This window comes from Nitrospira moscoviensis (assembly GCF_001273775.1).
Classification (GTDB): domain Bacteria; phylum Nitrospirota; class Nitrospiria; order Nitrospirales; family Nitrospiraceae; genus Nitrospira_D; species Nitrospira_D moscoviensis.
Window position 1 is genome coordinate 3,535,822 of sequence record NZ_CP011801.1, and the last position, 113,147, is coordinate 3,648,968.

The following is a 113,147-nucleotide window of genomic DNA, read 5'->3' on the forward strand; positions in this document are numbered from 1 at the left end:
CAACAGCAGATTCCAGACGATGAGGGGCGTGCCCGCGACCGGCAGCAAGGGCTTGGGGATCGTATTGGTGAGCGGCCTGAGGCGGGTGCCCAGCCCCGCCGCGAGGATCATGGCTTTCATGGAAGAACGTGACGAGTGACGAGTGATGAGTGACGAGTACGGCGAGCATCCCGCCTCGGCGATTCAAGAACGATCACTTGTCACCTGTCACTTGTCACTCGTCACTGTAATTCCGGCACATACGGCGTGAGGTGCTTTCGCAGCCTGTCCAGCTCGGGATACTTCTGAAGATTGCGCTTGACGTAGCTCAGCACGCGCGGAATGTCGGCGAGAAATTTGGGGTTGCCTTTGACACGATCGATATAGACGAACCGGCCGGCCGCCTTGAGATTGCGTTGGATGCTCGTGAGATCGAACAGCCGGCGGAAGGCTTCCCGATTGGTCCAGACGCAGCGCCGTTCGGCCAATTGACCCAGGTAATAGCCGATCAGATCGTCCACGAGCGTCTCGTCCAGCTGAATATAGGCGTCCCGCAAGAGCGACGCCAGATCGTAGGTGGCCGGCCCCATCAAGGCGTCTTGAAAATCGATCACGCCGAGACGCAAGCCGTCGACCATGAGATTGCGGGAATGGTAGTCCCGATGGGTGAAGACCCGCGGCTGCCCGGCCAACAGCTCCGCGATGACTTCGAACTCATGCCGGATCGCGGTCCAATCGTCGGAACACATCGGCTTCCCGCGCCGCGCCACGATGCCGTACTCCAGAAAGTGATCGAACTCCCACATCAACAACGGCACGTCGAAGCTGCGATGGAATGCCAGGCAGCCGGGATCGGCCGGGGTCGTGGCTTTGACCTGTATCTGTACCAACACGTTGATCGCCTGCTTGTAACGGGCTTCGATAGTGGGCCCCTCCGCCTTGCTCACGGCTTCCGCGAGGGTCACGTCGCCGAAATCCTCCAGATACAGAAGGCCTGCCGTTTGATCGTAATAGTGGAGCGCCGGCACCGACACGCCGGCCTTGGAGAGGTGCGACAAGATATTGAGGAACGGCAACTCGGTTATCTGATGCAGCGCGCCGCTGACCGCTTCCTCCGACTGCTTGAACCCCTCCGGTTCTGCGAGCTGCATCAAAATCAGGGAATGGGGCGGGCCGCCCGCGACGTCCAGGCGATAATAGCGGCGATTCGACGCGTCGCCGGCCAGCGGCCTCAGGCCGCGCAGAATCAAGCCCGGCGACAGCTGCGCTTCGATGGTCTGCGCGACGAGCGTCTGATCGGGAGGAGCCAGGGAAGTTTTCGGAGGCGCGGGATGGGCGGTGGACATATGCCGCGGATTATAGCGGCTGCCCCCGGACTTGTCACGGCGCGACACGAATCGTCGTCAGTCGAGGACGGCGGACGCCGAGGGGTGCTCCAGCGCCTGATAGACCCGATGCATCATGAACGCGCCGAGCCCCGCACCCGCCGTATCGGCCGTCCAGTCCTGCCAACTGGATTCTCGAAACGGCACGAACAGCTGATGCACTTCGTCGCTGAGGCCGTAGAGCGAGGCGGCCAAGACGGCGAACAGCATCGCCTGCCGCACGGAAAAACCGGCCGCGCCCCAACGGAACGCGCGATACCAGAGCGCGCTCAGACCGGCATACTCGACCGCATGCAGCAGCTTGTCGCTGAGCTCGGCGAGGAACGACGGCAGCTGCTCTTCGGGGTGAGACTGCGCGGACAGATAGAAGATCAGTCCCATATAGGCCGCAACCGGCGCCCAATAACGAGTGACCCGCATCATGTCCATGAAGGCACCGTGCGGCTGCCGCGCCTCCGATTCGTCCCGTTCATTGCATGCCCTCCGACCCTATGACATACTTTGACGCACGATGAAGACCGTCCACGTCTGTTTCGTCTGGCACATGCACCAGCCCTATTACACCGACCCCGTCGGCGGATCGGCGAGCATGCCGTGGGTGCGCCTCCATGCGACCAAAGCCTACTATGACATGGCCTCTCTGCTCGAGACATTTCCCTCGGTCCGCGCGACGTTCAATTTCACGCCGTCGCTGCTGCGCCAATTGGAGGAAATCGGTTCGGGCGCCGTCCGCGATCTGTTTCTCGAACACGCGCGCCGGCCGGCGGCGGAGCTCACGGACGAAGAGAAAGCCTTCTTGATCCGCCATTTCTTCGCCGCGAACTGGGCCACGATGGTGCGTCCCTATCCCCGCTACCATGAGTTGCTGGTGAAACGGGGCCTCGACGTGAACGGCCGGGATCTGGAACGCCTCGCGCGCCGATTTTCCGCGCAGGAGCTGCTCGATCTGCAAGTGTGGCACAACTTGGCCTGGTTCGGATACGGGACCGTGCGTCGCTATCCCCGCCTGGCCGCTCTCCGGCACAAGAATCGCGGGTTCACGGAAGAGGAGAAGCAGGAGGTGTTGGCGCTCCAACAAGCGGCCGTCCGTGACATTGTGCCGCTGTACCGCCGGCTGCTGGAACGGGGGCAGGTCGAGCTCACGACCACGCCGTTCTTCCATCCCATCATGCCCCTGGTGATCGACACCGACATCAACCGGCGCGCCAGACCCGATCTGCCCCTCCCCGCTCGCTTCCGCGCGCCGGACGACGCCGCGGCCCAACTGGCGCGCGCGGTGGACGCGCATCGCCGCACGTTCGGTCGTGCGCCGGCCGGTCTGTGGCCGTCGGAAGGATCCGTCTGTCCGGAGGTCATTCCGTTGGCGCATCGAGCCGGCTTGCGCTGGCTCGCCACGGACGAAGGGGTGCTGGCCCGCTCGCTGGAACAATCCGGCCGCGCCTGGCACCGCCCGCAGGCGCTCTATCGGCCCTATCGGGTCGGCGAAGCAGGAGGAGAGCTCACCATCGTGTTCCGCGATCGGGAATTGTCGGACGCCTTCGGATTCGTCTACCACAAGACCGATCCGGATTCGGCGGCGGACGACGTCCTTCGGCGCCTGCGCACCATCATTCACGATGTCCCGCAAGAACGGCTCCTCATCGCGGTCATCCTGGACGGCGAGAACCCCTGGGAGCATTATCACGACGGCGGCGAACGGTTTCTCTCGCTGCTCTACGGCGCGTTCGCGAACCAGGCGCTGGATCGGGAGGGACGCATCCGGGTCCAGGCGTCGACGATGTCCGACGCGCTGGCCGCCGGGCCGCCGGCGGAACACCTGCCCATGCTGCACTCCGGCTCCTGGATCAATCAGGACTTCAAAATCTGGATCGGTCATCACGAGGACAACCGGGCGTGGGATCTACTGGGTCACACGCGCACGAGGCTCGTCGATCTCGCGCCGAGTCTGCCGGCCGACCGAGCCGAAGCCGCGTGGGACGAGCTCTATGCCGCCGAAGGCAGCGACTGGTTCTGGTGGTACGGCGACGATTTCGACACGGATTTCAAGCACGAGTTCGATCGGCTGTTCCGCACCCATCTTCGCAACGTCTGGCTCCATCTGGGCCTGACGCCGCCGGCCGACCTCCACCAACCGATCTCGGTGACCAGGCATCTCGAAGGAGATCGGATCATTCAGCCGCTCCGCCTCCTCGACCCGGCCCTCGACGGGGTGGTCACCGATTTTTTCGAGTGGCGCGGGGCCGGTTCGATCGACACCCAGCCCCCGCTGGGGGCCATGTGGAGAGCGGACCGGCTGTTCACCGCCATCCGCTTCGGGTGGAATCGCGAGCAGTTGTTCCTGCGGCTCGATCCCGGCGACGGCATGCAGGCGAGGACCGGCGGCGTGGTGGTGGCGATCACGCTGCAGACGGCGGAGCGGACCTTCCGGCTGACCTTTTCTCCCGCCCCCTCCGACCCCGCTCGGTTCATGTTGTCCGAGGCCATCGGAGCCGAAGTCTGGCGCGACATCGGTCCGTACCATTCGATGAGCCGCAAAAAGATTTTCGAGCTCGCCGTCCCCTGGAAAGATCTTGAGGCCGACCCCGGTCGGCAGATACGCCTGTCCATCGTCGTGTCGGAACACGGACTGGAGATCGCCCGCTATCCTCATCACCAGCCGGCCGTCCTCACCGTACCGGGCCCGGAATTCGAAGCAGGGCTGTGGAGAGTGTGAAATCATTCGGTGATCGAGTGAGTTGGTGATTTCGTGATGTCACGGCGCATCAACGCGTCACCCCATCGCAATTCACACAATCATGCGTGAGGGACCATGCCCGATTTAAGACGCGACCCCATCGTCGGCCGCTGGGTCATCATTTCGACGGAGCGGAACGGCCGCCCGCACGAGTTCGTGCACTTGCAGCCGGCCCGTCCCATTTCCACCGCCCTGTGTCCCTTCTGTCCCGGCCAGGAACGACTCACGCCGAAGGAGATCATGGCCTATCGCCCGCAGCCCGCCGAACCGAACGCCCCGAATTGGACCATCCGCGTCGTGCCGAACAAATTTCCGGCGCTGCACGTGGAGGGCGACATGGGCCGTGAAGGAGTCGGCCTCTACGACCGCATGAACGGCGTGGGGGCCCATGAAGTGATCATCGAGACGCCGGGCCATACGGAAGGCCTGGCCGACATGCCGGCGAAGAAGATCGAGGACGTGCTGTGGGCCTATCGGGATCGGATCATCGATCTCAAGAAGGACCTCCGCCTCCGCTACATTCTCATTTTCAAGAATCACGGCGCCGCGGCGGGGGCCACGCTGGAGCACAGCCATTCGCAGCTGATCGCGCTGCCGATCGTGCCCACCAGCGTGATCAACGAAATCGAAGGCTGCCGGGCGCACTATGAGCAGAAAGAGCGCTGCATGTATTGCGACATTCTGCGGCAGGACCTCTCCGACGGCGGCCGCATCGTGGCGGAGAATCCGGAGTTCGTCTGCGTCACGCCATTCGCCCCGCGGTTTCCCTTCGAGATGTGGATCCTGCCGAAGCGGCACGCCGGCTATTTCGAGGAAAGCCAGAAGACGCAATTCGAATTCCTCGCGCCGATTCTCTCGGACTGTCTCCGCCGGATGGACAAAGTCCTGGCCCGCCCCGCCTACAACTTCATCCTGCACAGCTCGCCGCTGCACGAGCGGACCGGCGATTTTTATCATTGGCATCTTGAGATCATCCCCAAGCTCACGCAGGTCGCCGGCTTCGAATGGGGCACGGGCTTCTATATCAATCCGGTGTCCCCCGAGGAGTCGGCCAAGTATTTGAGGGACGCGGAGCTGTAGGTCGGCTAAGAGGTAGTACGGGCACGAGACAGGAAGTCATCGCTGTCCTCCTGGTCTCGTTTTCAGCGATCTCGCTACGCGGCGTAATTGGGATCTTTACGCCAAACGTCACGTTCACCTACTCATATATCCGAAACACGGCAAGACGTACGCTACCTTCCTTCATCGTGGTGACTAGGCGCGCCTTAAACGCTCGGCTTTTGTTCTTGTTCACGAGCCTCCAACCCTTACCTGTGCTCATTCTTTCGCCTCTTTTGGCGTCCTTCGGAAGAGTGATCCTCATTCTTAGCCCTTTCCTAAAATTAGGACGACTGGTTTCCAGTACATCCCAAGATGCAAGATGATCTTTATGAATTTGTGCGACATCCCCAGACGCTACCCGAGCTGCCAACTCCTGGTATGCCGGTATATTGGCCGCCTAATGTTCCATCTGTACTAATCGTTGCATGGAAGTTTGAAAGCACGATGTTTCCCTGGATGATTTGTCCATCAAGGGTATCGTTGTTGGTCACTGTTCCTGTTAAACTGAGCTGCATTTGATCATCGTATGAAAATGCCAATCCTGTGAGTGATGAAGATCCGATTGCCATAACAAATGGACCCACATCACCCATTGAGGTTCTATCCCGCAATGCAGTATCGAAGCCTACCCCGCGGTAGATCGCTCCCTGAGTGCCGACCGGCAAGGAAAGCCTCATTTTCGTGCCTGTAAAAGCTCCTCCACCCGGTGGATTCTGCCAGTTTCCAGAAGTGCCGCCTGTAGATACCACGCCACTGAAGTTGGCTCCCGTTGAGGCAACTCCAAAGGACACTGTACTGGCCGCGTTTAACGTTAGAACTCCGTTAAGGAAAAAGTTTGCTTGATTGCTGTTGCTAAATCCCCTTCCGATGAGTTCACCGATACCGGGGGCCACGCCAACTCCAAAAGATCCTGTATCACTTCCAGAAAACGTACCGGAATAGAATCCACCTAATGCACAACGAAGACCAGTCGTAAAGGTTGCCTGCGCAGCGGCAGCGGATACAAGCGTTGTGGAGATTCCCGCTGCCTGGAGGCTCGCACCTACCGAACCCGGAATGCCAGGACCGCCGATGTTGAACAGCGACGGGTCTTGATCCCATGATAATGTTGTTCCGGGGGGCAACGTCTGTAAAGCCAAGGCTGCCTGAGTCAGATTGAGTGATGCAGGATCAGAGTTGCTTTTCACAGTCTGAAGAAACCGCAATCGATTTGTCACTCCATTGTCGGTAATTTGTGGGGTCGGATTGGATTGGGAGACTGCCAGGTTTAATGGAGAGACAAATGCATTCGCCCCGGATATGACAAAGGTTCCTAGAACAAGGTTTCCTAACCGAAAGGTAGTCGGCTGACCAACCGTATATTGGAAACCACCAGCGGCGTCCGTCGTGCTTTGGATACTCCCAGATGAAACCGTTAGGCCTTGAACAGGAGCATCAACGAATATACCTGTTGAAGTTGCCACCACTGTTCCGCTGTTACCTGCTCCCTCACCTCCTCCACTACAGGCCAATAAACAGGTAGAGATAAAGATGATGCCTATTACCACCCTCGGTTTAAAGCAAACATCGGTTTGCATGATCCGCCATCCCTCCCTAGAGTTTGCGGCAGCATGCCTAGAGGCTTGTATCGGTGACAATAGCTCTTAAGTATGGTACCGCTCTTGAATTGCGTGCATTTCAGACAATCTTTTGGACCGGGTTGTGTTTTATGTTGAGGAATACACGGAGTAAAGGTATTCGAGGAGAACTAGCGGTTCAGTAATGATGAAATGCCTTGAACTCTTTGCCATCTCCCAAAGCATAAGCCTGATTACATCAAATCGATGAATACGGGGCTGTAGTGCCCATTCGCTTTCGCATCGAAGATCCCACCCTGAGCGGGACGCTACGCATGATCGAGCAGATGGCGCGCCGCGCCGGCGGACGCACCTGGGTCGTCGGAGGGTCGGTGCGCGACTTGGCGCTCGGCCGCCAGCCGCACGATTTGGACCTTGAGATTTTCGGCATCCCGCCCGGCCGGCTGCATGCTTTGCTTACAGATCACTTCACCGTCGAATTCGTCGGAAAGGCCTTCGGCATCTTCAAGCTGCACAGCTTGCCCATCGACATCTCCATCCCCGTCCGATTCCCGGCGGATAGTCCCACCGTGCCGAGCCTTCTCCGCGAGGCCGCCCCGGAGATGACGATCGACGACGCCTTGGCTAGGCGGGACTTCACCATGAACGCGATGGCGTGGGATCCCGACACGCTCGAGCTGCGCGATCCGTTCGACGGGCGCGGCGATCTGGACGCACGCGTGCTCCGCCACGTCTCCGATCGATTCGCGGAAGATCCGGTGCGCGTGCTCCGCGGCATGCAGCTGGCCGCCCGGTTTGAATTGACCGCCGCGCCCGCCACCATCGCCTTTTGCCGGCCGCTCACCCAGGAAGGGCAGCCGGCTGAGCGCCTCTGGGAAGAATGGAAAAAGCTGCTGCTCCAGGGCGTGACGCCCTCGCTCGGCTTGCGCTTCTTGCGCGACTGCGGCTGGCTCCGGTTCTATCCCGAGCTGGCGGCGCTGGAGGGCTGCGAACAGGACCCGGCCTGGCATCCCGAAGGCGACGTGTGGATCCACACCCTGCACTGTCTCGATTGGTATGCCACCGAACGCACGGGGAACCGGGAAGACGATCTCATCGTCGGCCTCGGCGTCCTATGCCATGACTTCGGCAAACCGGCCACGACCAGACATGAATTCGGACGGATCACCTCGCGCGGCCACGAGCCGGCGGGCGAAGCGCCGACCAGACGTTTTCTTGAGCGGCTGACGAATCAGGAAGACCTGATCGCGCAGGTGATCCCGTTGGTGCTCTGCCATCTCCGCCCGCGGGCGCTCTACGACGCCCGGGCCTCGGACAGCGCCGTGCGCCGGCTGGCGCGGCAAGTCGGGCGTATCGACCGCCTCGTCCGCGTCGCCCGCGCCGACCATGCGGGACGCCCGCCGAAACCCTTCGACGGCTTCCCGGCCGGCACATGGTTGCTGGAACGGGCTCGCCGGTTGGACATCGACCGACGGGCCCCCGCTCCGCTCGTGATGGGACGCCATCTCCTCGAACTCGGCGTTCCGCCGGGCCCCGAGATGGGCCGGCTGCTCGACGACTGTTACGAAGCCCAGCTGGACGGATTATTCACGAGCCTGGACGAAGGGCTCGCGTATGCGCGGCACAAAATCCCTTCTTCGGCACCGTAATCTGCTTCTTCCGCTCTTTACTTGCGACTCTGTACTTTTTCCTTTTTACTTTTTCCAAACCGCGGGCATATCATCTCACCATGCAGATACAACTCAGTCATCCATCCAGAACCGTGGAAGTGAAGGGCCCCAAGAAGGCCAAAGATCTCCTGCGCGAATTGAACCTGGTCGTTGAAGCTCACCTTGTCATCCGTGGGGACGAATTGGTCACGGAAGACGAGGTGCTCTACGATAGGGACCGCATCGAAATCCGGCCGGTGATTTCCGGAGGATAGTCCTCCTGCGAGCGCCTTTCGCCATCGACAGGCCTCGTCCGGTCTCGGTCGGCGATGGGCCGCTCGAGAAGGATGCCCTAGGGCCGGTACCGCCCACCTTCTCTCCGTGGTAGCATGAATCCATTCCCGTAGCGTCAGCGCATGTTTAGACCAGTCCCCACACCCGGCCGGTTCCGCTGGATGCCACTCCCGCTGATGGCCTTCGTCGTTTTCGTCTTGGCTTTGGTCGTATCCGTCGTCCTGCTGTTCAATCTGGAGCAAGAGCGACTGCTCCTGCAGGATTTCTCAAAAGGCCGGCCGGTTCCCACCGAGCTGTTTGCCGCACTGTGGCAATCACGCCGCGACCTGATGCTCGTTATGCTGATCATCTTTTTGATGAGCGCCGTCGTCGTGGGCGCGGTCATCGCGTTCATGCATTACGACAGCGCTCGCCGCACGTTGGAGGAAGTCAAAGGCCTCGCGCGCCATATCTTGCGGAGCATTCCGACCGGCATCCTGACTCTGAACCCTGGCGGAATCATCACCGCCGTCAATCCCACGGCCGAGGCCGTGCTGAAGCGCTCTTCGACGGACCTGCTGGGCCACTCCTATGAATCGGTTTTCCCGCCGGGCGACATGATCCGAGACGTCTTGGACCAAGCGCTCAAAGCCCGCCGGCACGTCAGCCAACAGGATTTGGCGTATCGCGCCCATGACCACACTCTTCGCACCATTCGCGTCACGACCACCGAATTGACCGGCGATGACGGCCAACCGGCGGGCGTCATCTTACAGGGGCATGACGTCACCGAGTGGCTGGCACTGGAACACCGGGTCCGCATCGCGGAGAAACTGACGGCCTTGCACACGCTCTCCGCCGGCGTCGCCCATGAACTGCGCAATCCCTTGAGCGCGATCGATTTGAACCTGCACCTCCTGGAAGATGACCTGAACGGCGCCGCTCACTCACGAGAGCGGGCCGCGTATTATCTCCAAATCATGAATGCCGAATGCCGCCGCATGTCGGCCATCCTCGATAATTTTATGAAGTTCGCCGGTCCCGGATCCCTTGGCCTGCACGAGGTGGATGTGCCATCCGTGATCGGCTCCCTCGTCACGCTCATGCGGTTTGAGGCGGAAGACCGCCGCATCCGCCTGGAACATAGAGTGGAAGAGGGATTGCCGCCGGTGCTCGGAGACGAGACGCAAATCAGCCAGGTCTTGGTCAATGTGGTCGTCAATGCCTTTCAAGCCATGCCGGAGGGCGGCCTGTGCCGACTGACGGCGTGCAGCCGGCAAGCCGGTGACCGCCGCTGGGTGGACATTGCCATATCCGACACGGGAAGCGGCATCCAGAAGGACGCGCTCCCCCGGCTCTTCGAGCCGTTTTACACCACCAGGCCGGGAGGAACCGGCTTGGGCCTCGCCATTGCGTATCGGATCATGCAGGATCATGGCGGGACGATTCAGGTGTCCAGCGAACCGGGGCAGGGCACGACCGTCCTGCTGCAATTCCCCGCAGTCACCACCCGCCTTCATGCCGCGGTCCCCTCATGAGCGATCGTGCCCGCATCCTCGTCGTGGACGATGAGATCAACATCCGAGGGGCGCTGGTCACCCTGCTGGAGAAACAGGGATACGAGGCACGCGGCGTCGGCACCGGAGAGGAGGCGATCGAGGCGCTCGCGCAGGGCTCCGCAGACCTTGTGCTGACCGATCTCAAGATGCCCGGGATCGGCGGGCTCGCCTTCATCCATCGGTTGAAAGCCTCCTGGCCCGACACCGAAGTCATCGTCATGACCGCCTATGGCTCCATCGACACGGCCGTCGAAGCCATGCGTGCAGGCGCGTACGATTACTTGACCAAGCCGATCGATCGGGAACGTTTCCCCCTCGTCATCGGGAAGGCTCTGGAGCGCCGCGCGTTAGCCGGCGAAAACAAGCAGCTCCGTGACCGCCTGGAGACGCGAATCCGTTTCGACCACATGGTAGGCGACAGCGAACCGATGCAGCGGGTCTACAGCCTGGTCGAAATGGTCGCGGACAGCGGCGTCACGGTCTTGCTCACCGGAGAAAGCGGCACCGGGAAAGAGCTCGTCGCCCGCGCCACCCATCACAAAAGCGCCAGAGCCGATGGACCGTTTATCACGGTCAATTGCGGGGCTCTGCCGGAGAATCTCTTTGAAAGCGAGTTGTTTGGGTACGAGAAGGGCGCGTTCACGGGCGCGATGGCGACCAAGGTGGGGCGATTCGAGCTCGCCGACGGCGGTACGCTCTTGCTCGACGAAGTCGGAGAACTGTCGCTCAAATCGCAAGTGGATTTTTTGCGCGTGCTGGAGACGAAAGAGTTCCGCCGGCTGGGCGGAACGAAGCTCATCAAGGTGGATACCCGCATTATTGCCGCCACCAATCGCAATCTGGAGGACGCCGTCAAACAAGGCACCTTCCGCGAAGATCTCTACTATCGGCTCAACGTCGTGCCGATCCGTCTGCCGCCCCTGCGGGAACGGGGCGACGATATCCCGCTCCTGGCAGAGCGTTTTCTGCAAGAATTTACCGAGCAGCATCATCGCCCGCTCAAAGATATCTCCCCGGAGGCCATGCGGTTGTTGCGACTGTATGCCTGGCCCGGCAACATCCGCCAACTCCGCAATCTCATGGAGCGGCTGGTCATCACCGTGAAGGAGTCCTCCATCCAACCGGTCCATCTTCCTGAAGAGATCCAAGCGAGCCAGGAGGACAGGCGCACGATGGTCGTAACTCTTGGAACATCGCTCAAAGACATCGAGCGGGAAACGATTCGGCGTACGTTGGCCGAAGTCACCGGCCATCGTGAAAAGGCCGCCAAGCTCCTCGGCATCAGCCTGCGCGCCCTTCAGTATAAGATCAAAGAGTACGGCATCAGGGAATAGCGACGTCCGAGACGTTCGGACGGTCGCTGTTCCTTCTGTCTGCAATTATTGCGGGTCCGGTCCGGTGTAACCTCCGCACGTCCTCCTGCCTCTGGCAAGCCCTGCAGGATTTGCACGCTCGGCGGCGCTCGGGGTTTGTGAAACACGCAAGTCTTGCATGACAGATTGGGAAGCTCGGCCTCAGCCCCTGTCCCGAATCCAAGGCCGATGCTCAAAAGTCCTCGACTTCCCTCATGTGTTACCTAAAGAGTCCCTGTGTCTGTGCATGGCATCGTCCCTGCACATGGTCGACTCCCATCGAACAGATGAATCCCCGTCATCGTAGTACAAATCCAATCGGATGGCTTGAGACAGCCCTGTATGTGGCCGCACTGTTGCTGGGTGTGGGCAGCATCGTGGGGGCCTGGGCGTTCAGTATCCTCATCGGACTGATTCTCTTCGCCATAGTCTGGGGCATCATTCGCGATGTCCTCGCGCTGAGCCGATTACGCACTCATCACCACCGATCGGCCTGTGTATCGCCGACGGACCGGGCGGGGCTGAGCCCTCCGGACATCGACCCGACGAGCACCTGACGGCGAGCCGTCCCATGTCACAGAAGCGGATGGATGATCTGGCTGACTTGCAAAACCGCCTGGCGATCTGCCCCTCCGACATCCACACACGATGCGCCCTCGCGTCGCTGCTGGAAGAGCTGGGACAGCATGAGGACGCCTTGTTCCACTGGAAAACGGTGATAGCCGGCGACCCCAACAATCTGAAAGCGAGAGAAGGCGTGACGCGTTGCCGACAGCGCACCGCCCGACCGCGTCAGTCTTGACCATGACCACCATTTCGCCGACTGAAATACGCTGACTACCGATCATCCGACCGCATGCTGAACTTATTCTGGTTCCTTTTGGGCAGTTATGCGGTCGGAATGCTGCTCCCGCTGTGTCTTACTCGAAAACCCCATGCGCAAGGCCTTTCCGCCGGCCTCTGTTCCATCGCCGCGACCGGCGCCGGCATCGCTCTGGGCCTGCTCGGCCTCACCGTGACAGCGCCGCTGACCGCGTCCGTCACCTCCACGATTCCGCTGCTCACGTTTGCGATTCGCCTTGATCCGCTGGCGGCGTTCTTCCTGCTGACCATCTCGCTCGCGGGCCTCGCCGCGTCGATTTATGCCCTCGGCTATGTCCGGCACTTTCAGGGACGCGTGTCGGTCGCGGCGCTGGGATCGCTCCTCAATGCGTTCCTCTGCGCGATGACACTGGTGGTCCTAGCCGACAACGGACTGTTCTTTCTGATCGCCTGGGAACTGATGTCGCTGGCGTCGTACTTCCTGGTTGTGACCGAGCACGAACAGGCGGATGTGCGGTACGCGGGCTTATTCTATTTGATCATGACCCATGTCGGCACGGCCTTCATCGTGCTGGCGTGGCTCTTCTTTTTCCAACAGGCCGGGTCGTTTTCGTTCGACCTCTTCCGCCATCCCGAACAACCGATGCCGGAACACCTGCGCACCTGGGCCTTCCTGGCCGCGCTGGTCGGCTTCGGCACCAAGGCCGGCATCGTCCCCTTGCACGTCTGGCTGCCCTATGCCCATCCGGCCGCGCCGTCGCATGTCTCGGCGTTGATGTCCGGCGTGATGATCAAGACCGCGATCTACGGGCTACTGCGCGTGATGTTCGACTTTCTCGGGGGGCAGTTTCCCTCGTGGTGGGGATTCACGATCCTGGTCATCGGGTCCCTCTCCGCCTTGTTAGGCGTGATGTACGCGCTGATGGAACACGATCTCAAACGCCTGCTGGCCTATCACAGCGTCGAGAACATCGGCATCATTCTGCTCGGCATCGGCGCCGGGATGATCTTTCACACTTATGGATTGGAAGAGCTGGCCGCGTTGGGGCTGGTAGCGGGCCTTTATCACACGATCAACCATGCGATGTTCAAAGCGCTGCTCTTTTTGGGGGCCGGGTCGCTGCTGTACGCGACCCACACGCGCAACATGGAAGAATACGGCGGTCTGCTGCGTCGCATGCCGTGGACCGGCGCCTGTTTCCTGATCGGAGCCGTCTCCATCGCGGCGCTGCCCCCCACGAATGGCTTCGTGAGCGAATGGCTGGTGTTCCAAAGCCTCTTCTTGAGCTTCCAGATTCCTTCTTTATTGATGAAGCTCATGCTGCCGCTGGCCGCCGCCCTGTTGGCCCTTACCGGTGTCTTGGCCCTGGCCTGTTTCGCGAAGGCGTTCGGCATCTCCTTCCTGGCGCTGCCGCGCAGTGGCCATGCCCGCCGTGCCGAGGAAGTGCCCTGGGCTATGAGAATCGGCATGGGCTTCCTGGCCGCAGTCTGTATCTTCTTGGGCCTCGCGCCGATGGTCGTCGTCCCCTTGATCGATCCGGTCACGATGCCGATGACGGGCGTCACGATCGCGGGGAAGATGCTGGCGCTCGACGGCTGGACCCTGGCGCCGGTCAGCGTGGAGTTTTCGAGCTTGTCTTCACCGGTGCTCGCCCTGGTCCTCGCCGGAACCGCCGGCCTCGCGTTCGGTCTCGTCGGCCTCTTCGGTGGATTTGCCGCGACGCGCCGTTCCAAGACCTGGGGATGCGGCATCCGGCTCTCGCCCCGCATGCAATACACGGCCACGGGGTTCGTGCAGCCGATCAAACGAGTCTTCAGCACGATCTATCAACCGACCGTGAAGCTCGAAACGGAGTTCCTGCAAGAGTCCAGATATTTTGCCAAGCGTCGGCATTTTGCCTTTCACCTCGAGCCGGTGTTCGAGAAGTGTTTGTATCGGCCGGTGGTGGGATTGGTCTCCGGCCTGGCGGACCGGCTGCGCGTCATTCAGGCAGGAAGCCTCCATCTGTACCTGACCTACATGTTCGTGACGCTGGTCGTCCTCCTGCTTCTGGTGATCTAACGGTGGAGCGCGTGCAGATCCCTCACGCCATCATCCTCACGGTCGTCCAGGCCCTCGTGCTCCTGGCCGTTTCGCCTTTGATCGCGGGCCTCATCAGAAAAGTGAAAGCCCGTCTCCAGTGCCGGCGCGGGGCGAGCCTCCTGCAGCCTTACGCCGATCTCGCCAAGCTGTTCAAAAAGCAGCCGGTCGTCTCCACCACGACGTCGTGGATCTTCACGGCGACTCCCTACATGGTCTTTGGTTCGACGTTGACCGCCGGGTTGCTCGTACCGGTGTTCGCCTCGCAGGTTCCGCTCAACTTCGCCGGCAACATCATCGCGCTCGTCTATCTATTGGCGATCGGCACCTTCTTTCTGATTCTTGCCGGCCTCGACGCGGGCTCGGCCTTCGGGGGCATGGGCAGCAGCCGGGAAGCCATCATCGCCTCGTTGACCGAGCCGGCCGCGATCATGGCTATTTTTGCCATTGCGCTGACGGCCGGCTCGACGAACCTCAGCACGATCGTCCACAAGACGGCCTTGTTGGACGGTATTGTGACCGATCCCTCACCGCATCTGATGGCCTTCGCCGCGCTCTTTATCGTGACGCTCGCGGAGACGGGCCGCGTTCCGGTGGACAATCCGGCCACGCATCTCGAGCTCACGATGATCCATGAAGCGATGGTGCTGGAATATTCGGGCCGCCACCTGGCGCTCATCGAATGGGCGTCCGGCATCAAGCTGCTGGTGTTCCTCACGCTCTTGGCGAACATCTTTGCCCCCTGGGGCATCGCGACAAACCTCACGCCGATGGCGCTGGCGATCGGCTTCGGAGTCTATCTGATCAAGATCGCCGGACTCGCTGCGCTGATCGGCGCGATCGAATGCATGTTTGCCAAGCTGCGCCTCTTCCGGGTGACCGACCTGCTCGGAGTGGCGTTCATCTTGGCGCTGCTCGGCCTATTGTTCTTCTACATCCTGCGAGGGTGAGCATGTCCTGGCTGACGCCGCATATCGGCTCTCAAATGGTGGATGTTGGTTCAGCCATGCTGCTGCTCACCTGCTTTGCCGTCGTCGCGCAACGCCGTCTCTCCGCCTGTGTCGATCTCTTCGCTCTCCAGTCGCTGTTTTTGGCGATGACCGCGGCCTTCGTCGCCTTCCTGACCGGGACGCCGCACATTTATTTGGCGGCGGCGCTCACGGTGGTGGTCAAGGTCATCGTGATTCCCTTTGTCCTGCGGCGAGTGATCGAGCGGCTCAACGTAACTCGCGAACTGGTCATGAACGTCAACGTCCCGGCGAGCCTGCTGATCTGTGGCGCGCTGGTCATGGTCGCCTTTTTCATCACCCAGCCGATCATTCCTTTTGGACATCTCTTGACGCGCGATTCGCTCGCGATCGCGCTGGCGATCGTGCTGATCGGCTTCTTCACGATGATCGCCCGGCAAAAGGCCGTCACCCAGCTGATTGCCTTCCTGGTGATGGAGAACGGCCTGTTTTTAGGCGCCACTGCCGCCACCTACGGCATGCCCTTGATCGTCGAGCTGGGCGTGTTCTTTGACGTTTTGGTCGCAGCGCTGATCGCCGGCATCTATACGAATCGGCTGCAGGACGCCTTCGACAGCGTCGATACCAGCCGATTGAGTGAGTTGAAGGAATGAGCGACCATACCACTCTGTACGCGGTCAGCGTGCTCCTCCTGGCGCCACTCGTAGCCGGTGGGCTGAGCCTGCTGCTCACGTCGTCACGCTGGCTCCACTTCGTGAACCTCGCCAGCATGGGCGCGCTGGTCTCGGCGGAAGTCGTGATCGGCCGCACGGTCCTCACCACGGGCGCAATCACGGCGCTGGGCGAGCTAGTCTATATCGATGCGCTGTCCTCGGTGATTCTGTTCATCATCGGGACGGTCGGCCTCGCCTGCTCCCTGTACATGCGGTCCTATCTGGACGAGCAAGTGGCCCGCGGCGTGATCGCGCCGAGCCGGCTCAATCTCTTCTTTTTCCTGTTTCACATGTTTTTGTTGGCGATGGTCGTGGCCACCATCGCCAACAGCCTCGGCGTGCAGTGGGTGGCGATCGAGGCCGCGACCCTCGCGACGACCTTTCTGATCGCCTTCTGGCGCCGCCGAGAATCGCTGGAGGCCGGGTGGAAATATTTGATTCTCTGCTCGGTCGGGATCTCGCTGGCGCTCTTCGGCGTGGTGCTGATGTACTATTCTTCCTTGCGCGTCTTGGGCGACGTCAGCTCCGCGCTCAATGTCACGCAACTGCAGCAGGTGGCCGCGCAGCTGGACGCGCATATCCTCAAACTCGCCTTCGTGTTTCTGTTTGTCGGCTACGGGACGAAAGTGGGGCTGGTGCCCATGCACAGCTGGCTGCCGGATGCCTATACCGAAGCGCCCGCTCCGGTCGCCGCGATGCTCGCGGGCGTGCTGGAAACCGTCGCCGTCTATGCGATCGTGCGGAGCCGCGGCATCGTCGATCAGGCCGTGGCCCCCGAGTTCACCGGCAGCCTGTTGGTCCTGTTCGGACTCTTGTCCTTCGCCATCGCCGCCTTCTTTCTCCTGCTGCAACACAACTACAAGCGGCTCTTGGCCTATTCCAGCATCGAACATATGGGGCTCACCATGGTCGGCTTCGGCGTCGGAGGGGCGGTCGGGACCTTCGGCGGGCTCTTCCATCTGATCAACCATGCCTTCGCCAAATCGTTGGCCTTCTTCGCCGCCGGCAATATTCATCGGCGCTATCGCTCCGTCGAGATCCATCAGGTGCAGGGTCTCGTGACCGTCCTGCCTGGCTCTGCGTTGGCGCTGATCGTCGCAGGATTGGCCTTGGCCGCCTTGCCGCCATTCGCGCTCTTTGCCAGCGAGATGCAGATCATGACCGCGCTCGGCACGGCCGGGCTCCCCGGAGAATGGGGCCAATCGGGGTCGCGGGGACCGGTCATTCTCTTGCTGCTCTGCAGCCTCGTGGCCTTCGCCGGCTTTTTGTATCGGATCACCGGGATGGTCTGGGGCGCGGCGCCGCATCAGATCGTACGAGGGGAGCGCTGGTCCGCCGGCCACCTTGCGCTGATCCTGTTAAGCGTCGTGCTCATGGGCTTCTGCTGGGTGCTGCCCCTGCCTTTGAGCCATCTGCTGGAAGCGGCCTCCGTCATGTTGACTTCGGTCGCGCCATGAGGACGTGATGCCGGACCGTCAATCCTTGCTGGAAGAATTGCTGGCGGCGTTTCCGGCGTTGAAGCCGGAGCCGTTCGACCGGGCCGGCTTTATGCAGCTTCGCGCCGATCATGCGCTGCTTCCGCCGGTCGCGCGCTACCTTCATGACAAGCTGCATGGCCGGCTCGCGCTCCTGTGGGCCGTGGATCTGCGTCCGGCGGCGGAACGGTACGAGGTCCATTATCTGTTTGCGCTGGAAGCCGGCCGGCCCTGGGTGCTGCTGACGCTGGAAATCGCGGGCCCCGACCGGCTGTTTCCCTCCGTTACTCCCTCGGTCCACTCGGCGCAATGGTATGAGCGTGAAATCCGGGACATGTTCGGGTTGATCCCGCAGGGCCATCCGGACCTCCGCCGCCTGGTTCGCCACGAGCACTGGCCCAAGGGCACGCATCCGCTCAAAAAAGATTTTGCCTGGAATCAGGTCTTGGGACGGCAGCAGGGGGAGTACCGCTTCCGCCACATTGAAGGGGAAGGCGTCTTCGAGGTGCCGGTCGGACCGATCCATGCCGGCATCATCGAACCGGGCCATTTCCGCTTCTCGGTTGCGGGCGAACCCATCATGCAACTGGAACTGCGGCACTTCTGGAAACATCGCGGCGTCGAAAAGCTCTTCGAGCAGCGTCGGTTGATAGACGGCCTGCCGCTGGCCGAACGGGTCTCCGGCGATACCACTGTCGGGCACGGCCTCGCCTATTGCCAGGCGGTGGAGGCGCTCCTGCACATCGAAGCGCCGCGGCGCGCCCGCTATCTCCGTTCGCTGTTGCTCGAACTGGAACGGCTCCACAATCACCTGGGCGACGTGGGCGCGATTTGCAACGACACGGCCTACGCCCTGGCCCATGCGCACTGCAGCCGCATGAAGGAACGGCTCCTGCAGCTGAACGAACGGTTGACCGGCTCGCGGTTTTTGCGCGGCGTCCTCTGCGTCGGCGGCATCACCCGTGACGTCACGCTCGCGTCGCTGGCAGAGACGGTGGAAGAGCTGAATCGGATCGAAGCAGACTTTTCTGAATTGGAAGCGATCATTTTCGCCAATGCTTCCCTCACAGATCGCTTGGAAACCACCGGCGTCCTGACAGAACGCATAGGTTGGGACCATGGCGTAATCGGCGTCATGGGGCGGGCCTCCGGCCTCGATCAAGATGTGCGGCGCGACCGCCCCTTTGCCGCCTATGACGAAGTTCCCGTCAAGGTACCGCTGTACCGCTACGGCGACGTCCGTGCCCGCCTGCGCGTGCGCATGGACGAGATCCACGAATCCTTCCGGCTGATCAGAGAGCTCCACCGCAAGATGCCGGTCGGCCCGCTCAGCACTTCTGTCAGCGGATCGCCTCCTCAAGGGGAATGGGCGATCTCGGCGGTCGAAGGCTGGCGCGGAGAAATCCTGTATTTCCTCATGGCGGGAGAGAATGGCGTGATTCACCGGTGCAAGGTCCGTGATCCCTCGTTCGTGAATTGGCCCGCCATCCAATGGGCTGTGATCGGGAACATCGTCCCGGATTTTCCGCTCATCAATAAGAGCTTCAATTTGTCCTATGCGGGGAACGATCTGTGAAAAACGCTGTCAGCAGAAATTCCTGAGCTGATGGCCGATAGCCGATAGTTAAGTTGGAGGACCCATGTTCCGCATTCTCAAGAAGAGCCTCAAGACCGGGGTCGTGACGGGGCAGCATCCGGCCGGCGAGCCGCAGGCCGAGGACATCAAGCCCGAGACGCGCGACAAAGCGAAGCTCTTCAAGAAGTCGCTCACGATCCGCGAAGTGGATACAGGGTCGTGCAACGCCTGCGAGATGGAGATGAACGCCTTGACGAATCCGATCTACGACGTGGAGCGGTTCGGCATTCACATCGCGGCGTCGCCGAGACACGCCGATGCCTTGGTCGTGACCGGCCCCGTCACGGTCAACATGGAGCGCGCCTTGAAGGATGTCTACAAACAGACGCCAGATCCCAAACTCGTGATCGCACTCGGCGACTGCGCCATCAACTGCGGCGTCTTCAAAGGCAGCTACGCCGTGACCGGTCCGGTCGACCGCCACATTCAGGTGGACCTGCACATTGCCGGCTGCCCACCCCGCCCGTCTGACATCCTGCACGTATTAAAAGCCCTTCAGGAGCGCGAGCAGTAGCCCCCTGTCGGCGGAGACCTGTTTGCAATCAACGCGGGTCCAGCCGTATCATCGACAAGGGATCCATCAGCCATCCTGCAAGTCGCCCTTTTCATGAACTGTACGAAGTGCAAAACCAAAGCGGTGATGAAGCTGCCTCGGCATAATGCCGCCTTCTGCAAGGCTTGCTTCAATGGATTCGTCCATGACCAGGTGGGAAAGGCCATCAAGTCGCAGAAGATGTTCAGCAAGGACGAGCGCATCCTCGTCGCGGTGTCGGGCGGCAAGGACAGTCTGGCGCTGTGGGATATTCTCCTGAAGCTGGGCTACAAGGCCGACGCCTTGTACGTCGACTTGGGGATCGGCAGCTACTCGGAACAATCGCACGCCAAGGTCATCCGGTTTGCCGAGACGGTCGCGGCTGCGCATGGCGCGACGCTGCATGTGCACACAGTCGAGCAGGAGGAGGGCGCGGGGATCAGGGAACTCGCCATGCTGGTGCATCGCCCCACCTGTTCGACATGCGGAACCATCAAACGGTATCAATTCAATCGCGCCGCGATCGAGCACCACTATGATGTCATGGCGACCGGGCACAATCTGGATGACGAAGCCGCGCGCCTGCTGGGCAACGTATTGCACTGGCAAGAGGAATATTTGGACAAACAAGCGCCAAGCCTGCCGGCGTCGGTGGACGGATTCGCGAAGAAGGTGAAGCCGCTTTATCGCCTCACCGAGCGCGAGCTGGCCGCCTATGCCGTGCTGAACAAGATCGACTATATCGTCGAGGAATGTCCGATGGCGAAGGGCGCCAGGACGTTGCTCTACAAGGAAGTGCTGAACCGGCTGGAAACGGAATCGCCCGGCACCAAGCAGACGTTTTATTGGGGGTTCCTGGAAAAGCAGCAGCGACGTGAATCGCCCTCGCCCACGATGGCCGAACGGGATCAATCCGCGTTGCGGCCCTGCGCGACCTGCGGCCAGCCCACGACCGCCGAGGTCTGTTCCTACTGCAAACTGATGGCCCGCGCGAAAACATCCTCGCTCTCGTGACCCGCCCGCTCGTTTTGCAGATCAGTCTCCCTACCCTTGCAAAGATTTCGGACTCTCCGTAAGCTGGGTCGAGGATTGTTGATCTTTCAGGAAGCGGCTTTATCTACTGCATCATGGCAACCACGTCTCGTGATTATTACCAAGTGCTCGGCGTGCCGCGGAGCGCATCGGCGGAGGACATCAAGAAGGCCTATCGTCGTTTGGCCCGCCAGTACCATCCCGACCTGCACACCGGCGGCAAGAAGGTCGAGATGGAGAAAAAGTTCAAGGAGCTGAACGAAGCCCACGAAGTCCTCTCCGATCCCGACAAACGAAAGAAATACGACCAGTACGGCGCCGACTGGGAGCAGGCGGAGGCCTACGAGCGGGCACGCCAACAGGCCGGGGCCGGGGCGGGCGGCTTCGGCGGAGCGGATATGCGGGGAGGATTTGCCGGTGGCGGAGACTTCTCGGACATTTTTGAGAACCTCTTCGGTGGGCGGACGCGAGCCGGCGCCACGCGCGGCTTCGCGGTCCAGGGAGAAGATCTGGAAACCGAGGCCGACTTGACCTTGCGCGAAGTCCTGACCGGCGTGACCAAGCGGGTAACGCTTCGTGAACCGGAGTCCTGTCCCACTTGCCAGGGCGGCGGACGTCTGAAAGGACGGCCGTGCCCCACCTGCCTGGGATCCGGCTCGGTCATGGAATCGAAAACCATCGAAGTACGCATCCCGGCCGGCGTCCAGGACGGCACGCGCGTGCGGGTGGCCGGCAAAGGCCAGCCCGGCATGAATGGCGGCCGGCGGGGGGATCTGTACCTGCATGTCCACATTCTTCCGGATCCCGTCTTCCGCCAACAGGGCAGCGACCTGCATGTCACCTTGCCGGTCTGGCCCTGGGAAGCCGCACTCGGAGCAGAAGTGATGGCGCCCACGTTGGGCGAACCGGTGCGGGTGAAGATTCCCCCCGGCAGCAAAGCCGATGGCAAGCTGCGGCTGAAAGGTAAAGGTCTGCCGACCGCCGCCGGGGGCCACGGCGACCTCTTCTTGCATCTGCATATCGTCATGCCCTCCTCTCTCTCCGATGAAGAACGCAAGCACTATGAGCAGTTGAAGCGTCTTCGTCATGATGACCCCCGCGTCGATCTCCTGGCAGCGGCCCAGCGGGGATAAGCGCATGACCCTGACCGAGTATGCGCTGTTCGCCTTCAGCTCCCTCTTCGTCATCGTCGACCCCATCGCCACCGTCCCGGCTTTCGTCGCCATGACGGCGCGCTACTCCATCGGCCAGCGTTTGCGCATGGCGCGGGTCGCCTGTCTGGTGATGGTCGGCGTCCTGACGGGTTTCGCGCTGATTGGCCAGACGCTGTTCAATCTGCTCGGCATCACCCTGCCGGCCATTCAAGTCGCGGGCGCGCTGGTGCTCCTGTTGGTCGCGCTGGACATGCTGCGGGCGCAACGGTCCGCCGTGCAGGAGACGGCGGAGGAAACCGCGGCCGGGACGCACAAGGATGACATCGCCATCACGCCGCTCGCGATTCCGATGCTGGCCGGCCCGGCGGCCATTTCCACCGTGATCTTACTGGACGCCCAGGCGAAAAGTTGGACGGAACGCGGCGTGCTGCTGGCTTGCCTTGCCGCGGTCGGTCTGGCAAGCTACGTCACGCTGGCGCTGGGCGCCACCGGCGCCAAATGGCTGAACCCGATCGCGGAGAAGATCATCACCCGCCTGATGGGACTCCTGCTGGCCGCGCTGGCGATCCAGTTCCTGTTCAACGGCCTGAAAGGCGAAGGCGGGTTGTTTGTGCGATAATCATCGGCGATTCGATCTTAACCACTGAAGGAGGAATTCATGCTTCACCGGACTACCAGCATCCTGACAGTCGGCTTGGCCTCGACTCTGACGCTCGCGCTCGGGCTGGCCGGCGCACAGGCCAATGAATATGGCTACGGCTCCAGCGGGCATGGGAGCGGCGGCCATAGCGCCATGGGCGGCCACGGCATGGGGATGATGCACAGCAGCACCGGACACTTGATCCGGCACCTGCTGAAGCACGAAAAAGACATCGGACTGAGCGCCGAGCAAGTCGCGAAATTGAAGGAGATGCAGCTCAATTTGGATAAGACGCGGATCAAGACGGAAGCCGACATCCAGGTGGCTGAGCGCGAGCTGAAAGCCCTCACCGACGACGAAAAGTCTGACCTTGGCGCCATCGAAGCCAAACTGAAGCAAAGTGAAGATCTGCAAGTCAGCTTGCGCATGGCCTCGATCAAGGCCCGCCGCGAAGTCCTCGGCCTGTTGACGCCGGAACAGCGCGCCAAGGAGAAGGCCGAACACGAGAAGATGATGCAGCAACATAAGGACATGGGGAAAGGCAAAGGCCATGGCACGAGCTCGCACGGCGCGAATCCCCATGGGACCAACCCGCATAAGGGCTCGGGCAGCGCGGCGCCTTCCTCTCCGGGAGGCATGTCCGTTCAGTAACGGGATCTTACAACCAGGAGGGGCCTCATGAAATCGGTCATTGTTATCCTCACGCTCGCAGTCGGAACAGTGTTGGCTCTGGGCACGCCGGCCTGGAGTGACAAGAAGAAAGACAAGGAAGGCGACATTGCGCAGATGGCGAAAGACGCCACCGTGACGATCGAGCAGGCGATCAAAACCGCCGTCGAGAAAGTGCCCGGGACGGTGGTGGAAGCCGAATTGGAAAAGAAGCATGACAAGACGGTCTGGGAAGTGGAAGTGCTGGGAACGGACGGTGCGGTGACGGAAGTGCATATCGATGCCGCGACGGGCGCCGTGATCGATACTGAGGCAAAGGCCAAGAAGGGCGAGCACAAGAAGGACGGCAAGAAAGGAAAGTAGGGGCATGTCGAAGGAGTTGAAGCTGAAGAGTCACGACTTGTTGGTGGGACCGGGACGGGCGCCGGCCCGCGCCATGCTGAAGGCGGTCGGGTTCACGGATGAAGACTTGGCGAAACCCATCGTCGGTGTCGCCAACACGTGGATCGAAGTCATGCCGTGCAACTTCCATCTGCGCCGGTTGTCCGAGCGGGTGAAGGCCGGCATCAGGGCGGCCGGGGGCACGCCGATCGAGTACAACACCATCGCCGTGTCCGACGGCATCTCGATGGGCACAGAGGGCATGAAAGCCTCGCTCATCAGCCGGGAAGTCATCGCCGATTCGATCGAGCTGGTCGCGCGGGGCCATTTGTTCGATGCCGTGGTGGCTCTGTCCGGCTGCGACAAGACGATTCCCGGGACTGTCATGGCGTTGGCGCGGCTCAATCTGCCGTCGCTCATGCTCTACGGCGGATCGATCATGCCGGGGACGTTTCAAGGCCATGACGTGACAATTCAGGATGTCTTCGAAGCGGTCGGCAAACATGCCTCGGGCAAGATGACGAATGAGGAGCTGAAGGACCTCGAAGACCACGCCTGTCCCGGTCCGGGAGCCTGCGGCGGACAATTCACCGCGAACACGATGGCGATCGCCTTCGAGTTTCTCGGGATGTCACCGATGGGACGCAACGGCGTACCGGCGATGGACGTCCACAAAGACGACGTGGCCTTTGAGTGCGGCAAGATGGTCATGGAGCTGCTCAAGAACGATCTGCGGCCCAAGCAGATCATCACCCGCAAATCCATCGAGAATGCCATCGCGGCGGTTGCCACAACCGGCGGCTCCACCAATGCCGTGCTCCATCTACTCGCCATCGCTCGCGAAGCCGGCGTGAAATTGACCATCGACGACTTCGACAAGATCAATCGCAAAGTGCCGCTGCTCGCCGATCTCAAACCGGGCGGCCGGTTCACCGCGGCGGATTTATTCCAAGCCGGCGGGACCACGCTGGTGGCGAAACGCCTTCTCGACGCCGGCCTGTTGCATGCCAATCTACCGACCGTCACCGGCCGCACGATCGGAGAAGAAGCACGGGACGCCAAGGAGAGGGACGGGCAACAAGTCCTGCGGCCCCTGTCCAATCCCATCAAGCCGACCGGCGGGTTGGTGATCCTCAAAGGAAACTTGGCGCCCGACGGCTGCGTCGTCAAAGTCGCCGGCCATTCGATGATGAAGTTCGAAGGGCCGGCCAAGGTGTACGACCGGGAAGAAGATGCGTTTGTCGCGGTGAAGGCCGGACAGATCAAAGCCGGCGATGTCGTGGTGATCCGGTATGAGGGTCCGTCAGGGGGGCCCGGCATGCGAGAGATGCTCGGAGTCACGGCGGCCATCGTGGGGGCAGGACTCGGCGATTCGGTCGCCCTGCTGACCGATGGCCGGTTTTCCGGCGCCACGCATGGTTTGATGGCGGGGCACGTGGCCCCGGAAGCCGTGAGAGGCGGACCCATCGCGGCCGTGAAGAACGGCGACCGCATTACATTCGATATCGCCAAACGCCGGCTGGATGTGGCCTTGTCGCAGAAGGAGATCGCAGCGAGGCTGAAAAAAGTGAAACAGCCCGTACCTCGCTATCGATCCGGCGTGATGGCGAAATATGCGCGCCATGTTTCGTCGGCCTCGGAGGGCGCCGTGACGAGCTGACCGATCCCCGGTTTCAACCAAGACAAAGGGGCAAGGCCGAATCCGGCCTTGCCCCTTTGTCTTGGTGCTCTATTGCCTCGAGACCTTATCGCCCTTTCATTTTCCCTCTCATCTCGGTAATCATGTTTTCCAGATCGGCTTCCGCCTTGCTCCGCTCGCTCAGGAGTTGGTCGAGATTGTATGGCCGGGCCGGCATGGGAGGTTCAGTTGGAGCCGGCTTGACGGAGGGCCCCATCGTGGTTCCCGGCTTTGGTGAAGTCGTGGCTTGAGGCGCTGAAGTCGATGGTGCCGTAGACACTGGCGGTGGTGTTTCAGCCGCCGCTTTCGTCGAGGAGGACGCGGCTTGCGCCGCGGAAGCGGTGCCGGTCACGCCCTGCTCGCTAAGCCACTGTCTGGCGACCGTCGATTTGAGCGAGAAACTGATGCTGGTGATGGGCAAACCGTCCGGGGCCACGCGGGCAATCGCCGTGTTCACCCCGACCATACGGCCTTCGCTATCGACGAGGGGTCCCCCGGAGTTCCCCCGGTTCAGGCCCGTTTCCGTCTGGAAAACATGCTTGCCTTTCACGCCGTTGAAATTATCGACTTCCGCGCTGATCACTCCGGTGGTCAAGGTCCACAAGCCGCCCTGCTCCGGATGGCCGATCGCAATGACTCGATCGCCGATTCTGGTCCGTTCCGAGTCGCTCAAGTCGATCACGGGAAACGGCCCTCTGACCCCTTCCAATTTTAGTAACGCCAGATCCAGCGGCGATGAATAGGCGAGGACCCGCGCCTTCGCCATACGGGACAGATCCACCTTCGTATCCCCTGTCACTCTGCCGGGTTTCAAGAACACGGATAATCGCGGATAGGGTTTTCCGGTCTTTTCCTCGATGACCACATGCGCGTTGGTGAGCACCAACCCGTCCGCCTGTATGATGGAGCCGGTGCCGCCGCTGCCGCTCTTCCCGCTCTCCGGATGCCCCATGACCATGACGACCGCGGGCGAGGTCTGCTCGTAAATCTCCCGTGGGCTGAGCTCTTTTGCCTGCGCCAGGCCGGCCAACAGCCCCAGGATGAGTCCCGCAGAGATCAGTCTCATGGCATTCTCCTGTTGAGACGAATGAACCGCCTTACCGGTCTTCAACGACCGGATCGGCCGATGGGTGACGGGCGCGCTATGAACGCCGATAGAACTGAGCGATCGTCTCGACGACATAGCCAAGCTGATCGTCCGACAATTCGGCATAAATCGGGAGAGAGAGGACCTGCTCAGCCGCCTGCTCCGAGACCGGAAACGAGCCTTTCTGGTAGCCCAAGCTCTTGTAGCAATTTTGGAGGTGCATCGGGAGTGGATAGTAAATCTCGGTACCGACCCCTTTTTCTTTGAGATAGGCACGCAGATCATCGCGCCGGGAGACGCGGATCGTATATTGATTGTAGACGTGGAAATTGCTGGGATGGACCGCGGGGAGCGTTACATGGTCCAAGAGCCCTGCTTGTTTGAACAACTGCTCATACCGAACCGCATTGCGGCGCCGGCCCTCGGCCCACTGATCCAGATACTTGAGCTTGATGTGCAGGACAACGGCCTGGAGCGCGTCCAAACGGCTGTTGATGCCGATCGCCTCATGCAGATAACGTACGCGACTGCCATGCACTCGTAACATGGAGAGGGAATCCGCCAGCGCCTGATCGTTCGTCGTGATCATTCCTCCGTCCCCGAAGCCGCCAAGATTCTTCGATGGGAAAAAGCTGAAGCAACCGGTGGCTCCGAGCACGCCTGCCCGGACGTCGTTCTGTGCCGCGCCGATGGCTTGGCAAGCATCCTCGATTACCGGAATCTTCTTGCCTTTGGCAATCCCATTAATGGCCGCCATGTCCGCGCACTGACCGAAGAGATGGACGGGAATGATGGCTTTCGTTCTCGGTGTAATCGCCTGTTCCAGCCTGGCAGAATCGAGGTTGAACGTGTCCGGCTGAATGTCCACAAACACCGGCTTGGCGCCGAGCCGGGAGATGGCTCCAGCTGTCGCAAAGAACGTGAACGGGACAGTGATGACCTCGTCGCCGTGCCCCACCCCCAGCGCCATCAACGAGAGCAAAAGGGCATCGCTCCCCGACGCGCATCCGATCGCATAGCGCGCTCCGGTATACCGGGCCATCGCCTCCTCAAACGCCACCACGCGAGGGCCCAACACAAACCCCTGTTCGTCGCAGATCGATTCGATGGCCGAAAGAATCTCCGCACGGAGTGGCTTGAATTGGGCTTTGAGATCGAGAAGGGGAATGTTCATTTCAGCCTTGTTCGTCGGACCATAGTGGCCAGAGCAAGATGAATACCTTGGACGGAATATCTTTGCAAGCACAGAATGCAAACTTTGGCGATACGGCTAACGAAAGTCCCGGCGCTGGAAGATGATGCTGGCCGACAGAAGAAGGAAGGTGACATAGGTGAGCCCGTACAGGACAATCAGCAACAGGTCAGATGTGGACACCTCCAGATGGTGGACGACGTGTCCTTTCAGGTTAAAGCGTTCCAGATTGGGCAGAACATAGTAGAGGCCGTTCATGACAGCCTGCATCCCCTCGCCCATCTTTTCGGCAAACGTCTTGAGATCCGCGGTGAGGTGGCCGATGACATAGGTGGCTAAGGTAAAGATCGCACTCAATGTCGCACTGGTGAAGGTCGAGCAGAGTAATGCCACCGCGGTGACTACCATGCATTCGAGCAGGATCAAGCCGATCGCCTTGAACAGTACCGCCTCAATCGGCACGTTTTGGGCCAACAAGACCGCTAGCAGTCCTGCCGTCATGATGGTCAAATTCACAAAGAGCGTGATAGTGAGCCCGATGTACTTGCCTAACAGGAACTCGTACCGTGCCACCGGTTTCGACACAATAGTGTAAATCGTCTTCTTCTCGATTTCCTTATTGACCAGACCAATGCCGACGAAAATAGCGATGAGAACGCTAAATATATTCGTGCTTGCTAAGCCGACATCCAGCAGCAACCGGTGAAACTCGCCCAATGTGAGCCGCATCAACAGAAGCGAACTCCCGATCATTAGCAGAGCGAACACCAGCAAATTGTAGAGCAGTTTATCTCGGAGGTTTTCACGGAACGTATTGAGCGCGATCGACAGGACCTTCATACGTGTACCTCGCCCACTTGCTGAACTCTATGGGCTTCTTTGACAAAGAGGTCTTCGAGCGAGGCCTTGTGGGGCACCAGCGATACTAGCTTGGCCCTGTTCGCTCGCAATACATCCAAAGCCTCATCGACATCCCGCTGAGCGTTCAAGACAGCCAGGACCCGCTCCCCGTGAAGCACGACTTTCGTCGCGAGCGACCGCAGTTGTTCGATCCCTCCTGAGGAGAGACGGTCCACCACCATCTCCACTTCCTGGGTGGCGCCCCGCTCGATCAAATCGGCCACTTCGCCGCACGCCACCAACTTGCCCTTCATAATCATAGCGACACGGTCGCACAACATCTCCGCATCGTGCAGAATATGAGAACTGAACATCACAGTCTTGCCGGCTTCTTTGAGACGCAAAATTAGATCCCGCACTTCCTTGCGCCCGATCGGATCCAGGCCTGACATCGGTTCATCCAGAATGACCAATTCGGGGTCGTTGATTAAGGCCTGGGCGATGCCGACCCGCTGCAACATACCCTTGGAAAATTTCCGCAGTTGCAAGTCACAGGCATGGGTCATTCCTACCAACTCCAGTAATTCGTCGACGCGCTTGTTAAGTGTGGCTCCCCACAGACCGAACAGATGCCCATAGAATGCCAGAAATTCCCGGCTTGTGAGATAGTCATAAAAGTAGGGGGACTCCGGGAGAAAGCCGAGTTTGGCCTTGGCATTGGGATCTCCGACTGGGTGGCCGAACAGTTGCGCGTCTCCGCTGGTCGGATAAATCAACCCCATAAGCATTTTCAATGTTGTCGTCTTGCCAGCGCCGTTCGGCCCAAGAAATCCGAAGACCTCTCCCTTTCGAACCTCTAAGGACAATCCCTCCACCGCGACGACACGACGCCCCCAGAAGCCCACACGAAACACCTTTCGCAGGGCTTCCGTCTGCACAACATGTTTAGTTTCGTTCTGCATCTTGATCGCTTATCCCACTTGCCCTTTATCCAGACGGTATACCTTGAGACGCTTGGGATGGGTACTACTTGAAATGTTTCCGGTGAACGGATCGAAGGTGTAGTTTCCTCCGAACGGCTCTTCAGGCAGCTGCGCGATTTCTCCGCTCATGATCAGATCGCTGAGTGCACTAGGAAAGTGTCCTCGTTTTCTGAGAAAGGCGTCGCGAGCCGCTTCCAGATTCCGTATATCGCGCTCAATTATGATTTCCTTCGCCCGCTTTTCCAACACTTCCCGCATATCCGGATCGGAAGTCTGTAACCACAGTGCTCTCAGTAATTGAAGTGCCACATCGGGGTTGTTGGCCTCGGCATACATTCGGCTGGCAAGGCCGGGTAGATAGGCGGGACCTCCCGGCAGCTTCGCAGCGGCCGACATGTATTCCGCACCTTTGGCTGCATCCTCGAGGATAAAATAATGGTTGTACCCCAATAGAAACGGCAGGCTCCATTCGTCAGGATTTGCTCGGTATCCCTTCTCGAGCAATTGATTGCTCAGATCCGTCCGATTGGCTAAGCTCGTAAGCACCACGCCGCCGACATAAAAGGCATAGTCGTACTGCGGATCGAGCGTCGTGATGACGTCCAATGCATGGTACATCCATTCATACTCGTCGGTAGTGTTCTTCTTTTTCCCGAGCACTTGGAGTAACTGTAGCCAGAGCAGATCGGCACCGAGGTGCTGATAGCCGAGGAGCACCGGCTTCAAGTGGTCCCCATGGGGCAACTGCGCCAGGTGCTCAATGCGGCTTGTGTCGCGATCCAGACGTTGATCGAGTGCCTGCTGCAAAGTCAGGAGACCAATCAGTGCCGTGAGAGCAAGTACGAAACAAATAATGGCCGAGAAAGGGAAGCGTTGAGAGCTCGTCATGCAGCGCCTGCAAATACCGTGTTGAGGGTGCCCACGGTTTCATGCTCTTAAAACAGCCTGGCCCGCCGGATTTTACACCGGCGGGCCAGGCGAGTGCACTTCACACCGGCTTAGTAGACGCCGGTCGTGCAATCATTAGCACCATGGTCAACCGTGGAATCCCATCTGGAAACGGCGGCATCTCCATCCAAATTGGACCAGGCCGCGGCAAGAAAATTGTTATTACCAGCTGCTCCGGCACCGGCTGTGCCAACAGCAGGAGCCGCAGCAGCAACCGCAGCACAGGAAGTGGCTACCGTATAGATACCAGGAGCAGCAACAGTCGTTGCATTGACTTGATACTCGTATCTCACGCTTCCGGTGGCTCTAAATCCAATATCGGAGTGAAAGCCTGTGAACACGGCAGTGCACCATGCGGCACCGGGGGCAGTTGGTCCAAGTCCAACACCCCATACAACTGGAGTTACTTTTGTACCAGCCGCCGGTGCTGCCACACCTTCAGCTTGAGTGCCGATGTAACAGCCCTGTTCCCCGGAGAAGCTGACTTCCGAAGTCTTGATCGCCTGCAAGTTGGTCTTTGCCTCAGATTGCTGAGACTTCATCTGGTACTGCAGGAAGTTCGGGATGGCGATGGCCGCCAGGATGCCGATGATCGCGACGACGATCATCAGCTCGATGAGGGTAAAACCCTCTTGTTTCCGGAATACCTTACACATCGTACTGCCTCCTTGTTGATGGTTCACTGACGGCCCAAGGCCCACACTTTGTTGGTGCCCAATAACCCGCGGCGCTTGCATTGCCGCCTGCCTGCTGTCTTAGCAGGTTTGGTGCCCGCCAGTGATGACCCTCCCTTTGCCATCGCGCCCTTGAAAGACAACTAGTTACAAACCTGATCGGTAAGGAAATCGCCGTACAAAGAGGCTTCGGTTTTCCGGATTCTGCTCTGGAATGCCGAGAATTGGCACTTTTATACGCTCCTAGACCTTTTGGTGCAAGGATTCAGAGCGTTTAAAGCCGCGATCCGGAGGCTTATCAGAAGCTATTCGCGAAGATGGACCGTATTACGGTGTGGCTTGCTGCAGTTGTATCTTCTCTGATACGCGACGTTTGGCTTGTTGGATACGGTCTTCCTGTGCAGGATCACCCATGCCGTATTCGCGGAACCGCTGGAGGAGCTTTTCGTTTGACGGGTCGAGTTCGAGCGAATGGAGCCAGGCTTCCCTCGCGTCGGCTAGGCGTTCTTGCTTCATGTAGATTTCGCCGAGGTGTTCGTAGATCACCGGATCGTCGCCCACTAAGGAGACGGCTCGCTTGATCTCATTGAGGGCTTCCGCAAGCATTCCGGATTTATAAAACGCCCATCCCAAGCTATCGACGTAGTAGCCGTTGTCCGGCTTCAGGGCCACCGCTTGTCTTGTCAGCGAGAGGGCCTGGTCGATCTTGATGCCGCGCTCCGCGTAGCTGTAGCCGAGATAATTCAACGCATCGGCATGATGCGGATCAAGAGCGAGCGCCGCTTCCATTTCCCGTACGACGTCGTCAAACCGGTCCAGTTTGTCGTAGGCCGTCCCGAGGTTGAAATGCAAATCGGCGTTTTTGGGATTGTGCTTGATCCCCTCCTCGAACGCCTGCGACGCTTGGCCGAACTGCTCGGATTGCAGATAGGCCAGCCCGAGGACGATATGCGGCTCCGGTTGTTTGGGATTGAGGCGGACCGCTTCGGTCAGATGGGCAATCGCCTCAGAAAACTGTTTCAGACGGTAGTGCAGGACCCCCAGGTGAATATGACTCTCGACGAACGTCGGATCCAACTGGATGTTGAATCGATAGGTTTCTACGGCCTTCGGAAAGTCCCTCGTCTCCTCGTACATATAGCCGAGATAGTCGCGGATCTTCAGTTCGGCCGGTCTGACCTTCAAGACGGCCGTGAGTTGCTCAATCGCCTTGGCGTATTCCTTCTTCTCCCCATAGATCAACGCCATCCGCAACTGGGCATCGAGATCTCCCGGGTCCTCGTCCAACATTTTTTGCAGTTCGGCGAGCCCTCCGGTGTAATCCCTGGTGGCGATATACAACTGGATCAGGTGTTGGCGGATGTCCTTGTTCCGCGGGTTCACGCGCTGCAGATACTTCTGCAGAACGGCAATCGCTTTGTCTTTTTCCTGTCGTGACTCGAAGAAGGAGGCCTGGGCGAGGTAGGCCGGCTCGAATGTGGGATTCACCGAGATCGCGCGCTCGAAGCTGTTCAGGGCTTGCTCGGTGTTGCCCGCCTCCATCGAAATGCGCCCCAGATAGTAGTAGCCCAACGCGGATTCCGGGGCATGCTGCAAACCGAGCTTCACGGCCTGCTCCGCTTCGGCCACACGCTTTTGGTTCAGGAGAATGATGCCCTTGGGGAAATAGGATTCTCCCCTGGTGGGCTCGCGTTCGATCGCCAGATCCAACATGTACAGCGCGCGATCCGGCTTTCCCGAGCTGGCCAGGATGCCGGCCATTTGTGTCAGGACCTGTGCATCTTGCCCCGTCCCTTCGCCGACTTCTTCGGCGTACTTGACGGCGTTGGCCTGGTCTCCCAACCCATAGTAGAGGCCTGCCAAGCGGGCTTTGACTTCACGGGACGACGGATCGGCCTTGAGCGCCGCCATATATTCGCGCAGCGCGCCTTCTGTGTCCTGCGCGAGCTCCGCCTGATACCCCATCATGAAATGATATGTGGCCGACGCGTCGGGTGCGGGGGCGACCGGCGATTTTGCCGGCGCCGACACCGGCACGATCGTCTCCTGGGGATGCGGGGACGCAGCGCAGGCCATCATGATCGCGGGAATCAAGGCGGCCAACAATCCGTTTCCAACACGGGAAACGCGGCGCCGGTTCGCCGGGAAAAGACCGAAAAGCGGTAATTGATACACGGTGCCTTTGGATAGAAGGTGGAACGTCGAGGAGGATTATACCGAGCGAAAGAACGATGCGCAAACCACTTCAGGATTCACGAAGATCCAGGCTTTCGAACTTGGCAAACCGGTCTTGGAAAAACAGCTCTTTCTTTCCGATCGGCCCGTTGCGGTGTTTGCTGACGATGATGTCCGCGATGCCTTTACGTTCGGAGTTTTGATCGTACACGTCCTCCCGGTAGATGAACATCACGACGTCGGCGTCCTGCTCGATCGCGCCGCTCTCGCGCAGATCGGCCAGCATGGGGATCGGCGGTTTGCGCGCTTCGACCGCCCGGCTCAACTGCGATAAGGCGACGACCGGTACGTTGAGTTCCTTGGCTAATGCCTTGAGCGAGCGCGAAATGTCCGAAATTTCCTGTTGCCGAGATTCCGAATCGCTGCGCCCCTGCATGAGCTGCAGGTAGTCGACGATCAGCAGATCCAGCCCTTTTTCCGCTTTGAGGCGTCGAGCCTTGCCGCGCATCTGCTGCACCGTAATCCCGCCCGTATCGTCGATATAAATGGGGGCCTGCTCCAGCCGTCCGGCGGCTTCCGCCAGCCGCCACCAATCTTCCTTCTGCAGTTTGCCGGTCCGCAGGGCGTGGGAATCCACCCGCGCTTCGGAGCTCAACATGCGCAGCACAATTTGCGGCTTCGACATTTCAAGACTGAAGATGCCGACGACCGAGCCGGCATGAATCGCCGCATGCGTCGCAAAGCCCAATGCCAGGCTCGTCTTCCCCATGCTGGGCCGGCCCGCGACGACGACCAGATCGGAGGGTTGCAGCCCCGCCGTCAAATCGTCCAAATCATAGTAGCCGGTGGGCACGCCCGTGACGTGCTCCTTGCGCTTCGAGAGCTTATCGACCAGATCCAGGCTTTCTTTGATGATCTGATTGATCGGGCTGAACGACCGCTCCAGCTTCCCCTGCGCGATGCTGAAGACCGACCGCTCCGCAAAATCGAGCAGGTCGTCGATTGAAGCGGTGCCCTCATACCCTCGCGCCAGCACCTCTGTGGAGGTGTTGATCAGCTGGCGAGCCACGGCCTTGTCCCGCACGATCTTGCAGTGGTACCGGATATTGGCCGAGCTCGGGACGATCTGCACCAACTCGGCCAAATAGGCCGCCCCGCCGACCGACTCCAACTCGCCCTGCGCCTTCAACCGTTCGGTCAGCGTGATCTGATCGATGACCTCGCCGATGTCGGACAAGTCCAGCATCGCGCGATACACTTTTCGGTGCGCCGTGCGGTAGAAATCTTCTTCCACCAGGAGTTCCATCGCCTTCGGCATCGCACCGTTGTCCAGCAAAATGGCGCCCAACACCGACTGTTCCGCTTCGAGGTTCTGCGGCGGCAGCTTCGGCTGTGACAAATCGACCGCGGCTGACGGCTTCATCGCTTCCTCACGTGCCCCTTTTGGTCCTGTCCCCGCGCCCCTGTCCATTCCGCGCGGCGACATCATTGGTTCTCGACGCCAGGTCGAGCCCGCGGAACAACCGGTCGACGTTCAAGGCGAACCCTGTAGACGGAATATCCCGGCCGAATCGTCCGATCAGATGGTCGTAGCGGCCGCCGCCGCCCAATTCGACGCCGATCCCTTCGGCGAAGACGTCGAACACCACGCCGTCGTAGTAGTCGAATCCCCTGAACTCTCCCAGATCGAGGAACAAGACATCCTCGTGCCCCGCATCGCAGAGACACCGGTACACCTTGGTCAAGCGGTCCAGCGCCTGCAGGAGCGGTTTCTCCCCCGCTGCCAGCCGTCGTCCTCTGGCCAACACTTCCGCCTGGCCACAGAGTTCCGGCGCTTCGAGAATGGCGCGCACGAAGGACTTCGACACCCGTTCCTCCGTCAGGATTTCCTGAAGACGGGGCAGGTCCTTGCGCGCCGCCGCCTGCTCCGCGCGCTTCTGCCCATCACCGGTGAGCCCGGCGCGCACCAGCAGTCCCTTGAAGAATCCCACGTGCCCCAACGAAATCTTGAAGGAGCGGAGTCCCACGTGCCGCAGACAGTCGATGAGAAGGGAAATGATTTCGGTGTCGGCCGCCGCATCGTCCGCTCCGATCAGCTCGGCGCCGACCTGAAAGATTTCCCGGTCGCGCCCCGCATGTTCCGGCTCATGGCGGAACACGGACGCCCGGTACGACAACTTCAGAGGCAACCGGGAGCCGACCATCCCCATCGCCACCGTGCGGGCGATCTGCGCGGTGGCATCGGGCCGCAACAGCATGATGCGGCCGGTCGTCCGATCGGCGAACGTGAAACACTTTTCGATCAGATCCGGCTCCAAACCGGGGGCTAGCACGTCGAGATATTCGAACGTCGGCAGGATGATCTCGTCGTATCCCCAACGGCCGATCTCCGCGAGCAGCTGAGCTTCCAGACGACGGACGTGCCGGGCCGCCTCGGGGAGGATGGTCGCCATCCCCACCGGCACAAGTGACCGTTCCTGTAGCGTGTGGCTCCGCCCCGGCTGAGGCCGGGGCGCCGAAGAAGTAGAGGCCATACCCACCCGACGGACGTTAGCCGACTATGACAGGTTTGCGACTTTGACCGAAAGAATGTTCGAGCTGGATTTGATCTGGCCGAGCACCGTGGAGGGGAAATCCGTATCCGAGCCGATGATCAGCAACGCGTTGCCCCCCCGCTTTTCCAACGCGCATTGCATGCGCACGATGTTGATGTTGTGGTCGCCCAACACCTTGCCCACCATGCCGATCACGCCGGGACGATCGATATTGTGGATCAGCAGCATGTGGCCTTCCGGGACCACTTCCACCTTGAACTGATCGATTTCGATGACCCGCGCATCCTTCTTGTTGTAGAGCGTGCCCGCCACCTGGTGAGCCGCCTTGCCGGCCTCGACCCGGACACGAATGAGGCTGGTAAAGTCGCCGGCATCCGAACTCTTCACCTCTTTGACTTCAATGCCGCGTTCCTTCGCCACGATCGGGGCGTTCACATAGTTGATGGCGTACTCCATGATCGGCGTCAGCAAGCCTTTCAGAACGGCAATGGTCAGGGGCGCCACGGTCAGGCCGGCCACCTCACCACTATATTCCACGGTCACCCGCTCAATGCCGCCTTCGCACAGCTGCGTTTGGAGCGAGCCGAGCTTCTCGGCCAGCGTGAGATACGGCTGTAGCCGCGGCAGCAGATCGGGGGGGACGGAGGGAATATTGACCGCGCCTTTGGCGACGCCTTTCGTGAAATACTCCACCACCTGTTCGGCAATGCCGACCGCCACGTTTTCCTGCGCTTCCGTCGTCTGGGCTCCGATGTGGGGCGTGCAGATGAAATTGTCAAGCGTCAGCAGGGGATGGTCCGCCTTGACCGGCTCCTCGTCGAAGACATCGAAGGCCGCAGCCGCGACCCGCTTGGTCTTCAGCGCGTCGACCAAATCGGTTTCGTTCACGATGCCGCCCCTGGCGCAATTGACGATCAAGACACCCGGCTTCATCTTCGCGATGGCAGCGGCATTGATGAGCCCCTTGGTTTCCGGCGTGAGCGGCGTATGCACCGAAATGATGTCCGCCCGACGGAACAATTCGTCCAGCTCGACCATGGTGACGCCCATCTTCTCCGCCCGCTCCTGCGCCAAGTACGGATCATAGGCGACGACGCTCATGCCGATGCCCTGCGCCAGTTTGGACAGATAGCCGCCGATTTGACCGACGCCCACGATGCCGAGCACCTTGTTGTAGAGCTCGAGCCCCATGAATTTATCTTTTTCCCACTTGCCGCTTTTGACGGAGGCAGTGGCTTGAGGAATCCGGCGGGCCATGGCGCAGATCATCGACAGGGTGTGCTCCGCCGTCGTGACGGTGTTGCCGCCCGGGGTATTCATGACGACGATGCCGCGCCGCGTGGCGGCCGGCGTATCGACGTTGTCGAGCCCGGAGCCGGCCCGGCCGACGACTTTGAGCTTCTCGGCAGCGGCGATGACCTCCGCCGTCACCTTGGTCCCGGACCGGACGATGAGCCCGTCGGCATCCTTCACTTCCTTGAGCAGCTCGTCCTTCGGCAACTTGGTCTTCACCACGACGGTAAAGCCGGCCTTCTCCAGGACCTCGACCCCCTGTTTCGACAAACTGTCACTGACCAGAATCTTCATCCCTGCCGCCATTGCGTCCCTCGCCGTCGGTTACTTCGCCATCAGGATTTCTTGCGCCTTGCCGACACCGCTCCCCAGCTTCACCGGATGGCCGAGCCCCTTCAACACCATCTCGGTCGCGGCCAGCGCCGCGATGACGTCGAACGTATCCGCGTACCCCATATGGGACAAACGGAAGATCTTGCCTTTCAGATGATCCTGTCCGCCGGCCGCCGTCATGCCGTATTGCGTGCGGAGATTCTTATAGACCGCCTGTCCATCGATGCCCTCCGGCGCGGAGACGGCCGTCAGCGCGTCGCTGGGAGATTCCTTCGGGAACAACGACAGCCCGGCCGCCTTCACACCTTCCCGCATCGCGTGCGCCAACCGGCCCTGCCGGGCGAACATCTTTTCCAACCCCTCGGCCTTCATGATCTTGAAGACTTCCTGCAGGCCGATGATCAGCGAGACAGTCGGCGTAAAAGCGGTCTGATTCTTGATCTGGTTTTCGCGTTCCTTCTTGAAGTTGAAATAGAATGCGGCATTCTTCGCCTTGTCGGCCAGCGCCCAGGCCTTGTCGCTCACGCTGACGAACGCCATCCCGGGCGGCAGCATCAAAGCCTTCTGTGAACCGGTAATGACGACGTCCAACCCCCACGCGTCGGTCTTGATGTCGAACACGCCCAGCGCGGTGATCGCATCCACGACCAAAATCGTATTATCGTAACCCTTGACGATCTCGCCCAACGCCCGCACGTCATGTGACACACCGGTGGAGGTTTCACTCGCTTGCACGTAGACCGCCTTGATAGCCGGGTCCTTCTTCAAGGCATCGGCCACGAGCTGCGGGTTGACCGCGTGGCCCCATTCGACCTTGATTTCGGTGGCCTGAACGCCGAAGGTCTTGCACAGCTTGCCCCAGCGCTCGCCGAACTTGCCGCCGTTCACGAAGAGCGCTTTGTCGCCGGGCGAAAGAAAATTGGAGACGGCTCCTTCCATCCCGCCCGTCCCGGAGGAGGCCAACATCAGCACGTCGTTGCGGGTCTGGAACAACCACTTCAACCCCTCGCGCACTTCCGCAAAGATCGGGTCGAATTCCGGAGCCCGATGGTGGATCATCGGCCGCGCCATCGCCAACAGCACTTCCGGTGGCACGGGTGTGGGCCCCGGCGCCAACAAATACCGCTTCAACATTGATCGATCCTCCTTCGGTGATATCCGGTGGGAAGCCGTCAGAAAAGAGCCGGTACGCTATCACCGGCGCCCGGAAACTGTCAAGAAATCACAAACGCAACCAGCGAAGTTTTCAGGGCGTTTTTACGGCCTTTCTCCGGTATGCTCGCGCACCAGCTAGTTGCTAATCCGCCCGCCCGACGCGATCCGCTACCAAAGATGGCCGGGTTGACACGTCCATTTTCTTGACAACCGAACGACTCATCGATAGTCTAGCCAAATCCTGCACGCGATTGCATCAAGAATCATGAGGTTCATGTGATGTTATCTGTCCGTCCCGGCGCCTTCTTACTTCCCATTTGTTTTGCGCTCCTTCCGCTCGGTGTTCTGCAGCCATCGACAGGCTGGGCACAGAGTGCGGCTCTTGACCAGACCGTCGCTGAGCCGCAGCAGGAAGAGGACGACGTTGACGCGAACCTTGTTCCATTAGAGCCGGAATTGACGGTCGTTCCTCCGGACGGTGCGGCGGCGGACGACAAGCCGCACAATCCCGGCGACGCCATCGGGCAAGCCTCCACCTCTGGAGAGACTTCGCCGGAAGCCGCCGATGTCGCCCAATCGACCGCCGCCGCGACGGCGTACAACATTCCCGTCGTCATCGACCCGACGGTTCAAAGCCACATCCATTTCTTCAATACTTCCATTCGAAGCCGCTTCGAGCAATGGTTGACGCGGCTGAGCCGGTATCGGCCCTTAGTGGAGAATATCTTCGCGGAGTTCAATCTGCCGAGCGACTTGGTTTACCTCTCGCTGGTGGAAAGCGGCTTCAATCCCTATGCCTATTCGCGCGCCAAGGCGACCGGCCCCTGGCAGTTCATGAAGGGGACCGGCAAGCTCTATGGCCTGCGGATCGATCATTACGTCGATGAGCGCCGCGACCCGATTAAATCCACCGTCGCCGCCGCCCGTTATCTGCGGGATCTCTACGATTTATTCGGGACGTGGCCGCTGGCGATGGCCGCGTACAACGCCGGAGAAGGGAAAGTCATGCGCGCCCTGCACAAGGCGCAAGCGGAAACGTTCTGGGACATTTCCAAGACCAAACTGATCCGCCGCGAGACCAAGCAATACGTGCCCCGGATCATGGCCGCCACCGTCATCGCCCGGAATCCGGATCAATATGGATTCAGCCAAGAACCGGTGGCCCCCCATCAGTTCGAAGAAGTGGTGGTCACCCGGCCCCTGCACTTCCGCGCGATCGCCAATACCACCGGCATTCCGTACGAAGAGCTTCGTCTCCTCAATCCGGAATTGCGGCGCGACGCCACTCCTCCCGATGACTCGGCTTATCATTTGAAGGTGCCGGTGGGCACCAGCGCAAAGGTCCTTCAATTGCTTGACCGGGTCCCCACATATAAGTTCCCTCCTCTCCCGGCCAAGAGCCGCCAGGTCAAGACCGACACGTCGCGCTGGTATAAAGTGCGCGTCGGGGACACCTTGGAGAAGGTCTCGAAGCGTTTCCGCATTCCACTGAAGACCTTGAAGGCCCGCAACAACCTGTCCGGCTCCATCATCAGGCCGGGAGAATTCCTGATCATCGCCCACTGACAGGGTTCACGGATCCGTGAGTCTCACAGGCCCTGCGCTGGGGCTACTTCTTATCGGGTTGTGGTGCTGAAGGAGGAGCTGGCTCAGCGGGAGCGGGGTCCGGTGACTTCTTGACTTCGAGCGCCTTGATCCGGATCGCCGCTTCGCCGGCAAACGGACTGTTGGGGTAGGTCTTCATCAGCTCTTGATAGTGCGCCAGCGCGCCTTCCGGTCTGGACTGGCTTTCTTCCAACCTGGCCAGTTCAAACAACGCATGGTCCCGATTCAACGAGCCGGGAATGTCCAGGATCGTCGAGAAGGCTTTCGCGGCCTGATCGCGGTCGCCTTTCAACTGATAGGCATAAGCCAGTTTCTGATGCACCAGCCCCAACAAAGAGGTGTTGTGGCCGTACATCGCGATGAACCGCTTGTAAGCGTCGATCGCGGCGTCCACTTCGTTGGCTTGGAGCAATGAATTGCCCAAATTGAAGAGGGCCAGCGGCGCGGCAGGGGTGCGGGGATATTCTTCGACGACCTTCTTATAAAGCGCGATCGCCTCTTTCAGATTGGCGTCCGCCTTCTTCGGATCATCGCTGGGCCTGGTCAAATAGTGGAGGGTCGCCTCCCGCTGCAAATCTTCCGCCTTGCCGGCCGTCTGCGCGTCGTACCACAAGACGCCGCCGACGATACCGCCGGCCAGCACAATCAACAGCAGTCCCACCAAGAGAGGGCGCCGATATTCCCTCAGGCCGTACAGCCAGTGCTCCAGGCCGCTGACGAGATGGGCTTCGTCAACCGGCAGGGTTCTCGGTGGCACTTTGATTCGATACGACATGGTACGTGCGCTCAATCCGTACTCAGATTGAAACTGGCCCCTCTTGATTAGAACCTGTGCCTTATACTAAGGATGCTGGTCCGTGTCAATGCACCGCTCTCACGAGCAGACCGTTGAGAGAGGGTTCTCTAGTCCCTAATTCTCTAGTCCCTAAAATGTTTCGCCACAAGCTTGATCAACTTGCCGCTCACTCCCTCACCCGGCGCCTGACAGGATTATCGTCGGCCACCGGGCCGACGGTGCAGTTCTCCGGCCGCCGGGTCATCCTCTTGTCATCGAACGATTACTTGGGCCTGGCCACTCACCCCGAAGTCGTGCAGGCCTCGGTGGAGGCGACGCAACGTTACGGCGCCGGCGCCGGCGCATCGCGTCTCGTCTCCGGCACGCTCCCGCCGCATCAGGAACTGGAATCCACGATTGCCGCGTTCAAACAGACGGACGCGGCGCTCGCCTTCAGCTCCGGCTATTTGGCGAATCTTGGCGTCATTGGCTGTCTGATTGGCCGCGGCGGGCTGATTCTGGCCGATCGCCTCTGTCATGCCAGCTTGATCGATGGCTGTCGCCTGTCAGGAGCGACTTTCCGGGTCTATCGACATGCCGACAGTGCGCATGTCGAAGCGCTCCTCAGACGCAGACAGCCGGGCCGGCCGACGCTGATTGTGACCGACGGTCTCTTCAGCATGGATGGCGATCTGGCTCCCCTCCCGGAATTGGCGGCGCTGGCTCGACGGTACGATGCCACGCTCTACGTGGATGACGCCCACGGCACAGGCGTGATGGGTGAGACGGGGCGGGGCACCATCGAACACTTCGCGATGGAATCCGCCATTCCGTTCCATATGGGGACGCTCGGCAAAGCGCTCGGCAGCAGCGGCGCGTATGTCGCGGGCCCGCAGGACCTGATCGACTATCTCATCAACACCAGCCGCCCGTTTATCTTCACCACCGCTCCTCCGCCTGGCGCCATGGCGGCCGCAGCGGCGGCGCTCGGCGTCATGCAACACGAGCCGGACCGGCGAGCGAGACTCTGGGCCAATCAGCGGCGGTTCTCGGAAGGCTTGCGCCGTTTGGGCTTTCGCCTCACCGCCTCGGTCAGCCCGATCCTTCCCCTCCTCGTCGGCACCGCGGCACAGGCGATCGCCTTCGCCGAACAGTTGCTCGCCCACGGCGTGATGGCTCCCGCAATCCGGCCTCCCACGGTGCCGGACGGCACCAGCCGCATCCGCGTCACCGTCACGTCCGAACATACAGCGGACCAGCTCGACGAAGCGCTGGTCGCCTTCGAGCGAGCCGGGCGCACAGCCGGCGTGCTGTAATCTTCCGTTCCACGCGGCCGCGCGCGACATCTTACGGCTATTTGCTTGCTTTCTCGCCTCGCTATGGCATGATGCACACAGTTCCGTCGCCGACGAACTTCTTAAGCACTACTAGCCAGAGTCGGCGTTTGTCCTCATTCATGACGGAGTAATCGATGGATATTTCCAAGCTGCTGACGTTTTCCGTGAAGGAAGGGGCCTCCGACTGCCACATCAGCGCCGGCGAGCCGCCGATGATCCGCATCCACGGGGACCTGAAGAAGCTGGATCATCCCGCGCTGACTCCCGACGAAACGCATGCGCTCATCTACGACATGATGAACGACGCGCAGCGGAAGAACTTCGAAGAGAAGCGTGAGTGCGATTTTTCGTTCGAGCTGGGCGACATCGCGCGGTTCCGCGTGAACGTCTTTGTGCAGCAGCGCGGCCTGGGCGCCGTCTTTCGGAACATTCCGACCGAGATTCTGCCGCTGGAAAAACTCGGCATGCCGCCGGTCATCCGGCAGCTCTGCGACAAGGAAAAGGGATTGATCCTCGTCACCGGTCCGACCGGGTCCGGTAAATCGACCACCCTCGCCGGCATGGTCGACTATCTGAACAATACGTTCGAGGGCCACATCATCACCATCGAAGACCCCATCGAGTTCGTCCATAAATCTAAGAAGTGTCTGGTCAATCAACGCGAGCTGGGCGTCCATACCTTGTCGTTCGCCAACGCACTCAAATCCGCCCTTCGCGAAGACCCGGACATTATCCTCGTGGGCGAAATGCGGGATTTGGAAACGATTCAGCTGGCCTTGACGGCGGCCGAAACCGGTCACCTGGTATTCGGCACGCTGCACACGTCCAGCGCGCCGAAAACCATCGACCGTATCATCGACGCGTTCCCGCCGTCGCAACAGGCGCAGATCAGAACCCAGCTCTCGGAGGCGCTGGAAGCCGTCATCACACAGACGCTGCTCAAGAAGAAAGCCGGCGGGCGCGTGGCCGCGCTGGAAATCATGGTCGCCACGACCGCCGTGCGCAATTTGATCCGTGAAGCGAAGCTGCATCAGATTCCCGGCATCATGCAGGCGAGCCAGAAGGACGGCATGCAGACTATGGATATGGCGCTGCTCGATCTGGCGACGCGCGGCATCGTCCACAAGGCCGAAGCGCAATCGCGCAGCATGAACCCGAATTTGTTCGGCTCCGCGGTGAGCGGGGCGGCATAAGCGCAAGAAAGAAGCAGGGAGCGACGGTATGGATATCCGCAGTCTCTTGAAAGTCATGGTGGACCGCGAAGCCTCCGACCTCTATCTGACCGTCGAGGCTCCGCCGATCTATCGGATTCACGGCGCCACCCAACAGACCGACGCGCCGCCGTTTACGAACGAACAGCTGGAAGCATTGGCTTTGGCCCTGATGCGCGGCCAGCAGCGGGGCGAGTTCGAAGAAAAGATGGAGATGAACCTCGCGCTCTACTACAAAGAGCTCGGGCGCTTTCGGGTCAACATCTTCCGGCAGAAGGGCAACGTCGGCTTGGTCTTCCGCCACATCAAGGCCGAGATTCAGACGGTGGAGCAGCTCCAGCTGCCGCCGATCATCAAAGACATCGCGATGACGAAGCGGGGGTTGGTCCTGGTCGTCGGCGCGACGGGATCCGGTAAATCCACCTCGCTGGCGGCGATGATCGACCATCGCAACTCCATCCACCCGGGCCACATCATCACCGTCGAAGATCCGATCGAGTTCGTCCATCAGCACAAGAAGTCGATCATCACGCAGCGCGAGGTCGGCTTCGATACCCTGAACTTCCAAAACGCCCTGAAGAACACGTTGCGGCAAGCGCCGGACGTCATTCTCATCGGGGAAATCCGGGACACCGAAACGATGGAGGCTGCGATCACGTTCGCTGAAACCGGCCACCTCTGCATCGGGACACTGCACTCGAACAACGCGAACCAGGCGATCGAGCGCATCATGAACTTCTTCCCGGTCGAGCGGCACGCGCAGATCTATCTGCAGCTGTCGTTGAATCTGCGCGCGATCATCAGTCAGCGCCTGATTCCATCCCTCGACGGCAAGCGCGTGCCGGCGCTCGAGATCATGCTGGATACACCGCGCATCAAAGATCTGATCAAGAAGGCCGAAGTGGATACGTTGAAGGAAGCGATGGAGCAGGGCATCGACGAAGGTTGCCAAACCTTCGATCACGTCCTGTTTCAACTGTACAAGGCGAACAAGATCAGCCTGGAGCAGGCGCTGATCAACGCCGACAGCGCCAACAACCTGCGCCTGAAGATCAAGTTGGAAGGCCTGAAGGGGGATGACGCCGTCAATGCGCTGCTGGACAAACAGTCCGGCGCCTCGGCCGGCAACGCGTTCAAAATCCAAGGATCGGGAAACGTCACGCCGCTGCGCAAGCGTTGACCGCCTTCAACGTACCTCGGTCTGCCGCTCCAAATACGCCGCGATTCTTTCCAGCGCCAGCGCGCTCAGCTTCGAGCCGTACCACGTCGGCATCGTTTCAGCGGGATAGCCCTGGACGATAAACCGGCGGGGCTCCACCACCGACTCCACCACATATTCGTGAACCGTCTTGGCCTGGCCGCGGTACTCTGGATCCTGAAGCCGTTGCTGGCCCGTTGTCCCGAGCAGCAACGGCGGCCCCACCTGTCCGTTCGCACCGGGGATCCCGGGAATACTGTGACACACGACGCATCCGGCCTTCGTAAAAATGTCGGCGATCGGCTCGTCACCGGTGACCAAGGGAATCCGCTCCGGAGACAATGCCCCCGTTGCGGCGGTTGCCACGGCGTCCGGGACACCAGAGGACGGGCTCGGCGTGCGAAGGGTCCACAGGGCGTACAGCAGTACCAGTCCGACCACGAGCAGCACGACCGCCCGCTCCGGAATTCCGGAGGGCTGTTCCGGCGGACTAGCGGAGGGAGGTGTCATCAGTGACGGAATAAGATGGCACCGGCGACGAAGGACGCGATCACTTACCGGCATCCATTGCGCACCGAAAGCCGATGGTCCGGTCTTCGTAGTCCGGCTCCGCGGAAAACCGCGCGGTCACGCGCAGGGCGTTGGGGAGGTCCGCCCACGATCCGCCCCGGATCACCCGCTTTTCTCCGCTTGCCGGTCCTGTGGGATTCGCCGCCGGTGACTTTTGATAAAATTCACGGTCGTACCAGTCGGCTACCCACTCGGCGGCATTGCCGGCCATGTGGAACAAGCCGTACGGGCTCTTCCCGCCTTCCTTCAGTCCATGACGGACGCTCATCCCTTCCAGCCCGCTGTTGACCGGCACCAACGTGACCGCTTCACTGACCCACATGCCGCGATTGTAGTTGGCGATGTCGACAAACGGCTGCATATGTCCCCAGGGATACCGCCGGCCGTCAGTACCCCTGGCGGCCTTTTCCCATTCCGCCTCGGTGGGCAGACGCTTTCCCGCCCACTTGCAATAGGCGGCGGCGTCATTCCACGACATCCCCACCGCCGGCAGATCTCCCATTGCCTGCGCCGCTTCGTCGTCCCAGGTGGGAGGGATGTTGCGATTGGCCGATTCGATAAATTTCTGGTAGCGGCCGGCGGTGACCTCGAACTGATCAATGTAATAGGCCGGCAACGTCACCGTGTGCTCCGGTCGCTCGTTCGGGAGGCCGTCGTTGCTGCCCATCAAAAAGGGACCGGCCGGAATCAAAATCATCGGCGCCCCGTCCTTGCCTCGAACCGTCTCGGAACCCGTGCCGTTTTTCGCCACCGGCGTCTCAGCAGCCAGGACTCCGGAGGCCAGCATGATTAAGAGAATAGACAATCGGATAGACCGGTGTGCCATATCGCCTCCTCCTGCCGAGCCCCCTCAGGCTCGAATCCTCCGACAATCGAGCAGAAGTGTACAGCGCGACCGCCCGCAAACTCAACGGAGCAGGAGGTTTAGAAAAATGGTGCCCCGAGTGTGGTGTCCCCAACGGGATTCAAGGACTTTTGTAATGCAGCCTTTGGCGCTTGGGCCATTCCCTTCCAAGGCGTGGTGCAGGCAGCCTGAAACGGCGGGTACTATGTTCGCATTGCCAGCGGATTGGCTGTCAGGAAAACGATTAGAGTGAGCACTAATCCTTTTTTAGCTTCATTTCTCCGTCTGTAAGGCAGAATGCCCGGTCAATAACGCAAAGAACATTTTTACGAAGAACTACCTCTTGCATCTTATGCGTCGAGGTCCCTGGCACCACTTGTACCCTTCCAATCTGTCTAGCTTGCGCAATAATTTGTTCGCCCGCAATAGCATCTCTATAGTTTCGATTTACGTTTAGGGCTAACTCTTTTAGTTCTCTTCTTCCCATACGAGCCTCCCTCAATAAAGCCTTGCCTCTCAAGCGCTTCACACGCTTGAATTACAGTCGAAAAGTCTAATCTCAAAGCTTCAGCAATATCGCTATAGTAGAGTCTGCCTCGCGTTCTAAACAACTCAAGCACCTCTTCCATGGCCTGCTTCTGACTTATCTGTCTTACCTCTCTGGGAGCTTGCTGCTCGGAGTCCGTTATACGCCTTGCGAATTCTTCAAACGCTGCTGTCTGTCGACGCATCTCATTAAGAAAGTCGTCAAATCTCCTTGCAAGACTCGTCCATTCCTGGACGTGCTGAGTAAGCTCTGTGAATTGGCTCTGCATCTGGGCGAGATTCACTCCCTCAAGACGGACCAAGTCTTCTAGAATCTCCGGACCGATCGCCTTCATGTTTTGATATGGCCCGTGATAAGGACGATCGGGGGTCTCATCCAAAGAATGAAATTCGATCGACAAGAATGGATCTAGATAAGAAATCACATGAGAAGCGGGCGTGAGGTTAAGGAGTGAGACGGAAAGTTTGCCCTTATATCCGGGATCTACCTGTGGCCCTGTCGAAGCAATGAGCCCCCTTCTGGCATATCGAGATTGAAGACCGAACCGACCGATCATGTTTATAGGGATGGTAAGCGTTTCATGAGTCATCAGGAGTGCGGTGCCGTACGGTGGAATCCTGTATGCACGGCCATTCTCTGAGAGATTGACTGGCTGGTCTGGGTGCGATGATGAAGGACTATAGACTAGGTTACCGATCCGCAGATCATAGCTCGCGGGCTGGACCAGGTCCTCACTGAAGTTTTCAATTCCAAGCTTACCGTCCCGAACGGCATCTCTTATTTGGTGGTCCACTAAAATCATGATGCCTCCATGCGTTTGTGCTGCCACCTGTCTATATCTTTACATTGGTCTGTGAGACAGAGAATGATAATATGGTCCTCCACAATAACGTATGATCGTCCCCTGGTTAATGTTGCTGAGGATGCCGTGCCAGATACCGCAATGTTGCCCCATGAAACTACGAATTCGACAAAGCAGCTTCTAGTTCTTGGAGATGGAAACGAAGTCGCTCAAGAGCTCGCGTCAAAAAGATTCTCCCGCAAGGAAGGCAATAGCGGTGCTCGTTCCCGTCAGATCTGACCGTGAGTCTCTTATCCCCCTTTTCAATTCGATGTCTCTTGTTGTAGCGGCAATAGTGGCCCCTGCCAGCAGTAGTTATCTCCATGGTCACAATGAGCGACTTATACCCCATGGCCTAATTGCTCCTCTAAGGTATGTACAATATCAGGCAAAGCATTATGCGCTTGATCAAGCTGATCCAATGTGAAGTTCTGGCGGTCTGCATTTGCACCGCCAACATGCTCATTTATACGTCTATGTAACTCAGCGATAGTCCATGCCACATTGTTCTTCCGGTGGGCCGGGTCAAGCGTCCGCCCGCCTGGATTAATTTGCAACCGACGAAGAATGCCGCCCGCCTCGTTTTGCTCACGGTCGTTTAAGGCCGCCCGTCTTGCTACTCGGCGATCTTGTCGGGTCATCCGAATGCGTTGAATTTCATGTGCTGCTTGCTCTGGTGTCACTCCCATGGCGGCAATCTGACGAAGAAGCTCAGCTGCCTGGGGATCCCCTATCGGCTCCATATCCGCTGCGCGGACCCCCCGTTCCTCTAATACTTCAACCGAATCGATCCCGCCGCCACCTGGCTCTCGCTCAACGACCTCACCTTTGAACTCAATTTCTTCAACTTCAGGCAGTAGTTGGGCAAAGTAGTCTTGATCTGCTAGGCTGAACTTGCGGAAGTCGTTCCATCTCTGAGCAACATTGCCGCCGAGGTGAAACACAACAACAGCCTGATTCAATGGATGACCCGGTGAGCTTGGCTTAATAGCTCTCATAACGCGACCGACAAACTGAACAAACGGGCCAAGATTAGCAAAGATGCTGCCCACCATGGCGACTGCAAGATACTTATGGTCGAATCCTTCAGTGAGCATACGAGCTTGCACGATCACATCCAGATCATGCCTCTCGAGCTGAGCAAATACTCGCTGATTAGCCTCAGTTCCTTCCCGCGAATGCACATATGCTGCGCGAAGATTTCGCCCTCGAAACGCCTCCGTGATCTGGATGCAATGATCTTGATTCAACGCTGAGGCGATGATTTTCAGCTTCCCCTCTCCTGTTTCACCCCGTAAGCGCCTCAACTCAGCAATGGATTGGTCAACAATGGACCCAAGTGTGTGGTCAGACATGACTATCCCGCGCCGAAATTCAGCATTTTCTTCGCCAAGCTTCCTTACTTCCTCTGGACCGATCACCCGTTCTTCGCCAGCAGAGCGGTCAACGTAACGCAATTCTGATGGGCGCAGCATCTTCGCCCGAAGGCGTTTGACGTATCCTTCCTCAATTGCCCGCAAAATAGGGAACGAGTATATGAGTCGCCCCTCCATGAGACGACCATCTGCCCTTGTCGGGGTTGCGCTGAAGTTAACGATTCGAGCATTCGGAAAACGACGCTTGACCTGCTGCCAGCTCTCAGCAGGATTGTGATGGGCTTCGTCGACCAAGATGAGATCGAAAAACTCCGGACCTACGGCATCGAGCCATTGATTTTCCTCGCCAGATATCTGGTGGATATTGGCGACAGCTATATCACAATGGCGAAGATCATCCAGATTGACTCGCCCACTCGCAACAACGGCTGCCTCGGGGAATTCAAATTCAGGAGAAAGGACTTTGCAACGCTGATAAAAATTGGTAGCACTATTCGCACGCATGTCATCGGCGAGCTGCTCTCTGATCTTTGTGCCGGGCGCAATAATCAAAGCCCTCCGAACTTTCATTGCATAGGGAGTAATGGATATAAGGCCCGACTTGCCACATCCCACTGGAAGAACTATTCCAATCTCCCGTTCCGCTTCAGGGTCCTGATAGTGCTCACGGATGCGCTTCCATCCATCTCGTTGAGGTATCCGGAGGCAGTCATTCGTTTCTATATTGAAGCGGGGATCAAAAGGCATTGTGAACCCTATTTCGCCGGTTTTTAGTTGTCCGGATGGCCTCATTGATTGCGTCACCCAGGATATCGAGAAAGAGGATATCGGGTGTGATCTGAAAGCGGAGCATCAAGTAACTCCTCGACAGCGAAAAAGCGAAGTTGTTCTCGTCACGAACACTCCGGCAAGCTCAACAGGTTATTGGGCTGCTCTCCACCACTCTCAGTCTTTAGATACATGTTCCCATATTGGCTAGTGGCGACGATCACCCATACAGACTCGCCATTGACGCTCACATAAAACATCCACTTTCCCGCCTCGATGCCATCGATCGCTTCCTGCTGCGACAGCTTCCATCTTGTTCCATCTGCATTGACGCCGCCGACGAATTAGATTCGTTCATGGGCGTTGTAGCGGTCGGTCTTGTTGATACAATGGATCTGATGAGGGTCGGCCATAGGTGCCCCTTTCGTTCAAGGAGAGCGCTAGCCTTACTTCGAAGCCGGCGAAGCAGACACTGATGGTAGAGCCTCTGGTCCCAAAACAAATTCATTAAATCGTGCTCGCAGCGTTGTAGCGTCAGGGATGCAGCCGATAAAATTCGCACAACCCGACGTCATCATAATCTCGTATCGGCCGTCCCCTAGCGGCACCTTGTTCACCAGGAAGCCGCTGGCCGCCGAGGCTCCAATCGGCGTATAGGTCTGGATAATGTTGTCGGTCTGCGTTTGGATTTTCCATTGCGAATTTCTCGAAATCCACGCGATCGCACGTCCCCACTTCATCTCGCAGTCGTCTCCTTTACTGCAGACAACCGGCGTAGCAGCTATGGTTTTAAGATGAAGTTCTTGTTCCGGAGTCAAAGTGGTGCAGGCAGCAAGGATGGAAACTAGCAGGGGGCCAAGCCATTTCACTCTGCACCTCCATTCATCCGAAATGAAGCAGCGAGCCTATAAAGCGTGCGCACCATAACGCCTTGTCCTTGAAGTAATCACCTGGCGCAATAGACAGGGCTATTAGACCCGTCTAGGACGGCCCTACTTGGCTTTCTCCTTGTACTTCTTCAGCAGGTCTCTGGTGGCCTCCTCTAGCATCTCATTGACGTATCGATCCTCATCCAGCGCCAGATGCTGCAGCTCCAGCATCAGCTCCCGGTTGAAGCTGATCGCATAGGTTTTTCGAGGCTTTTCCTTTTTGGGCTTGGTCATGGGCCGGCACTCTACTGGCCATATTCCGTATAGTCAACAATATGCATTGACATATTGATATATATAAAGATATACATCGGTTCAGAAAGGGGGTGACTCGGATGGAAATGACCAGCCTCATTGTCAAAGTCCCCAAGCATCTCAAGGCAAAGCTCGACGCGGAGCGAAAGCGTGGGGTCACGGCCGCCGGGCTGATCCGGCATCTACTCGAAGAGCATTTCAAAAAGCAGAGGGCCGCCTAGGCCGAAGGAGGGCGCATGTTCGCTTACGGCAACGATCGCATGGAGTTGACACCGGAGGAGGTCATTGTGCGCTGGTGGGAACACGAATGCCCGCCGGCCTTGAGGGCCGCCATCCTCCGGCGTGCCGATGAGGATGACTCCACCTGGTGGGACATTGTGCACGATTCCCTGTTGGCGTTCACCGAGCGACTGAATACGGATCCCGCCTTGCAGAGTGAATTCAAAGCCTTCGTCCGCCGGATCGAGTCACCTCTAGGCCTTGATCCCCGTGTACAGAGCAGCAGGTGACCCATGGCGGATGCATTTCTCGATCATCGCTACGACGATGAATTTCTTGCAGAGAACCTGGAGCCGGATCTCTTGGCTTATCTAAAGACCCGGGCCGATCGGTCTGGCCGTACGCTCTTAGGTCAGATCGAATATGAATACCTCGTGAACCGAGGCCTTGTTGTCCCGGATCCGCATGACCATGAGGGACCGGCCCGAGCTCGGACGTTTCGTCGGATGAAGGAAGGGAGGCTGCTGCATGGCTGAAACGCTGCCAAACGAGAGCCACAACGGCGAAGAATTGACCTTCGAGGTTCTCATGGAGAAGCTGTATCGATGCTTACCGGACAATGACCAAAAAGGCTTGCGCCTGTTGGCTGACCTGCAAAGGACTACGGTGGCTGAGCAGCTCTGGCGTGGAATCAGCGATTTGCGGAATGAGGCACGGGCCGCTCAAAGTCTCCGGCTCGTCTTCCGGCTGTTTCCACTTGGTCTGGATCCGCGGTTGGATGAGGAGGGCTTCGCCGATGAGTGAAGTAATCACGGTCCGACAAATCGTCGAGAGGTATCTGGCCTCTGGCAGTACGACTCATCGAGAGGCGCAGCGGCATGGGCGCTGGTGGATCGATCAACTGGGCGATCTTCCCGCGCAGAAACTGACTGCCGAGCTGATTCGTCGCAACCTGCAAACACTCGCAAAACGCGGCCGGAGCGGATCGACGGGGAATTTTTATCTTCGGTTCATTCGCCGTGTCTGCAAATGGGGCCTCGCGCAACACCTTCTGCCGGCGGATCCAAGTGAAGCCCTCTCGTTTCAAAAAGAAGTCGCCCCCGACCTCCGCGTGCTGACAGAGTCCGAAGAGGATGCACTGTGCGCAGCGCTCGGGCCTCCCTATGGACTATGGGTCCGATTCGCGATCGCCACCGGACTTAAACAGGCCGAGCAGTTTTCCTTGCGTTGGCGAGACGTGGATGTGAAGGCGGGGACGGTCCTGATCCCGGATCCCTCTGCCGGCGCCGTGGCATCGCTCAGTCTTTCGCCGGCTGCCATCGATCTGTTGCACGAGCTCCGAACGGCTCATCCTGCCTCGCTGTGGGTCTTTCCGGATCTCCGGAATCCCACTCGGCCGGCCAACGTGCATGCCTTCTATACAGGGCGCTGGCATACGGCCGTGCAGGTTGCCGGAATCCCGTGGTGTGCCTGGAAGGATCTGCGAACGACGTGTGGCGTACGGCTGGCGAAACAAGGTCTGTCCGTCGATGAAATCACGTTGCTGATGCGCCAACGCGAACGGCGCCAGGCTTATTACTATCGCGCCTGGCAACCGGGCCAGAAATATCTTAATAAGCCGCCACGCCGACGGGCCGAACTGGTTTTCGCTTCGCTCAGTCCGGAAGAGTTGCTCCAGCTGATCGGCCGCGACATCGTACGCGCGCCGCTCAGCTTCCGGGAAGTGTGCCACCTGTACGCCGCTCACCACCTGAAGGGCCGGCCCAGCCAACAGCAGTTCCAGCGAATGTATCGGCAGTTTTGGCGGCCGTGGTGCGATCGCTTGCCGGCAGAGATTACGAGGAAAGAAATACGGCTCTGGTATTTGGGTCTCGAATCCCGGCCGGCGGCGGCCAACAAAGCCGCGACCTTCCTTCGCGGATTGTATAACTGGGCTATCCGGATGGAGCTGCTCACCTGTCCAAACCCCGTCACGGGATTGATCCGTTTTCGTCAATATGCCCGCGAGCGCTTTCTTACGGCCGAGGAGGTCCGACGATTTATGGTTGGCCTGCCCTATCTGCCGATCAAGCCTCGAGCATTCCTGTCGGTCCTCCTGATGACGGGATCCCGCCGCGGCGAGGCCCTTGGGATGCGATGGAGCGAGATCGATCTCGAGCACCGCCTGTGGCGAAAGTCCCGCACGAAGAATGGAACAAGCCAGCTGGTCCAGATCCCGGTCCAGGTGGCTGATGCATTATCGTTGCTGCCTCGGGAGTCGGAATGGGTGTTTCCCGGCGCCAATGGGCGCCACTGGTCCACCACGAGCGCAGACAAGACCTGGGCCGCGATCCGGGCCCGCTGGAATATGAACGATGTCACGTTGCACGATTTACGGCGGAGCTGTGCCAGCTATATGGCCATCTCCGGAGAGAATCTGCCGACGATTCAAAACGTGTTGAACCATCGAAGTCTGCATCAAACCTCGGTCTATGCACGGCTCAATATCGGTGCCGTGGGCCGGGCACTGCAGGATCAGGCGGATCGATTTAGCCAGCTGGCATCGGTGCCGTCGCTGGCCGAGGCCTCAACAGCAATGTCTATCGAAGGAGGGTGACACATGCGTGTTAGTGATCGATGACGATGGTACCGGATTCCCGGAACACCTCGACAGCGGCATTGAGTCGAAGGTAGAAGCGTTGCAGAGCTTGGATTGGTGGCGGAAGAAGTATTCGGGCGAGTATCTGCGCAAGTATGTCGAGACTCGGTGTTACGAGACTGCTCTCCGAGCAGTGAGCCGTCGTAAACCACTGGCGCATGGAGGCCATCCATGAATCGGTCAAGCCAAGTCCTGTACGAGATCTGCGACGCGGCGCCAAATGGCGATTGGGAGCCACTTGGCTTTATGTATGATTCGAAAACGGAAGCGGAGGCGGCGTTGCGGTTAAAGCGAACAGTGGTTCCGAGTGCATTCCTTGTTCCGTGGTGATGACGAGGTGCTCGCCGGCAGGTGAGCGTGGAGGCCTGCGAGCCGTTTGAGCGGACCATTGAACGGCCGTTGCGCTTTCCGGCGTATCTCTTTAGTCTCTCCGATGCTCTGACGCGGGATAAAATGGCAGGTGCAGACGTCTGCAGCCAGCAGCGGTGAACGAGTTGAACACTAACGAATTGCGCAGTGGATGCTATCGGGTCGCCAAGCAGTTCGAGGAGCGGGCTGCGAAGGCTGACTCCACGCCAGACGATCAGGAGGCGGCTGAGCTGGCGGCCCGTGTCATTAAGCGCGCCGAAAGGTTGGCCGGGACAATACCAGAAGATTGGGCGGATGCCGATCTCAGTGCCTTCCATCAAACTGTCACATCCCTAGCGAACGCTTTCCAACAGGACGTTCTTTCCGCTGCACCAACTGCGGCGGAAGCGCTGCAAACCGATGCTCTCGCGGAACTGGCTAAAGAAGAGCGGCGCTTTATGCAATCATTAAATCTTCGGGCATGGGATGTCTGGAATGAAGCGAATGAACTATTGGCTGACTTGCTCACGCTGTATCCCCTGAGGTCTAACTAAACCGGAAGGGCTAAGCGCCGGCTGATCCCCGGCGTGATGCGGCCGTCCTCGCGGCCGCGCCCTTCCTTCCCCACGCGAGGACCCCACGAGGAGGGGACATGAGAGCCCAGGACCATCCTGACGCAGCTCACATCCGTGATCTTGCGTGCAATCCGAACAGCCAGATCGCTGAGCCTATCGTATGGCTAGGACCAGGTATCTGCATTGTCTTTCGGCAGGATCATAACAAGCGAGTCCGGATGTTGCTCGAGATCAATGATCAAACGAGGCTGGAGCACCTCAAAGATATCTGGCCTAAGATACATGAATGGCAAGAATTCTTGGTCGAATGCCAGGGCCGCGATAAAGACCAAGGATACATCTCGCAACTCCTCGCGAGGCATAAGAACGGCATGAGCTATTCAGAAATCGCCGAGAAGGTTGAGTTGGACGCGCTGAATTGGCTCGATTGGTACGTTAACCGCAGCGGCCTTGATCTTACCGAGGAGCTGAAACGTATTGATAAATGGTCGCCTCATGAAATCAATCACTGGATGGAGGAATGTCGGGCGGCGGTAACTTTCTTTCGTCTAGCAGGCTCCAATGTAGACGAGGAAGAATTGGAAGAATGGTTGTTGGCTGCCTTGAAGCATGTCGCATCTGGCAGACAGGTTCCAATGCGCGCGCAGCCGCCTATTTCAAGGCAAAATGTAATCGATCGGGTGCGACACGTTAAGAAGAGGAACCGTGTGGAAAAAATAAGTTAATCCTTCCCATAGTCGCTTCTGTTTTACTTCGCTATACCAGCCTCCTGGAAAATAGGAGGATGGTATGGAGCTTTCACCTTCGTCTCCCCATTCCGATTCATCTCCCAAGATTCTAACTACCGGCGAAGCGTCAAGGGCGCTTGGCATGAGTCCCGATCGCGTCAGACAACTGGAGCGATGTGGTGTATTGCCAGCCATCCGAACAGAGACAGGTGTGCGGCTATTCGAGCGGGCAACGATTGAACAGTTTCAGCGCACTCGAGCAGGAAAAACACGTTGGCGCGCCCGACAGAAGTAGGCCAGCTATGGGCGTTGGTTCAGGTCTGCACTTGTTGCTGTGCCATTAAGGGGGCGAAGTGAGCGTCGAGGCTATGGCTTGGGCCTTCGCCATTGACCTGAGACCCTGCCCGAAGAGTGTTCTTGTCGCTTTAGCAAATCGGGCCAATGAAGAAGGCCTTTGCTGGCCTGGCATCGAGGATCTTGAACGTCGCACCGGGTGGAGCAGGCGGGCGGTCCAAATGGCTCTGAGAATGTTGATGGAGAAGAACCTCATTGCAGTCAGCCCGCGGTACGAGAATGGCCGCCAGTTCTCCAATCTTTACAAGCTTGCCATGGATGCACCAGCTGCACCCCCGAGGGTGCACGGCATGCACGGGGGGGATGCACCAGCTGCACCCCCGAGGGTGCACGGCATGCACGGGGGGGATGCACCAGCTGCACCCCCGAGGGTGCACGGCATGCACGTGGGGGATGCACCAGCTGCACCCGAACAATCAGTAGAACAATCAGAGGAACAGTCAGTTAAACATAGAAACGGGAGACGGAAGCAAAGAATGCACTCGCAAATTGATGAGGCTCTTCAATGTGAATTTGAGCGTCTCTGGATATCTTACCCTGCTCGCAATGGTAAGCGTGTCGGTAAACCGGAGGCCCTCAGAAAGTACTTACAACTTAGCCCTGAAGAGCGTGCGCTTCTCCCTTCCGCTGTTCAGAACTTTGCCAGATCTGAGTTTGTAGGTAAGGGCATCGGTATTAAAGATTTCCACCGGTTCTTGCAGAATGGTCATGGGGACCAACCTTGGCGAGAGTGGCTGGTGCCGGAACAACCCGCCCGTCGAAATGCTTTGGTCTGCACCAAGCGCATCCACCGTGACGGCGATCCCTTCCTGCGGCCGTGTGGCCGGCCGGCCACCCCGGAAAGCCGGGGGACCGAGCCGCGGTGTGAGGCGCACCTGGTTCGCCAGCCTGCGGAGGTGGCTGCCGCACTATGATTTCTTCAATGCCCCAGATTCAGCCGCACGATGCAGAAGCGGAGCAGGCGATCTTAGGCGCGATCCTCCTCGACTCCTCCGCTCTCTCGCAAGCACAAGAGATCATCACGGCGAGTGATTTTTACAATGCCCGGCATCGCCTCATTTTCGAGGCCATGGTGGAGCTTGCTGCGTCGAGCGTTGCCATCGATCTACTGACGGTCGGTAATCGGCTGGAAGAAAAGGGCCAGCTTCAGATAGTCGGCGGTCGTGCGGCCGTGGCCGAGCCTCTCATGAGTGTTGTCTCTGCTGCAAGCATTACGGAGCACTGTCGCATTGTTCGGGATCATGCGCTGCGCCGGAAGACGATCGGCGTATTGAGCGAAGCACTCCCAAGAGCGTACCGCAAGGATGCGATCGCTGAACTGCTGGGCGACTGTATGCGCGAACTAGGCCAGCTCGTCTATGGCCGGGATGGCGGAACCTGGCGCCATATTTCGAACATCACTGTCGAAACGTTGCAGTATGTCGATGCACAAGCGAAGGGCGATCGCGCCGTGAAGGCCGTCTCCACGGGGTATTCAACCGTGGACCGCCTACTGAGCGGCTGGCATCCCTCGGACCTGGTCATTATCGCCGGCCGTCCGAGCATGGGTAAAACCACTTTCGCACTCGGCAGTGCCGTGAGAGCTGCCAAGGCGGGCGCCCGTGTCGGCCTCATTTCACTGGAAATGTCAGCCTGCCAACTGGGACTTCGCCTGCTGGGCATGGAGACTCCGCTGAACGTCCATGCGCTGAGGACTGGTCATGTCAAAGAAGATGGCTGGTGGTGCCTCGCACATACGGCGCAGTCCCTTGAAGGGGTCTCGCTCTGGGTCGATGACTCCTCAGTCCTCACCGTCGAGCAGATTATGGCAAAGGCCAGAAGTCTGAAGCTGAAGGCGGGCCTCGATCTGCTCATCGTCGATTATCTGCAGCTCCTGGAATTTGCGGGCGCCGAAACACGACAGCAGGGCATTGCCGATGCGTCACGCCGACTCAAGCTGTTAGCCAAAGAGCTGAACGTGCCGGTGATTGCGCTCTCGCAGTTATCACGCGACTGTGACCGTCGAGAAGACAAGCGGCCGGTCCTGGCCGATCTTCGGGACTCGGGTGCCATCGAGCAGGACGCTGACGTGGTTCTCTTCCTGTACCGGCACGAGGTGTATTTTCACGACACCGAAGAGAAAGGCGTGGCGGAAATCTTGGTCCGCAAGCATCGCAATGGTCCCATAGGGGACTGTCGCCTTCGGTTTGTCGATCGCTTCGCTCGCTTTGAGGATTTTGAAGGGCCAGTCGATGCGCATAACGGTTGATCGATCTCTCAACGTCGTGATCGTGAGTGGTGAGCCGGCCAAAGGCGGCAGCTATCAGATCGTGCTGACCCCGGAGCAAGCCCTGGTCGCCGGCCGTGTGCTTCAGGTTCACGCGGCATCTCTGGGGCCAGAGGTACCGGAAGGAAAACGGTATGAGCCCATCTCGCATCGATAGAGCCCAACTCCGTGACACAACCGCGGGGGCGGGCGTGCTGTGCACTACTGCCCTGCTCCAGTGGTGCACAGCTGAAAGAGGCATGGCCTCGCGCACGTTAATCAGCTCCCTGTGCAACCCGCGAGCCCATGCCGGCAGCGGGACAGGTGGTGATCCTCGCCTGTCCCCTGCCCTAACTCTGGCAGTTCATGTTCAACCCATAAACCCCTAACGAGGAGGCTCACATGTCCATGCAAGCAGGTCCAATTGTTTCCGGAGTTGATGTTGAGCGGCGCAACGCCCCAGTTACCCGAGTGGTACGGCGAAGCTACAACGGTTCGGAGAAACAAGAACGCCAAACAATCGAGCTGGACCTGCACTCATTTGGACATCCCGATTTTGTGGCGGGTGATGTGGTCTCCATTCGAAACGGATTAGTTATCCCGTTGGATCCGGGCGCCATCATTCCATTCGCAGGAATCATCCTCGGTGTGGTGCAGAACGGCGCTGGCGCATATTGCGCTGATCTGATCGTGCGCGGGGCGCTCGATGATGTGACCGTCGAGGGGGGCTACCACGTGGGCAGCAGAGTCTACGCCCGGCGTGAGGGTGAGCGGGTGGTCTTTACCACTTCCTCGAAGGACGCGGCTCTTGTCGGAGAGCTGCTGTATCGCCGTGAAGGCGGCCGCTGCATCGTCGGCTTTCGCCGCGCAGATGATACGCGATCCTTCAGGTGTCTATAGGCATTCAGCCAACAAGGTCCACAGGAGGTAACGATGAAGACCAAAGACGAAAGGCGAAGGGCAATTAACCTAGCGGTGGGGCGAATCGAGGCGCAAGAGCTCCTGAAGCAAGCCGAGTGGTCGGATGCCCAGCTCGCAATGGTGGAGACCGAAGAGCTAGCTCGAAGCGCATACGAGCTATCGCAACCATTGCAGCTCGATTTCAGGAGCATCGATTCTTTCCTTGCATACTGGAGAAAGCTGCGCCGTCGGAGCGAAGCCCTCTGCGGCTAGAGGGGAAGGGCTAGCGGGTCCTTCCTGGCATAGGAGACATGCGGGTGGGCGAAGCCGCAGTTTCGAGCTAGTGCCAGGGTCTGAATCAACGTGAGTAGTAATAGTTGGGTAATAGAAGACCAGGATATCTGACGCGGTATGCGAAATCACGGGGAATTACCGTCCGCCAGGCGGACTATCAGCTCAAAAAGTGCGGCATCGTTACGTCTGCCTATTTCGATTTCGACGAGGCCGATCGCCGGCGGGCTGCCTGGACCACGGCGGGCCCGGGCAATGGCAGCGCGGGGGATGGCTCAGCCCCAGTGGGTTCTCTTGGAGAGGCGCAAACACGCGAACGGCAGGCCAAGGCGGCACTGGCTGAGATCGAGCTCGGCCGGCGCCGGGGTGAACTGGTGGAGCGGGACGCGGTCGAAAAGGAGGCCTTTCGTGTTGGTCGGCTCGTGCGAGATGCACTCATGAATATCCCCTCGCGCCTGGCCGGGATCCTGGCGGCCGAAAGCGATCAGCGCAGAGTGTACGAGCTCCTGGACAAGGAAATTCGGCAAGCCTTGGAAGCGCTGGCCTGTGATGCCGGAATCACTGACCGTAGCAATGGCACCCTGCAGACGTCTGCAGAGGCTGCGATTTAGGGAGGAGCAATGGATGAGAGCCGCGAACTGGTGGTGCGTCCTAAACAAGTGCGTCTTGTAGCGTGTCCTCGTCCGTTCTCCGTGGATCGCGTTGATATGCGCCGGCCGGCCGGCGGAACCGTGGCCGATCATATGGCGGCCATCGGGATAGATCCGGACCGGGTCTTCGCTCGCGTCTTCATCGATGATCGGATGATTCCTACTGCAGAATGGGAGCGAGCGAAGCCGGCCGCTGGGGAACTGTTGACGATCCGCGTGATACCCACCGGCGGACAGGCGGAGGGAAAGGATGTGATGAGAACCGTGGCATTGATTGCTGTCATGGTCATAGCAGTCGCAATTACGCAGGGCGGAGTTGCCTCTCTATTGGGGCCTGCTTTTCAAGCCGGAGCCTTGGGAGCGCAGATTGGCGGGTCGGTTTTCGCCATTGGGGCGTCGCTGGCCGTCAATGGTCTCATTCCGCCGACACTTCCCCGCCGGCCGGCTCGAGCGCAGCTCTATATGCCCTGCAATACTTCTCGTGACACCACGGTGGCCGCATGAAGCTTCCTAGCAAGAGCACCATTCAATTCACACATGGCGCGGATGGCAGCGTACAGATGGAAGGGCGAGCGGACGTCTCTTTACTAAAAGTCCAAAAACCTCAGGGCTATACCCCCTTCCTATGGATGGACCAATTGTCGTTGCCGCGATTTCAAGAGGATTGGGAGTGGGCGGCTCATCCTAAAGGGCTCAGCCGCCGGCATCTCCGTTTTATTCTCGCCGATGAATCGCCGCTCCGCACGCCCGGGCAACGTACATACGATCCGTCAAAGATTCTTGTGCAATACCCGCCTGATTACTATGCCCTGACTCTCAGCCATACCGGATTCATCATCGGGTTCACTCAGCCAGAAGCCCTCATACCATCAGAGAGGCGTGAAGATTGGCTCGCGCTCGGAATTCGGATCCCGGAAACGACCGTGGGGCAGTGCCTCATATTCAAGGCTGTTCTATACGAATCACCTTTAGCCGATGCGGCGTGGCGCGGTATTGAGCGAGGGATTCTAACGCATTCCTGCGCGGTGCTTGCCGATTTTGATCCTGATCAAAATATGCCAGGAACGTTACGTGAAGTCGCAATCGGTCCGAGCGAAGAGGTCGGCTGTTCAGGTGCGAAGATCCTTCAGCACTGGGAAGCGTAGCGATCTAGAGCAAGAGAGAAATGTCCGCTACCTCGAAATGTCCAGTATCTAGACCAACAGCCGGCGCGCTGCCCTGGTCCCCCGAACTTTTTGAGCACATTACTGATCTATTGGCTGAGGCGCTTTATAAGGATTTTCAAGAACATCGACGGGCTACGGTTAATTCCCCTCAAGGAACAAACCGTCCCGCGCTATTGACGCCGGCCCCTAAGGAGCATAAGTGATTCTCCACTCTGCAGACGTCTGCACTCCGGAGGGAATCATTTTGGACGAGGACGAATACAAGCGCCCGGAACCGGAAAAGATAACCAAGCTCGAAGGGGCCGAGCGATTGTTAAAGGCGGCTATTCGTCTTTTCTTCGAAGAGGGCGACATGCTCGCAGTGCATTCACTAGCGGCTGCCGCTCACGAGGTCCTTCGGAATCTACTTGCGAAGAATAATCAAACTGGGTCATTCATCAAGGATAACGATTACATTGCCCAGACCCATGCCAAGGAATATTACGACCACATGAACAGACCGCATAATTTCCTTAAGCACGCCGATAGGGATCCGGATGGCGTTCTTGATTTCTACCAGGATGCTACACCGTTTTGGATTCTGGATGGCATCGGTATGTACATCAAGCTGACCGGCAACATGAGATACAAAGTGTTTCTTTTGTTCTTCGCCTGGTTTGCACAGCAGTATCCCAGAATGCTTAAGCAGGACAGCGATCTTGCGCATTTGGTGGAGCGGTTCGCCAGAGAATCGATAATCTCAAAAAGGCACTTCGCAGAAATAATCGGAAACCCTGATTTGCTCGACGCCAAAGCCTTTGTCTAACCTATGAACGCCGCAATCTACGTCAGAAAATCCACGGCACAGACTGGCATGAGCGAGGATGCTCGTTCCGTCGAACGACAAAAGGCGCGCGCGATCGAGTATGCCGGCCGCCATGGCTGGACCGTCCAACCCCATCATATCTTCGAAGATGACGGTATCAGCGGCGCCGAGTTCGAGCGTCGGCCGGGTTTCCAGCGGCTTAAGGAGACGCTCCGCCATCGTCCTCCGTTCCGGTATCTCATCGTGATGGATGAATCGCGGCTCGGCCGAGAGTCGATTGAGACGGCGCACGTCCTGAAGCAACTGTCGCTCGCCGGCGTCCGGATCTTCGCCTACTTGGATGACCGGGAGGTGCTGGTCGACGGTCTCATGGACAAGATGCGATTGGCCTTCACCGGCTTAATGGATGAGGGCGAACGGTACCGGGCCCAGCAGCGGACGTTTGACGCGATGAAGCGAAAGGCTTTGCTCGGCCATGTCACCGGCGGCCGCGTCTACGGCTATGACAACGTCGAGATTGCTTCCTCTACACTTGATGCGTATGGCCGGCCGAAACGGGATCATGTCGAACGCCGAATCAATGATGAGCAGGCGGCCGTCGTGCGCCGGGTCTTCCGTCTGTGTGCAGACGGCAAAGGGATGGTCTCCATCGCGCGCCAGCTGAACGACGAAGGTCTGCCCGCTCCGCGCAACAGCCAGGGCCGAACCGTTTCGTGGAGTCCCTCGTCGGTGCGAAGCCTGCTCTTCAGGCGGCTCTATCTCGGGGAAGTGATTTGGAACAAAACGAAGAAGCGCAATCCGTGGGGTATGCAGCAGCAGCGTAAGCGGCCAGAAACGGACTGGCTCAAGATCTCCATGCCGCAGCTTCAGATCATCTCTGAGGCTGACTGGAAAGCCGCACACGATCGCTTAGCCGGTACCCGTGCTGTCTATCTTCGGGGGACCAAAGGGGAGCTCTGGGGGCGGCCGGCCAGCAATCTAGAATCCAAGTATCTGCTGACCGGCCTGGCGAAGTGCGGCCAGTGCGGGGGAAGCCTCTATGTGCGGAGCAGCTCGCGGAAGGGCGGCCGGGCCCTCTTCTACGGCTGCATGACCTACCATCTTCGAGGGAAGAGCGCCTGCACGAATAATCTGTTGACCCCTATGGATCAGGCCAATGAACAGGTTTTGGCCGCTCTGGAGCGAAATGTGCTGCATCCGGAGGTCACAAAGACGGTGGTCAGAAAGGCGCTCCAGAAGTTCCGCACCGCCGAGCAGGGCTGGAAGGATCGCCGGGACGCGCTCCTTAAGCGAATCTCCGCGGTCGATGCAGAAAATAAGCGGCTAGTGTCGGCCATCTCGGCCGGCGGTGATATCCCAGCCCTTGTAGAGGCTCTGAAGGCTGCCAATGAACGGAAGGACGGCCTCGTGAGGGAACTGGCCGAAGTGAACAGCTATCAGCATTCTGAGGCAGATTATGACGAGCTCGAGAAAGAGCTACAGGCCCATTTTGAGGCCTCATGGAAGACGATCTTGACGCGCCAGGTCGGCCCGAGCCGCCAGATCCTGCGCAAGCTGTTCGACGGCGCCCGCCTCCCCTTCACCCCCACCATCGATGCTGAGGGATCCCGGTACGATTTCCACGGGACGGCTTCGATCGGCCGGTTACTTCCTGATCGTGCAAAGAAAGTGGTGTCCCCAACGGGATTCGAACCCGTGTTGCCGGCTTGAAAGGCCGGCGTCCTAGGCCAGGCTAGACGATGGGGACATGAAGATGGGCGTAGAGTGACCGTGCTCTTGTATCATATCTCACAGACCGATGTCACTAGAGCAGCGCCGTGAATGGCGGGATCGTCCGAGAATGGCGAGCCGCGCACGGCTCATCGGCAGGCGAGACAGGAAGAAGACGAGCCCGCTTGTGGCACCGAAGGTCCTAGCCATCGTGCAAGGGTCGATCGCAGCTCCTCCAATCGGACGGGTTTTTGAAAGGTGGCCGCCCGGATGGTGGGGGAACATCTCCTCGAACTCCCGCCCCACCCGCTCTTTGATCCGGCCCTTCGTCAGTGCCTCGGACGCACGATTGTAGTCGATCAAGGTGAACGACCCCATATCCCCTTCATCGAGAGCTGTGGTACAGTGAGTGCTTGATTCGACCCCCCTTTGCCTCGAAAGGACGACGCTCATGCGAGGGCGAGGCTGCCCGGCATTTCTTTTGCTGTGGGGAATGGTGATCCTGGCCGCCGCATGCGCGCACGATACGTATCAGGAGCGGGCGGACCTCATGAAAGACCATGTCGAGGCCTTCTATTCGCATTTGAAAGCCAATCGCATCGAGGCGGCCGTCCACGAGAATGAGCAGATCGAAGCCATGGCGGATCAGATGGCCGACACGGTTCGCACGCGCGCCCGCCAACAGGGCACCACGCAGGCCGAACGGGAATTTGCGCTGCTGAAGACGGCCAGAGAAACCGCGGCGCAGAATTGGATCGCGCTGGGGCAATACTTCGCGATCAAGAAGCAGCCGGCGCGCGCCCGCGCCAGCTACCAGCGGGTCATCGACACGTACACGAATCCGACCGAGCGGAACTATCGGGAACAGGCGGCGCGGGCCCTCAAAGATTTGGAGATTCTCTCGCCGGCCGGGCACAGCCCGCCTTCGCCGTGAGCGCGCCGGGCTTCCTGCCATCCGGCCCTCTGCCGTGGGCCCCCCGTCTTTTGGGAACCGTCCTCCTCTGCACCTGGCTCGCCGGTTGCGCGCACACCATCCAGGTCGATCCGCTTCCGGCCACCCCCGCCGCCACGCGAATTCCACGCGCCGTCCAACTGGTCGTCGGCCCCCTCTCCCTGGAAGGGGCGGATCACATGCCCGGTATTACCTTGTTGAAATGGCCCCACCGAGATCTCAGCGAGGCGCTCCTCCGATACGTCGAGCGACGGGAGACCTTCGCCTCGGTCTCGGCGGCGCCGGCCGATCTTGCGATGTCGATTGTCACGAACCTGTCGATGAGGTCCCGGCAGCGCTATCGTTACCGGGTGCGGTTAGAGATAGAGATGAGGGACGGCGCGACGCCGATCAAAACCTATCGCGCCGAGCACGAAGCGGAAGGCTCCTCTGTCCGGTGGGTCACCGCCTCGGACCGGGATCCCATCCAAGCGGCGCTGCAGCAGGCGCTCGACGACGCGTTCGGACAGATTGAGGCCGACCACGCTCTCTACGCAGCCGGCCCCCGTTCCAAATAGGGATCTCGGATCACGCCGCCGAGATGGTGCGACGGCAGTGTCCCCCGTGAGACGCAGCGGGCGGACTTTTTCAACCGCCTGCTCAGGCCGAGCGGGCTTCTTTGAACCGGGTCCAAGCCTCCTGCGCCTGAGAGGGGGGAGCGGGCACATAATCCGGGCAATCGATGCGGAGAGCCGGCGCGCCGAAGGGCGCGTCGAGGAATTGGCAATGATGCGGCTGCTCGGCGTCCGGATGGGCATGGGGCCGGAAATGCTCGCACGACACGCACATGCGGGCCACCGGAATCTCTCCCTGCAGTTGCAGGGAGCGGATCAGCTTGACCAAAACCGTCAGCAGCGACACTTGCTCCTCGGCCGAGAGCTGCTGCGCCGCCGCGGACAAGATTTCCGGCCAGCCGCTCACGACCCGGCCCGCCTTGGCGCCCTTCGCGGTCAAATGCACGGTGACGACACGGTTGTCGACTTCCGTCCGGCGCCGGCGCACCAGCCGCTTCTGCTCCAGCGTCCTGATCACCTCCGACGCCGTCGGCAGCTTGACGGACAGTTCCCGCGCGATCGTCGACACGGTGGCGGACTGGGTCGACCGGCCGCACAAAAAGGCCAGCACTTGGACTTGCAGCGGCCCCACGCCCTGCCGCCCCTGCCGTCTCCAGGGCCGGCTCTTCATCGCCAAGCCGATTTTCGACAGGCCGGTCACAAGACGATCGGGAAGTCCGTTCTGTTCTATTTTCAGCGAAGATTTCATGGTGCAGTCCTTGGTGAGAAGTCCGGTGTTGAAAATGACGTGCGGTAGTCTATTGGGTTCGTATCCTCATCGTCAAGCCTGCGCCGTGCGCTGAACGGAAATAAATCCGCTTATTTTGTCTCCGGCGGGATGGTCGGGGCCGTTTGTACCCATTGTGACATCGACGGGTCAGCGCACGACCAGCACGGAACAGTCGGCATGCTGCACGACACGTGTCGACACGCTCCCGAGGAGCACCCGCCCGATGGCTCCCAGCCCTTTGGCGCCCGTCACAATCAAGTCCGCCTTGTGCTGCTTCGCGACGGTCAGGATCTCGTCCGCCGGTTTGCCGAGTCGCACCGCTTCCACCACTTGGAACCCCGCTTTCGCCACCTTGTCCACGACCCGTTGCGCGACCGCGCGGCCGGCTTCGCGCAGCTCGGGATATTTCAAGTACGGCAACACATGCACCACCGTGACCATGAGGGGTTCCCGGTCGGGGCCGCCGGGAGTCGGATTGATGGTCCGGACGAGAAACCGCACGGCCTTGTCGGACGCCGGCGAGCCATCGATGGCGAGTACGATTTGACGCACCGGCTTGGGTGCCTCCTTCACGACGAGCACCGAGCAGGGTGCGTGATGAATGGCGTGATTGGACGTGCTGCCCAGCATGAACCGATCCAGCGCATCCAACCCGCGCGACCCGATGGCGAGCAGCCCCACGCCGCGCCTGGCGTGCCGGACGATCGTGGCCGCCACGGCGCCGCGCTCGACGGTCACGGTTCCGCCCAAGCCCAGCGCCGCCAACACATCCTCCGATTGCTTTTTGGTGGCCTTCGCCGCCGTTTCCATCCGCTTCACTTCCGCTTGAAGATAGCGTTCGGTGCCGACGATGACCGGCTGGACCATGAACGGCGCCCGGAGACCCGCCACGTCCACGACATGCAGCACGCGCACCGTCGGCTGCACGAGGAACGGCAGCTGCGCCAGCCATTCGATCGCCCACCGGCCGTGTTTGGAGCCATCGGTTGCGGCTAAGACTTTCATCTCACCTGTCCTTTCACCGGAAACGCGCGCATCAATCCGCCGTGCCTGCGAAACGGTCGCGGAATTGCTCCGGTGACAACCCGACCAGCGCGGCGCAGCGGCCCAGTTCGACGGGATTGCTCAAGTCTTCCGAGGACAACCGGATCATATATTGTCTGGCGATCCGATACGACTCCGACTTCGTGTCCACCATCCGGACCTTGGCCCGCCCCGTCGCCGGGTCCACCATCCGGGAAAAGGGAATGGGCGTAAAGCGCCCGTTCTGAATCGAGACCATCGCCGCCGTGCCGCCGTCGAGCACCAACTGGGCGGCGCAATAGCCGAGATCGCGCGTATATTCGATGTCGTAGGGAATCGGGTCGGCGCAGCGGAGCTCGTACCCCACGTTCTTCGCCATGATGGTGGTGGGCAGGCCCCAGGCCTTGAGTTGCTTCGTCAGTTCCCTTCGCAAGACGTCCCCCACATCCACCTCGGCCAAACGCAGATGGCCATGTTCGTCGCGCTCCACATGCTCGAGTCCGCCCAAATCGTGCGGGTCCAGGATTTCGATCAATCCTTCGGCGAGCACGATGACGCCGTCCGCGCGCCCGGCGTTGAGCCGCTTGATCACGGTGCCGAGGAGGACATCGACGAGGCGCCGCAGCTTCACGGGGCGGGCCGGGAACTCCTCCGGGATGACCGTCAGCGTGGCGCCCACCGCCTTGCCAATGCCCAGCGCCAAGTGGCCCGCCTTGCGGCCCATCGTCACGGCGAGATACCAGCGCGACGTCGTATGGGCGTCCACCATGAGATTCTTCACGATCTCCACGCCGACATGGCGGGCGGTCTGAAACCCGAACGTCGGAATGCCGTAGGGCAGATCCAGGTCGTTGTCGATCGTTTTCGGCACGTGCACCACCTGCAGGCGGCCGGCGGCCCGCTCTTCCAGCTTGAGCGCCGAGAACGCGGTATCGTCGCCGCCGATCGTGACCAGCCGCGTGACGCCCAGCCGCGCCAATGCCGACAAGACCGTGTCCAGATGCTCGGCTTTTTTCGTCGGGTTGGCGCGCGAGGTGCCCAGATACGATCCGCCCCGGAAGTGAATCCGGCTCACTTCCTCGATGGAAAGCGGCCGCGCCTGGCCGATGCCGCCTTCCATGAGCCATTTGAAGCCATCGATGATGCCGAGAACGTCGGAGCCGCCCAGGATACAGCGGATCGTGACGGCGCTGATCACGCTGTTGATGCCGGGAGCGGGTCCGCCGCCCACGAGAATGCCGACGGTCGGACGTGGGTGGTTCATGAGCCCCCCGGCTCCGGCTTTGCCGCGCGGTCCTGCCTCAAATACACCGACCAATAGACCAATGCCACGAGCAGGGTCCCTCCCAGAATATTGCCGACCGTCACCAGCGCCAGATTGGCCGCCGCGCCGGCGAAGGACATCGGCGCCGCACCGGACGCGGTGAGCAACAGCCCCATCGGGAGAAAATACAGGTTGGCGACGGAATGTTCAAATCCGCAGGCGACGAAGGCGCTGATCGGGAACAGGATCGCCAGGATCTTGTCGGCTACGCTGCGGGCGGCCATGCAGAGCCAGACGGCGAGGCAGACGAGTGCGTTGCATAAGATGCCGCGCGCCAGCGCCGTGATCGGGTCGAGCGAAACTTTCGCGCGCGCGATGCGCACCATCGTCTCGCCCACCGCGCCGTCGCTCAACGTCTGAATGCCGGCCAGCCAGACCAGCACCGCCGTCCCGACCGCGCCGAGGAGATTCCCCGCATAGACCCATCCCCAGTTGCGGAGCACATGGACGGTGGTCACGCGGCCGGACGCCCAGGCCATGGCGAGCAGATTGTTGCCGGTAAAGAGCTCCGCGCCGCCCACGACGACGAGGATGAGCCCCAGACTGAACGTGACGCCGCCGGCCAGACGAATCAATCCAAAGTGAGGGGATTGCGCGGACCCGGCCGTGATCGTCACCGTGAAGAACAGCGCGCCGAGCGCGATGAACGCCCCGGCCAGCACGGCCAACGCCAGCATCGTGGGGACGGACGCCGCCGCTTTGGCGACGCCGATGTCCCGGACGCGCTTGGCCACTTCAGCCGGGGCGTAGGCGTCGAAGAGCGGGACGGGAGAAACGGCAAGTTGAGGGGAAGCCGCCACACGTTCGTCGGAACTGAACGCCGTCTGTTTCACGGGCGAACCCCGACCCTGCTGTGGATGTGCCGCCGCTCGGTTTCGTCTTCCGGATCGAGCTCGTCGCGCTCAACCGGCTCGACCCGCACGGTGGAGACTTTGTACTCCGGGCACTTCGAGCTTTCGTCCGCGCTCGACGAGAGCAGGCTGTTGAGATCCGTGCCGGGAAAATGAAAGCTGGTGAAGAGCTCGCCCCGGCGGACCCGGTCGCTCGGCGCGACGGGCAGCACGGCCGTGCTGCGCGCGCTCACGAGCCGGACCAGTTGGCCGGCCGTGAAGCCCAGCCGGGCCGCATCGTCCGGATGCATCTCCAGCACGTCACTGTCCACTAATTCGATGATCTCCGTCCGCCGCGTCTGGGCACCGCAGTTGTAATGCTCCAGCAGCCGCCCGGTGACCAGCACGAAGGGATAGTCCTCGCTCGGCTGCTCGCCCGGCGGGAGATACTCCACCCCCACGAACCTTCCCTTCCCCCGCGCGAATGTCTCGCCATGCATCAGCCAGGTGCCGGGATGCTGCTTGTCGGGCACCGGCCATTGCAACGCCTGAGGCCGATCTAAACGCTCGTACGAGACGCCGGCCAACATCGGACTGAGGGACGCCATCTCATCCATTATTTCCGAAGGGTGGTTGTAGCGCATCGGATAGCCCATCCTGGTGGAGACTTCACAGACCACCTGCCAGTCCGGAAGAATTCCATCCGGCGGCTCCACGGCTTTTCTGATCCGCTGGATGCGCCGCTCCAAATTCGTAAAGGTGCCGTCCTTCTCCAGGAACGACGCGCCGGGCAGCAGGAGATGCGCGAACTTCGCCGTCTGGCTGACGAAGAGATCCTGCACGACCAGGAACTCCAGCCGCGACAGAGCCTCCCGGACTTTCTTCAGATTGGGATCGGTCTGCGCCACGTCATAGCCGATGATCCAGAGGCCTTTCAAGCGGCCGTCGAGCGCGGCATCCCACATGTCGGGAATCTTCATGCCGCGGCGAGGCGGCAGCGGGCGGCCGGTGATCGCGTGATGGCGCGCGGCGACGACCGGATCGTCCAGCAGTTGGTAGCCGACGAAATGCGTCGGCAGGCAGCCGGAATCCGACGCGCCCTGGACATTGTTCTGCCCGCGCAACGGATTGATCCCGGTGCCCGGCCGCGCAATGTTGCCCGTCGCAAGCGCCAGGTCCACCAGCGCCATCACGCCGTGGCTCCCCCACCGATGCTCGGTCACGCCGAGACCATGCACGGACAGGGACGCGCCGCTGGCCGCATACATCCGCGCCGCCCGGCGGATGTCCTCGGCCGGCACGCCGGTCAACCGCTCGACCACCTCCGGCGGATAGTCCTTCACCGTCGCGAGCCAATCGTCGATCCCTTCCGTTCGCTGCTCGATGAAGGAGCGGTTCAGCAACCCTTCGGCGGCGATCACATGGCCCAGTCCGTTTAAGAGCGCGACGTTCGTCCCCGGCTTCAGTTGCAGATGGATCGTCGCGGCGCGCGCGACTTCGGTGCGGCGCGGATCGATCACGATCAGCGGCAGGCCGCGCCGGGCCAGTTGAAGCAGTTTGGCGCCCAGGACCGGATGAGATTCCGTCGGATTGGCCCCGACGACCATGATCAGCTTGGCCGCGTCGAGATCGCGGATCGAATTGGTCGCGGCGGAGGCGCCGAGCGTCTCCATCATACCGGTCACCGTCGCACTGTGGCAGACCCGCGCGCAGTTGTCGATATGGTTCGTGCCCATGACGCAGCGGATGAATTTGCCGAAGAGATAATTTTCCTCGTTCGTCCCCCGACTGGACGAAATGACCGCCGCTGCATCCGGGCCGGCTTGATCCTTGATCCGGCTGAACGACCGCGCCACCAAATCGAGCGCCTGCTCCCAGCCGACGGCTTTCCAGCCGGTCCCGTCGCGCAGGAGCGGCCGCCGCACGCGGTCCTCCGCATCGTTGTAGGTCCAGCCGAACCGGCCCTTGAGGCAGGCGTGACCGTGATTCGACGGTCCATCGTCGGAGGGCACCATCGAGACGACTCGCCCGTCCCGCAGGCCTGCGTCGAACGAACAGCCGACGCCGCAATAACCGCACGTCGTCCGCACGTGGCTCGTCGGCGGGCCGTGACGCAGCACCGTCTTTTCGGTCAAGGCGCCGGTCGGACATTCCTTTACACAGGCGCCGCAGGAGACGCAGGTCGACGCGGCGATGCCGCCATGGCCGGCGATCCCCTGGATGCCGTCGCCGCCCCAGGCCGGTCGGATGGCGAATCCGGCTCTGACCATCGAGATGGCGAAGGCCGGTTGAATCTCATCACAGGCCCGCACGCAACGCGCGCAAGAGATGCACCGTTGGTTGTCGAACAGGAAGAAGGGGCTCGACTCATCACGGACCGGTTCGCGCTGCGCCCCGGCCGGGTAGCGGACACCTGTGACACCATACTGCTGCGCCAGATCGGCCACCTCTTGGAGCGACTGCCCTTGCGGGCGCTCGGAGAGATAAAGCTCGATGAGGTTCCGCCGGTGCCTGGCCAGTTGCTCGCTCTCCGTCCTGACGTCCATTCCGTCACGGACCGGCATCGAGCAGGTGGCATGGAGCCCCTTCATGCCGTCGATTTCGGCGACACAAAGGCGGCAGGATCCATAGGGTGAGAGATGGACGGACGCACAGAGGCTTGGAATCCGGATGCCGGCTCTAGCCGCGGCCGTATAAATGGTGTCGCCGTGCTCCGCGGTTACAGATCGACCGTTGATCGTGAGGTTCATTCGTTAGTCCTCAGCTTCCACCCCCACCCACTCCTCCCCCGGGCTAGGGAGGGGGACCGACAGCCGAGAGCCTCCTCGTGAACTCCTCCGGCCAATGTTCCATCGCCGTCAGCACCGGATAGGGTCCTCGCGCGCCGTGGGCGCAGAGGCTGGTCGCCTTCATGGTCTCGCCGAGATCGGCCAGCAGGGTCAAATCATCGGCGGTGCCCTGCCCCGCTTCTATCCGTTCCAACAACTCGCGACCACGCACCGAACCGATGCGGCAGGGCGTGCATTTGCCGCAGGACTCATCGGCGGTGAAGGTCATGTAATGGCGCGCCAACTCCACCATGTCGGTCCGGTCGTCGAACACGACGATCCCTCCGTGCCCCAGCACAGCCCCGATGTCGTTGAACGCATCGAAGCAGAGAGGAATGTCGAGCGCCGATTCCGGAAACAGACTCCCGAGGGGACCGCCGACTTGGACCGCTTTGAATCGCGCGCCCTCGACCATGCCGCCGCCGAACCGTTCCAGCACCTCCCCTAAGGTCGCGCCGAACGGAATCTCCACCAACCCGGGCTGCCGGATGCGTCCGCCCAATTGCAGCGCGATGGTGCCCTTCGACCGTTCGGTGCCGAGCGACGCATGCCACGCCGCCCCGCGGGCCAGAATTTCCGTCACGGTGCCGAACGTCAGCACGTTGCTCACGACGGTGGGCTTGCCGTAGAGACCGGCCACGGCCGGATAGGGCGGCCGCACTTTTACCATGCCGCGGCCGCCTTCGAGCGAGGAGAGCAGCGCCGTCTCCTCGCCGCAGACGTACGAGCCGGCTCCGCGGAAGACTTCCAATCGAAACGGCCGTCCGTCCACCACCAACAGCCCCGCCCGCTCGGCTTCCGTGATCGCGGCGCTCATCGTCACGGCGGCGGCCGGATATTCCCACCGGCAATAGATGTAGCCGCGATCGGCGCCGATGGCCTTGGCGCAGATCAGCATGCCTTCGATCAGCCGGAACGGCTCGCCTTCCATGATCAGGCGGTCGCAGTAGGTGCCGGCGTCGCCTTCGTCGGCATTGGCGACCACATACTTCTGATCGGCCTCCGTGCGCCGCGCGATGTCCCACTTGCTCCAGACCGGAAAGGCTGCGCCGCCGCGCCCGCGCAGGCCGGATACTTTCATTTCTGCAATGATCGCCTCCGGCGACAGACCGGCCGCGGCTTCATAGCCGCGCCAGCCGCCGAGCGCGCGATACCGGGCCAACGAGAGAGGCTCCGCCATGCCGAAACGGGCGAACACGATCCGTTGTTGCCGGGCTAAGAACGAGAGATCGGAGACCGGCAGGCCGCCGACACCGGCGCGAATGCGCGGCAGATCCTCCGGCGTGGCCCGCGGCCAGAGCAGCCGGCCTTCCGGCCCATCACGCTCCACCAGCGGTTCGAGAAAGAAGGCCCCGCGACTCGACGTCCGGACCAGCTCCACGCCGGGAGCCTCAGCCCAAGCCTGCGCCAGCCGGTCTGCGCCGGCCGCTCTGGCCGAGGTGTCGTTGGAGAGATAGAGAGTGACGGACATAAAATGTGCGTTCGATAAGTTGGAGTGCGCTGTCATCGCTCCGCTCGCCCTGAGCCTGTCGAGGGCGGCGGCTCCGTTCATGGTTCGACAAGCTCACCACGAACGATGATACGATTCATGAAATGTGTTTCAAGATTTCCTGCAACTGATCCCCCGTCACACGCCCGTAGATTCGGTCGTCCACCATCACCGTCGGCCCGACGCCGCAGTTGCCGAGGCAGTACACGCGTTCAAGCGCGAAGCGCCCGTCCGCCGTCGTCTCGCCGAGTCCGATATGAAGCTCGTTCTTGAGCTCGGTCAGCAGACCGGCCGATCGGTTGGCGACACAGGCTTCTCCCAGACACAGACGGATCACGTGGCGGCCTCGGGGAATCGTGTGCAGGTCCGGGTAATAGGACAGCACGCCCGCGATGTCGGCCTCGGTGACAGCCAACGCGTCCGCGATCGGCGCGATGGCGCCGGCCGGCACATGTCCCAGCGCCTGCTGGACCGCCAGCAATGTGCGCAGAATATTGGCGCGCCGGCCCGGCTGCGGCCGATGCTCTTCCAGCAGGCCGGCCAGTACCGTTGTTTCCTCGCCCGTCATCGATGCACCTCGTCCAAGCCGACATGGCCTCTCAGCACATTATAATCGTAGGCTCGCCGGTGGGATCGCAACAGTCCGGGATCGCTCCGCTCCATTTCATCGATCAAGGCGGCGACCCGCTCGCGGAGAGCGGGGGAGGCAGCTGCATGGCGCGGCGTTTGTCCGCCGAGCGCATGGTGCGGCTGGTCGGACCATTCCAGATAGGCCTGCTCGAGGAATCCCTTCAATAATGCCAGGTCCTCCTCCGGGCTGACGACGACGGCGAGCGGCTCATCGCCGGTCAGTTGATCCAGCGAGACCCGGCGCGCCGGGGGCGCGAGGGTCTCCCCTCGGAAATGCAGCGAAAAGCCGAAGGATGCGGCCAACCGATGCTTCACCGAATCGAGCCGCTCGGGGCTTTCGCATTCCACCATCAATTGAGCCGAAGTGAGGGTGACCCGCGCGACGGTCAGCGTGCCGCCCTCTCGTGTCTCTTGTTGGAACCAGCGTCGCACCGGTTTTCCAGAAGCCGAGCTCCCGTCCGCGGGCGGCTCCGGCGTGAGCTCCGTCAGCCCCGTCAGGCCGTCGGCCAGAAATCGATAGTCGTGATGGTCGTAGACCGCCACGGCATAGAGATAGGGCTGGCCCTGGGGAGTCCGATACTGAATATGCACGACGGCGTCCACGAGGGCCGCGATGCGCAGTTCGGCGAAGGCCCAGAGGATCATATGCCCGAAGCGCTTGGCGAATTCCTGCCACTCGCCCAACGCAAACGACCCCGACGCCATTTCCATCTCCCGCCGCCACTCGGCGGTCTGCTCCACGAGCGCCTGCGCATCGGCCGGTGGCATGATGATGCCCGGCCCGGCCCAGACGGCCCGGTTGGAATCAGCCGCGTCGGGGCGGCGGATCACACGAGTCAACAGCATCTGCCCCACCGTGAATCGTCCAGCGGCGTCGCCGCCGGGCAGTTCAAGCGCCGTCCCATCGCCGATGGACCGGAGCATGATCGCGCCCTCCGGCTGAGTGACCGCGGTGACTTCCAGCACATCGGTATAAGAATGTTTCAGCGGATCGAGCCAAGCCCGCTCCTCACTGCCGATGTGCTCCGTAATCACGTCGCGGAGCTGCTCGATCAACGTGAGTTGCCCGGTTTCCGGATAGACGTCGCAGTAGAGGATTAAGGCGGCAAGGTCCACTTCCTGCGGCAAAGGCGTGAGGACCCCGCCGGCTTCTCCATCGAGATACGGCTTGAGCGCGCGGGCCAAGGCGGCCTCGCGTTGCGCGGCAAACTCGGGTTTCACCGACAGCGCCTCCAGCCGGGCGATCACCAGCTCGAGCGCCGGAGGGAGAGGCAGTGAGAAGCCGGCGGCCCGATCATTCGCGAGCTTCATGAATTTCGTCCATCACGATCTGCTCGGCATCGAGCCAATTTTGGAGCGCTTGGCCGTCGCGCCGCCCGCGCGCCTCCCAGAGTTCATACGCCTTCTTCGCGATGCGGTCCCACATACCCTCGGGTAGCTCGATCGGAATCGGGGCCGCGGCCGGCACGGACTTCAGCGCTTTTGATTTTTTCATCACGACGGCCATGGTTCACTCCTTGGTTTCAGGGTTCGTGGCCCGTTCGCCCCGTGGCGCCACCACAGGACGATGGCCCGGTTGGAACTTCGGGCTGCGCACGGTGAGGACGGGACAGTCGGCGCGCCGCAGCACCGCTTCGGCGACGCTGCCGTAGAAGGCGTGAGAGATGCCGCGTCGGCCGTGCGTGCCCATCACGAGCAGGTCGGCGTCGGCCTGGCGCACGGCGTCCAGGATGGAATCGGCCGGCATCCCACCGCGCAACTCATACTCGGCGGTAAGACCAACGCCGCTGACGGCGGAGGCCAGCGCGGAAAGGCGAGCGGTCATCGCGTCGCGGGTCTGTTCCCGCTTGGCGGCGTGCAGCAGCGTGAAGTCCAAGCCGTACGACACCGGTTCGAGCACATGCAGCAGCTTGAGCGAGGCCTTCTCGCGCTGCGCGACCGTCGCGGCATATTCCAGCGCATCGAGCGAGCAGTCCGAAAAATCCACCGGCACGAGCAGGCGATGGAGCGCGAGAGACCGGGCTTCGTCGGCCCCCGGTTTCTTCGCCCGCACCGCCAACACGGGGCAGGGCGCCGTCCGGATGATGCGTTCCGCCGTGCTCCCCAAGACGACGTGCTCCAGCCCTGTTTTTCCCCTTGTGCCGACCACGATGAGGTCCGCGTCTTCCTCTTCGGCCGCAGCCGATACTTCTTGGCTGGGAATGCCGGTGGCGATGCGGGTTTTGACGGGCACCGAGCGCGCCGACGCCCGCGCTTTGAGCTCCACCAACTCGCGCGTGGCCTGCTTCAGCAATTCTCCCAAATAGAGGCGATTGACGGGATAGTCGGGATTCATGCCGGGCGGAAACTCCAACACGCTGACCACCGTGAGCGCCGCCCCCCAGGAAGCGGCCAGCGCACAGGCGTACTGCTCCGCCCCCTCGGCCCAGCGGGAGAGATCGGTGGCAAACAGGATGCGCGGCTGCGCCGGATTCATCTCGGGTTACCTTTTTCGTCACTCACCACTCGTCACTCGCCGCTTTCCATTTACACCGCTTCCACGTTCAGCAACAGCAATTCACCCGCCATGTTCGGATGGATGGAACAGCGGAATTCGTGCCGGCCCGGCCGCGACATGTTGAACCGGACGGTCGCGTCCCGCTTGGGATCAAGATAGACGCCGGCGAGGCCGCGCCCGTAGACGATCACGCCGTCTTTTTCAATCTGGGCCGGAATACCGTCGAACATGGTGGAGCCGAAATCGTGCCGCTCGGGATCCTCGTTTCGGATCTTGATCACCGTCGCGACGCCCAGGCGCAGCGTCGGCTGCTTGGTGAGAAACTTGAAATCCTTGATCGTCACCTCCACCACCTGCTCGCTTTGGGCCAGCAGCGGTCCCGCCGTCTGCCACCCCGACGCCCAGGCCAGCCCGAGCACCAGACACCAGGCCCACAGGCTTTCCGTCTTCATAGCTGTCCCCCTCCTTATGATGAACGCTTCGATGGGCGCGATTCCACGGGCGCCGAGAGCGGCACGGTCAACACCGGGCATCCCGCGGTGCGCACCACTTTCTCCGCCGTGCTGCCGAAAAAGAGCTTCTCCACACTGCCGGACCGGCCGCCGTAGGTGCCCATGACGATCACATCGACGGGCTGCGTGCGCGCAATCTTGGCGATCTCGGTGAACGGCGCCCCCTCGACGATCAATCTCGTGCAGGCCACTCCCTTCGCCTCATCCGATTCCAGCAGCTTCCGGACATTCAGCCGCGCATGATGCCGCAGCCGGCGGCGTTGTGCCGCCGCATCGGACGGCACGGCCAGCAGCCCCAGGCGATGGAAGGCCGCCAAGGCGTTCGTGTCGATCACATGCAGCACCAGCACTTGGGAGCCCTCCATCCGCGCCAACCGGCAGGCTACGCGGAAGGCTTCGTTGGAGCAGGGAGAGAAATCGACCGGCGCCAAAATCGTTTTGAAGAGCGTCATCTCGCGGGCCATATGGGTCCTTCCGCGGTTGAAGAGTGAGCAAGGGCGGTGCCTATCCTTCCCCGGCCAGGCGGCTGTGATTTCGGCGGTTACTCTGGGCAAACGTCCCAAACCCCGGGCCGGTCGGGGGATTGTTGCTACAGTGTGACGGCTTGGGCTGTAGCAGAAATCATCATCCCTGCAAGAGCCGGTGATGCTCAACGTCTCATCGCCGGACAAGTAGAGGATTTCCGTATCGGCACTGGACTTGCTCCCTCTGTCGGCGAGGGAGCGCGAGATGACACCTGCACGATGGTGGTTGGTCGGAGCGATCGCAGTGGGCGCCGTGATCGCGGTGTATCTCATTTTCTTTTGTCCGACGGAGTGCCATTGATCTGCCACCGGATCACTCACCGGGATGCCGATTCATGGCCACGGCGGCCGAGTTGATGTGAATGGATAGCGAACGAAAAGGTGCCGTATGAAAATACTGCTTGCGGTGGACGGATCGGATCACTCCTACGAGGCGGTGCGCGCGTTGAAGTACGTGTCCCGCGCGGAGGAGCTCCATGTGGCCCATGTGCTCGATGTGCCGACCCCGGCCTATCCGATGATGATGCCGGAAGTGGCCCAGGAGATCTACGAGACGCTGGAGTGCAACATGCGCGAGGACGGGAACCGGCTGCTGGACAGGATCGTCTCGCTGTTGCCGATGGACAGCGGCCCTGTCACGCGGCATTTGGTGGCCGGCTCGCCGGCCGAGCAGATCGTCTCCCTGGCCGAAAAACAGCAGGTGGGGCTCACCCTGCTCGGAACGCGGGGGTTGGGCCCGATCAAAGAACGTTTGATCGGCAGCGTCGCGCATCGCGTGTTGACCTTCGCTCCGGGGGCGAAGATGATTCTCCCCGGTCCCCTCAAGGCGCTCAGTCAAATCCTGCTCCCGCTGCAAGGGGCCGAGGATGCCGACCAGGCGGTGCGCTACCTGCAGCAGCACCCCTTTCGGGAGCCGCCGACGATCACGCTGTTCAGCGTACTGCCGCACACCAGGCCGCCGTGGCCGGTCGATGCGGCCTCGGCGGAGCATATGGAAACCCATGCGCTCCGGCGCGCCGAGGAGTTTCTGAACGAGACCGCCGGCACCCTGTCGGCGATGGGCTATCAGGCGCGGAGCCGGGCCGCGCTCGGCACCCCGGTGGAGGCCATCTTGAAAGAAGCGAAGGGGCTCAACGCGGACCTCATCCTCCTGGGATCGCGCGGGCGGCGCGGGATGACCCGCATGGTGCTCGGGAGCGTCTCCCATGCGATCCTGCATCAGGCGACGTATCCGCTGATGATCTTCGGGTAGGAGACGGATGGCCATGCCGATGTACGATTACCAATGTTTGGACTGCGGTAAGGAATCGCTGATCGTCGTCACCTTGCGGGAGCACGAGCGAGGCGACATCCAGTGTCCGGCCTGCGGCAGCAGGAATCTGAAGCAGTTGTTCACATCGTTCATCGCCCACACGACGAAGAAGAGTTAAAGACCATGCGGCTGTCGTTCGCCACACGCGGATGGATCTTGTTCACGCTCGGCCTCGCCCCGCCCCTCACCGTCTCCGCGCAGGACTATCCCGCCGACGTGCCGAGGGGCAAGGCCGTCTACGAGCGCCACTGTCAGTCGTGTCATGGAGTCAGCGGCGACGGCGACGGCCCGGACGCGGCGGCGCTGCGGGTGCCGCCTGCGAACTTCCAGCGGTTTCGATCGTTTCTCAAATCGGACGAAGAGCTGCTGCGCACCATCGAGCATGGAGTCGTCTTCAGCCCGATGCATTCCTGGCGCGGCCAGCTGACCGACAGCGAAATGCAGGATGTGGTGGCCTATATCCGTCTCCTGGCGCAGCAAGGACGGTGACGATTGAAGTAAGATTTGATGATCCGGTGATTGGGTGAGGGATCGGATCAGCGCTGCCAGATTCGTGCTTGTACAGAAGCGGAGCTTCACCACATCACCAAATCGTCCTTCATACTTTCATGGCAACCCTCTCCCCCCATGACGCCCTGCTCATCGCCGATATCCAAAACGATTTCCTGCCCGGCGGCGCCCTTGGCATCCGGGGCGCGGACGCGGTGATCCCGGTCTTGGAGGCGTATCTGCACAGATTCGAGACTCAGGGCCTCCCGATATTCCTCACGCGCGATTGGCACCCGCCGGGCCATTGCTCCTTTCGAGAGCAAGGCGGCCCCTGGCCCGCACATTGTGTGGCGGGAACGCCGGGATCGCTGCCACCGGAGGGTTTTCACACACCGCCGGCGGCGGTCGTCATCTATAAGGCGATCGAACCCGACCGCGAGGCCTACTCGGCGTTTCAAGACACCCTGCTGCACCGCCATCTGCACGCGCTCGGCGTGCGCCGCCTGTTCATCGGCGGGCTGGCCACCGACTACTGCGTGCTGAACAGCGTGAAAGACGCGAGACGGCTGGGCTACGACGTTCGTCTCCTCAAAGACGGCATCAAGGCCGTGGACGTCCAACCCGGAGACGGGCGGCGCGCTGAAGAGGAGATGATCCGGCTGGGTGCCGTGCCCGTCACGCTGGAGGCAATGGCGGCATGATGCCCTGGTCGAGCACGCTCCTCACCGACCTGTACGAGCTGACCATGGCGCACGCCTACCTCCAGCATGGCATGGAGCAGCCAGCGGTCTTCGAATTTTTCGTGCGCAAGTTGCCGGCCCGTCGCCAGTTCCTGATCGCCGCAGGGCTGGAGCAGGTGATCGAGTTTCTCTTGCAGCTGCGCCTCACGGACGAAGAAGTCCGGTGGCTCGAGTCCACCGGGCGATTCGCTCCGGCCTTGCTCGACTATCTGCGCCGCCTGCGCTTCGCCGGCGACGTGGAGGCCGTGCCGGAAGGAACGATCTTCTTCCCGCATGAGCCGATCCTGCGCATCACCGCTCCCCTGCCGGTAGCCCAGCTCGTGGAAAGCCGCGTCATGAACTTGCTCAACTTCCAAACCATGATCGCCTCGAAAGCCGCGCGGTCCGTTCTCGTCGCGGGCGGCAAGCCGCTCATCGATTTCGGGCTGCGCCGGGCGCACGGCGCCGAAGCTGGCTTGCTGGCAGCCCGGGCCAGCTATCTCGCCGGCTTCGCCGGGACGGCGACGGTACTGGCCGGCATGGCCTACGGCATTCCGCTGTACGGCACGATGGCCCATTCGTTCGTGCAGGCGCATCAGGATGAAGCCGCGGCCTTCGCGCACTTTGCGGAGTCGCAACCGGACAACATCCTCTTGTTGATCGACACCTATGACACCGAGGAAGCGGCGCGCAAAGTCGTCCGCTTGGCGCCGGCGCTGCGTGCGAGAGGGCTGTCCGTGAAAGGTGTGCGGCTGGACAGCGGCGATCTGGGCGACCATGCCAGAAAGGTCCGGCGTATTTTGGATGACGGAGGACTCACGAACGCACAGATCCTCGCGAGCGGCAACCTGGATGAGTACCGCTTGAAGGAATTGGTCGACAGCGGCGCGCCGATCGACAGCTTCGCCATTGGCACGGCCATGACGACGTCGAGCGACGCCCCGTCGTTGGATTGCGCATACAAATTACAAGCCTACGCCGGCCGGCCCTGCCGCAAGCGGTCGGAGGGCAAGGCCACCTGGCCGGGAGCCAAACAGGTGTACCGGCACTACGATGACGCGGGACAACCGGCCTTCGACGTGGTCACGACCGCGAGCGACCGGCAGACTGGCACGCGGCTGCTGGAATCGGTCGTCAAAGACGGCCGGCGCGTGGCGCCGGCTCCATCGCTCGACGACATCCGGCGCCTGGTGGCGACACAGCTCACGCAGCTTCCCGCCCGACTCCGGACGCTGGAGCAGGCCCCTCCCTATGAAGTTCGGATCGCGCCGGCGCTTCAGGAATTGGCGCAGGCATTGGACCAAAATGAACCGGCTCTCGTCACGGGGAGCACACAAGGAGACCGTGGATGACCATCGGAAGATCGGGCCGCTTGCTCGTCTCTCTTTTCCTCACAGGACTCGTTGCGATCGGGTCGGCTTCGGTCTTCGAGGCGTCAGCGGCCGCCTGTGACGGCGCCTACAAGGGCACAGCGGTGTCCGCCAAGGAATTGCAGGCGCTCCTCCAGTCCCATGCGCGGTGGCTCGAACACCCCGATAGAACGGATGGAAAACGGGCGGAGCTCTGCCGGGCCAATCTGAGTCGCGCGTCGCTCGCCGGAGCGAATCTGGAACGAGCGGGGTTGGAAGGGGCCTCGCTCCGCCACGCCCATCTCGCACAGAGCAGTCTGGCGCAAACCAGCGCCGCCGGAGCCGATTTCACCAAAGCGCTCTTGGAAGACAGCAATCTGTCGGGCGCCGACCTGCGCCGCGCCAATCTGTCCGGCGCGAACCTGTCCCGGTCCATCGGCGATGAAGCGGCACTGTACAACGCGCTGCTCGCCGGCGCGCGGCTGCGGGAGTCGTCGTTCGAGCGGGCTCACCTCGAAGGCGGAGACCTGACCGGCGCGGATCTGGCCCATGCCGATTTCGTCGACGCGTATTTTTACGGCGCGACACTGCATCACGCGATCCTGACCGGCGCCGATTTGACGGGTGCCGACCTTCGGCGAACGAACCTGACCAAGGCGAATGCGCAACAGGCCAATTTCCAGGGAGCGCTTTTCGATCATGCCGTGCTCGACCAGGCGAAGTTCTCGGAAGCCGACATGGAAGGCGCCTACCTGGACGAGGCGAGCTTGCGCAACACGAACTTGCGGGATGCGATTCTCCGCGGGGCCGACATGCGCTATGTGAACTTGGCGGGGGCCGCTTTGCAGCAGGCGGACTTGGAAGGAGCCAATCTGGAAGGAGCCAGCCTGGTGAAGGCGACGCTGCAGGCGGCCAAGCTGCGGATGGTGATTTTCTACCAGGCCCGTCTCGATCACGCCGATTTCCGGGACGCCCATCTCTATCGGGCCGTGCTGATCGGCGCGCGGGGGCAACAGACCGCATTTACGAAAGCCGACTTGAGCGAAATCTACGCGCCGAAAGCCGTACTGCCGCAAGGGCAATTCAACGAAGCGAAACTGGAATTCGCCAATCTCGTGGCGGCGGACCTAGCCGGGGCCAATTTCAACCACGCCGACCTCCAACATGCCAATCTGCAGGAGGCCAATCTGCAAGGGGCGTCACTGGCCGGAGCCGATTTGACCGCGGCGCGGTTGGACTCCGCCAACCTGCAGCGCACAAACCTGCGCGGCGCCAACCTCGCGGCCGCGGTCGGCCTGACTCAAGCGCAGCTCGACGCCGCCTGCGTCGATGAACAGACGCGCGTGCCGTCCGACCTCCACCATCCGGCTCCCTGCAGCACGGCACCGAGCAAGAAAGCGCCATGACCGCTCATGAGGAAGATGTCCGAATCACGGCGGGACGGCTGTCCCTCGACGGCATCCTGGGCCTCCCCGCAAGGGCGCGCGGCGTCGTCCTGTTCGCGCATGGCAGCGGCAGCGGGCGCTTGAGCCCGCGCAACAACTTCGTCGCCCGCCAGTTGCAGCAGCAGGGTCTGGCGACGCTCCTTCTGGATTTGCTGACGCCGGACGAGGCCGACGATCGCCGCAAGGTCTTCGACATCGACTTGCTGGCCGATCGCGTGTTGATGGCAAAAGCCTGGCTGGAGCAGGACGCGCGGACGTCGCGCCGGCACATCGGCTACTTCGGCGCCAGCACCGGCGCCGGCGCGGCGCTGCAAGCGGCGGCCCGAGAGCCCTCGAACATCAAGGCGGTGGTGTCGCGAGGCGGCCGGCCTGACCTGGCCGAACCCTATCTGCCGAGGGTGACGGCGCCGACGTTGCTGATCGTCGGCGGCGACGATGAACCGGTGATCGACATGAACCGGTCCGCCTACGATCTACTAACCTGCGAGAAAAAGCTGATCATCGTCCCCGGCGCCACACATCTTTTCGAAGAACCGGGCACGCTGGAGCACGTGGCGGAGGAAGCGGGCAAGTGGTTTGTGCGGTTTGTTTCGTGAACCCCGATGCTCCGTACGAAGCTGCTGAGAGTTTCCCTCTAGAGCAGACCCAGAAAGGCATACTCAAGCAACCCGTTCCTTCGAACGCTTCTGCTCCACGGCGATCTGCCCCTCAGCACCGAATACGGCGAGCAATCTGACAATCGACTTCAAAGACACGCCCGCATCCTCAGGGTCTAACAATCGTTGAACCTGAGAAGGTCCCGTTCCCAATATCTTTTGCAGCGCGTTGACACCTATGCCTTGGGCTTTCATCATTGCCCGCAGCTTCATGACGAACTGGCGCTTCATGGCACCGGCAATAACCTCGCCTTGAATGCGTCACCTTGTTCTGCCAGCCAGTTATCGAATGAACTGCCCGCAGCCGTGGCCTTGGATTGCTTCCTAGCCTTCATGTCGCTCATCTCTCTTGATAGTCCTGTAACCGGCGCATTCCTTTGACTCATGAGCCACGGACACTCTGAATTGTGGTAGTGCTGTGCAAGCTCTCCAGGTTTCCAGAGGGGCATATTCATCGCCGGCGCGACGCACCTCTTCAAAGAACCGGGCACGCTGGAGCAAGTGGCGGAGGAAGCGGGGAAGAAGTGGTTTGTGCGGCATTTACCGTGAGGGCTTGGATACGATGCGCCCAAAGACGGCCTTGTGAGATACCCACTGCCCTTTCTCTGCTTGCTTCAGGGACCGACGAAGCGCACGCATCGACTTCTGATCGCTGAGGATCTCGACAGTCTCCATGAACCCCCCGAACTGCTCTATGCTCAGCAGTACAGCTAAGGGAACACCGTCACGCGTGATCGCGACAACTTCCTGTTTCTGGTTTATCCGGGAGATGAGGTCCAAGAGCCTATTCTGTGCTTCACTGACAGACATAAATTGGTCCACCTGCAGCATGACTTCCCCCTTCCCTCACGATCTCATCGCGACAGCGGAACGCAGGCTTCGAATATCGGCCGGAGAAAAATCTCTGAACGCACAGGGCTGCTCACTCATGTTGCTACCATTAAAATATACAGCCATCATGGTCGCTTTGGATTCGTCAGAGTAGACCAACCGAAGGAAGCTAGACTTTCCATCAGCATGCTTTACTGAAATACTGAAACCATTAAATGCTGGTGGTGTAACAAGGCAGTATCGCCAACCTGCAGTGTGATTTCTCAGCCATATAGATAGCGCTTCAACCTGCTGTGCCGTCAACACCCTTTCGACTGTTTGGCCGTTAACGGTGTCCCATACAGTGCCCGATATGAGGGCGGGCATTTCTTCTCGGCAAGCATTGATGAGCAGGCTGAACGAAATCACAATGAGGCAGGCAGCATAGCGCATCATTTGTTGTCGCGCAGCTCGATTTGTTTCTTTACTCTTTGATGTCAAATCGTTTTCTAAAATCGCGCTCCTCGCGTAATTCCCACCGCCGAATACAGTATCCGATCAGCAGCGCAATAGGAATGAGCGCCAATAACACGAGTCGCCCGATGTAGTTCCACTCTGCTCCATTAAGATCGTAAAAAGTGTCGAACCCATGCTCAGATCTCACCTTCTGGACAGTGCGGAGCACTATGACGAGGGCCGCCATGCATACGAACAGTCCGGCCACCGTTGTTCCGATCCATCGAATCACTCGCCGAACCTTCACTTGTATAGCCTTTACGATCGAAAAGAACGCATCTTGCCCAACCACAACACTGCGGCTATTCCCATCCAAAAGATCAGAGCATTTAGCGTGATCACGTTCACCGCAAATCCGTGGCGTGTGTGAATGCCCACGGTGACGCGTCTTTCATGATATCGGTCACGTGCCAAAACAAACGAACGGCGTAGGTTTGGCTAGAAGCGAAACACGGATCATAGTGAGTCCCCTAAGCATTCCTCCCTGAAACCTAGCCTGTGAGCGAAGGTTCGTCAAAAGAATCGGCGGTTCGGAACTGCGTGATGTGAGGCAACCCCTAAAGAGTAATGTCCTTCACGACTTGCATGATCATTCTTGCCCCCGCATCTGCTTCAACCTTCCTCGTATCTACTCTCACCTCCGGATTCAGCGGCGGTTCGTAAGGACTTTGCAAGCCCGGCACGGTGGATGTTTCTCCGCGTTGGCCCCGCTGATACGTCCCTTTATAGTCACGCTGGATGGCGAGCTCCAACGGACATTCGATGGCGACTTCGATGAACTTGGGAATCAGGCTTCTGGCACAATCGCGGTAGGCGCGTTTCGTCGCCGTCGCATCGAAGATGACCGTCACGCCATGGGCCACAAGGCGGGCACCCATGAAGGCGAGCGCGCGATAGAACAGATCGCGTTCTTGCTCCGAATAGGTCGGAGTGGGAGTAAGGAGGCGGCGCACGGCATCCGACTCCAACACTTCCACCGTGCAACCCAGCGCCTCCAGCTTCGGCTTGAGCGCCGCGGCGATCGTGCTCTTGCCCGACGCCGGCAGCCCGGTGAGCCAGATGGCCAGAGCAGGATGGTGATGAGTGATGGGTGATGGGTGATCACTCATCACTGGCAGTACTCATTCACCCGCTCCGGTTCGAAGCGCGGCGCGTCGAGGACATGTTTGATGAAGTGGAAGATCTTGCGCCGGACGTCCACCGACAAGTTGGGGTACCAGACCGGGCTCGCGACGACCAGACCGCGGAACGCGAAGAAGGGCGCGGCGGCGGCCGTCACCTCCTTGTCGGCGCTGGTTTCCAGATAGGTCTCCCAGAACAAGCGGAACAATACCTCGAAGGGACCCTTGAGCCGGCCCCAGCGGATCAGCGAATTGAGCAGATAGTTCATCGTCATGGCCGTCACGTCGTCGGCCGGCTCGCCCCACTCGCCGCGCGACCGGTCCAACACGGAAAACTCCGTCCCGGTCCGGAACAGCACGTTGTACGGATGAAAGTCGCCGTGCACCTGCGAGAGCCGGCTGGGTTTGTCGCGCAGGCGCCACCGCCACCGGTTGCAGGCTTCCTCGATGGTACGCAGCAGCTCCTCGGTGATGAATTCGAACTTCGCCGGATAGCTGTCGGTCAAGCCCATAATGCATTCGCCGTGGCCGATCAATTCGCGCAGCCGGCGCTTGTAGAGATCGGCGTCGCGCCGTTTCTTCGCATGGATCTGCGCCAGATACCGGGCAAGCGCGGCAGCCCGCTGGCGGTCCAGTTTGCGCAGCGCGCCGCCTTTCGCCAGCCGGTCGAGATCCTGATGATAGCTCGTGCCGTCGGCCCATTCGTTCAGGACGAAGAACTCGCGGGCGTCGGCCACCGAAAACAGTCCCTGTTGCCCATCGAACGCTCCGACATCGAGCGATTTCACATGGCGCGGCAGCCGGCCATACGAGTCGTAATCCCACAGCATGGCTTGCGCGCGATCCGCCATGTGCTCGTGGCCGAAGGGGCCGGGCTTCATCGTTTCGAGCACGGCCGAGCGCACGCGGCGTCCCACCCGGAATGTCACCTTGACCGGCGTCCCATAGCCATAGCGCTTCTGATCGCCTTGGGAACTCTCCTTCCCGATCATGCCGTACGACAGCAGCGTCGCATCGCGACCAAAGCGGCTCTGAAGATAGCGTTCGAGGGAGGCCTTCTTAAACGTCGGCATACCGTACGCTCAGGCAAGTCACGTTCCACGATCGAATTGACAAGAGGCGTCTCATATCGCCCTTTGGGTATGGTATGGCCTCCCTATCTTGCCACGACTGTCCCATTCAGCGGCATCGTATCAGGACGATTGAGGAAAAACGCGCCAGCTTGGCCTATCCAGCTTGAGTCACTTGCAGCCTCTCCCCATGATTTCCAACCGCTTTTCACCAGCCGGCCATGCAACCCGTTCCGAACCACCGGCACAGCGCTTGCTGCGGCCGCCATTCTGTCCAGCCTGGCCGATCTGCCGATCCGGCTTATCTCGCCGTCACCGGCTCCATCAACCAACTGGGGGAAGTCCAGCCGATCGGCGGCGTGAACGAGAAGATCGAAGGCTTCTTTGAATCCTGCTCACGGCGCGGCCTCACCGGCAGGCAAGGCGTGATCATCCCCGCGCGCAATACGAAGCACTTGGCGTTGAGGCGCGACGTGGTGGAGGCGGTCGAGTCGGGCCGATTCACCCTCTACGCCGTCCATTGCATGGAAGAGGCGATCGAGCTGCTCACCGGTGTCGCAGCCGGCGAGCGGAGCCTCGACGGCGAGTATCCGGCCGACAGCGTCTACGGCCGCGCCGCCCGCCGGCTCGAAGAGATGGCCCAGATGGTCGCGGAATAGAGCGAAGGCGAAGAACGACCCGGCGGACACATCATCACCGTGCCGTGATAAAGAGCTCGATCTGCTGTTTGATCTGATCCCGCACCGTCCGGAAGGCGTGCCGCCGTTCGTCCGCCGTCCCGGTCACCGCAGCCGGATCCTCGAAACTCCAATGAATCAGCGTCGCCGCATGCGGCCAGCGCGGGCAGGAATCCTTCGCCCGATCGCAGACGGTAATCACATACTCGAACGCCCGATCGGTGAACTCGTTCATGTGTTTGGAGCGATGCTTAGAGATGTCGATCCCGATGTCCTGCATGGCCTCCACGGCGCCCGGATTCAGCCCCACCGGATGCGTGCCGGCGCTGAACACGTCATAGCGATCGCCCGCGAGGTGCCGGAGCAACCCCTCCGCCATCTGGCTGCGCGCCGAATTGCCTGTGCAGAGAAAGAGCACCCGTTGTTTCATGCCGGCACCTCCACCCTGAACCATTGCCGCGTGGAGTTACACACCCGGCACACCGACAACATGACGGGGACTTCGACCAGCACCCCGACGACGGTGGCCAGCGCGGCGCCGGATTCCGCGCCGAAGAGCGCGATAGCCGTCGCCACGGCCAGTTCGAAAAAGTTGCTCGCGCCGATGAGGGCTCCCGGCGCCGCCACCGAATACGGCACGCGCCGCCACCACATCAGGCCGTACGCCAGCGAGGCATTCAGATACACCTGGAAGAGAATCGGCACGGCGATCAGCGCGACGTGCCAGGTCTTGGTCAGAAGATTGTCGGCCTGAAACGCGAAGATCAGCACCAGCGTGGCGAGCAGCGCCACGATCGTCACGGGCGCGAAGCGGGGCAAGAGATTCTTCTCGAACCACTGTTGCCCATAACGGCCGATCAACCACCAGCGAAGCCACGTCCCGATCGCGAGCGGGATCACGATGAAGGCCAGGACGGAGTAGAACAGCACATGATAGGGCACGGTGAGGGAGGAGGCGCCGCTCACCAACAGGCCGATGATCGGGGCGAACAGCACCAGCATGATGAGATCGTTCAGCGTGACCTGCACGAGCGTATAGGCCGGATCACCGTCCGTCAGGTAGCTCCACACAAAGACCATCGCCGTGCAGGGCGCGGCCGCGAGGATAATGGACCCTGCTATGTACTGATCCGCCTCGGACGGACTGATCCATGAGGCAAAGACGTAGCGGAAGAACAACCACGCCAGCACGGCCATCGAAAAGGGCTTGACCATCCAATTGACGAAGAGCGTGATCGCCAATCCGGCGGGACGGCTGCCGACGTTGCGAAGAGCTGAGACATCGACCTTCATCATCATGGGGATGATCATCAGCCAGATCAGGACCGCAATGGGCAAATTGATGTGGCTGCCTTCGCCGAATTCCCAACCTCGCACGGTGGCGACCATCCCGGGAGCCCATCGGCCCGCCAGCACACCGAACACCATGCAGAGTCCGACCCACAGCGTCAGATAGCGTTCAAACAGATTCAGCCGTTTTTCGACGGTGGAAGCCGGCGACGCGAGAACGAGTTCCATGAGAGTTCCTTTCAGTCGTGTGAGGGGATCATGAGCAACAGGTCGTCGAGCAGCAGGCTGCTTGGCCGGCCATCGGCTTGGTGGCCCGCACGAAGCCGCTGATGAACTTGCCGTCGACGAGCGGGGCGATCGCCCCGATGTCGAGGCCGGTTCCGTCCAAGAGCTCTGCGGCGTCCACGGCGGTATAGACGCGGGTCGGCTCGATGGAGACCTGCTCGAACCCCGCCCGCTCAAGCTTCGCCTTGTAGTCCGACTCTTCCAGCGCCCCGGCCACGCAGCCGGCCCAGAGTTCGATGCTGCGCCGGATTTCCGCCGGCATCTCACCGCGGATCACGATGTCGGACACGGCGAACCGCCCGCCCGGCTTCAACACGCGAAAGGCTTCAGCCAACACGCGATCCTTGTCGGGCGAGAGGTTGATGACACAGTTGGAAATGATCAGATCGACGGAGTTGTCGGGCAGCGGAATATGTTCGATGTCGCCCTTGAGAAATTCGACGTTGGCCACGCCGGCCTTGGCCTGGTTGGCTCTTGCGAGCTCCAGCATTTCGTCCGTCATGTCCAGGCCATACACCTTGCCGGTGGGCCCGACCCGCTTGGCCGACAGCAGGACGTCGATCCCGCCGCCCGAGCCTAAATCCAGAACGGTTTCCCCCGGCGAGATCGAAGCCAGCGCCGTCGGATTGCCGCAGCCCAGCGAGGCTGCCACGGCGGCTTGAGGCAGCGCGGCCGTTTCGTCATCCTGATAGAGACGGCCGGTGATGGGATCGAGCTTGCCCGCCTGCAAGACGGTTCCCGTTCCGCAGCAGGAACGCCGCTCCTGCTTCTGCGCCTGCAACGCCGCCTGCCCGTATCGCGCCTTGATCTCATCTTTGATCGTCTGGTCGTTCATGAAGCACCTCCCATCAACAAAAGTTGATTTATTCGGGCCAAAAAAATCAGCAGCACTTGCCTGCTGACGCCGCGGACTTCGCCGCCTGCTTGAGGGCCGCGACAAGATCCTCCAGTTCCTCAATCGCGTCCGGGTTGAGCGAGTAATACATCCACCGCCCCTCACGACGATCCTGAAGCAGCCCCGCCTCCTTGAGCACCTTGAGATGGAACGAGAGCCGCGACTGTCCCGCCTTCATCGCATCCGTCAGCTCGCACACGCACCGCTCTCCGTCCTTCAACCGATCGAGCAGCGCCAACCGCGTCTCGTCCGACAAGGCATGGAACAACGCGACAGCTTTCTTGAGCGGAATCGCAGAGGCAACCATGGCGGAACTATATATCAACCAATTTTGATGAGTCAAGCCCACCTAATTTCGAAAGCATGCCTACTTGCATGATCTAGCAAATGAGCCTTATACTCCTAAAGCAAAGGAGAGACAAATGGGTGAGTATACAGCTCTTGCTGATCAAACGATTGAAACGATTAGGGCTGTTAGCAAGTCGCTAAGAAAAGAACCAGAGGCCTTGCTTGCCGACATTATTAAGCAACACTTTGAGTCGATAAGTTCGTCTGCAGAAACTAAGAGACCTTCTGAACAACCTCCAACAACTCAAGCTGTCCGGTCCCGCTGAGGTGATAATAGTAGATGTTAAGGTTTAGGATCGTCGCATACTTTAAGACGAAGAGATTACCCGGGATAACCAGCCAATCGTAAAGCACCCTTCCTTCCTTCTCCTTTGGGTCCCCTACAGATTTCTTTGCTCCAACCAATAGCAGATCAAGCAGTTCACCGTTTTCATCGACGATAAAAGAAAACAGCAAGCCGGAATATAACTGCAGCTCCTTATCTGTCTGGATAAGAGCATGGACAAACCGGATGTTGGGCTCCTTATTGTCTTTGGTAATACCCCGTCCTGTTAGCCGGTACAGCCAGTAATTCCTAAATTTGAAGAAGGCTGGATAACGAAGATCCCACTTTCTTATCCAGACAAGATGGCGAATGAGCTTGCCTCCCAAAAGAGACAGCACCAACGCGAGGATGATGTATCCGGTGATGAATACCCAGTTGCTATAGCAGCTCTCGACAATCTCGTTAAGCGAATACCGCCCTTCTTCATCAAAAGTTGCGGACAACAATCTGATGACTTTAACGAAATCCACATCCGGAACTAGGCCAGTCCAATGGTGAGTGGCTTCCGCAACTAACAAGGACGCATAGTGAACCGGAAAAGAAAAGAGCACAGCTCCCGCCAAATCCTCCAGGAGGTTTTTCGGCAAAACGGCTTTACTGAATTCGTCCGTATGATATGTGGTTCGAGCGATATAGCCCGGAATCGAGAGAAAGAATAACAGCAAGGAAGATATCGTAATGTCGGCCATCAGCCCTCACAGTGTAAACTCGATCAATTGCGCGCACGGCATTTTAGGAGGAAGACTCACGGCTGAGCAATAGAAAATTCTAAGCTTCAGCACCATACCTTCTGGCATTGACATCAGGAAACTATAGATACTAGGATAGTTTCCATCGTATATGGCTATCAGGACTTCCATACTCCATCGAAAGCGATCGGCCGAAGCACCCTCCGACGACACGCTTCGCCGGCGCATCGTCGCGGAATCCCGGCGGCACTTCTTTGCCCACGGCTTCCGGAGCGTCACGATGGACGATCTGGCTCGCGAAATGGCGATGAGCAAGAAGACGCTCTACGCCTGCTTCCCGAGCAAGGCGGCGCTCATTGAAGCCGTGATCAACGACAAATTCCGCAGTATCGATACAGACCTCGCCCGCATCACGTCGGCGGCCTCGTCCGATTGTCTCGGCGCGCTGCAGCGGCTGCTGGCCTGCGTGCAGGGGCACATGGACGAGATCCGGCCGCCGTTCCTGCGCGACATCCGGCGCGAGACGCCGGACTTGTTCGCCCTGGTGGAGACTCGCCGGCGGGACGTGATTCAGCGGCACTTCGGCAAGGTGTTCCTGGAAGGGCGCCGGGCCGGGCTGATTCGCCAGGACATTCCGCCCAAGCTGGCGATCGAAATCCTGCTGGGCGCAGTGCAGGCGGTGATGAACCCGCCCAAGATGGAAGAGCTGGGCCTGACGCCGAAGAACGGCTTTACGGCCATCATGCGTGTGGTGCTCGAGGGCGTGACCACGGAGAAAGCCCGGTCGCGTCGATCGGACTGACGCCGGAGAACGGAGCATGAAGAAACGCATTCTCCTCATCATGATCGCGGCACTCACGGTGATCACCGGGGGCTACCTCTACGTGCGCTCCGCGAGCGACCGCGCGGCCGACACGGCGCTCAAGGTTGCCGGTAACGTCGAAGCGCACGAGAGTGTGGTGAGCTTCAAAGTGCCGGGCCGTATCGTGGAGTTGGCCGTCCAGGAGGGCCAATACGTCAACCCGGGCGACCTCTTGGCGCGGCTGGACGACGACGATTACCGCCAGCAAGTGAGTGTGGACGAGGCGACGGTCCGCACGCGGGAGGCCGAGCTGGCGCTGGCCCTGGCCGGCAGCCGCGAACAGGAAATCCAGGCGGCGAAGCAGTCGCTCATCGACGCGAAGGCGGACCTCGAGCTCAAGCGGGCCGAGTTCCGCCGGCGGAAAGCCCTGCTCGGCGAACAAGCCGTGTCACAGGAGGACGTCGACAGCGCGGAGACGCTGATGAAGCGCGCGGAGGCCACGTACCGGCGCGTCAAGGAAACGCACGCTCAGATCGTCGAGGGCACCCGCAAGGAAGAGATCGCCGTGCGGCGCGCCAATCTGCAGCTGGCCCGCGAGCACCTAGAGATGTCCCGCGTGAAGTTGGCCTATACCGTCCTCACCGCGCCGGTGTCCGGCGTCGTGCTGGTCCGGCAGGCGGAGTTGGGCGAAGTGGTGGCGCCGGGAACGCCGGTCGTGACGATCGCCGACCTCGACCGCCTCTGGGTCCGCGGCTACATCAACGAAACGGATCTGGGCCGCATCCGCTGGGGGCAGCAGGCTACGGTGCGCACGGATACCTATCCCGACAAAGAGTACAAGGGCCGGGTCTCGTTCATCGCGTCGCAGGCGGAGTTCACGCCCAAGAGCGTGGAAACTCACAAGGAACGAGTGACCCTCGTCTACCGCGTCAAGATCGACGTGGAGAACCCCAATCATGAGCTCAAGCCGGGCATGCCGGTGGAGGTCATGATCGGCGTACCGCCGCAGGAATGAGCCATGCCTGCCGCCATTGTCACATCGGACCTGACGAAGCGCTTCCCGGGTGTCACGGCCGTGGACCGTTTGACCTTCGAGGTCCATGCCGGCGAGATCTTCGGCCTGGTCGGCCCCGACGGCGCCGGGAAGACGACGACGCTCCGCATTCTGGCCGGCGTCCTCACGCCGGATGCGGGGTCGGCGACGGTCGCAGGCTACGACATCGTGCACGACCCCGAAGCGGCGAAAGCGCACGTGAGCTATATGCCGCAGCGTTTCGGCCTCTACGAAGATTTGACCGTCGAAGAAAACATCCGCTTCTACGCCGATCTCTTCGGCGTCGCCCGGTCGGAGCGTGAACCGCGCGCCCACCGCCTGCTGGACGGAGCCGGCATGAGCCCCTTCACGAACCGCCTGGCCGGCAAGCTTTCGGGCGGCATGAAGCAGAAGCTGGGGCTCGTCTGCGCGCTTATTCATCACCCCCGCGTGATTCTGCTCGATGAACCGACCAACGGCGTGGATCCCGTCTCGCGCCGCGACTTCTGGCGCATCCTCTATTCCCTGCTCGACGAAGGGATCGCCATCCTCATGTCCACCTCCTACTTGGACGAGGCGGAGCGATGCCACCGCGTCGCGCTGGTGCATCAGGGGCGGATGCTGTTCAGCGACACCCCGGCCGGGCTCAAAACGCACTTACGGGGCGCCGTGGTCTCCATCGACGCGCCCGACCCGCGCCGCATCCGGGCCGAGCTTGACGGCGCGGCCGGCGTGCTGAATGCATTGCTCGTCGGCGACGGCGTGCACCTGGTGGTCGACGATGCCGAGCGCCGGATTCCGGAACTGCGGGCGGTGCTTCAACGAGCCGGGATGGCCTTCGATCGCGTGGAGGAGGTGACTCCCACGATCGAAGATCTCTTCGTCGCCGCCACAGGGGAGAGCCATGAGTAACGAGACACCGGTGATCGCGCGCGGCCTCGTGAAACGCTTCGGCTCGTTCACGGCGGTGGATCACATCAACCTGGAGGCGCGGCGGGGCGAGGTGGTGGGCTTTCTCGGTCCGAACGGAGCGGGCAAATCGACGACCATCAGGATGTTGTGCGGACTGCTGCGCCCTACCGCCGGACAGGCGCTGGTCGCCGGGTACGATGTGGCGCAGGAGCCCGAGCAGGTCCGGCGGCGGATCGGCTACATGTCGCAAAAATTTTCGCTCTACAACGATCTGCGCGTCATCGAAAACATCCGGTTCTTCGCCGGCATGTATGACGTACCGGTCTCGGCGCTGAAGGAGCGCGAGTCGTGGGTCCTCGACATGGCGGGCCTGAACGGCCGCGAATCGGCCGTGACCGGCACGCTGCCCGGCGGATGGAAACAACGGCTCGCGTTGGGCTGTGCGGTGCTCCACCGGCCGCCGATTCTGTTTCTCGACGAGCCGACCTCCGGCGTCGACCCGATCTCGCGGCGGCAATTTTGGGAATTGATCCATACGATGGCCGCCGAGGGCGTCACCGTGCTCGTCACCACGCACTACATGGACGAGGCGGAGTACTGCAATCGGCTCGTCTTGATCTTTCAAGGCCGCATCGTGGCCTCAGGCTCGCCGACGGCGTTGAAACGGGAGGCGATGACCGGCGAGCTGCTCCTGGTGGAATGCGACCTCCTCGGCACGGCGCTCGACGTGCTGCAGCAGACTCCGGACGTCCGCGACGCCGCCGTGTTCGGCAGCGCCTTGCACGTGGTCGTGTCGGACGGCCGGGCCATGATTCCACGGATCCGCGCCGCTCTGGCGCACCAGGGTGTGATGGTGTCCAAGATAGAACCGATCCGCCCCAGCCTGGAAGACGTCTTCGTGTCGTTGACGGCCGCGCAGGACAACGGAGGACGAGCCTGACCCATGCGCCGGCATCGGCTCGCCGCCATCATCCGCAAAGAGACGTTGCAGATCAGCCGCGACCTGCCCAGCCTGCTGATCACCGTGGCGATGCCGCTCTTGCTCATGCTGGCCTTCGGCTACGGCGTGCGCTTCGACGTCAAGAACCTCCCCGTGTACGTCTACGACCGCGAAGGCAGCCAGCGGAGCCAGGATTTCCTCACACGCTTCCAGGCCTCGGAATATTTCGACGTCGTGAAGACAGTGGACCGGTATCCGGCGTTGGTGGACGCGCTCGACGCCGGCGCCTGCCGGCTGGCGCTCGTCATTCCCGGGGATTTTTCTCGGCAATTGAACAGCGGCGGCCCGGTGAGCGTGCAAGCCCTGATCGACGCCACCGACAATAATACGGCCAACGTCGCCGTCAGCTACAGCGAAGCGGTGGTGCAGTCGTACAACCGGCAGATCCAACTGGAGTGGCTTGAGCGCCACGGACGGACCGGCCTGCAACCGGTCCTGCGCGTCGAGACGCGGACATGGTTCAACGAAGACCTCGAAAGCACGGCGAACATCGTGCCGGGCGTCGTCGCCATCATCATGGCCGTGATCGGCTCCTTCCTCACCTCGCTGACCATCGCCAGAGAATGGGAGCGCGGGACGATGGAACAGCTCGTCTCGACACCCGTCACGCCGTTGGAACTCATGATCGGAAAACTCGTCCCCTATTTTGCCATCGGGCTGCTCGATACGGTCCTGTGCGCGGCCCTCGCCATCTGGTGGTTCGAGGTGCCGTTCCGCGGAGCGTGGAGCGTGTTCTTCCTGAGCTGCACGCTGTTCCTGATCGTCGTGCTGTCGCTGGGCTACGTCGTGTCGGTGGTCGCCAAGACGCAGCTGGCCGCCAGCCAGGTGGCGCTGATCGCGACATTCCTCCCGGCCTTTCTGCTCTCGGGGTTCATTTATCCCATCGGCCAAATGCCGGCCGTCATTCAGGCGATCACGCACATCATCCCGGCGCGCTATTTCATGACGATCATCCGCGATATTTTCCTCAAGGGTACGCCCCTGCCGCTCCTGCTCGACGATCTGCTGGCACTGGCGCTGTTCGCCACCATCCTGACGATCGTCGCCACCCGGGCCTTCCACAAGAAGTTGAGTTGAGGAACCGCGCCATGCTGAATCGTCTCCGGGGGATGCTGATCAAGGAATTCATCCAGGTCTTCCGGGACACGCGCACCCGCTTCCTGCTGTTCGGGCCGCCGATCGTCCAAATGCTCGTGTTCGGCTACGCCGCGACCTTGGACATCCGCCACATTCCGACGGCGGTGTTGGATTACGATCACAGCCAGGTGAGCCGCGACCTGGTCTCCCGCTTCACCGCGAGCCCGTATTTCGACGTGGCGGCCCGCGTCGACGACCGGCGGGCGATCGGCGACCTGATCGACCGTGGCGACGTCACCGCCGCCCTCCAGATCAACGCGGGCTTCGCGCAGGATCTCCGGAAAGGCCGGCCGGCCCAACTGCAAGTTATCGTCGACGCCAGCGACTCGAATACCGCCTTGATCGCGGTGGGGTACGTCAATCAGATCGCCGCGCGGTTCGCACAGGAGTACCAGCAGGACCGCCTGCTCCGCACGTCACCCATGCAGGCCTCGCGGCTCCCCTCCGTCGTGCTCGACCGGCGCCCCTGGTACAACATCGACCTCGACAGCCAATGGTTCTTCGTACCGGGCGTGATCGGCAATTTGATCCTGATCATGGTCGTCAGCCTCACCGCGTTCGCGATCGTCCGCGAGCGGGAGATCGGCACCCTCGAGCAGATCATGGTGACGCCGATCGGCCGGCTGGAATTCATTCTGGGCAAGACCGTGCCGTTTTTTTTGATCGGCCTGTTCGACACCGCGCTCATTTCGCTGGTCGGCACCTTCTGGTTCGGCGTGCCGTTCCGCGGCAGCATCGGCGTCCTGGCGATGGGCGCCGTGTTGTTCATCCTCTGCATGCTCGGCGTCGGACTGTTTATCTCGACCATTTCCAGGACCCAGCAACAGGCGATGGTGTCGGGTTTCTTCTTCAACATGCCGGCCATCACCTTCTCCGGATTCGGCACCCCCATCAGCAGCATGCCGGAGGAGATGCAGTGGCTCACCTATCTCAACCCGTTGCGGTATTTTCTAGAAGTGCTGCGGGGCGTCTACTTGAAAGGCGTGGGCGTGGACGTCCTCTGGCCGCAGATGGCGGCCATGGGCCTCTTCGGCGTCGTGATGCTGGCGATCAGCGTGGCCCGCTTCCAGAAATCGCTCGACTGAGACCTCGGCCGGATGAATGACCGCGGCGTCTCGGAGACCGGCCCTCAGCGCTCGGCCGTCAATCGGACCGGCCGCCATTCTTCGGCGGATAGGCCGAGCCAGCGGGCTACGAGCGGAAGCGAGGCACCTTGCAGCAACACCGACGTCAGCACGATGAAGAACACCAGATTGAAAATCGTCTCCGCCTGCGCCAGCCCCGCCGTGAGCGGAAAGGTCGCGAGGATGATCGGGACGGCGCCCCGCAATCCCACCCAGGCGATGAGCGTCCGCTCCTTCAGGGTCAGTCCGGTAGGAAGCAGCGTGAGAAACACCGCCGCCGGACGGGCGATCAACATCAGAAACAATGAGAGAACGATGCCGGTGCCCATCACGGGGAGAATGCGGGAGGGAAAGACCTGCAGCCCCAGCGTGAGAAACATGAGAATTTGCATGAGCCACGCCTGCCCCTCGTGAAAGCGGCGGAGGTTATCGAGTTGCTTGAAACTTTGATGTCCCGCCGTCAGACCTGCCACATAGACCGCGAGAAACCCGTTGCCGCCGACCGACGCCGTGACCCCATACGTGAACAAGGCGATCGCGAGGCTCAGGACCGCGTAGAGTCCCTCGTATTCGAGGTGCAGGCGCCGGATCAAGACGCTCATGCCGACGCCCATGCTGTAGCCGATCAAGGCGCCCAGGATCATCTGGCGAAAGAACAGGATCAGCATATCGCCCGCGGTGCCGCGCTGCGTCAGCAGACTGATCAAGCCGATCGTCAGAAACACGGCCATGGGATCGTTGCTGCCCGACTCCAATTCGAGCAACGGGCTCAACCGTCCCTTCAATCTCGCGCGGCGCGCCCGCAGCACGGCAAAAACGGCCGCCGCATCGGTTGACGACACGATGGCGCCCAGCAGGAGGCCGACGAGCGGCTCGAACTTGAGGAACCAGACGGTGAAGGCCGCGACGAAGACCGCCGTGAGACACACACCGAGCGTCGAGAGCGCGAGGCCGTGCGGGACGACCGGCCGGATCTGCTGCCAGTCGGTGTCGAGCCCGCCGGAAAACAAGATCAACGTCAGTGCCACTACCCCCAACGATTGAGCCAGCCGCGGGTAATCGAACTCGATTCCGCCCGGCCCTTCGGAACCGGCCAACATGCCGATGAGGAGGAACAGCAGCAGGGCCGGAAACCCCAGTTGGCCGGAGGCGCGGCTGGCAACCACGCTGAGCAGCAAGAGCGTGGAGAGGCCGAGCAAGAGCGTTTCGATAGGCAGGTCTTGGAAAAGATGCAGCAGATCCATGCTACCGTCGGTTATACCACAGGCATCCGACGGTCCAGCCGACCTTTGGCGGTACTGTTGGCGGTATCAGGACACAATAAGAGGCGGGAACAATGGAGGACCCGATCGACTGCCTATCTACGACCAGTACTGCGAGGCTCGTGTATAGCCGTACAACAGGTCGCGCCGCGCGAGGATGCCGACGAGCTTGCCGTTGCGCAGGACCGGCACGCGGGTGAGGTAGCGGTCCTGAAAGAGATCGGCGATCTGGGTCAACGTTTGCTCTTCCGTCACGCTGACCGGATGGGCCGACATGATTTCGGTGGCGAGGATCTTCCGCAGATCGCGCCCGTCGATCATCGCCTGCAGCAGATCGTACTCGCTCACGATGCCCACCAACGTGCCGTCCTCCTCCACGACCGGCAGACTGCCGATGTTCCGGTGCGTCATCATGTGGGTGATCGTCAGGGCGTCCGTGCGCGGCGTGCAGCGGATGACGGCATCCTGCATCAACTGCGCGACCGTGAGGGTCTTCGGATCGGTCGCCTTCATGAAAAACTCGGTTTGCCGCATGGTGGCTCCTCACTTTCTCTTGCGTGTTCCGCCGCCCACATATGTCCGCAGGACGTCGCGGCGCGCGACGATGCCGATGAGGCGATCCCTCTCATCCACCACCGGCACGCGGACGAGGTCGCTGGCGCGCAGCACATGGACCAGGGTGCCCAAGGTCGTTTCCGGCCGGACCGAATAGGGATTGCCCGTCATGACGTCACGCGCCGTCACCGTCCCCAACTCGTGTCCGTCGTCCAGGGCTCCCAGCAGGTCGTGCTCGCTCACGATGCCCATCAGCTTGCGCCGGCCGTCGAGCACCGGCACCGATCCGAATCCTTCGATCATCAGCGACGCGATGACATCGCCCTTCGTCGTGAGCCCGGCGCATTGCACCTGTGTTTCCATCACCTGCTTGACGGTCATGGATTGAAAGTCCTGCGGTCCGGCGGCCCGAGCCTTCTTCTTTGGCGGCATGGCTGCTCCTCCTTCAGCGCACGGTCCTCAACTTAGTCGGCGGGCAGCTTGGCCGCAAACCCGCTCTCTTCCGCCCAGCGAAAGGTGAGCGTTTTTTGCTTCCCGGCTTCCACCTTGATCTGTTTCAGGGTTTTCGCCTTGCCGCCGTGCGCCGCCGTCACATCGTAGACGCCGGCCGGCAGGTCGACGAAGAGCCAGGGGCCACCCACGTGATCCATAGGAATAGAGACGGTAGACCCCCCTCCCACCGATGCAATGGTGACCGCGACGCCGGTGAGATACAGCTTGCCCCCGGCCGCGAAGATGAGCTTGAGCGGAAACGGGGGGTACTCGGCCGCCCGCTCTTCCAGCCCCACGCCGGCGCTGAAGTAGCGGACTCCGTTGGCGCGATACAGCGGAAGCGGATCCACCACCGTCCGCCCGTCCACTTGATGGCGCAATTCCACGACCTCCCCGGATTCACCGATGCTTGCCACTGGCCCCGCCTCAGCCGGCAGGAGCCCTGCGCCCGTGGCCATCCATCCGATCGCCAACAGGCTGAACGAGATGCCCACCCGGTTCATATGCCCCTCCTCCCTCACGACAGACGCAATGTGAGTGCCACGTCATTCTCCCCCGCTGACTCCCAGATTACTTCGACGACGCCCCCTCGCGCTACCACCGTCCTGACGCCATTCACCCCACCCGTATAAAAACCCCTGCTGCAAAACGCCGCAGCGGGCACTGTCTTCCCCGCTGAACCTGCAAGAATGACGCTGGTTCACGGGAGACCGGTCTCTTTTCCACAGGCATATCAGATGCAGATCGGATACCTGCGACGCGGGCCCTGTTAGGATATGAGAGGAGACAGGCTATGCAAATTCTCTGTGCGGTGGACGGATCGGAATATGCCCAATGGGGAGTGGAGGCGTTGGAGGCGCTGGCGGCCCGGGAACCGGAGCACGTCACGCTGATCCATGTCATCGATCGCCCCGCTATCCAAGCGGCGCAGGGCCGGAACCAAGCGGCCGCCGGCCGAGTCATGGCCGCTTCGGTGAAAGCCGGTCAGACTTTGCTGCGCGACGCGGAACGCCGGGCCAAGGTCGCCTTGAGCCAAGCCACCACCGCCCCGCGCACGAAGTACCGGACGGTCCTCGCGTACGGGCCGCCGGCTGAAACCATTGCGCGGCAGGCGCGCCGGCTCAAAGCGGATCTCATCATGCTGGGGTCGCGGGGCTTGAGCGACATCAAAGGCTTCCTGCTGGGGAGCGTCTCGCGGCGCGTGGTGTCTCTCGCCCCCTGTCCGATATTGGTCGTCAAACAGCCGACCGTCAAACTGACGCGCGTGGCCCTCGCGGTGGACGACACGAAACATTCGCGGGCGGCGGCCAAATTCTTGCGCACACAGATTGTGCCCGAGTCCGCCACCGTGACGATCCTCTCGTCGGCGGAAAGCCCCGTGACCGAATTGGCGGCGCGGTATCTCTCGGAAGACCAACTGGCCGCCCTCAGGAAGCCGGCCCTCGATCGGGCCACCGCGCTGGTGAACCGGCTCCGTGACGATTTCATCAAAGACGGCTATTCCGTCGTCACGAAGGTCCAGATGGACCACGTCATCGACACGATCGTCAAACATATCGAAGCCGAACGCGACGATCTGCTGGTGATCGGTTCTCGGGAACTGACGAGGACTGAACGCCTGCACTTGGGCAGCGTGTCGGAAAGCCTGCTGAAATATGCGCCTTGTTCGGTGCTCGTCGTGCGAGGCGCCTAACAGGCTGTTGAAAAGGCCCGCCAGCTTTGTTCTCGCATCGCTCAGGCCCTCAACGTACCCCGGAGGGTACGCCTCGGGGCTTCGCTCGCTGCGGCCGCGCTGGACGAGCCTTTGAACAGCCTGTGAGAGGAATGTAGAGGTGAGTGATCCGCAGACATACCGCTTTCACGACATCAATCGGCTCACCGCCGAGGAGGTGCTCAAGCGGCTGGAGACGGCGGGCGGCGGGCTCACGGCGGACGAAGCGCTCCGGCGCCTGGCGGAATGCGGCCCCAACGTGCTGAGCGCGCCGGAGCGCTATGTCTTCCTTCAACGCCTGGTCCGCCACTTCACGCATTTTTTGGCCGTGCTGTTATGGATCGCCGCGGGCCTCTCCTTCGCGGCGGATTTCCTCCGCCCCGGCGAAGGGATGGCGACCTTGGGATGGGCCATTCTGGGCGTCATCGTGATCAATGCCGCCTTCGCCTTCTACCAGGAATACAAAGCGGAGCGGGCCGTCCACGCGCTCCATCGGATGTTGCCCGACACCGCCTGGGTCTCCCGCGGAGGACAGTCGGTGGAAGTGCCGCGCAGCGAGATCGTCCCCGGCGACCTGTTGCTGCTCGAAGAAGGCGAGCGCGAGCCGGCGGATGCGCGCCTCATCGAGGCCACGGGCATGCGGGTGGACAATTCGGCGCTGACGGGGGAATCGAAACCCAAACGACGGACGGCCGATCCGGCGGACGACGGCCATTGGCTCGACATGCCCAACCTCGTGTTCGCCGGGACGACGATTCTCTCCGGCCACGGCCGGGCGGTGGTCTTCGCGGCCGGCATGCGGACGGAATTCGGCAAAATCGCGCGCCTCACCGCGACGGTCGAGGAGGGATTGAGTCCGCTCCAGCGGGAGATCGTCGCCGTCACGCGAGTCGTCGCCGCGATTTCGCTCGCCATGGGGGCGGCCTTCTTCGCCATCGGCCTCTGGAGCGGCCTCGGATTCTGGATCAGCGCGATCTTCGGCATCGGCATCATCGTCGCGAACGTGCCGGAAGGGTTGTTGCCGACCGTGACACTTTCCTTGGCGATGGCGAGCCAGCAGATGGCGAAGCGAAAAGCCTTGGTCAAACATCTGCCCTCGGTCGAGACCCTCGGCTGCACGACGGTGATCTGCACCGACAAAACCGGCACGCTGACGGAAAACCGGATGAAGGTGGATCGATTTTACGCCGACCGCCTCGTCATCGAAGCGCGCGAGGGGTGTTTCTTCACCGCCGGCCGATTGGTGCCGAACACCGACGCCGAACGGTGGCGCCCATTGTTCGACGCGCTGCTCCATTGTCACAACGCCAAACGGGTGCGCCGGCCGGATGGGCGGTCCACCATGACCGGGGATCCGACCGAAGTCGCCTTGCTGGAATTCGCCATCGAGCATGGGTTGGCGCACCCCCCGCCGCTCCGCCGGATGGGCGAGCTGGCCTTCGACGCGGACCGCAAGCGGATGAGCACGCTGCACTGGTCGGAGGGCCGCCTGATCGCCTTTACCAAGGGCGCCCCGGAATCGCTGGTGCCCCTCTGCGCCCGCCTACGCCTGCACGGCGAAGGCATCCCCATGAGCTCCGACGAGCGCGCGCGCATCCTGGCGCAGAGCCGGACGTTCGCGGAACAGGCGTACCGCGTCCTGGCCGTCGCCATGCGGGAGGTCGCGCATCAGCCGGAGCACATCGAGGTGGAGACGATCGAAAACGACCTCACCTTTCTCGGCCTCGTCGCCATGATGGACCCGCCGCACCGCGAAGTGCCGGAGGCCGTCGCGACGTGCCGGCGCGCGGGGGTGCGGACCATCATGATCACCGGCGACCACCCGCTCACCGCGCTCGCCGTCGCGCGGAAGATCGGGCTCGTGCCGCAGCAGGCGCCGCGGCCGTCGCGCGGCCGATCCCCGGCGGCCGATTTCGTGCCGGTGATCGAAGGGAGCCACCTGGACGGCATGAGCGAGGAGCACCTCCGCCGGCTGCTCACACCCTCCCGGTCGGGCGAACCCGATCCCGTGTTCGCCCGCATGGCGCCGCGACACAAAATGCGGATCGTCTCCACGTTGAAAGAGATGGGCGAGACGGTCGCCGTCACCGGGGACGGCGTGAACGACGCGCCGGCGCTGAAGAGCGCCAGCATCGGCATCGCGATGGGCATCGCCGGGACCGACGTGGCGAAAGAAACCGCCGACATCGTGCTGCTCGACGACAATTTCGCGACGATCGTGAGCGCGATCGAGGAAGGCCGCGCGGTCTATGACAACATCCGAAAGTTCACGACATACATTCTGTCGAGCAACGTGCCGGAAATCGTCCCGTTCCTGGGGTACGGCTTTCTCGGGTGGCCGTTGGCGTTGACCATTCCGCAAGTCCTGGCCGTCGATCTCGGGACGGACATGATTCCCGCGCTGGGCCTCGGCACCGAACGGCCGCACGCCGACGTGATGCAGCGCCCCCCGCGCCCCAAGACCGAGCGGCTGCTCAATCGCCCGCTCCTGCTGCGGGCCTATCTGTTCCTGGGCCTCATCGAGGCGGCAATCGCGATGGGGGCCTTCTTTTTGTACCTGGAAACCCATGGGTGGACCTGGGGCACGCCCCTGGATTGGGCCTCACCATTGTATAGAGAAGCGACGAGCGTGACCTTGTGCGCGATCGTCGTCACCCAGGTGGCGAACGTGCTGGCCTGCCGGTCGGATCGCCGCTCGGTCTTCACACTCGGGCGATTCGGCAATCCCCTCATCCTGACCGGCATCGCCTTCGAGCTCACGATGCTCCTGCTGCTGATCTATACGCCGCTGGGGCATCGCCTCTTCGGCACGAGCGGACTCCCGCTCTGGATTTTCGGCCCGCTGGCGCTGGGCGCCCTCGCGCTCCTGGCGGCGGAGGAAACCAGGAAAGCGATCGCGAACCGCTTCGCCGGAGGCCGCTGGAATCCGGTAGGGCGGGCGGCGGGTGGCCCATGAGCGAAGAGCCCGACGAATCCGTCCGCAACGTGCCGGTTCACGAGATCATTCCCGGCGGAGTCTCGATCGGCGGCGAACGCCGGCTGCCGGCCGCGACTCCTCTTCCGCAGAGACGCGGGAGGCGGATTCCGCTCGCCATCGGCCTGAGCCTCGCGCTCCTGCTTCTGGCGGCGCTGATCTGGTATGGGCCGTTCTCGGGCTCCGCTCCGGTGCGCTATCAGACGGCGCTCGTGGATCGCGGGCCGATCACCGCCGTGGTGACGGCGACGGGGACCGTGAATCCGGTCGTGTCGGTGCAGGTCGGCAGCCAGGTCTCCGGAAAGATCGCGCAGTTGTCCGCCGATTTCAATTCCGTCGTCACGAAGGGCCAGGTGCTGGCGCAAATCGATCAGCAGCCCTTCAAAGCTCGGGTGAGCCAAGCCCGCGCCGCCGTCAAGAGCGCCAGGGGGAACCTCGCGAAGGCCAAGAACAGGCCCGCCAGCGCAAGCTGGAGCGCGACCGCATGGCGGCCCTCAGGCCGCAGGCCTTCGTGTCGCAAGCCGACCTCGACCTGGCTGAAACCAGCTATCGCGATGCGGAAGCCAACGTGGAGGTCCTGCAGGCGGAGCTGGATAAAGCGGACGCGGCCCTCGCCTCGGCTGAGCTGGACCTGGGCTACACGACGATCCATTCGCCGGTCAACGGCATCGTGGTGTCCCGCAACGTGGACGTGGGCCAGACGATCGCGGCCCAGTTTCAAACGCCGATCCTCTTCGTGATCGCGCAGGACTTGACGCAGATGCAGGTCAACGCGAACGTCAGCGAATCGGACATCGGCGGCGTGACGGAGGGGACGGAAGCAAGCTTCCGCGTGGACGCCTATCCGAAGCAGTTTTTCACCGGCCGGGTCACCCAGGTCCGCAACGCGCCGGTCAGCATTCAGAACGTCGTCGAAGCGGTGATCATGACGGCGATCGGCGGCGCTCTGGGCGTCGCGGCCGGCATCGGAGCGGCGCGTGTGCTGACCGCCATGATCGGCTGGCCCACGATCATCAATACGCAGGCCGTCGCCGCCGCCTTCGTCTTTTCCCTGATCGTCGGCGTCTTCTTCGGCCTCTACCCGGCCAACAAGGCCTCGAAGCTCAACCCGATCGAAGCGCTGCATTATGAGTAGCCCCAGACCGGCGGATCATTCCGGCAGAATCCCATTTCAGAGATCCCGTCCGACTAGTCGATGGCAGGAGGCGGGGGAGGAATCAGCGGTTCGAGTTGGGCGATGAGGCTCGGAATGTGTGCGGTCACAACCTTCCAGATTCGGAAGTGTTCAATGTCGCCATACTCGTGAGCAAGGACGTTGCGCTGCGCGACAATGGCTTGCCAGGGAATTTCGGGGTGCGCCGCTTTCAACGAGTCAGAAACCCGACGGGCGGCTTCGCCCAGGATCTCGAGCCCGCGTTCGACCGCCAACTGTACGACGCGCTGCTTCAGATATTGCTCATGGGACAACCCACTTGTGCACTCTTGGATAGTCAGGGCAGCCGTCAGCATGTCCCACAGATAGGCGGGTCTCGATCCTCAGGCGGCAAAGATCACCTGACGTGTGCGAAGAATTTCGTGGCGTCTGAAGGGATTGCGGAGTCCTGACTTCTCGACCAGGTCGACTTTCCTTCCGAACAGAGCGCCCAGTTCCTCCTCCATCCGGACCAGATCATAGAGCGAGTGCTGTGCATTCGGTTCAAAATCGACCAGCACATCGATATCGCTATCCGGACGGAAGTCGCCGCGCAGCACGGATCCAAAGAGGGAAAGTTCTCTGACACCATAGCGGCGGGAGAACTCGGCCAGCTTGGCCGTCTGGAGATTGACCTGAAGCTTCAGACTCATACTGCTCTCATGCGACCACGTCCGGGACGATGATAGCAGCGAGGCTTGGTAAAGTCATGGGGTCCTTGCATTCCACGTTCCTCTCCACTATGGTCCCTCCCGCATGTCTGACGCATCGCGCTCTTCACGTTCTTTCTGGTGGCACTCCGCGGTCTTTTATCAAATCTACCCGTGGAGTTTTCAGGACTCCGACGGCGACGGCATCGGCGATCTCGCCGGCATTCGCTCCAGGCTCGACTATCTGCGCGGCGGACCGGGGGCTTCGCTCGGGATCGATGCGATCTGGCTCTCGCCGATCTATCCCTCTCCCATGAAGGATTTCGGCTATGACGTGGCGGACTACTGCAACGTCGATCCGCGCTTCGGCCGGTTGGCCGACTTCGACGAACTCGTGCGGGAGGCCCACCGGCGCGGGATCCGCGTCATCATGGACCTCGTGCTCAACCATACCTCCGACCGGCATCCTTGGTTCGTGGAATCCCGCGCTTCCCGGCAGTCGGCGAAGCGCGACTGGTACTGTTGGGCGGACGGCATGTCGTTCGGGCGGCGGCCGAGCAACTGGAACGCCCGTTTCGGCGGCTCCTCCTGGACCTGGGATCTGGGAAGCCGGCAGTACTATCTCCATTCCTTCTTGAAGGAACAGCCGGATCTGAATTGGAGCAATCCCGCCGTGCGGGCCGCGCTGTGGGACGTGGTCCGTTTCTGGCTCGACCGAGGTGTCGACGGCTTTCGCCTCGACGCGATCAATTGGCTGGGCAAGGACGTCCGCTGGCCGGACAATCCCTTCCGCCTCGGCCTACGCGGCTATACCAGGCAGCACCATCGGTACGACCGCGACCAGCCGCTCGCGCACGACATCATGCGCGAGCTGCGAAGCGTGGTCTCCTCCTATCCCGATGTGGTCCTGATCGGCGAAGCGGCGGCGGATACGCCGGGCGGCCCCGCCTCGTTTTACGGACAGGGCGAGGACGAGCTGCATCTCGTGTTCGATTTTCGCCTGATGAAGTCGCCCTGGCGGGCGGATCGCTTCCGCCGGTTTCTGGCGGACGATGTGCCGGCGATTCCCAAAGGTGGATGGCCGACCATCGTATTCAGCAATCACGATCAGCCGCGCCACATCGACCGGTATGGAGCGGGCGGCGACGCGGAAGCCCGGGCGCGAGCCGCGGCCCTGCTGCTCCTGACGATGCCCGGGACGCCCTTTCTCTATTACGGCGAAGAGCTGGGCATGCGAAACGGGCGCCTGCGGTATCGGGATCTGCGCGATCCCTATACCAAACGGTTTTGGCCCTTCCGGCCGGGCCGCGACCCGGCGCGCAGGCCGATGCAGTGGGATGCGTCTCCCCACGCGGGCTTCAGCACCGGACGCCCCTGGCTCCCCGTCGCTCCCGATTATCCTGGGCGCAACGTCCTGCGCAACGCGGGCGATCCGCGCTCACTCTGGTCTCTCTATCGGCGGCTGCTCGAACTCCGTCGCGCGTCTCCCGCCCTGTCACGGGGACACTACCGGCTCGTCGAGGGAGGGCCCGGCGACTGCCTGCTCTATGAACGAGCGGCACGCACGGATGGCGGCGCAATCGAGAGGATGCTGATCGCCGTCAATTTTTCCGAACGGGGGCTGAGCTTCGCCTTGCCCGCCGGCTGCGCGCCCGGGCGCGTGCTGCTCTCGACAGATCCCGACGCATCGGCAGGAAAATGGGATCCGAGACAGGTACGGCTCAGTCCCAACGAAGGCCTGTTGGTCGGCCTCAGTGAGCCCCGCGGCTCTTGAAGAACAGCGCGGCGAGCGGGGGCAGCGTCACCGTAATCGAGTGGGAGCGGCCGTGCAGCGGAATGGGCACCGCCTCCACCCCGCCCAAGTTGCCCCAGCCGCTCCCGCCGTAGAGGGTGGCGTCGCTGTTGAGCAATTCCTGCCAGAATCCGCCGCGCGGCGCCCCGAGGCGATAGTTCGGCCGGGGCACGGGGGTGAAGTTGCAGACGATGAGCAACAGGTCGTCCGTGGAGGCGCCTGTGCGGAGCAGGCTGATCACGCTCGATTCGGCGTCGTTGCAGTCGATCCATTCGAAGCCGGCGGGGTCCAGGTCGCGCTGGTAGAGCGCCGGCTCGGCGCGATACACCCGGTTCAGATCCGCCACCCAGCGCTGGAGGCTGCTGTGAAACGGATACTGGAGCAGATCCCATTCCACGCTATGGTCGTGCGCCCATTCGCGCCCCTGCCCGATCTCGCCGCCCATGAACAGGAGCTTCTTGGCCGCCTGCGCGTACATGTAGCCGAACAGCAGGCGGAGATTGGCGAACTTCTGCCACTCGTCGCCCGGCATCTTGCCGAGCAAAGAGCCCTTGCCGTACACGACTTCGTCATGCGAGAGCGGCAGCACGAAGTTTTCGTGGAAGGCGTAGAGCATCCGGAAGGTCAGCTTATTGTGGTGATACTTGCGGAAGTACGGGTCCTGGCTCATGTAGCTCAGCGTGTCGTGCATCCAGCCCATGTCCCACTTCAAGCCGAAGCCCAATCCGCCCAGATACGTGGGCTTGGAAACCATCGGCCAGGCCGTGGATTCCTCGGCGATCGTCTGGACATCGGGAAACTGCTTGTAGACCTCTTCATTGAAGCGGCGTAAGAAGGCGATGGCGTCCAGATTTTCCCGCCCGCCGTATTGATTGGGGATCCATTCTCCGGCTTTCCGCGAGTAGTCCAAATACAGCATGGAGGCGACGGCGTCCACGCGGATGCCGTCGACATGATACTTCTCCAGCCAGAACAGCGCGCTGCTGATCAGAAAGCTGCGCACTTCATTGCGGCCGTAATTGAAAATGAACGTGTTCCATTCCGGATGAAATCCCTGCTGCGGGTCCGCATGTTCGAACAGATGGGTGCCGTCGAAGTAGCCGAGACCGTGCGCATCGGTCGGAAAGTGCGACGGCACCCAGTCCAAAATGACCCCGATGCCGTGCCGGTGCAGCTGGTCGATCAGGTACATCAAATCTTGCGGCGTGCCGTAATAGCCGGACGGTGCGAAGTAGCCGGTGGTCTGGTATCCCCAGGACCCGAAGAAGGGATGATCCATGACGGGCAGGAATTCGACGTGCGTGAATCCCGTCTCCTGCAGATAGCTCGGCAGCGTCTCGGCCAGCTCCCGATAGCTGAGCGATCGATAGCCGTCCTCGGGCACCCGCTTCCAAGATCCGACATGCATTTCATAGACGGCCATCGGCGCATCGAGCGCGTTCCGCCGGTGCCGGCCGCGCATCCAGTCTCCGTCCTGCCAGTCGTAGTCGCAGTCCCAAACGATCGACGCCGTCTTCGGCGGGATCTCGTTGAACAGGGCGAAGGGATCGGTCTTGTCGATCCGATAGCCGTGGAAGCGTGACCGGATGTGGAATTTGTAGAGCGCGCCCTTGCCGATCCCCGGAATGAAGCCCTCCCAGATGCCCGACTGTTCCCGCGGGCGTAAGGGATGGCGGTCGGCCTTCCAGTCGTTGAACGCGCCGATCACGGACACCTGCTCCGCATTCGGCGCCCAGACCGCGAAGTACGTGCCGTCCACGCCTGCAGATTGCATCGGATGCGCGCCGAGCTTGTCATAGAGCCGAAAATGGCTCCCCTCGTTGAAGAGATACAGATCGTGCGGCGTCAGTATGGTGATCTCGTCCATCACATCCGCGCCTCGCCGGTCATGGCTCATATCCTCACCTCATCGCCCGAGTGCGGCAGCGGCTCGGGTTCCGTTCATGTTCAGGATGTCCGTGATGCCCTTGAGCGGGATGGCGACCCACTCGGGGCGGTTGTTCAGCTCGTAGCTCAGCTCATAGACGGCCTTTTCCAGCAGATGGACCGCCAGCAGCACTTCCGCCGCCTGCGGCGCGCGCGGCCAAAACGCGGCCGTCTCGACCTCCCGGCGATACGCCGTGAGGAATTCCGCCCCGACCCGGCGGGACCAGCAATCGGCCCAAGGCTCCTCATCGAAGCCGATCCCCGCGGTGCGCCGGCTCTGCACGACCGCCGATGCCGCATAGTCGAACGAGCGCAGCATCCCGGCGACATCGAGCAGCGGGGACTGTTTGGTCCGGCGCTCGCGCAAGGGCCTGGCCGGCTCCCCCTCGAAATCGATGATGACATAATCGGACCCGGTCCACAGCACTTGCCCCAGATGATAATCGCCGTGGCAGCGGATGCGCAGCCCGGCGTCTTCGATCTCCAGCAAGGCGCGAAACACGGCCTCGACCTCCCGGCCCCGATCCACGAGATGCGATGCCTCATCCTGCATCGGAGGCGGCAGCGAGGCGCCTCGCTCGGTCAGCAGCAGCCGCGTGTCGCTCCACAGACGAGCCATCGAAGCGAACCGAGCCCGGCGATAGTCCTTGATCATCGGCTCCGGACAAAAGGCCGGATCTTCAGACCGGGCCAACGTGCGATGCAGCGCGCCTGTCCGCCGCCCGAGACAGGCGGCGGATGCCAGCGCAGGACCGATGAGCTGTCGGACTTCTTCCGGCGCCTCCCCCGGCTCCCACAGGGTTCCGCCTGCAACCAGGCTCGGATCGACATCCGCCGCCCGCGCCGGCACACGCGAAAGATAGGACTCCACCGCCTTCAGCATCATGCTCCAGGCGTCGCCCTGGTTGGGCACGAAAGCTTGCAGCAATCCGACGGTCATCGGCTCACAGCCGGGCCGCACATACTCGATCGCCCCGCCGACCGCCGGACTATAGGGGAACGACACCGACGTCAGGAACCGTCCGATCTCCAGGTCGGGATTGCTTCCCGGCTGCAGCCGCCGGTAGAGCTTGAGCATCGCCCGATCCCCATACCGCACCGACGTATTGCTCTGCTCCGTCTTCATCACGCATGCAGGCAGCCGGCTCTCGGGCGGTACGATCGATCGATAGGCCGCCGTCGCGGCCGCCACCAGGCTCCCGGCCCGGCCGGAGGACCGGCCGCCGCGGCCGACGGCGGCGAGCAGCGCGTGGGCGAACGCCTCCTGCCAGAGCGCGTCATACAGGACACCGTAGCGCGGCGAGCCGGCCTCCGCCACTGCGACCTGCGCGAGCACCGCCTGGGGCCACTCCCGGGCAATCCCCTCCGCGTCTTCTCCGAACGCCGCGGTGACGGGAAGGACGTAGGTTTCCGGCACACCATCCCGGTAGGTCACCTCGATGAAGAGCAGGATGGCCTGCGTGGCCTCGAGATGGAGGGGAATCGCTTCGACGACGGCCGCCGTCGCGAGGGTGCGGGCCTTGCCGCCGAACCAGCGCTGCCTCGTGAGCATGCCCGGCAAGGCCGCTTCGAGCCGGGCCTTCCCCTCTCCTTCCAGAATCCGCTCCCAGGACTCGGAAAGGGTGATGCGCCCGCTCTGACTATCGACGACGGACAACGGCGGTCCTCACAAAAAATAATCGAAGTCACGCTCGGTCCGGAGCCGCCGGCGCAACCGGAAAATCTGCGCCGGGGCCGAGTGGGGATCGAGGCTGACGTAATTGCGCGACCCCTGCCAGAGATAGTAGGCGTCGGTCAGGAGATCCTGCGCTTGAAAAGGCCGCTCCGCCTCGAGCCCCAACGCCTCGAGGTCCACATCCAGCCATCCGCTGTGCCGGTGGTGCGGGCTCAGGTTCACGACGACCAGAATGAGATTGGATCCGTCGGCCGTCTGCTTGCTGTACGCGAGCAACGACTCGTTGTCGACCGGATGGAAGCGCAGGCTCCAGTCGTGCTGCAGCGCCGGATTCTCGCGGCGGATCCGGTTCACCCGGCCGATGAACTCCCGCAGGCTGTCGGGCCGGTCGATGGCCCAGTGCTTGATCTCATACTTTTCCGAATCGAGATACTCCTCGCTTCCCGCCTCGCGCGGCCGGTGCTCGCCCAGCTCGAACGCCGGCCCATAGATCCCGTAGCTCGCCCCCAACGTGGCGGCCAGCACCAGCCGGGACATGAAGGCGGGCCGGCCTCCATGCTGCAGGTACTCCGTCAAAATATCCGGCGTATTGGGCCAAAGATTCGGCCGCAGATACTCCCGCACCTCCGTCCGGGTCAGCTCCGTGAAATACCCGATCAGCTCGGACTTGGTGTTGCGCCAGGGAAAGTAGTTGTACGACTGGCTGAAGCCGAGCTTGGCCAGCCGGTACATCACTTTCGGCCTCGTGAACGCTTCCGACAGGAAGATCGTATCCGGATGGTCCCGCTGGATGCGTCCGATCACCCATTCCCACAACCCGAAGGGCTTGGTGTGCGGATTGTCGACGCGGAAGATGCGGACGCCCTGCGCGATCCAAAAGCGGAACACGCGCTCCAATTCCTGCCAGAGCGCCTGCCACGCTGCGGTCTCGAAGTCGAGCGGATAAATGTCCTGATATTTCTTGGGCGGATTCTCCGCGTATTGCACCGTGCCGTCCGGTCTGATCCGGAACCACTCGCGGTGCTCCTTCACGTAGGGGTGATCGGGCGAGCACTGAAAGGCGATGTCGAGCGCCACTTCCAAGCCATGGGATTGGGCCGCCGCCACCAAGCGCCTGAAATCCTCCAACGTGCCCAACTCAGGATGGACCGCCGTGTGCCCCCCTTCTTCCGCCCCGATGGCCCAGGGGCTCCCGGGATCGCCGGGGCCGGCGTCCGGGCTGTTGTTCCGCCCCTTGCGCTGCGTCGTTCCGATCGGATGAATCGGCGGCAGGTAGAGCACGTCGAATCCCATGGACGCGACGTAGGGCAACCGGGCTTCGCAATCCTTGAACGTGCCGTGCCGGCCGGGGATCGGGCTGCAGGAGCGGGGAAACAGCTCATACCACGTACTGAACCGGGCCTTCTCCCGGTCCACCACCACGGTCAGCTCCCGATCGTAGGTCGTCTGGCCGGAGCGGTCCGGATAGCGGGC

General features: G+C 61.2%; 113 protein-coding genes, 1 tRNA gene and 4 pseudogenes (2 of these 118 only partly in view). 63 read left to right on the plus strand and 55 right to left on the minus strand.

Translation table 11 applies throughout. The annotated features are described in order from the left end of the window. The 3 genes from NITMOv2_RS17185 to NITMOv2_RS17195 all read right to left on the minus strand — a co-directional run. Positions 1-120, minus strand: the start of a protein-coding gene (locus NITMOv2_RS17185) for a nucleotidyltransferase family protein (protein ID WP_083448150.1). The gene continues 621 nt to the left of window position 1, outside the view; 120 of the gene's 741 nt are visible here — the first part of the coding sequence; its start codon is at positions 118-120; the stop codon falls past the left edge of the window. Positions 121-221: 101 nt separating this feature from the next. Then, positions 222-1,325, minus strand: a complete 1,104-nt coding sequence (locus NITMOv2_RS17190) for an aminoglycoside phosphotransferase family protein (protein ID WP_238590385.1) — start codon at positions 1,323-1,325, stop codon at positions 222-224. A 57-nt stretch (positions 1,326-1,382) separates the two neighbouring features. After that, positions 1,383-1,793 carry a VanZ family protein gene (locus NITMOv2_RS17195; protein ID WP_053381034.1) on the minus strand — a complete coding sequence of 137 codons (411 nt, stop codon included), beginning with the start codon at positions 1,791-1,793 and terminating at the stop codon, positions 1,383-1,385. 82 nt (positions 1,794-1,875) lie between these two features. Here NITMOv2_RS17195 and NITMOv2_RS17200 point away from each other — a divergent pair, with 82 nt between their 5' ends. Further along, the gene (locus tag NITMOv2_RS17200; RefSeq protein WP_053381035.1) at positions 1,876-4,077 is read left to right on the plus strand and encodes a glycoside hydrolase family 57 protein; all 2,202 of its coding nucleotides are present in this window, start codon (positions 1,876-1,878) and stop codon (positions 4,075-4,077) included. Positions 4,078-4,173: 96 nt separating this feature from the next. Beyond that, the gene (gene galT / locus NITMOv2_RS17205; protein WP_053381036.1) at positions 4,174-5,178 is read left to right on the plus strand and encodes a galactose-1-phosphate uridylyltransferase; all 1,005 of its coding nucleotides are present in this window, start codon (positions 4,174-4,176) and stop codon (positions 5,176-5,178) included. A 347-nt stretch (positions 5,179-5,525) separates the two neighbouring features. Here galT and NITMOv2_RS23610 read toward each other — a convergent pair whose 3' ends face one another. Further along, a complete protein-coding gene (locus NITMOv2_RS23610; protein WP_145976401.1) occupies positions 5,526-6,776 on the minus strand; it encodes a hypothetical protein in 1,251 nt (416 codons plus the stop codon). Positions 6,777-7,039: 263 nt separating this feature from the next. Between NITMOv2_RS23610 and NITMOv2_RS17210 the strand changes: the two genes are divergently transcribed. From NITMOv2_RS17210 to ilvD, 18 genes are all read left to right on the plus strand, one after another. Continuing rightward, a complete protein-coding gene (locus tag NITMOv2_RS17210) occupies positions 7,040-8,425 on the plus strand; it encodes a CCA tRNA nucleotidyltransferase (protein WP_202967256.1) in 1,386 nt (461 codons plus the stop codon). Between the two features lie 80 nt (positions 8,426-8,505). Beyond that, positions 8,506-8,700 (plus strand): MoaD/ThiS family protein, encoded by a 195-nt coding sequence (locus NITMOv2_RS17215; RefSeq protein WP_053381037.1) that lies wholly within the window; start codon positions 8,506-8,508, stop codon positions 8,698-8,700. Positions 8,701-8,895: 195 nt separating this feature from the next. Continuing rightward, positions 8,896-10,236, plus strand: a complete 1,341-nt coding sequence (locus tag NITMOv2_RS17220) for a two-component system sensor histidine kinase NtrB (RefSeq protein ID WP_053381038.1) — start codon at positions 8,896-8,898, stop codon at positions 10,234-10,236. Further along, positions 10,233-11,591 (plus strand): sigma-54-dependent transcriptional regulator, encoded by a 1,359-nt coding sequence (locus NITMOv2_RS17225; protein ID WP_053381039.1) that lies wholly within the window; start codon positions 10,233-10,235, stop codon positions 11,589-11,591. Before NITMOv2_RS17220 ends, NITMOv2_RS17225 begins: the two co-directional genes overlap by 4 nt. A 362-nt stretch (positions 11,592-11,953) precedes the next feature. Further along, on the plus strand, positions 11,954-12,166 hold the full coding sequence (locus NITMOv2_RS17230) for a hypothetical protein (RefSeq protein ID WP_053381040.1): 213 nt from the start codon (positions 11,954-11,956) through the stop codon (positions 12,164-12,166). A 14-nt stretch (positions 12,167-12,180) separates the two neighbouring features. Beyond that, positions 12,181-12,411: a hypothetical protein gene (locus NITMOv2_RS17235; protein ID WP_053381041.1), complete on the plus strand. Its 231-nt coding sequence runs from the start codon at positions 12,181-12,183 to the stop codon at positions 12,409-12,411. 54 nt (positions 12,412-12,465) lie between these two features. Further along, positions 12,466-14,493 carry a hydrogenase 4 subunit B gene (gene hyfB / locus NITMOv2_RS17240; RefSeq protein WP_053381042.1) on the plus strand — a complete coding sequence of 676 codons (2,028 nt, stop codon included), beginning with the start codon at positions 12,466-12,468 and terminating at the stop codon, positions 14,491-14,493. 11 nt (positions 14,494-14,504) lie between these two features. Then, the gene (locus NITMOv2_RS17245) at positions 14,505-15,461 is read left to right on the plus strand and encodes a respiratory chain complex I subunit 1 family protein (protein ID WP_083448390.1); all 957 of its coding nucleotides are present in this window, start codon (positions 14,505-14,507) and stop codon (positions 15,459-15,461) included. Between the two features lie 2 nt (positions 15,462-15,463). Continuing rightward, positions 15,464-16,132 carry a hydrogenase gene (locus tag NITMOv2_RS17250; protein WP_053381043.1) on the plus strand — a complete coding sequence of 223 codons (669 nt, stop codon included), beginning with the start codon at positions 15,464-15,466 and terminating at the stop codon, positions 16,130-16,132. Further along, complete coding sequence (locus NITMOv2_RS17255) at positions 16,129-17,649, plus strand: proton-conducting transporter transmembrane domain-containing protein (protein WP_053381044.1); 1,521 nt, start codon at positions 16,129-16,131, stop codon at positions 17,647-17,649. Before NITMOv2_RS17250 ends, NITMOv2_RS17255 begins: the two co-directional genes overlap by 4 nt. A 7-nt stretch (positions 17,650-17,656) precedes the next feature. Beyond that, on the plus strand, positions 17,657-19,243 hold the full coding sequence (locus NITMOv2_RS17260) for a hydrogenase large subunit (protein ID WP_053381045.1): 1,587 nt from the start codon (positions 17,657-17,659) through the stop codon (positions 19,241-19,243). A gap of 64 nt (positions 19,244-19,307) precedes the next feature. Next, positions 19,308-19,817 carry an NADH-quinone oxidoreductase subunit B family protein gene (locus NITMOv2_RS17265; protein ID WP_053381046.1) on the plus strand — a complete coding sequence of 170 codons (510 nt, stop codon included), beginning with the start codon at positions 19,308-19,310 and terminating at the stop codon, positions 19,815-19,817. A gap of 93 nt (positions 19,818-19,910) precedes the next feature. Continuing rightward, positions 19,911-20,849, plus strand: coding sequence for a PP-loop family protein (locus NITMOv2_RS17270; RefSeq protein WP_053381047.1), 939 nt, complete (start codon positions 19,911-19,913; stop codon positions 20,847-20,849). 113 nt (positions 20,850-20,962) lie between these two features. Further along, positions 20,963-22,000, plus strand: a complete 1,038-nt coding sequence (locus NITMOv2_RS17275; protein WP_053381048.1) for a DnaJ C-terminal domain-containing protein — start codon at positions 20,963-20,965, stop codon at positions 21,998-22,000. Positions 22,001-22,004: 4 nt separating this feature from the next. Further along, on the plus strand, positions 22,005-22,640 hold the full coding sequence (locus tag NITMOv2_RS17280) for a MarC family protein (RefSeq protein WP_053382142.1): 636 nt from the start codon (positions 22,005-22,007) through the stop codon (positions 22,638-22,640). Between the two features lie 39 nt (positions 22,641-22,679). Beyond that, positions 22,680-23,312, plus strand: a complete 633-nt coding sequence (locus NITMOv2_RS17285; protein ID WP_053381049.1) for a Spy/CpxP family protein refolding chaperone — start codon at positions 22,680-22,682, stop codon at positions 23,310-23,312. A gap of 27 nt (positions 23,313-23,339) precedes the next feature. Further along, complete coding sequence (locus NITMOv2_RS17290) at positions 23,340-23,693, plus strand: PepSY domain-containing protein (RefSeq protein ID WP_053381050.1); 354 nt, start codon at positions 23,340-23,342, stop codon at positions 23,691-23,693. Positions 23,694-23,697: 4 nt separating this feature from the next. Then, positions 23,698-25,371 carry a dihydroxy-acid dehydratase gene (gene ilvD, locus NITMOv2_RS17295; RefSeq protein ID WP_053381051.1) on the plus strand — a complete coding sequence of 558 codons (1,674 nt, stop codon included), beginning with the start codon at positions 23,698-23,700 and terminating at the stop codon, positions 25,369-25,371. Between the two features lie 85 nt (positions 25,372-25,456). On the opposite strand, the gene NITMOv2_RS17300 is transcribed toward ilvD, so the two are convergent. The 11 genes from NITMOv2_RS17300 to NITMOv2_RS17350 form a co-directional block, all read right to left on the minus strand. Next, positions 25,457-26,455 (minus strand): S1C family serine protease, encoded by a 999-nt coding sequence (locus tag NITMOv2_RS17300; protein ID WP_053381052.1) that lies wholly within the window; start codon positions 26,453-26,455, stop codon positions 25,457-25,459. A gap of 76 nt (positions 26,456-26,531) precedes the next feature. Continuing rightward, the gene (locus tag NITMOv2_RS17305) at positions 26,532-27,650 is read right to left on the minus strand and encodes a DegT/DnrJ/EryC1/StrS family aminotransferase (protein WP_053381053.1); all 1,119 of its coding nucleotides are present in this window, start codon (positions 27,648-27,650) and stop codon (positions 26,532-26,534) included. Between the two features lie 96 nt (positions 27,651-27,746). Next, on the minus strand, positions 27,747-28,508 hold the full coding sequence (locus NITMOv2_RS17310; protein ID WP_053381054.1) for an ABC transporter permease: 762 nt from the start codon (positions 28,506-28,508) through the stop codon (positions 27,747-27,749). Further along, positions 28,505-29,413, minus strand: coding sequence for an ABC transporter ATP-binding protein (locus NITMOv2_RS17315; RefSeq protein ID WP_238590386.1), 909 nt, complete (start codon positions 29,411-29,413; stop codon positions 28,505-28,507). The genes NITMOv2_RS17310 and NITMOv2_RS17315 overlap by 4 nt, the downstream gene beginning before the upstream one ends. Positions 29,414-29,479: 66 nt before the next feature. Beyond that, positions 29,480-30,379, minus strand: coding sequence for a hypothetical protein (locus NITMOv2_RS17320; protein WP_053381056.1), 900 nt, complete (start codon positions 30,377-30,379; stop codon positions 29,480-29,482). A gap of 110 nt (positions 30,380-30,489) precedes the next feature. Further along, the gene (locus NITMOv2_RS24755) at positions 30,490-31,095 is read right to left on the minus strand and encodes a type IV pilin protein (RefSeq protein ID WP_083448153.1); all 606 of its coding nucleotides are present in this window, start codon (positions 31,093-31,095) and stop codon (positions 30,490-30,492) included. A 345-nt stretch (positions 31,096-31,440) separates the two neighbouring features. After that, positions 31,441-33,207, minus strand: coding sequence for a tetratricopeptide repeat protein (locus NITMOv2_RS17330; protein WP_145976402.1), 1,767 nt, complete (start codon positions 33,205-33,207; stop codon positions 31,441-31,443). Positions 33,208-33,358: 151 nt separating this feature from the next. Further along, positions 33,359-34,711: a replicative DNA helicase gene (gene dnaB, locus NITMOv2_RS17335; protein ID WP_053381058.1), complete on the minus strand. Its 1,353-nt coding sequence runs from the start codon at positions 34,709-34,711 to the stop codon at positions 33,359-33,361. Positions 34,712-34,718: 7 nt separating this feature from the next. Continuing rightward, a complete protein-coding gene (hisZ, locus tag NITMOv2_RS17340) occupies positions 34,719-35,741 on the minus strand; it encodes an ATP phosphoribosyltransferase regulatory subunit (RefSeq protein WP_053381059.1) in 1,023 nt (340 codons plus the stop codon). Positions 35,742-35,846: 105 nt separating this feature from the next. Then, on the minus strand, positions 35,847-37,430 hold the full coding sequence (serA, locus tag NITMOv2_RS17345) for a phosphoglycerate dehydrogenase (protein ID WP_053381060.1): 1,584 nt from the start codon (positions 37,428-37,430) through the stop codon (positions 35,847-35,849). A 30-nt stretch (positions 37,431-37,460) separates the two neighbouring features. Further along, positions 37,461-38,603 (minus strand): pyridoxal-phosphate-dependent aminotransferase family protein, encoded by a 1,143-nt coding sequence (locus tag NITMOv2_RS17350; RefSeq protein WP_053381061.1) that lies wholly within the window; start codon positions 38,601-38,603, stop codon positions 37,461-37,463. Between the two features lie 300 nt (positions 38,604-38,903). Between NITMOv2_RS17350 and NITMOv2_RS17355 the strand changes: the two genes are divergently transcribed. After that, on the plus strand, positions 38,904-40,190 hold the full coding sequence (locus tag NITMOv2_RS17355) for a lytic transglycosylase domain-containing protein (protein WP_053381062.1): 1,287 nt from the start codon (positions 38,904-38,906) through the stop codon (positions 40,188-40,190). A 43-nt stretch (positions 40,191-40,233) separates the two neighbouring features. On the opposite strand, the gene NITMOv2_RS17360 is transcribed toward NITMOv2_RS17355, so the two are convergent. Then, positions 40,234-41,004: a tetratricopeptide repeat protein gene (locus tag NITMOv2_RS17360; RefSeq protein ID WP_053381063.1), complete on the minus strand. Its 771-nt coding sequence runs from the start codon at positions 41,002-41,004 to the stop codon at positions 40,234-40,236. 155 nt (positions 41,005-41,159) lie between these two features. Between NITMOv2_RS17360 and bioF the strand changes: the two genes are divergently transcribed. The 3 genes from bioF to NITMOv2_RS17375 all read left to right on the plus strand — a co-directional run bounded on the left by bioF (position 41,160) and on the right by NITMOv2_RS17375 (position 44,732). Further along, positions 41,160-42,320 carry an 8-amino-7-oxononanoate synthase gene (gene bioF / locus NITMOv2_RS17365; RefSeq protein WP_053381064.1) on the plus strand — a complete coding sequence of 387 codons (1,161 nt, stop codon included), beginning with the start codon at positions 41,160-41,162 and terminating at the stop codon, positions 42,318-42,320. A 155-nt stretch (positions 42,321-42,475) separates the two neighbouring features. Next, entirely contained in the window at positions 42,476-43,534 is a 1,059-nt protein-coding gene (locus NITMOv2_RS17370; protein ID WP_053381065.1) for a type IV pilus twitching motility protein PilT, read from the plus strand. 28 nt (positions 43,535-43,562) lie between these two features. Next, positions 43,563-44,732 carry a PilT/PilU family type 4a pilus ATPase gene (locus NITMOv2_RS17375; RefSeq protein ID WP_053381066.1) on the plus strand — a complete coding sequence of 390 codons (1,170 nt, stop codon included), beginning with the start codon at positions 43,563-43,565 and terminating at the stop codon, positions 44,730-44,732. A gap of 6 nt (positions 44,733-44,738) precedes the next feature. On the opposite strand, the gene NITMOv2_RS17380 is transcribed toward NITMOv2_RS17375, so the two are convergent. From NITMOv2_RS17380 to NITMOv2_RS24065, 7 genes and pseudogenes are all read right to left on the minus strand, one after another. Beyond that, positions 44,739-45,200, minus strand: a complete 462-nt coding sequence (locus NITMOv2_RS17380) for a cytochrome c family protein (RefSeq protein WP_053381067.1) — start codon at positions 45,198-45,200, stop codon at positions 44,739-44,741. A gap of 100 nt (positions 45,201-45,300) precedes the next feature. After that, positions 45,301-46,146, minus strand: coding sequence for a formylglycine-generating enzyme family protein (locus NITMOv2_RS17385; protein ID WP_145976404.1), 846 nt, complete (start codon positions 46,144-46,146; stop codon positions 45,301-45,303). 452 nt (positions 46,147-46,598) lie between these two features. Further along, the gene (locus NITMOv2_RS17390; RefSeq protein WP_053381068.1) at positions 46,599-47,513 is read right to left on the minus strand and encodes a dCTP deaminase domain-containing protein; all 915 of its coding nucleotides are present in this window, start codon (positions 47,511-47,513) and stop codon (positions 46,599-46,601) included. A gap of 380 nt (positions 47,514-47,893) precedes the next feature. Further along, positions 47,894-49,675: a DEAD/DEAH box helicase gene (locus NITMOv2_RS17395; protein WP_187299256.1), complete on the minus strand. Its 1,782-nt coding sequence runs from the start codon at positions 49,673-49,675 to the stop codon at positions 47,894-47,896. A gap of 146 nt (positions 49,676-49,821) precedes the next feature. Beyond that, positions 49,822-50,109 (minus strand): annotated as a pseudogene (locus tag NITMOv2_RS25155) (DUF3892 domain-containing protein). A gap of 33 nt (positions 50,110-50,142) precedes the next feature. Further along, entirely contained in the window at positions 50,143-50,565 is a 423-nt protein-coding gene (locus tag NITMOv2_RS17405) for a hypothetical protein (protein WP_145976406.1), read from the minus strand. A gap of 123 nt (positions 50,566-50,688) precedes the next feature. Continuing rightward, positions 50,689-50,859: a hypothetical protein gene (locus NITMOv2_RS24065; RefSeq protein WP_187299257.1), complete on the minus strand. Its 171-nt coding sequence runs from the start codon at positions 50,857-50,859 to the stop codon at positions 50,689-50,691. Between the two features lie 107 nt (positions 50,860-50,966). On the opposite strand from NITMOv2_RS24065, the gene NITMOv2_RS24760 reads away from it, so the two are divergent. The 16 genes from NITMOv2_RS24760 to NITMOv2_RS25170 all read left to right on the plus strand — a co-directional run bounded on the left by NITMOv2_RS24760 (position 50,967) and on the right by NITMOv2_RS25170 (position 63,509). Then, positions 50,967-51,101, plus strand: a complete 135-nt coding sequence (locus NITMOv2_RS24760; protein WP_274519479.1) for a hypothetical protein — start codon at positions 50,967-50,969, stop codon at positions 51,099-51,101. A 15-nt stretch (positions 51,102-51,116) separates the two neighbouring features. Then, complete coding sequence (locus NITMOv2_RS17410; RefSeq protein WP_053381072.1) at positions 51,117-51,389, plus strand: hypothetical protein; 273 nt, start codon at positions 51,117-51,119, stop codon at positions 51,387-51,389. A 238-nt stretch (positions 51,390-51,627) separates the two neighbouring features. Then, positions 51,628-51,903: a hypothetical protein gene (locus NITMOv2_RS24070; protein WP_053381074.1), complete on the plus strand. Its 276-nt coding sequence runs from the start codon at positions 51,628-51,630 to the stop codon at positions 51,901-51,903. Next, positions 51,896-53,695 (plus strand): tyrosine-type recombinase/integrase, encoded by a 1,800-nt coding sequence (locus tag NITMOv2_RS17425; protein WP_053381075.1) that lies wholly within the window; start codon positions 51,896-51,898, stop codon positions 53,693-53,695. Before NITMOv2_RS24070 ends, NITMOv2_RS17425 begins: the two co-directional genes overlap by 8 nt. 527 nt (positions 53,696-54,222) lie before the next feature. Then, complete coding sequence (locus NITMOv2_RS17435) at positions 54,223-54,639, plus strand: hypothetical protein (protein WP_053381077.1); 417 nt, start codon at positions 54,223-54,225, stop codon at positions 54,637-54,639. Between the two features lie 98 nt (positions 54,640-54,737). Continuing rightward, a complete protein-coding gene (locus NITMOv2_RS17440; protein ID WP_053381078.1) occupies positions 54,738-55,385 on the plus strand; it encodes a hypothetical protein in 648 nt (215 codons plus the stop codon). A 64-nt stretch (positions 55,386-55,449) separates the two neighbouring features. Continuing rightward, entirely contained in the window at positions 55,450-55,683 is a 234-nt protein-coding gene (locus tag NITMOv2_RS25160) for a MerR family DNA-binding transcriptional regulator (protein ID WP_083448157.1), read from the plus strand. Between the two features lie 73 nt (positions 55,684-55,756). Beyond that, positions 55,757-56,656, plus strand: coding sequence for a helix-turn-helix domain-containing protein (locus NITMOv2_RS25165; protein ID WP_083448158.1), 900 nt, complete (start codon positions 55,757-55,759; stop codon positions 56,654-56,656). An 8-nt stretch (positions 56,657-56,664) separates the two neighbouring features. Continuing rightward, positions 56,665-57,990: a replicative DNA helicase gene (gene dnaB, locus NITMOv2_RS17450; protein ID WP_053381080.1), complete on the plus strand. Its 1,326-nt coding sequence runs from the start codon at positions 56,665-56,667 to the stop codon at positions 57,988-57,990. A 399-nt stretch (positions 57,991-58,389) separates the two neighbouring features. After that, positions 58,390-58,887 (plus strand): hypothetical protein, encoded by a 498-nt coding sequence (locus tag NITMOv2_RS17460; RefSeq protein ID WP_053381082.1) that lies wholly within the window; start codon positions 58,390-58,392, stop codon positions 58,885-58,887. 33 nt (positions 58,888-58,920) lie between these two features. Then, entirely contained in the window at positions 58,921-59,160 is a 240-nt protein-coding gene (locus tag NITMOv2_RS17465) for a hypothetical protein (protein ID WP_053381083.1), read from the plus strand. A 104-nt stretch (positions 59,161-59,264) separates the two neighbouring features. Further along, positions 59,265-59,789 (plus strand): hypothetical protein, encoded by a 525-nt coding sequence (locus NITMOv2_RS17470; RefSeq protein ID WP_053381084.1) that lies wholly within the window; start codon positions 59,265-59,267, stop codon positions 59,787-59,789. Between the two features lie 9 nt (positions 59,790-59,798). Then, entirely contained in the window at positions 59,799-60,332 is a 534-nt protein-coding gene (locus NITMOv2_RS17475; protein WP_053381085.1) for a hypothetical protein, read from the plus strand. Further along, positions 60,329-60,973 carry a hypothetical protein gene (locus NITMOv2_RS17480; RefSeq protein ID WP_053381086.1) on the plus strand — a complete coding sequence of 215 codons (645 nt, stop codon included), beginning with the start codon at positions 60,329-60,331 and terminating at the stop codon, positions 60,971-60,973. The genes NITMOv2_RS17475 and NITMOv2_RS17480 overlap by 4 nt, the downstream gene beginning before the upstream one ends. Positions 60,974-61,193: 220 nt before the next feature. After that, positions 61,194-61,799, plus strand: a complete 606-nt coding sequence (locus NITMOv2_RS17485; RefSeq protein ID WP_053381087.1) for a hypothetical protein — start codon at positions 61,194-61,196, stop codon at positions 61,797-61,799. Between the two features lie 48 nt (positions 61,800-61,847). After that, a complete protein-coding gene (locus NITMOv2_RS25170; RefSeq protein ID WP_420799902.1) occupies positions 61,848-63,509 on the plus strand; it encodes a recombinase family protein in 1,662 nt (553 codons plus the stop codon). Here NITMOv2_RS25170 and NITMOv2_RS17500 read toward each other — a convergent pair. Both NITMOv2_RS17500 and NITMOv2_RS17505 read right to left on the minus strand, forming a co-directional pair. After that, positions 63,469-63,546 (minus strand) — tRNA-Glu (locus NITMOv2_RS17500). The two genes, NITMOv2_RS25170 and NITMOv2_RS17500, sit on opposite strands and share 41 nt — an antisense overlap. 41 nt (positions 63,547-63,587) lie before the next feature. Beyond that, positions 63,588-63,887: a hypothetical protein gene (locus tag NITMOv2_RS17505; RefSeq protein ID WP_053381090.1), complete on the minus strand. Its 300-nt coding sequence runs from the start codon at positions 63,885-63,887 to the stop codon at positions 63,588-63,590. Positions 63,888-63,960: 73 nt separating this feature from the next. Between NITMOv2_RS17505 and NITMOv2_RS17510 the strand changes: the two genes are divergently transcribed. Continuing rightward, positions 63,961-64,443 carry a hypothetical protein gene (locus tag NITMOv2_RS17510; RefSeq protein ID WP_053381091.1) on the plus strand — a complete coding sequence of 161 codons (483 nt, stop codon included), beginning with the start codon at positions 63,961-63,963 and terminating at the stop codon, positions 64,441-64,443. Between the two features lie 50 nt (positions 64,444-64,493). After that, positions 64,494-65,018 carry a YajG family lipoprotein gene (locus NITMOv2_RS17515; protein WP_053381092.1) on the plus strand — a complete coding sequence of 175 codons (525 nt, stop codon included), beginning with the start codon at positions 64,494-64,496 and terminating at the stop codon, positions 65,016-65,018. An 82-nt stretch (positions 65,019-65,100) separates the two neighbouring features. On the opposite strand, the gene NITMOv2_RS17520 is transcribed toward NITMOv2_RS17515, so the two are convergent. The 12 genes from NITMOv2_RS17520 to NITMOv2_RS24075 form a co-directional block, all read right to left on the minus strand. Continuing rightward, entirely contained in the window at positions 65,101-65,763 is a 663-nt protein-coding gene (locus tag NITMOv2_RS17520; protein WP_053381093.1) for a MarR family winged helix-turn-helix transcriptional regulator, read from the minus strand. 168 nt (positions 65,764-65,931) lie between these two features. Beyond that, the gene (locus tag NITMOv2_RS17525) at positions 65,932-66,789 is read right to left on the minus strand and encodes a universal stress protein (RefSeq protein WP_053381094.1); all 858 of its coding nucleotides are present in this window, start codon (positions 66,787-66,789) and stop codon (positions 65,932-65,934) included. A 31-nt stretch (positions 66,790-66,820) separates the two neighbouring features. After that, positions 66,821-68,071 (minus strand): diphosphate--fructose-6-phosphate 1-phosphotransferase, encoded by a 1,251-nt coding sequence (gene pfp / locus NITMOv2_RS17530; RefSeq protein ID WP_053381095.1) that lies wholly within the window; start codon positions 68,069-68,071, stop codon positions 66,821-66,823. Continuing rightward, positions 68,068-68,931: a formate/nitrite transporter family protein gene (locus NITMOv2_RS17535; protein ID WP_053382144.1), complete on the minus strand. Its 864-nt coding sequence runs from the start codon at positions 68,929-68,931 to the stop codon at positions 68,068-68,070. Before NITMOv2_RS17535 ends, pfp begins: the two co-directional genes overlap by 4 nt. Before the next feature lie 29 nt (positions 68,932-68,960). Continuing rightward, positions 68,961-71,711, minus strand: coding sequence for a formate dehydrogenase subunit alpha (gene fdhF, locus NITMOv2_RS17540; protein WP_053381096.1), 2,751 nt, complete (start codon positions 71,709-71,711; stop codon positions 68,961-68,963). Positions 71,712-71,754: 43 nt separating this feature from the next. Next, positions 71,755-73,260, minus strand: coding sequence for an NADH-ubiquinone oxidoreductase-F iron-sulfur binding region domain-containing protein (locus tag NITMOv2_RS17545; RefSeq protein WP_053381097.1), 1,506 nt, complete (start codon positions 73,258-73,260; stop codon positions 71,755-71,757). A 115-nt stretch (positions 73,261-73,375) separates the two neighbouring features. Further along, on the minus strand, positions 73,376-73,846 hold the full coding sequence (locus tag NITMOv2_RS17550) for an NADH-quinone oxidoreductase subunit NuoE family protein (RefSeq protein ID WP_053381098.1): 471 nt from the start codon (positions 73,844-73,846) through the stop codon (positions 73,376-73,378). After that, positions 73,843-75,219, minus strand: a complete 1,377-nt coding sequence (locus NITMOv2_RS17555) for a hypothetical protein (protein WP_053381099.1) — start codon at positions 75,217-75,219, stop codon at positions 73,843-73,845. Before NITMOv2_RS17555 ends, NITMOv2_RS17550 begins: the two co-directional genes overlap by 4 nt. Then, complete coding sequence (locus NITMOv2_RS17560; RefSeq protein WP_053381100.1) at positions 75,203-75,415, minus strand: DUF2934 domain-containing protein; 213 nt, start codon at positions 75,413-75,415, stop codon at positions 75,203-75,205. The genes NITMOv2_RS17555 and NITMOv2_RS17560 overlap by 17 nt, the downstream gene beginning before the upstream one ends. Positions 75,416-75,418: 3 nt before the next feature. Next, the gene (locus NITMOv2_RS17565; RefSeq protein ID WP_053381101.1) at positions 75,419-76,384 is read right to left on the minus strand and encodes a universal stress protein; all 966 of its coding nucleotides are present in this window, start codon (positions 76,382-76,384) and stop codon (positions 75,419-75,421) included. A gap of 50 nt (positions 76,385-76,434) precedes the next feature. Beyond that, on the minus strand, positions 76,435-76,857 hold the full coding sequence (locus NITMOv2_RS17570; protein WP_053381102.1) for a cupredoxin domain-containing protein: 423 nt from the start codon (positions 76,855-76,857) through the stop codon (positions 76,435-76,437). 14 nt (positions 76,858-76,871) lie between these two features. Next, entirely contained in the window at positions 76,872-77,381 is a 510-nt protein-coding gene (locus NITMOv2_RS24075; protein WP_053381103.1) for a universal stress protein, read from the minus strand. Between the two features lie 448 nt (positions 77,382-77,829). Between NITMOv2_RS24075 and NITMOv2_RS17580 the strand changes: the two genes are divergently transcribed. From NITMOv2_RS17580 to NITMOv2_RS17605, 7 genes are all read left to right on the plus strand, one after another. Further along, positions 77,830-78,693 (plus strand): universal stress protein, encoded by an 864-nt coding sequence (locus NITMOv2_RS17580; RefSeq protein ID WP_053381104.1) that lies wholly within the window; start codon positions 77,830-77,832, stop codon positions 78,691-78,693. A gap of 7 nt (positions 78,694-78,700) precedes the next feature. Then, on the plus strand, positions 78,701-78,871 hold the full coding sequence (locus NITMOv2_RS22970; protein WP_083448161.1) for an FmdB family zinc ribbon protein: 171 nt from the start codon (positions 78,701-78,703) through the stop codon (positions 78,869-78,871). A gap of 5 nt (positions 78,872-78,876) precedes the next feature. Continuing rightward, positions 78,877-79,242 carry a c-type cytochrome gene (locus NITMOv2_RS17585; protein WP_053381105.1) on the plus strand — a complete coding sequence of 122 codons (366 nt, stop codon included), beginning with the start codon at positions 78,877-78,879 and terminating at the stop codon, positions 79,240-79,242. 119 nt (positions 79,243-79,361) lie between these two features. Then, the gene (locus NITMOv2_RS17590) at positions 79,362-79,943 is read left to right on the plus strand and encodes an isochorismatase family protein (RefSeq protein ID WP_053381106.1); all 582 of its coding nucleotides are present in this window, start codon (positions 79,362-79,364) and stop codon (positions 79,941-79,943) included. Beyond that, positions 79,940-81,313 (plus strand): nicotinate phosphoribosyltransferase, encoded by a 1,374-nt coding sequence (locus NITMOv2_RS17595; protein WP_053381107.1) that lies wholly within the window; start codon positions 79,940-79,942, stop codon positions 81,311-81,313. The genes NITMOv2_RS17590 and NITMOv2_RS17595 overlap by 4 nt, the downstream gene beginning before the upstream one ends. Next, positions 81,310-82,716, plus strand: a complete 1,407-nt coding sequence (locus tag NITMOv2_RS17600) for a pentapeptide repeat-containing protein (protein ID WP_053381108.1) — start codon at positions 81,310-81,312, stop codon at positions 82,714-82,716. The genes NITMOv2_RS17595 and NITMOv2_RS17600 overlap by 4 nt, the downstream gene beginning before the upstream one ends. Further along, complete coding sequence (locus NITMOv2_RS17605) at positions 82,713-83,351, plus strand: dienelactone hydrolase family protein (RefSeq protein WP_053381109.1); 639 nt, start codon at positions 82,713-82,715, stop codon at positions 83,349-83,351. Before NITMOv2_RS17600 ends, NITMOv2_RS17605 begins: the two co-directional genes overlap by 4 nt. A gap of 63 nt (positions 83,352-83,414) precedes the next feature. Here NITMOv2_RS17605 and NITMOv2_RS17610 read toward each other — a convergent pair whose 3' ends face one another. Further along, on the minus strand, positions 83,415-83,642 hold the full coding sequence (locus NITMOv2_RS17610; protein ID WP_053381110.1) for a helix-turn-helix domain-containing protein: 228 nt from the start codon (positions 83,640-83,642) through the stop codon (positions 83,415-83,417). Positions 83,643-83,864: 222 nt separating this feature from the next. Here NITMOv2_RS17610 and NITMOv2_RS25175 point away from each other — a divergent pair. Next, positions 83,865-83,960 (plus strand): annotated as a pseudogene (locus NITMOv2_RS25175) (hydrolase); the annotation flags it as partial. Here NITMOv2_RS25175 and NITMOv2_RS17615 read toward each other — a convergent pair. The 3 genes from NITMOv2_RS17615 to NITMOv2_RS17630 all read right to left on the minus strand — a co-directional run bounded on the left by NITMOv2_RS17615 (position 83,952) and on the right by NITMOv2_RS17630 (position 86,931). Next, a complete protein-coding gene (locus tag NITMOv2_RS17615) occupies positions 83,952-84,242 on the minus strand; it encodes a type II toxin-antitoxin system Phd/YefM family antitoxin (RefSeq protein WP_053381111.1) in 291 nt (96 codons plus the stop codon). The pseudogene NITMOv2_RS25175 and the gene NITMOv2_RS17615 overlap by 9 nt on opposite strands. Before the next feature lie 1,052 nt (positions 84,243-85,294). Then, on the minus strand, positions 85,295-85,846 hold the full coding sequence (gene cysC, locus NITMOv2_RS17625) for an adenylyl-sulfate kinase (RefSeq protein ID WP_053381113.1): 552 nt from the start codon (positions 85,844-85,846) through the stop codon (positions 85,295-85,297). Then, positions 85,846-86,931, minus strand: coding sequence for a phosphotransferase (locus NITMOv2_RS17630; RefSeq protein WP_053381114.1), 1,086 nt, complete (start codon positions 86,929-86,931; stop codon positions 85,846-85,848). The genes cysC and NITMOv2_RS17630 overlap by 1 nt, the downstream gene beginning before the upstream one ends. Before the next feature lie 218 nt (positions 86,932-87,149). Between NITMOv2_RS17630 and NITMOv2_RS17635 the strand changes: the two genes are divergently transcribed. Beyond that, complete coding sequence (locus NITMOv2_RS17635; protein WP_053381115.1) at positions 87,150-87,587, plus strand: S16 family serine protease; 438 nt, start codon at positions 87,150-87,152, stop codon at positions 87,585-87,587. 34 nt (positions 87,588-87,621) lie between these two features. On the opposite strand, the gene NITMOv2_RS17640 is transcribed toward NITMOv2_RS17635, so the two are convergent. From NITMOv2_RS17640 to NITMOv2_RS17660, 5 genes are all read right to left on the minus strand, one after another. Then, positions 87,622-88,035, minus strand: a complete 414-nt coding sequence (locus NITMOv2_RS17640) for an arsenate reductase ArsC (RefSeq protein ID WP_053381116.1) — start codon at positions 88,033-88,035, stop codon at positions 87,622-87,624. Next, entirely contained in the window at positions 88,032-89,123 is a 1,092-nt protein-coding gene (gene arsB, locus NITMOv2_RS17645; protein WP_053381117.1) for an ACR3 family arsenite efflux transporter, read from the minus strand. Before arsB ends, NITMOv2_RS17640 begins: the two co-directional genes overlap by 4 nt. 28 nt (positions 89,124-89,151) lie before the next feature. Next, a complete protein-coding gene (locus tag NITMOv2_RS17650; RefSeq protein ID WP_053381118.1) occupies positions 89,152-90,015 on the minus strand; it encodes an arsenite methyltransferase in 864 nt (287 codons plus the stop codon). Between the two features lie 46 nt (positions 90,016-90,061). Beyond that, complete coding sequence (locus tag NITMOv2_RS17655; protein ID WP_053381119.1) at positions 90,062-90,382, minus strand: ArsR/SmtB family transcription factor; 321 nt, start codon at positions 90,380-90,382, stop codon at positions 90,062-90,064. A gap of 254 nt (positions 90,383-90,636) precedes the next feature. Continuing rightward, positions 90,637-91,437 (minus strand): hypothetical protein, encoded by an 801-nt coding sequence (locus NITMOv2_RS17660; protein WP_053381120.1) that lies wholly within the window; start codon positions 91,435-91,437, stop codon positions 90,637-90,639. A gap of 151 nt (positions 91,438-91,588) precedes the next feature. On the opposite strand from NITMOv2_RS17660, the gene NITMOv2_RS17665 reads away from it, so the two are divergent. Genes NITMOv2_RS17665 through NITMOv2_RS17690 form a run of 6 tightly spaced genes read left to right on the plus strand, consistent with a single transcriptional unit; the run spans position 91,589 to position 97,406 of the window. Beyond that, positions 91,589-92,239: a TetR/AcrR family transcriptional regulator gene (locus tag NITMOv2_RS17665; RefSeq protein WP_053381121.1), complete on the plus strand. Its 651-nt coding sequence runs from the start codon at positions 91,589-91,591 to the stop codon at positions 92,237-92,239. A 16-nt stretch (positions 92,240-92,255) separates the two neighbouring features. Further along, entirely contained in the window at positions 92,256-93,254 is a 999-nt protein-coding gene (locus NITMOv2_RS17670; protein ID WP_053381122.1) for a beta-barrel domain-containing protein, read from the plus strand. Between the two features lie 3 nt (positions 93,255-93,257). Continuing rightward, positions 93,258-94,184, plus strand: coding sequence for an ABC transporter ATP-binding protein (locus tag NITMOv2_RS17675; RefSeq protein ID WP_053381123.1), 927 nt, complete (start codon positions 93,258-93,260; stop codon positions 94,182-94,184). Continuing rightward, on the plus strand, positions 94,177-95,124 hold the full coding sequence (locus NITMOv2_RS17680) for an ABC transporter ATP-binding protein (RefSeq protein WP_053381124.1): 948 nt from the start codon (positions 94,177-94,179) through the stop codon (positions 95,122-95,124). The genes NITMOv2_RS17675 and NITMOv2_RS17680 overlap by 8 nt, the downstream gene beginning before the upstream one ends. Before the next feature lie 3 nt (positions 95,125-95,127). Further along, positions 95,128-96,261 carry an ABC transporter permease gene (locus NITMOv2_RS17685; RefSeq protein WP_053381125.1) on the plus strand — a complete coding sequence of 378 codons (1,134 nt, stop codon included), beginning with the start codon at positions 95,128-95,130 and terminating at the stop codon, positions 96,259-96,261. An 11-nt stretch (positions 96,262-96,272) separates the two neighbouring features. After that, entirely contained in the window at positions 96,273-97,406 is a 1,134-nt protein-coding gene (locus tag NITMOv2_RS17690; RefSeq protein WP_053381126.1) for an ABC transporter permease, read from the plus strand. Positions 97,407-97,450: 44 nt separating this feature from the next. Here the strand turns inward: NITMOv2_RS17690 and NITMOv2_RS17695 are convergent, their stop codons facing one another. The 4 genes from NITMOv2_RS17695 to NITMOv2_RS17710 all read right to left on the minus strand — a co-directional run bounded on the left by NITMOv2_RS17695 (position 97,451) and on the right by NITMOv2_RS17710 (position 100,257). Further along, positions 97,451-98,689 (minus strand): potassium/proton antiporter, encoded by a 1,239-nt coding sequence (locus tag NITMOv2_RS17695; RefSeq protein WP_053381127.1) that lies wholly within the window; start codon positions 98,687-98,689, stop codon positions 97,451-97,453. 117 nt (positions 98,690-98,806) lie between these two features. Beyond that, entirely contained in the window at positions 98,807-99,241 is a 435-nt protein-coding gene (locus tag NITMOv2_RS17700; RefSeq protein WP_053381128.1) for a CBS domain-containing protein, read from the minus strand. Positions 99,242-99,250: 9 nt separating this feature from the next. After that, on the minus strand, positions 99,251-99,694 hold the full coding sequence (locus NITMOv2_RS17705) for a CBS domain-containing protein (RefSeq protein WP_053381129.1): 444 nt from the start codon (positions 99,692-99,694) through the stop codon (positions 99,251-99,253). Between the two features lie 32 nt (positions 99,695-99,726). After that, positions 99,727-100,257, minus strand: a complete 531-nt coding sequence (locus NITMOv2_RS17710) for a carboxypeptidase-like regulatory domain-containing protein (RefSeq protein ID WP_053381130.1) — start codon at positions 100,255-100,257, stop codon at positions 99,727-99,729. 290 nt (positions 100,258-100,547) lie between these two features. On the opposite strand from NITMOv2_RS17710, the gene NITMOv2_RS17715 reads away from it, so the two are divergent. The 5 genes and pseudogenes from NITMOv2_RS17715 to NITMOv2_RS17725 all read left to right on the plus strand — a co-directional run bounded on the left by NITMOv2_RS17715 (position 100,548) and on the right by NITMOv2_RS17725 (position 105,574). Then, positions 100,548-101,447 carry a universal stress protein gene (locus NITMOv2_RS17715; RefSeq protein ID WP_053381131.1) on the plus strand — a complete coding sequence of 300 codons (900 nt, stop codon included), beginning with the start codon at positions 100,548-100,550 and terminating at the stop codon, positions 101,445-101,447. Between the two features lie 139 nt (positions 101,448-101,586). Further along, positions 101,587-104,421, plus strand: a complete 2,835-nt coding sequence (locus tag NITMOv2_RS17720) for a cation-translocating P-type ATPase (RefSeq protein WP_053381132.1) — start codon at positions 101,587-101,589, stop codon at positions 104,419-104,421. Then, positions 104,418-104,780: pseudogene (locus NITMOv2_RS25290) on the plus strand (hypothetical protein); the annotation flags it as partial. The gene NITMOv2_RS17720 and the pseudogene NITMOv2_RS25290, both read left to right, overlap by 4 nt. A gap of 122 nt (positions 104,781-104,902) precedes the next feature. Next, positions 104,903-105,070 (plus strand): annotated as a pseudogene (locus NITMOv2_RS25295) (hypothetical protein); the annotation flags it as partial. A 42-nt stretch (positions 105,071-105,112) separates the two neighbouring features. Beyond that, positions 105,113-105,574, plus strand: a complete 462-nt coding sequence (locus NITMOv2_RS17725; protein WP_187299258.1) for an FtsX-like permease family protein — start codon at positions 105,113-105,115, stop codon at positions 105,572-105,574. Positions 105,575-105,627: 53 nt separating this feature from the next. Here the strand turns inward: NITMOv2_RS17725 and NITMOv2_RS17730 are convergent, their stop codons facing one another. Further along, the gene (locus NITMOv2_RS17730; RefSeq protein WP_053381134.1) at positions 105,628-105,948 is read right to left on the minus strand and encodes a HepT-like ribonuclease domain-containing protein; all 321 of its coding nucleotides are present in this window, start codon (positions 105,946-105,948) and stop codon (positions 105,628-105,630) included. 27 nt (positions 105,949-105,975) lie between these two features. Next, complete coding sequence (locus NITMOv2_RS17735; RefSeq protein ID WP_053381135.1) at positions 105,976-106,284, minus strand: nucleotidyltransferase family protein; 309 nt, start codon at positions 106,282-106,284, stop codon at positions 105,976-105,978. A 103-nt stretch (positions 106,285-106,387) separates the two neighbouring features. Here NITMOv2_RS17735 and NITMOv2_RS17740 point away from each other — a divergent pair, with 103 nt between their 5' ends. After that, positions 106,388-108,055 carry an alpha-glucosidase gene (locus NITMOv2_RS17740; protein ID WP_053381136.1) on the plus strand — a complete coding sequence of 556 codons (1,668 nt, stop codon included), beginning with the start codon at positions 106,388-106,390 and terminating at the stop codon, positions 108,053-108,055. On the opposite strand, the gene glgB is transcribed toward NITMOv2_RS17740, so the two are convergent. The 3 genes in view from glgB to NITMOv2_RS17755 are tightly spaced (at most 9 nt apart) and all read right to left on the minus strand, a layout consistent with a single transcriptional unit that may run on beyond the window. Next, the gene (glgB, locus tag NITMOv2_RS17745; RefSeq protein WP_053381137.1) at positions 108,033-109,970 is read right to left on the minus strand and encodes a 1,4-alpha-glucan branching protein GlgB; all 1,938 of its coding nucleotides are present in this window, start codon (positions 109,968-109,970) and stop codon (positions 108,033-108,035) included. The genes NITMOv2_RS17740 and glgB overlap by 23 nt on opposite strands. Positions 109,971-109,979: 9 nt before the next feature. Next, a complete protein-coding gene (locus NITMOv2_RS17750; RefSeq protein WP_053381138.1) occupies positions 109,980-111,656 on the minus strand; it encodes a putative maltokinase in 1,677 nt (558 codons plus the stop codon). Positions 111,657-111,665: 9 nt separating this feature from the next. After that, a protein-coding gene (locus NITMOv2_RS17755) for an alpha-1,4-glucan--maltose-1-phosphate maltosyltransferase (RefSeq protein ID WP_053381139.1) crosses the window boundary here: on the minus strand, positions 111,666-113,147 show its 3' portion. The gene runs 513 nt beyond the window's last position; only the last 1,482 of its 1,995 coding nucleotides appear in the window; its start codon lies off the right edge, out of view; the stop codon is at positions 111,666-111,668.

Bases quoted from the DNA above. Each gene is read 5' to 3' on its own strand.
- NITMOv2_RS17580 (WP_053381104.1), top strand. From the start codon at position 77,830: ATGAAAATACTGCTTGCGGTGGACGGATCGGATCACTCCTACGAGGCG.
- NITMOv2_RS17225 (WP_053381039.1), top strand. From the start codon at position 10,233: ATGAGCGATCGTGCCCGCATCCTCGTCGTGGACGATGAGATCAACATC.
- NITMOv2_RS17265 (WP_053381046.1), top strand. From the start codon at position 19,308: ATGTTCCGCATTCTCAAGAAGAGCCTCAAGACCGGGGTCGTGACGGGG.
- NITMOv2_RS17660 (WP_053381120.1), bottom strand. From the start codon at position 91,437: ATGGCCGACATTACGATATCTTCCTTGCTGTTATTCTTTCTCTCGATT.
- NITMOv2_RS17250 (WP_053381043.1), top strand. From the start codon at position 15,464: ATGTCCTGGCTGACGCCGCATATCGGCTCTCAAATGGTGGATGTTGGT.
- NITMOv2_RS17220 (WP_053381038.1), top strand. From the start codon at position 8,896: ATGGCCTTCGTCGTTTTCGTCTTGGCTTTGGTCGTATCCGTCGTCCTG.
- NITMOv2_RS23610 (WP_145976401.1), bottom strand. From the start codon at position 6,776: ATGCAAACCGATGTTTGCTTTAAACCGAGGGTGGTAATAGGCATCATC.
- NITMOv2_RS17560 (WP_053381100.1), bottom strand. From the start codon at position 75,415: ATGGCCGTCGTGATGAAAAAATCAAAAGCGCTGAAGTCCGTGCCGGCC.
- NITMOv2_RS17590 (WP_053381106.1), top strand. From the start codon at position 79,362: ATGGCAACCCTCTCCCCCCATGACGCCCTGCTCATCGCCGATATCCAA.
- NITMOv2_RS17475 (WP_053381085.1), top strand. From the start codon at position 59,799: ATGGATGAGAGCCGCGAACTGGTGGTGCGTCCTAAACAAGTGCGTCTT.
- NITMOv2_RS17235 (WP_053381041.1), top strand. From the start codon at position 12,181: ATGTCACAGAAGCGGATGGATGATCTGGCTGACTTGCAAAACCGCCTG.
- NITMOv2_RS24075 (WP_053381103.1), bottom strand. From the start codon at position 77,381: ATGGCCCGCGAGATGACGCTCTTCAAAACGATTTTGGCGCCGGTCGAT.
- dnaB (WP_053381058.1), bottom strand. From the start codon at position 34,711: ATGAAGCCGTCAGCCGCGGTCGATTTGTCACAGCCGAAGCTGCCGCCG.
- NITMOv2_RS24755 (WP_083448153.1), bottom strand. From the start codon at position 31,095: ATGTGTAAGGTATTCCGGAAACAAGAGGGTTTTACCCTCATCGAGCTG.
- NITMOv2_RS25170 (WP_420799902.1), top strand. From the start codon at position 61,848: ATGAGCGAGGATGCTCGTTCCGTCGAACGACAAAAGGCGCGCGCGATC.
- hyfB (WP_053381042.1), top strand. From the start codon at position 12,466: ATGCTGAACTTATTCTGGTTCCTTTTGGGCAGTTATGCGGTCGGAATG.
- NITMOv2_RS17705 (WP_053381129.1), bottom strand. From the start codon at position 99,694: ATGCCGCCAAAGAAGAAGGCTCGGGCCGCCGGACCGCAGGACTTTCAA.
- NITMOv2_RS17360 (WP_053381063.1), bottom strand. From the start codon at position 41,004: ATGTCGTATCGAATCAAAGTGCCACCGAGAACCCTGCCGGTTGACGAA.
- NITMOv2_RS17290 (WP_053381050.1), top strand. From the start codon at position 23,340: ATGAAATCGGTCATTGTTATCCTCACGCTCGCAGTCGGAACAGTGTTG.
- NITMOv2_RS17595 (WP_053381107.1), top strand. From the start codon at position 79,940: ATGATGCCCTGGTCGAGCACGCTCCTCACCGACCTGTACGAGCTGACC.
- NITMOv2_RS17195 (WP_053381034.1), bottom strand. From the start codon at position 1,793: ATGGACATGATGCGGGTCACTCGTTATTGGGCGCCGGTTGCGGCCTAT.
- NITMOv2_RS17700 (WP_053381128.1), bottom strand. From the start codon at position 99,241: ATGCGGCAAACCGAGTTTTTCATGAAGGCGACCGATCCGAAGACCCTC.
- galT (WP_053381036.1), top strand. From the start codon at position 4,174: ATGCCCGATTTAAGACGCGACCCCATCGTCGGCCGCTGGGTCATCATT.
- NITMOv2_RS17680 (WP_053381124.1), top strand. From the start codon at position 94,177: ATGAGTAACGAGACACCGGTGATCGCGCGCGGCCTCGTGAAACGCTTC.
- NITMOv2_RS17285 (WP_053381049.1), top strand. From the start codon at position 22,680: ATGCTTCACCGGACTACCAGCATCCTGACAGTCGGCTTGGCCTCGACT.
- NITMOv2_RS17280 (WP_053382142.1), top strand. From the start codon at position 22,005: ATGACCCTGACCGAGTATGCGCTGTTCGCCTTCAGCTCCCTCTTCGTC.
- NITMOv2_RS25160 (WP_083448157.1), top strand. From the start codon at position 55,450: ATGGAGCTTTCACCTTCGTCTCCCCATTCCGATTCATCTCCCAAGATT.
- NITMOv2_RS17650 (WP_053381118.1), bottom strand. From the start codon at position 90,015: ATGAACGACCAGACGATCAAAGATGAGATCAAGGCGCGATACGGGCAG.
- NITMOv2_RS17480 (WP_053381086.1), top strand. From the start codon at position 60,329: ATGAAGCTTCCTAGCAAGAGCACCATTCAATTCACACATGGCGCGGAT.
- NITMOv2_RS17695 (WP_053381127.1), bottom strand. From the start codon at position 98,689: ATGGATCTGCTGCATCTTTTCCAAGACCTGCCTATCGAAACGCTCTTG.
- NITMOv2_RS17305 (WP_053381053.1), bottom strand. From the start codon at position 27,650: ATGAACATTCCCCTTCTCGATCTCAAAGCCCAATTCAAGCCACTCCGT.
- ilvD (WP_053381051.1), top strand. From the start codon at position 23,698: ATGTCGAAGGAGTTGAAGCTGAAGAGTCACGACTTGTTGGTGGGACCG.
- NITMOv2_RS24070 (WP_053381074.1), top strand. From the start codon at position 51,628: ATGGCTGAAACGCTGCCAAACGAGAGCCACAACGGCGAAGAATTGACC.
- NITMOv2_RS17370 (WP_053381065.1), top strand. From the start codon at position 42,476: ATGGATATTTCCAAGCTGCTGACGTTTTCCGTGAAGGAAGGGGCCTCC.
- NITMOv2_RS17375 (WP_053381066.1), top strand. From the start codon at position 43,563: ATGGATATCCGCAGTCTCTTGAAAGTCATGGTGGACCGCGAAGCCTCC.
- NITMOv2_RS17520 (WP_053381093.1), bottom strand. From the start codon at position 65,763: ATGAAATCTTCGCTGAAAATAGAACAGAACGGACTTCCCGATCGTCTT.
- NITMOv2_RS17670 (WP_053381122.1), top strand. From the start codon at position 92,256: ATGAAGAAACGCATTCTCCTCATCATGATCGCGGCACTCACGGTGATC.
- NITMOv2_RS17350 (WP_053381061.1), bottom strand. From the start codon at position 38,603: ATGTTGAAGCGGTATTTGTTGGCGCCGGGGCCCACACCCGTGCCACCG.
- NITMOv2_RS24760 (WP_274519479.1), top strand. From the start codon at position 50,967: ATGACCAGCCTCATTGTCAAAGTCCCCAAGCATCTCAAGGCAAAGCTC.
- NITMOv2_RS17410 (WP_053381072.1), top strand. From the start codon at position 51,117: ATGTTCGCTTACGGCAACGATCGCATGGAGTTGACACCGGAGGAGGTC.
- NITMOv2_RS17390 (WP_053381068.1), bottom strand. From the start codon at position 47,513: ATGATTTTAGTGGACCACCAAATAAGAGATGCCGTTCGGGACGGTAAG.
- NITMOv2_RS17555 (WP_053381099.1), bottom strand. From the start codon at position 75,219: ATGAAGCTCGCGAATGATCGGGCCGCCGGCTTCTCACTGCCTCTCCCT.
- NITMOv2_RS17610 (WP_053381110.1), bottom strand. From the start codon at position 83,642: ATGAAGCGCCAGTTCGTCATGAAGCTGCGGGCAATGATGAAAGCCCAA.
- NITMOv2_RS17270 (WP_053381047.1), top strand. From the start codon at position 19,911: ATGAACTGTACGAAGTGCAAAACCAAAGCGGTGATGAAGCTGCCTCGG.
- NITMOv2_RS17505 (WP_053381090.1), bottom strand. From the start codon at position 63,887: ATGGGGTCGTTCACCTTGATCGACTACAATCGTGCGTCCGAGGCACTG.
- NITMOv2_RS17550 (WP_053381098.1), bottom strand. From the start codon at position 73,846: ATGACGGGCGAGGAAACAACGGTACTGGCCGGCCTGCTGGAAGAGCAT.
- NITMOv2_RS17730 (WP_053381134.1), bottom strand. From the start codon at position 105,948: ATGCTGACGGCTGCCCTGACTATCCAAGAGTGCACAAGTGGGTTGTCC.
- NITMOv2_RS17600 (WP_053381108.1), top strand. From the start codon at position 81,310: ATGACCATCGGAAGATCGGGCCGCTTGCTCGTCTCTCTTTTCCTCACA.
- NITMOv2_RS17275 (WP_053381048.1), top strand. From the start codon at position 20,963: ATGGCAACCACGTCTCGTGATTATTACCAAGTGCTCGGCGTGCCGCGG.
- NITMOv2_RS17665 (WP_053381121.1), top strand. From the start codon at position 91,589: ATGGCTATCAGGACTTCCATACTCCATCGAAAGCGATCGGCCGAAGCA.
- NITMOv2_RS17260 (WP_053381045.1), top strand. From the start codon at position 17,657: ATGCCGGACCGTCAATCCTTGCTGGAAGAATTGCTGGCGGCGTTTCCG.
- dnaB (WP_053381080.1), top strand. From the start codon at position 56,665: ATGCCCCAGATTCAGCCGCACGATGCAGAAGCGGAGCAGGCGATCTTA.
- NITMOv2_RS17715 (WP_053381131.1), top strand. From the start codon at position 100,548: ATGCAAATTCTCTGTGCGGTGGACGGATCGGAATATGCCCAATGGGGA.
- NITMOv2_RS17570 (WP_053381102.1), bottom strand. From the start codon at position 76,857: ATGAAGACGGAAAGCCTGTGGGCCTGGTGTCTGGTGCTCGGGCTGGCC.
- NITMOv2_RS24065 (WP_187299257.1), bottom strand. From the start codon at position 50,859: ATGACCAAGCCCAAAAAGGAAAAGCCTCGAAAAACCTATGCGATCAGC.
- NITMOv2_RS17640 (WP_053381116.1), bottom strand. From the start codon at position 88,035: ATGAAACAACGGGTGCTCTTTCTCTGCACAGGCAATTCGGCGCGCAGC.
- NITMOv2_RS17255 (WP_053381044.1), top strand. From the start codon at position 16,129: ATGAGCGACCATACCACTCTGTACGCGGTCAGCGTGCTCCTCCTGGCG.
- NITMOv2_RS17565 (WP_053381101.1), bottom strand. From the start codon at position 76,384: ATGAATCCGGCGCAGCCGCGCATCCTGTTTGCCACCGATCTCTCCCGC.
- NITMOv2_RS17395 (WP_187299256.1), bottom strand. From the start codon at position 49,675: ATGCCTTTTGATCCCCGCTTCAATATAGAAACGAATGACTGCCTCCGG.
- NITMOv2_RS17585 (WP_053381105.1), top strand. From the start codon at position 78,877: ATGCGGCTGTCGTTCGCCACACGCGGATGGATCTTGTTCACGCTCGGC.
- NITMOv2_RS17300 (WP_053381052.1), bottom strand. From the start codon at position 26,455: ATGAGACTGATCTCTGCGGGACTCATCCTGGGGCTGTTGGCCGGCCTG.
- glgB (WP_053381137.1), bottom strand. From the start codon at position 109,970: ATGAGCCATGACCGGCGAGGCGCGGATGTGATGGACGAGATCACCATA.
- NITMOv2_RS17630 (WP_053381114.1), bottom strand. From the start codon at position 86,931: ATGCCGACGTTTAAGAAGGCCTCCCTCGAACGCTATCTTCAGAGCCGC.
- NITMOv2_RS17615 (WP_053381111.1), bottom strand. From the start codon at position 84,242: ATGCTGCAGGTGGACCAATTTATGTCTGTCAGTGAAGCACAGAATAGG.
- NITMOv2_RS17690 (WP_053381126.1), top strand. From the start codon at position 96,273: ATGCTGAATCGTCTCCGGGGGATGCTGATCAAGGAATTCATCCAGGTC.
- pfp (WP_053381095.1), bottom strand. From the start codon at position 68,071: ATGAACCACCCACGTCCGACCGTCGGCATTCTCGTGGGCGGCGGACCC.
- NITMOv2_RS17320 (WP_053381056.1), bottom strand. From the start codon at position 30,379: ATGACGAGCTCTCAACGCTTCCCTTTCTCGGCCATTATTTGTTTCGTA.
- NITMOv2_RS17425 (WP_053381075.1), top strand. From the start codon at position 51,896: ATGAGTGAAGTAATCACGGTCCGACAAATCGTCGAGAGGTATCTGGCC.
- NITMOv2_RS17440 (WP_053381078.1), top strand. From the start codon at position 54,738: ATGAGAGCCCAGGACCATCCTGACGCAGCTCACATCCGTGATCTTGCG.
- NITMOv2_RS17635 (WP_053381115.1), top strand. From the start codon at position 87,150: ATGCAACCCGTTCCGAACCACCGGCACAGCGCTTGCTGCGGCCGCCAT.
- NITMOv2_RS17355 (WP_053381062.1), top strand. From the start codon at position 38,904: ATGTTATCTGTCCGTCCCGGCGCCTTCTTACTTCCCATTTGTTTTGCG.
- NITMOv2_RS17310 (WP_053381054.1), bottom strand. From the start codon at position 28,508: ATGAAGGTCCTGTCGATCGCGCTCAATACGTTCCGTGAAAACCTCCGA.
- NITMOv2_RS17215 (WP_053381037.1), top strand. From the start codon at position 8,506: ATGCAGATACAACTCAGTCATCCATCCAGAACCGTGGAAGTGAAGGGC.
- serA (WP_053381060.1), bottom strand. From the start codon at position 37,430: ATGAAGATTCTGGTCAGTGACAGTTTGTCGAAACAGGGGGTCGAGGTC.
- NITMOv2_RS17510 (WP_053381091.1), top strand. From the start codon at position 63,961: ATGCGAGGGCGAGGCTGCCCGGCATTTCTTTTGCTGTGGGGAATGGTG.
- NITMOv2_RS25165 (WP_083448158.1), top strand. From the start codon at position 55,757: ATGGCTTGGGCCTTCGCCATTGACCTGAGACCCTGCCCGAAGAGTGTT.
- NITMOv2_RS17605 (WP_053381109.1), top strand. From the start codon at position 82,713: ATGACCGCTCATGAGGAAGATGTCCGAATCACGGCGGGACGGCTGTCC.
- NITMOv2_RS17385 (WP_145976404.1), bottom strand. From the start codon at position 46,146: ATGGCACACCGGTCTATCCGATTGTCTATTCTCTTAATCATGCTGGCC.
- NITMOv2_RS17190 (WP_238590385.1), bottom strand. From the start codon at position 1,325: ATGTCCACCGCCCATCCCGCGCCTCCGAAAACTTCCCTGGCTCCTCCC.
- NITMOv2_RS17675 (WP_053381123.1), top strand. From the start codon at position 93,258: ATGCCTGCCGCCATTGTCACATCGGACCTGACGAAGCGCTTCCCGGGT.
- fdhF (WP_053381096.1), bottom strand. From the start codon at position 71,711: ATGAACCTCACGATCAACGGTCGATCTGTAACCGCGGAGCACGGCGAC.
- NITMOv2_RS17710 (WP_053381130.1), bottom strand. From the start codon at position 100,257: ATGAACCGGGTGGGCATCTCGTTCAGCCTGTTGGCGATCGGATGGATG.
- bioF (WP_053381064.1), top strand. From the start codon at position 41,160: ATGTTTCGCCACAAGCTTGATCAACTTGCCGCTCACTCCCTCACCCGG.
- NITMOv2_RS17685 (WP_053381125.1), top strand. From the start codon at position 95,128: ATGCGCCGGCATCGGCTCGCCGCCATCATCCGCAAAGAGACGTTGCAG.
- NITMOv2_RS17460 (WP_053381082.1), top strand. From the start codon at position 58,390: ATGTCCATGCAAGCAGGTCCAATTGTTTCCGGAGTTGATGTTGAGCGG.
- NITMOv2_RS17525 (WP_053381094.1), bottom strand. From the start codon at position 66,789: ATGAAAGTCTTAGCCGCAACCGATGGCTCCAAACACGGCCGGTGGGCG.
- arsB (WP_053381117.1), bottom strand. From the start codon at position 89,123: ATGGAACTCGTTCTCGCGTCGCCGGCTTCCACCGTCGAAAAACGGCTG.
- NITMOv2_RS22970 (WP_083448161.1), top strand. From the start codon at position 78,701: ATGGCCATGCCGATGTACGATTACCAATGTTTGGACTGCGGTAAGGAA.
- hisZ (WP_053381059.1), bottom strand. From the start codon at position 35,741: ATGGCGACCATCCTCCCCGAGGCGGCCCGGCACGTCCGTCGTCTGGAA.
- NITMOv2_RS17740 (WP_053381136.1), top strand. From the start codon at position 106,388: ATGTCTGACGCATCGCGCTCTTCACGTTCTTTCTGGTGGCACTCCGCG.
- NITMOv2_RS17545 (WP_053381097.1), bottom strand. From the start codon at position 73,260: ATGTCCGTCACTCTCTATCTCTCCAACGACACCTCGGCCAGAGCGGCC.
- NITMOv2_RS17655 (WP_053381119.1), bottom strand. From the start codon at position 90,382: ATGGTTGCCTCTGCGATTCCGCTCAAGAAAGCTGTCGCGTTGTTCCAT.
- cysC (WP_053381113.1), bottom strand. From the start codon at position 85,846: ATGAGTGATCACCCATCACCCATCACTCATCACCATCCTGCTCTGGCC.
- NITMOv2_RS17200 (WP_053381035.1), top strand. From the start codon at position 1,876: ATGAAGACCGTCCACGTCTGTTTCGTCTGGCACATGCACCAGCCCTAT.
- NITMOv2_RS17465 (WP_053381083.1), top strand. From the start codon at position 58,921: ATGAAGACCAAAGACGAAAGGCGAAGGGCAATTAACCTAGCGGTGGGG.
- NITMOv2_RS17735 (WP_053381135.1), bottom strand. From the start codon at position 106,284: ATGAGTCTGAAGCTTCAGGTCAATCTCCAGACGGCCAAGCTGGCCGAG.